This is a genomic window from Bacillus sp. CBEL-1 (genome assembly GCF_004348885.1).
Classification (GTDB): Bacteria; Bacillota; Bacilli; order Bacillales; family Bacillaceae_H; genus Priestia; species Priestia aryabhattai_A.
The window spans coordinates 1-111,886 of record NZ_SBIM01000011.1 but is presented as its reverse complement, the minus strand read 5'-3'; the positions used below and the strand labels follow the sequence as shown (position 1 = coordinate 111,886).

Below are 111,886 nucleotides of genomic sequence, written 5' to 3'. Positions count from 1 at the left end.
GAATTAGAGAAAGAATTTGGGATTGAAGATTCGGCTGAGTTTAAAGATTTTGTAAAAGCTCTTGTGATTATGGAAGAACAAGGCCTTATAATTCGAGCAAGAAACAATCGATATGGTGTACCTGAAAGAATGAATTTCGTTAAAGGAAAAGTAACGGGGCATGCCAAAGGGTTTGCGTTTGTTGTTCCAGAAGAGCAAGGAGCAGATGATATTTTCATTCCACCCACGGAGACAAATAATGCAATGCATGGAGACATTGTATTAGCTCGCGTGCTGTCAGAGTCCTCTGGTAATCGCCGTGAAGGAACCATTGTTAAAATAATTGAACGTGGTACACAACAGATTGTTGGAACGTACACAGAAAGTAAAAACTTTGGGTTTGTTATTGCAGATGATAAAAAGGTTGCCGGAGATATCTTTATTCCTAAGGGTGCACGTAACGGAGCGGCAGAAGGACACAAAGTTGTGGTAGAGCTAACAAGCTACCCTGAGGGCCGCATGAATGCCGAAGGGAAAATTGTACAGATTTTAGGTCATAAAAATGATCCTGGTGTCGACATTATCTCAGTTATTCATAAATATGGTCTTCCACAAGAATTTCCTGGAGATGCTTTAGAACAAGCAATTAGTACACCTGAAACGATTTCAGAAGACGAAATAAAAGGTCGTCGAGATCTACGAGATCAAGTGATTGTTACGATTGATGGCGCAGATGCTAAAGACTTAGATGACGCCGTAACGGTGACAGAGCTTGAAAACGGCAACTATAAGTTAGGTGTTCACATTGCAGACGTTAGTCATTATGTAACAGAAGGTTCACCCATTGATGTAGAAGCAGCTGAACGTGGAACAAGTATCTACTTAGTGGACCGCGTAATTCCAATGATTCCACACCGATTATCAAACGGAATTTGTTCCTTGAATCCAAAAGTAAATCGGTTAACACTTTCCTGTGAAATGGAAATCACGCCAGCCGGAGAAGTTGTTAATCATGAAATTTTTGAAAGTGTAATCAAAACAACTGAGCGAATGACGTACTCCGATGTTAATAAAATTTTAACAGACAAAGATGAAGCTGTTTGTGCTCGCTATGAAGAACTGATTCCAATGTTTGAACGAATGAAAAAATTGGCAGAAATTCTTCGTAAAAAGCGTATGGACCGAGGGGCCATCGACTTTGACTTTAAAGAGGCAAAAGTATTAGTTGATGATGATGGTCACCCAACTGATGTGGTATTGCGTGAGCGCTCTGTATCAGAAAGATTGATTGAAGAGTTTATGCTAGCAGCAAATGAAACAGTGGCTGAGCATTTTCACTGGATGAACGTTCCATTTATGTATCGTATTCATGAAGATCCAAAAGAAGAAAAGCTTAATCGCTTTTTAGAATTTGTTACGAATTTTGGATATGCTGTAAAGGGAACTGGAAATGACATTCATCCTCGTGCGCTACAGGACATTTTAGAAGCCGTGGCGGGAACACCAGAAGAGATGGTCGTCTCTAAAGTAATGTTACGCTCGATGCAGCAAGCCAAATATCAAGCTGATAATCTTGGTCACTTTGGACTATCAGCCGAGTTCTACACGCATTTTACGTCTCCAATTCGTCGTTATCCAGATTTAATTGTTCATCGCTTAATTCGTACGTATTTAATCAACAATCAAGTCGATGAAGCAACGCAAGAAAAATGGAGCGAAAAGCTTCCTGAAATTGCGGATCATTCTTCAAGTATGGAAAGAAGATCAGTTGACGCAGAGCGTGAAACAGATGATATGAAAAAAGCCGAGTTTATGGCAGATAAAATTGGTGAAACGTTTGACGGAATTATCAGCTCAGTAACAAACTTTGGAATGTTTGTTGAGCTATCAAATACAATTGAAGGTCTTGTGCATGTTAGCGATTTAACGGATGACTATTACCGCTACGATGAACGTCATTATGCAATGATTGGTGAGAGAACAGGAAAAGTGTTCCGTATCGGGGACGAAATCGAAATTAAAGTTGCTGATGTGAATAAAGACGAGCGTGCCATTGACTTTGTTATTGTCGGCATGAAGACCAGTCAAAAGCGTTTGTCCAAAGACCGTCCAAAAGTGATTAACATGAAACAAAAATCACGCAAGGACGATAAAGGAGACCGTAGAGGTCGTCGTAAAGATAAAGCGGGCGATTCAAAAGGTGAATGGACAACGGAAAAGCCGAAAAAGAAGAAAAAGAAAAGATTCTTTGAAGGCGCACCAAATCTTAAAAAGAAAAAGAAGAAGCGTAAATAAGTGAATGGAAGCAGCCTTAACAGCTGCTTCTAAGCACGCGCAGAGTGATTAAAGGGGGAAGAAGTTAGGATGCCAAAAGGTGAAGGGAAAGTAGTTGCTCAAAATAAAAAAGCAAGGCATGACTATTTCATTGAAGAAACGTATGAAACAGGGATTGTCCTACAAGGAACGGAAATAAAATCGATTCGTAACGGACGCGTAAACTTAAAAGATTCGTTTGCACGCGTTCAAAATGGTGAGGTATTCTTACATAATATGCACGTTAGTCCATATGAACAAGGAAACCGTTACAATCACGAGCCATTGCGTACTCGTAAACTTTTACTTCACAAACGTGAAATCAATAAATTAATTGGCTATACCAAGGAAACAGGGTATTCACTCGTACCTTTAAAAATTTATTTAAAAAATGGCTTTGCTAAAGTTTTGCTAGGTCTTGGTAAGGGTAAAAAGAAATATGACAAGCGTGAAGATTTAAAGCGCAAAGAAGCAAAGCGCGATATAGAGCGAGCTTTCCGCGATCGTCAAAAAGAATAGTTACAGTATTTTACAATTGCAAAATACTTGTTTTGTGCTATAATAAAAATAGTTATTCGTTAGATGACTTTTTGCAAACACAAGTCGCTATCTGCTGTAAGTGAAAAACCTTACGCGTTCCGACTCCCTTTTCATAATGGGGACGTTACGGATTCGACAGGGATAGTTCGAGCTTAGGTTGCGAGTCGAGGAGATGGCCTCGTTAAAACATCAACGCCAATAATAACTGGCAAATCTAACAATAACTTCGCTTTAGCTGCCTAATAACAGCTTAGCGGTTCCTCCCTCCATCGCCCATGTGGTAGGGTAAGGGACTCACTTGAAGTGGGCTACGCCGGAGTTCGCCGTCTGAGGACGAAGGAAGAGATTAATCAGACTAGCTCTTTGGGCGCCTGTCAGCAGGCAGATAAATGAGCGAAATGCGAATATGCTGACTACACTCGTAGACGCTTAAGTGGCGATATTTCTGGACGTGGGTTCGACTCCCACCGTCTCCACCAAATACATAATTTTGGTGGCTAACCTTACTTATAACAAGAACCATAAAGCTGCACTTGCTGCAACTTTATGGTTCTTTTTTATTTTAGATTTAGTTAACTGGCTTCGTGTTACAAATTGAATTTTTTATAATTACGCTATTAGAAACGCATTTAATTTTTATTTAACAATGCAATATCTATATTAAGCGCAACATCATACAAGAAAAAAGTAAAAGTAAATGTTATTTTAAAACTTTCATTACATTATAGGAGGGTAGCTACATGTCAAATGAGATTCGGACTGCTTATCTTGATCCCGATTTAAATATTGAAGCCTATCAGTTTAAAGGAATTATGCAAAAGTTTCCGGCACACTTTCATGAGTATTATGTCATCGGCTTTATTGAAAAAGGACAGCGTCACCTGGAGTGTAAAGGGAATGAATATACCATTAATCCTGGAGACTTATTGTTATTCAATCCTTATGACACACATAGCTGCGAGCAAATAGATAACAAAACGTTGGACTATCGCTGTATTAATGTAAAGTCAGAAGTCATGAGCAAAGCAATGCTCGAGATTACTGGTAGCGAGCGTCTTCCAATCTTCAATCAAAGCGTTTTATTTCAAAGCGAGATTGTACACAGTTTAAAAGAGTTACACCTGAAGATTCTAGAGGGAGAAACGGAATTTAAAAAAGAAGAATTATTTCTCCATTTATTAGAAGAACTAATCCAAGCGTGTTCTGACCTTAAAGTTGTTGCACCTAACCATGAAATCTCTCATGAAATTAAAGATGTATGTGACTATTTAGAGGAAAATTATGCAAAGGCCATAACTCTTAATGATTTAAGTGCGTTAATAGGTTGGAGCAAATATCACTTACTAAGATCTTTCATTAAACAAAAGAAAATTTCTCCTTACAGATATCTAGAAACCATTCGAGTAAATGAAGCAAAGCACATGTTAGAACACGGCATTAAGCCCATTGAGACTGCTTTTTTAACTGGTTTTAGTGATCAGAGTCATTTAACAAAGTGTTTTAAAAAGCTAATTGGCCTTACGCCAAAGCAGTATATGAAAATCTTTAGAAGTAGAGGGGACAGGTAATGAGCCATTTTGAAAAAAAGTGTGTGCTTGTCATTGATGAGAATTTACCCTTAGGTTTAATTGCTAACACCGCAGCAATATTAGGGGTCACACTGGGAGCTAAAGTAGCAGATATGATAGGGGATAATGTGGTAGATGGCTCTGGTATTGAACATTTAGGTATTGTGAAGGCGCCTATCCCAATTTTAAAAGGAACTACAGAACTCCTCAGCAACCTAAAAGATAAGACAATAACAGAGCCATTCTTAGACTTAATAGTGGTAGATTTCTCAGATGCTGCGCAACGTTGTAAAACATATGAAGACTATGTTACTAAGCTACAAACGATGTCTAAAGTTGATTATCGCTATTTTGGTTTAGGTATATACGGAGATACAAAAAAGGTAAACAGCCTAACAGGGGATATTGCTCTACTAAGATAGTAAGCAATGAAGAAAAGTAAGGAGGAGTAAAATGGATAATTTAGTTGCTTATATCTTAATGGCGCTTGTTATGTCTATGATTCCAGGTGCAGATACAATTCTTATTATGAAAAATACGCTTAATCACGGAGCAAAAGCTGGACGCTATACAATATTAGGAATGGCAACAGGACTTACTTTCTGGACGACTGTTGCAGTTCTAGGTTTGTCAGTTGTTATTGCCCAATCCGTATTTCTCTTCAATGCAATTAAATATTTAGGAGCGGCATATTTATTTTATTTAGGCGTGAAGGCGTTTGTAGATAAAGATATTGTCTCACTAAAATCAATTCAGGTTGAAGATGATGCTCAAACTCATCATTCATTACGCCGTTATTATAGAGATTCCTATTTGCAAGGAGCACTTAGCAATATTCTTAATCCAAAGACGATCTTAGTCTATATAACATTTATGCCTCAGTTCATTAACATTAATGAAAATGTAAATCAGCAGCTAATAGTTTTAGGTCTAATTCTGACTGGAATAGCGGTGATTTGGTTTTTAGTTGTCGTTTATATCATAGAGTATGTGAAAAGGTGGTTAGAAAAACCACGAGTTCAAAAGGCATTTCAAAAATCTACAGGATTAATGCTGATTGGTGTAGGAATAAAAACGATTATATGATGTTCATAAACTACTGCTGTTTGAGCATATGAAAAAGAACCATAAACTTACTTTATGGTTCTTTTTCGATGCTTTCATATGCAACTAAATCATGCACCAGACCAAACATCTTGGTTATAGCGTCCGTTTACCTGTAAGTTACTCAGCCATTCTCTAGCATTTTGCTCGCTTACGTTATGAACGCTTTGATAAGCCTCGCAAAGCGTTTGTTCAACGTCAGGAGCCATCTTGCTTCCATCTCCACAAACGTAGAGGTAAGCACCTTGGTCAAGCAGTGAAATTAAGTAATCTCCATCTTTCTTGATAAGGTCCTGTACATATGTTTTCTTTTGATTCTCTAAGCGAGAAAATGCTGTATGGACCGATACAAGCTGTTCTTGTTCAGATTGTTCTAGCTCTTCTTGATAAAGATAGTCAAGCTCTGGATGACGGCATCCGAAGTAAAGGTGAGCTTCCCCAAGGTTCGTTCCTTGTTGTTTCAACATGCGACGTTGCTGTAAGAATCCTCTAAATGGTGCAATGCCAGTTCCAGGACCGACCATAATAACAGGCGTTTCTTTGTTTTCTGGCAGCTGGAAGTTCGATTGAGGTGTACGGATAAAGCATGTAATTTCTTTACCTTCTCTACATTCAGCTAAATAAGTTGAAGCAATACCTTTATAGTAGCCGTTACCACTCCAAGCAGGTGAATCAACAACACCAACCGTAATACTAAGCGTATCTTTTTTTACAAGTGGCGAACTTGAAATAGAGTAGTAGCGTGGTTTGAGCGCTGGGAGTTGTTCTAAAAAGCGTTCAAACGGCATTTCGCACGCTTCATACTTCTCTAAAAAGTCTAACATTGAAATGCGCTTTGCCAATACTTCTGTTTGATAGGTCCCTTCCTCAAGCAGAGCTTCAAGCTCATATTTATGCGGTGGACAAACAGTGAAAGAAGCAAGCTCACGAATTTGTGCACGAGTAGCGACGCTTTGGAGCTCAACACTATATTTAAGTAAATCCTCTAAGCATACGGGACGATCTACCGGTAAGTGAACTGCAGAGCGTCCGGTAGCTGTTAGCAATACTTGGTCACTTCCGTTTAGACGGAATCTTCTTAGTACACGATCTACGAGAGCTGGGCTGTTTTTTGGTAAGACCCCTAAATGATCACCTTCTTTATACGTCATTCCATCAGGTAACTGCACTTCAATAGCACGCGTGCTTCGATCACTAGCAGGCGCTTGAAGTTCACGATTTCCTATAACAGTTGCTTGGATTGCTTCGTATGAAGGTGCCAGCGGTGAAACATTTAGACCACTTACGAACTGTAAGCGAAGAGAATCCTGTTTTTTCTCTAATTTTTCCGTTACCTTTAATCCAAATGTGCTTATTGCTGACTTCCACATTGTGGATTTCCAAGTACTAAACTCTTCTTCAAAATCGCCGCTAACATCACCTTCTCCTCGTTCTGAAAAACGCGTTGCCCCTTTTTTTGCAAGCAGTTCGTCAATTGCTCTTGGAACTGCTTGATAAGTGCTGGCCCAGTTGCGGTCTCCGCAGCCAAATATAGCATATGTAACGCCTTCAAGTTCATTTGCTCCTGCTTCATCTAACCATTTCAAAAACTGAACTGCATTGCTAGGTGGTTGTCCGTTATAAGAAGCAGTGACAATTAAAACAGCCCCTTCTTTTGGTAAAAATCGAGAGCGGTCATTCAAACTTGCTGTCTCTACTTTCACACCGTGAATGCTTGCTTCTTCTGCAAGTTCTTCGGCTATACCTTTGGCTGTGCCCGTATCAGATCCGTAAAGCACAAGGAGAGGTAGTTTATTTGCTCCCATAATTTCTGTTTGTTTTTGCTCTTGCTTCTTTTCTTTTGTATCTTGTGCATGTAGTGTAGCCGGTTGTAAATTTACTCCTCGCTTTTGCACTCCAATTTTAAAATCATTAGGCTTTAGTGTTAATGATTGTTTGATGTCTAGCTGGTAATGATTATGGTCAATAAATGTAAATTTCTTTAATAGCATTCCAAGTACAAGTGCGGCTTCATGAAGCGCAAACTGCATACCAATACATGCTCGTTGCCCATTTCCAAAAGGTTTAAAGGCATGGTGTGGTACTTTTTCAGGATCTTCAAAGCGCTCTGGAATAAATTCTTCTACATCGTCTCCCCAAGCATCCTTATCGCGGTGCAAAGACGGAAGCAGCACCGTTATTCGCTCTCCTTCTTTTTGCACAGGGTACTTACCACCTATTAGAGTATCCTCTTTTGCAAACAGATTAAAAGCCGGAGCGGTTGGCCATAATCGAAGGGATTCATTTAACACCATTTTTATATATTTGAGTTTTACTACTTGCTCGTATGAAGGTACTTCATCTGTCAAAATAGCATCGACTTCTTTGTAAGCTTTCTCCAACTTATCAGGGTTGTTCATTAAGTAGTAAATCGCAAATGAAAGTAACCCACTTGTTGTTTCGTGACCTGCAATTAAAAACGTAATAATTTGATAGCGAATGTTTTCATCATCCAGTAGTTCACCTGTTTCTGGATCTTTAACAGTTAACATGCGAGCCAATAAGTCTTTGGCTGATTGACCATTTTGGTTTTTGCGTTCTGAGATGATATTATCAACCAATGAAAACATTTCTTGGATATCTTGTTGAAACTGTTTTTTCGTTCGTATCATTAGCTTATCTTGAATATCAAGTCTCTGCGTTTGATGCATTGACTCTTCTAATGCACGGACCATATTTGTTACAAACGGGTGATAATTCTCTCGATAGAAGCTGTTAAAACGATAGTTAAATCCACAAAGACCAATGGTATCTAATGTGAGCTTCGTCATATCCTCCGGAACGTCAACTTCGTCATTGGGGTTTAAACGTTCCCACTTTTGGACGAGCTGAACTGCAATATCAACCATCATAGAATGGTAATCTTTCATTGCACGTTGACTAAAGGTTGGAGCTAAAATATTGTGTGCTTTTTGCCAATTCGGTTCATGCGTCCAGCTCGTAAACAAACCGTCGCCCCCAAAAGCTCTCACTTTAGTTAAAGCACCTTCAGCACTTTTATCAAACCTGGACTGATCACACACTTCCTTTACAAGTTCATGCCCTGAAATAACAAGAGAAGAACCCGTCGGACCTTGCAGTCGAAAGATTGGGCCATACTCTTCGGCTAATTTCATTAGTGATAAGATGGGAGTATTCTTATCGAGCAAAGGTACATTGCCGAGTGGACCGTATGTTTTAGGCTGAGGTATTTCTGTTTTCATGAAAATCATCCTTCCTAAATGTAATAAATAGGGAAATATTCAGTTGTCAAAAAAGCATCTTTTTCAAAATGCTATAGATAAATAATATTATCACTTAATTATTTTTAATACCAATGATATCCTTTTTTGAAGTAGGAAATCAGGCGGCTTCTAGCTTAATATATGAGCTGATTCCTTATAGTAGTAGCTTTGATTTCTTACCATGTAAAGATGAATGATGATGGTGCTGAAAGAATTGCCGAATAAATTAATTGCGGTATAATAGAAGATGGCAGATTAATGTTTTAACATAGATATACATTCGAAAGAGAGTGAAAAATATGGGTCGTAAGTGGAATAATATTAAAGAAAAGAAAGCGTCAAAAGATGCTCAAACAAGTCGAATTTATGCTAAGTTTGGTCGTGAAATTTATGTAGTAGCAAAACAAGGTGAGCCAGATCCAGAAGCAAACCAAGCGCTAAAAGTTGTTTTAGAGCGAGCAAAAACATATAACGTACCAAAAGCTATCATTGACCGTGCAATTGAAAAAGCAAAAGGCGGCGGCGAAGAAAGTTATGATGAGCTTCGTTATGAAGGTTTTGGCCCGAACGGTTCAATGGTTATTGTTGATGCATTAACAAACAATGTAAACCGAACAGCTTCAGACGTTCGCGCTGCTTTTGGTAAAAACGGCGGTAATATGGGTGTTAGTGGATCTGTTTCTTATATGTTTGATGCAACTGCTGTTATTGGACTGGAAGGTAAATCATCCGACGAAGTTCTTGAGATTTTAATGGAAGCAGATGTTGACGCTCGCGATATTTTAGAAGAAGAAGATGCAGTGATTGTGTACGCTGAGCCAGATCAGTTCCACGCTGTACAAGCTGCTTTTAAACAAGCTGGTATTACAGAGTTTACAGTAGCAGAAATTGTGATGTTAGCTCAGAGCGACGTGACGTTGCCTGAAGATGCAAAAGCTCAGTTTGAAAAAATGATTGATGCACTTGAAGACCTAGATGACGTTCAACAGGTCTATCATAATGTTGACCTAAGCGAATAATAAAAAAAGACGTTCTCATGTAGAACGTCTTTTTTTATTAGGCTAATTCTTTTTGTTTTGTTTCAGATCCTAAGAAGATAACCGATGCAACTCCGATTAAGATTGCCCCTGCAAAAATGGCAAATATAACAGTCAGAGAAGTGCCTTGGGTTGTTAAATAACCAATAAGGAGTGGCCCTAGAATTCCCCCAATTCTACCAAAGGAAGCAGCCATTCCTGCGCCAGTACCACGAATAACGGTTGGATATTGTTCAGGCGTATATGCATATAAAGCTCCCCAAGCACCTAGGTTAAAGAAGGATAAAAGCATTCCCGATGCAAGTAATAACCCAAGAGACTCTGCAGTTCCGAAGAAATATGCACTTGCAGCTGTTCCGATAAGATAGGTGATTAATACAAATTTTCGTCCCATTCTTTCAATAAACCAAGCCGCCGTATAATAGCCCGGCAGTTGTGCAAGAGTCATAATGAGTACGTATTCGAAGCTTTTAATTAAGCTAAATCCTTTTATGACCATAACGCTTGGTAACCATAAGAACATACCGTAGTAGGAGAATACAACGCAAAACCAAAGAATCCATAGCATTATGGTTGGTTTACGATAGTCTTTGCTCCATACATGCTTAATATTATCTAAAACGGAGGGCTTATTCTCTGCAATTGATTGTGTAAACTTCGGAGAATCTGGAAGTTTGATACGCAAATAAAGTGCGTAAAAAGCAGGTAAAGCGGTAATTAATAGTGCAATTTGCCAACCGAAGTTCGGGATGACGAAGTATGAGATGAGTGCGGCAGCTAACCAGCCGTATGCCCAAAAGCTTTCTAGCAGTACAATAATTTTTCCTCGTCGTTCAGGAGCTACAGTTTCTGATACTAGTGTCGAAGCAACAGGAAGCTCCCCGCCTAGTCCCATTCCGATAATAAATCGTAAAATTAAAAATACCCATAATGTTGTCGATAAAGCAGACAAGCCGCTCGCAATCGAAAAGAGTAGCAGCGTAATAATAAAAACCCATTTTCGGCCAATTCGATCTGCAAGCAAGCCAAAAACAAGAGCTCCAACAGCCATACCGATGGAGTTAACACTGCCAATCCAGCTCATTTCATTAGGTGTAAGGTTCCATTCTGTATGTAGAGCTGCAATAATAAATGAAAGAATGCCTACGTCCATTGCATCAAATAGCCACCCGAGTCCGGCGATGTTTAATAGCTGGCGTTCAGACAAGTTGTTCTTACTCATAGGGTCCTCCTCTAACAGATGTCTTTACATTAGTCTTAAACAGTTTACAACTGTCTTTACATTTTGTCACTAGTAATTTTGAGCTTGGAAAAAGTAAGAGAGAAGGGAAAGGAAAAAAGACGCTAGCAAGCGTCTTTTTAGCATTAACGATTTGTATCTTCAACCGTACCTTCTTGGTAAGTATCGCTCATCTGTTCATGCGTTTCAGCGAAACCTTGAGATACTTCATCACTATTTTTATAGTCTTCAGACTTAAACTGGCGTCCTGCTAAATCATTTGTATTAACTGGTTTGATTTGCTTTTGGTTTTCATTTTTATTCATAGTGTATCTTCCTTTCCATAGTGAAATAAACTTCTTTCTCAGTTTGTGTGAGTAGGGAAGGATATATGCACACAAAAAAAGACAGCCTTTCTGTAAAGGCTGTCCTGTTGTTTATTTTTCACCTAAAAATACTTTTTCAATATCATCTAGCATTTCATTTGCAGCTAATACGCCACCTGCAGTGTTCCAAATCGCATCTTCTACTGGATATACGCTGTCTGTTTTAGATACGTTTAGGTTTTTAAATAACGGATCGTTTGTCCATTCTTTAGCTACTTTTGTTGCTTCTCCATCACCAGTTTCATATGAGAAGTAGAATAGCTTATCTCCGTCCATTGCAGGGATGCGCTCCTTTGTTGCGTTCATTTCTGCAAAGTCGCTCTTGTTCTGTGATTCAGGACGAGCAAAGCCAAGTTGATCTAGAATTACGCCAGAAAATGAATCTTTATGATAAATACGTACATCTCCAACTGTAAAGCGTACAATGGAAATTTCTTCTTTCTTTTGATCTCCAAGTTTTTCTTTTAAATCAGCTACTCGGTTATCAAAGTCAGCTAATACTTTTTTACCTTCATCTTCTTTGTTCACTGCTTTTGAGTAAAGCTTAAAGTTTTCTTTCCAGTCGCCTCGTAACTCTTCAGCAAAAACTGTTGGTGCAATTTGGCTTAATTGATCGTACACTTTTTCTTGACGCATTTTGTTACCAATAATTAAATCTGGCTTTAAAGACGCAATTGTTTCAAGACTAGGCTCAGTCTCAGTACCTACGCTTTTAACACCTTCCATTTTGTCTTTAATATGGTCATACCAAGGGTTTCCTAACCAAGACTCTACTGCTCCGACTGGCTTAACACCCATAGCTAATAGTGCTTCCGTACCTTCATTTGTTAAAATAACAACACGTTTAGGTGTTCCTTCAATCTCTGTTTCACCCATTGCGTGTTTAATTGTATAAGACTGATCCTTTGCTGCGCTATCTTTGTTTTCTTTTTCACCTTCAGATGATGAGTTACCGCAAGCTGCTAAGAAAACAAGAACCATTACAGCCATCAGTGAGAATAAATATTTCACTTTAGACGCTTTCATTTAATGAACCCCCTATGTATGATTGATAATGATTTTCAATTACAACTATGATAATATTTCAAAAAGTAAGGGCTGTCAATAAAAAGTTGAAAATGATTATCAAAGTCATTGACACTTATTTTAATGTTCCCTAAACTAAAAGAAAGTAATAGTGAAATAGGCTACCTTAGAGGAGCAATGAAGATGATTTTACAAAACAGAAAAATGAGAGTAACGGGTTTAATTTTAAGTATAGTCATTCTACTAATTTGTATCGGTTTAAGCATTATCTTAGGCTATACAGATACAAATATAAAAACAGCTATCAATGCGTTTCAGTCGTTCGATGGTTCAAACGAACACTTAGTTATACAAAATGTACGATTGCCACGTGCTCTAATAGGTGCAGTTGTGGGTGCATGTCTCGGAATTGCAGGTGCAATGATGCAAGCATTAACGAAAAATCCGCTTGCTTCTCCTGATATTCTTGGTGTGAATGCTGGAGCAGGTTTTTTCATCGTTGTTGCCATTATGATTTTTTCAGTAAATTCTCTACAAGCTTTTACGTGGATTGCATTTATTGGAGCGGCTTTAACTGTTGTAGCAGTGTATTTCTTAGGTTCGATTGGTAAAGAAGGGCTAACGCCTATAAAAATGACGCTAGCTGGGGCAGCTATCGCTGCATTTTTTTCTTCTTTAACACAGGGCTTACTCGTATTAGATGAAACTGCACTTGAGCAAGTACTATATTGGCTGGCAGGTTCAGTGCAAGGTCGTAAGTTAGAAGTCTTGTATAGCGTGCTACCTTATATTGCAGTCGCTGTTATCGCGTCATTTATTATGGCAGGAAAAATAAATATTTTAAATATGGGTGAGGATGTGGCAAGAAGTTTAGGGCAGCGAACCATTGCTGTCAAACTAACAGCAGGTATACTCATTGCCATCTTGGCAGGAGGAGCCGTTGCCATTGCAGGCCCTATTAGCTTTGTAGGTATTATTATTCCTCATATCGTAAGAGCATTTGTGGGCCACGACTATCGTTGGATTTTTCCTTATAGCGCAGTAGCAGGTGGGATTTTGCTATTAATTGCAGATATTGCAGCTCGCTATGTTATTATGCCAGAAGAAATTCCCGTTGGTGTTATGACTGCTTTTATTGGAACCCCATTCTTTATTTATTTAGCAAGGAAGGGGGCTAAAGCATGAAGAAGTACCAACCAATTCGTTTAAAAAACTTTTCTTTTTTACTTAATATAAAAGCTACAGCTATTATTTCAATCTGTACTTTGCTACTGTTTGTGCTCTTTTTATTAAGCGCTGGAATGGGTGAATTATTCATTGGTCCATTTAAAATTATAGGGATTTTATTTGGGCAGGGCCTTGAGTTTGAAAAGTTAGTGGTCACGTCATTTAGGCTACCTCGTATTCTTGTCGCTATCTGTGCAGGGATTTGCTTAGCAGCAGCGGGAGCTATTCTTCAAGGCCTTGTTCGTAACCCTTTGGCATCACCAGACCTCATTGGTTTAACAGGAGGAGCTTCTGTTGGAGTCGTTTTATTTTTAGCATTATTCAGCGACGAAAAAAACTCCCTAACAGTTAGCATTCATTGGTTACCGCTTAGCGCATTTTTAGGCGCTTTAATTGTAGCAATCTTGCTTTATATCTTTGCTTGGCGAAATGGTGTATCACCCATTACTTTAGTATTGATTGGTATCGGTTTAACCGCTTTGACCAAGGCGATGACAACATTATTTATGATTATGGGTCCAATCTATCAAGCCAGCCAAGCTAACATTTGGATTACTGGCAGTGTCTATGGATCAAACTGGGCAAATGTATATACGATTGCACCAATTACTGCTGTTTTAATGATTCTTGCATTAATTATGGTTCGTAATCTCAATATTCAAGAGCTAGGGGAAGAAGTTGCCACTAATGTAGGAAGTCACGTTCAAAAAAATCGCTTAATGCTGCTTGTAATGAGCACGGCACTAACGGGTACCGCCGTCGCGTTTGCTGGAGGTATTAGCTTTGTTGGGCTACTAGCTCCTCATATTGCTCGCCGTCTCGTTGGTTCGTCGTTTGGAGCGTTGCTTCCCTTATCGGCACTGATTGGTGCAATTTTAATTGTAGCTGCAGATTTAGTCGGAAGAACGTTCTTTTTACCACTTGAAATACCAGCAGGTGTTTTCACAGCAGCAATTGGAGCACCATATTTTATCTACTTATTATATAAGCAGCGGAACGTCTGAGCGTAATCTTTTCAAAAAGGAGTGAAAGTCATGCATTCATTAGAAACAAAGTCGTTAAGCTTATCATACGGAGAAACAATGATTATCAATGAATTAGATTTGAAGATTCCTAAAGGGGAGATTACGGTCTTTATTGGAAGTAATGGCTGTGGTAAGTCAACGCTTTTGCGTTCACTTGCTCGGCTTTTAAAGCCACAAACAGGCTCAGTTTTGTTAGAGGGATCTAAAATATCATCATTACCAACAAAAGAAATTGCTAAGCAGTTAGCTATTCTACCACAAGGACCGGTAGCACCTGAGGGTCTTACGGTTTTACAGCTTGTAAAGCAAGGGCGTTATCCTTACCAAAATTGGTTTCGCCAATGGTCGAAGGAAGACGAAGAAAAAGTTCAAAAAGCTCTAGAATCAACAGGACTAAGTGATTTAGCTGATCGTCAAGTAGATTCTTTATCTGGAGGACAAAGGCAACGTGCTTGGATTGCTATGACTCTTGCTCAAGATACGGATATTATCTTACTTGACGAACCCACAACGTATTTGGATATGACTCATCAAATTGAAATCTTAGATTTGCTGTTTGAACTAAATGAAAAAGAACAGCGAACAATTGTAATGGTTTTACATGATTTAAATTTAGCATGTCGCTATGCGCATCATATTGTAGCACTTCAGGACAAACAAATTTATGCGCAGGGAAAACCTGAAGAAGTGATTACGTGTCAGCTGGTTCGTAACGTGTTTAATATGAATTGTGAAGTAACGGTTGACCCGCTTTTTGGTACACCGCTTTGTATTCCGCACGGTAGAGGAAGATGTGTGGTTCAAAAGGTTGGGGCTGGACTACAGCATGCTTAACATAAAAGAACAGAAAGCGTTCGAAGAGAAGTTTAGAGCTACTTTTATACAAACATCAGCCTATGAGATGAAGCTGGCTGAGCTTACTGATAAGCGGAAGATTAAAAGTGCTCTCTCTTTTATTCAAAGCAAGATAGAAGCACCCAACTTCAGAGTGGTCGCTTCTATTTTTGCAAAAAGGCTCGGCTTTGTAGCCGCAGGCTGCTTATATGCTTTTACAGTATGCCAAAAAAGAGTAGACGTGCAGCACCTCTCTTTACAAGCAGAGTGTGAAGACGATGGGTTATGGTTACCTCAAGTCTATTATGCGAAACAAGCCATTACCCAAGTTGACGCAGCGAATCGAAACGAAGAACGAAAAGAAATAGTGACTGAACTCTTTTCTAGAGGGTTTGAGCCAATCTGGGATGCGCTTAATCAATATACAGGTATGTCAAAAAGAGTGCTGTGGGAAAACATTGCTGTTTATATTCTTTGGTTATATGATCAATTAAAAGAAGATAGCAGTGTCAATCAGCATCAGTTAGAAGCAGACTTCACTTACCTTTTCTATGAAGCAACGGGTGATCAATTTGGGCAATATGAAGTCAATCCGTTAAAGTGCTATGCGCGAAGAGAAAGTCGTCAAACGTGCTGTCTATCCTATCAGCTGGCCGGCAAGAAAAAGTATTGTAAAAGCTGTCCCATTTTATGTCGAGCAAAATTCAAGGAGGCGTCAATTTATGGATAAAGAGTTTAACGAGAAATTTGATGTGCTTCTAGAGAAATATACAGAGCTTATGGTGGGGGAAACGAATTCAGATTTAAAGGATAAGATTGAAAAGTGGGCTTTGTATACGTATATTTCAAAGTCAATGCCACCGTTAATCAAGCATTGGAATCATCAATATCCTGAAGCTAAGCAAGAGATGGTCGAATTAATTAAAGAAATAAAAAGTTTAAATGAACAGCTTCGTGAAAGCAAAAGCTAAAAGCTCATATTGTCATATATGAGCTTTTTGTCTAAATAAATTGCAGAACCGGACAAAAATTAGGTACATATACTAGTAAAGAAAGGCGACAAGTTACTGCTTGAATGTATCTCTATTTTCAAAAAAATGTTAAAGTGTATAATAACTGCTATATTACATGGTTCGGTAAGGAATTGCAGATTTAATATAAGGGAAGAAAAATCGGGGGAAATGCTATGGAACAATCAATGCGCAACTTTTTTTTGTTTTTATCTCAAAATAAAATGTTAACAAAGCTAGCGAAGCATTATGGCTTACGCTTTGGAGCCGCGCGTTTTGTAGCAGGTGAGACGATTGATGGAGCAGTGGACGTGGTGCGTGAATTAAATGAACAAGGGCTTGAAGTTACAGTTGATCATCTGGGTGAATTTGTTACAACGGAGGAAGAAGCTGCTTATATGACGGAACATTGTATCCAAGCAATCCGACGCATTCACGATGAGAAGCTTAGTTCTCAGCTTTCATTAAAGTTAACGTCAATGGGTTTAGATATTTCGACAGATTTAGTGATGAAAAATATGGAATATATTTTGAAGGAAGCAAAGCAATACAATGTATTCGTTACAATCGATATGGAAGATTACCAGCGTTGCGGAAAGACGATTACTATCTTTAAGGAGCTTAAAAAGCGTTATGACAATGTTGGCACGGTGCTTCAAGCGTACTTATATCGAACGGAACAAGATATCAAAAATTTAAGTGAATACGCTCCAAACTTAAGGTTAGTAAAAGGAGCATATAAGGAATCCACAGCGGTTGCCTTCCCAGATAAAATTGATGTAGATGATAGCTTTAAGAACATTATTAAAGTACATTTGCTTAATGGCCACTACACCGCCATTGCAACGCATGATGATCAGATTATTGAGTATGCAAAGAAGTTAGCAGTCATTCATGATATTCCGCGTGATCAATTTGAATTTCAAATGCTATTTGGCATTCGACCTGAGCGTCAAAAGCAGTTAAGGAAAGAAGGATATAAGATGCGTGTATATGTACCGTACGGAAAGGATTGGTACGGGTATTTTATGAGAAGGTTAGCTGAGCGCCCAGCGAATGTAGCTTTTATTTTAAAAGGCATTGTGAAAAAATAACCTTCATGAAAAGAATCGAACAAGACGGTATTTCCTTGTTCGATCTGTAGCTTAGTTATCCTGCATATTTTGTTTTCCGTATTGTTGATTCTGAGATGTTTTTTTACCGTGGTTATGAACTTCTTGTGTTGGGCCAGCATTTCCTTTAACGCTAGCTGCGCTTACACCTGCGGATGAAGGGTCTTTTTTTAAGCGTGACATGATATCACCTCCTGGCCTTAATATAACCAAAGAGATAAAAAATAGTTGCAAATAATGATGTTCGTATATTGCGAAAATTTAAAAAGTGTTTTATAGTAGTATCAGAGATTAAAAGTAGCTCTCTTTTTTTTAATTATAAAATGAATGACTATTCATTCAATGTATAGAGGGGGATATAAGAATGAGCTTTAAAATTAAGAAAGCCGCTGTAATTGGCTCAGGCGTAATGGGATCTGGAATTGCAGCACATTTAGCAAATGTGGGAATCGAAACCTTGCTATTGGATATCGTGCCTAGTGAATTAAATGCAGAAGAAACAAAAAATGGACTGACGCTAGAAAGTACACAGGTACGTAACCGAATGAGCTTAACTGCACTAAAAAATTTAGCTAAGCAAAAGCCAGCACCTTTAATGGCCAAATCACGTGTTTCTTTTATTAAGGCAGGAAATTTAGAAGATGATCTTGAAAAGTTAAGCCAATGTGACTGGATTATTGAAGTTATTGTGGAGCGATTAGATGTCAAAAAGCAGCTTTTTGAAAAACTTGATGCTGTAAGAAAGCCTGGTACTATTATCAGTTCAAATACTTCAGGTATTTCAGTTGAAGCGATGGCAAACGGCCGATCGGACGATTTTAAAGCACATTTTTTAGGCACACATTTCTTTAATCCGCCTCGTTATTTGAAATTATTAGAAGTTATTCCTACTAAAGATACAAAAGAAGAAGTCGTTCAATATATGAAAGGCTTTGGTGAAAACGTTCTTGGAAAAGGCGTTGTCCTTGCCAAAGATACCCCTAACTTTATCGCTAATCGAATTGGGACTTATGGTTTGCTAGTAACGGTTCAAGAAATGCTTAAAGGTGGTTATAGCGTCGGTGAAGTGGATTCGATTACGGGACCACTCATTGGAAGACCAAAAAGTGCTACGTTTCGAACGCTTGATGTTGTAGGGCTTGATACGTTTATTCACGTTGCTAATAACGTTTACGATAAAGTAGATGGAAAAGAAAAAGATGTTTTTACCATTCCTGCATTTATGAAAGTCATGCAGCAAAAAGGTTGGCTGGGAAGTAAATCTGGTCAAGGATTTTTCTTGAAAAAAGGTAAAGAGATTTTAGAATTAAACCCGGATACGTTACAGTATGAAGAACGTCAAAAGCTTAGAACTACTAGTGTGGAATTGAGTAAACAAGCAAAAGGGTTCTCCAATAAAATGAAAGCGCTTCTATATTCAGATGACCGCGCAGGTGCATTTTTATGGAAAATCATTAGCCCGGTACTGCTTTATTCAGCACAGTTAAAAGGAGAAATTGCTGATGATATCGTCGCTATTGACCAAGCGATGAAGTGGGGATTTGGCTGGGATTACGGACCGTTTGAAACATGGGATGCAATTGGATTTAATGCCGCTATTGAAAAAATGGAAGCTGAAGGATTAGAAATGCCGGGTTGGGTTCAGGAGATGAAAGAAAACGGATTTTCCGCATTTTATAAGGAGTTAGATGGGCAAAAAATTTATTATGATCACAATGAGTATAAGCCGGTTGTAGAGAACAAAAAAGTTGTCCACCTATCAGCTTTAAAAGCACAGGATAAAGTTATTAAAAAGAACAGTGGCGCAAGTCTAATTGATTTAGGAGACGACGTAGCATGCTTACAGTTTACATCACCAAATAATTCTATTGGCTTAGATATTGTTCAGCTCTTAAATGAATCGTTAGAGGAAGTGAATCGAAATTATAGAGGTTTAGTTATTGGAAACCAAGGTAAAAACTTCTGCGTTGGCGCGAATCTAGCTATGATTTTGATGGAAGCTCAAGACGATAATTTCTTTGAAATTGAATTTGTAATTCGTCAATTTCAACAGGCGATGATGAAAGTGAAATACAATGAAAAGCCTGTCGTTGCCGCACCATTTGCAATGACGCTTGGTGGAGGAACGGAGATTTGTTTACCAACTGCTAAAATTCAGGCATCTGCTGAAACATATATGGGGTTAGTTGAAGTTGGAGTTGGCTTAATTCCAGGTGGTGGTGGAAATAAAGAGCTTTATCTAAAGCAGTTACAAGGTCTTCCAAATGATGTGAACTTAGATTTGCAGCAGATTGCAAATAAAACGTTTGAAACTATTGCGACAGCTAAAGTCTCTAGTTCTGCTCTTCATGCAAGAGAGCTAAATTTCTTAAACCATCAGGACGGTATTACCTTAAACCAAGATCATTTGCTTGAAGAAGCAAAACAGTCTGTTCTGTCATTATCACAAGCTGGTTATGAGCCACCAGTTCGCCAAAAAGTGCCTGTAGTTGGTGAGACTGGCTATGCAACTTTATTGCTAGGTGCCCAATCAATGAAATATTCAGGATTTATTTCAGATCATGATTATGAGATTGCAAAGAAGCTAGCATTTGTAATTGCTGGTGGACGCGTACCTTACGGAACAAAAGTGGATGAAGATTATTTACTAGACTTAGAGAGAGAAGCATTCTTGAGCCTAGTGGGAGAGATGAAGTCTCAGCAACGTATGCAACACATGCTAGTAAAAGGGAAGCCATTGCGTAACTAAGGGGGAGAAGGAATGAGAGAAGCGGTAATTGTAGCTGGTGCAAGAACACCGGTTGGAAAAGCGAAAAAGGGGACGCTTGCTACGGTTCGTCCTGATGATTTAGGTGCAATTACGGTAAAGGAAACGCTAAGAAGAGCCGGGGGCTATGAAGGGCCAATTGACGATTTAATTATCGGATGTGCGATGCCAGAAGCTGAACAAGGTTTGAATATGGCGCGTAATATCGGAGCATTAGCCGGGCTCCCATACACGGTCCCTGCTATCACAATCAATCGTTATTGCTCTTCAGGCTTACAAAGTATTGCCTACGGAGCAGAGCGTATTATGTTAGGGCAGGCCAAAACTGTATTGGCTGGAGGAGCAGAATCGATGAGTATGGTTCCGATGTTTGGAAACGTTGCGCGTCCAAACATACAGCTAGTAGAAAATGCACCTGAATATTATATGGGAATGGGACATACAGCAGAGCAAGTTGCTTTAAAGTATGGAATTTCGCGAGAAGACCAAGATGCATTTGCTGTAAGAAGTCATCAAAAAGCAGCTCAAGCTCTTCAGGAAGGTAAGTTTAAAGATGAAATTGTTCCTGTTGAAGTGACAATGAGACGTTTAAACAGTAAAAATAAGCTGGAAGAAAACAAGGTTGTCTTTTCACAGGATGAAGGCGTACGTGAGGGAACAACAGCCGCAATCTTAAGTAAACTACGACCTGCATTTTCCGTAACGGGTTCAGTAACGGCAGGTAACTCGTCGCAAACAAGCGACGGAGCGGCAACCGTGATGCTGATGGATCGTGAACAGGCTGAAGCAGAAGGCCTTCGTCCGCTAGCGAAGTTTCGCTCGTTTGCAGTTGGTGGTGTTCCACCGGAAGTGATGGGAATTGGACCGATAGCCGCGATTCCAAAAGCATTAAAATTAGCGGGGCTTGAGCTTTCAGATATTGGGTTATTTGAGTTGAATGAAGCCTTTGCATCTCAAGCATTAGGTGTTATTCGTGAGTTAAACATCGATGAAGATCGCGTGAACGTTAACGGTGGAGCAATTGCTCTAGGTCACCCACTTGGCTGCACCGGTACAAAACTAACGCTCAGTTTATTACATGAAATGAAGAGAAGAAATGAACAGTTTGGCGTTGTAACGATGTGTATTGGTGGCGGGATGGGCGCTGCTGGTGTATTTGAACTATTAGCTTAATGAAATAAGGGGGATATGGAGATGGCAAATCAAACGGAACAAACAATTAAAGGTGGTAGCTTTTTAATTAATGATCTTTCCGCAGAGCGAGTATATACACCGGAGGATTTCACAAGCGAGCATAAAATGATTGCTAAAACAACGGATGAATACGTTGAGAACGAAGTAATACCACAAGTAGAATTTTTAGAAAAACATGAGTTTGATCGCTCAGTGAAACTATTAAAGCAAGCTGGGGACCTTGGATTACTAGGAGCTGATGTTCCAGAAGAGTATGGTGGTCTTGGATTGGATAAGGTTGCATCAGCATTAATTGCTGAAAAGATGTCACGTGCAGGAGGATTCTCTATCACACACGGTGCACATGTTGGAATCGGTTCTCTACCAATCGTGCTATTTGGAACGGAAGAGCAAAAGCAAAAATATCTACCAGATTTAGCAACTGGAGGTAAGATTGCAGCGTATGCGTTAACAGAACCAGGATCAGGTTCTGATGCATTAGGAGCGAAAACTGTTGCTCGTCTAAATGCAGAAGGAACTCACTACGTGTTGAATGGTGAAAAACAATGGATTACAAACGCTGGCTTTGCTGACGTATTTGTTGTGTATGCGAAAATAGACGGAGAGCAATTTTCCGCATTTATCGTCGAACGTGATTATGCAGGTGTGTCTGTTGGTCCTGAAGAAAAGAAAATGGGTATTAAGAGTTCCTCCACACGTACCTTGATTTTAGAAGATGCACATGTGCCAAAAGAAAACGTACTTGGAGAGATTGGAAAAGGGCACATTATTGCGTTTAATATCTTAAATATTGGCCGCTATAAGCTAGGTGTAGGTGCAGTAGGAGCTGGTAAGCGTGCCATGGAGTTAACTTCTGAATACGTGAATCAACGTCAACAGTTTAAGACTCCAATTGCAAAGTTTTCGTTAACACAAGAAAAAATTGCAACAATGGCAGCTAAATTATACGCTTCTGAAAGCTCTGTTTATCGTACAGTAGGTCTCTTTGAAGACAGAATGGGTCAGTTATCAGAAGAGCAACAAAAAGATGGGAAAGAAATTGCTGCTTCAATTGCAGAGTATGCCATCGAGTGTTCATTAAATAAGGTATTTGCGACGGAAGTGCTAGATTATTTGGTTGATGAAGGAGTTCAGCTTCACGGTGGTTACGGCTTTATGAGTGAATATGAGATTGAACGCTTATACCGTGATTCTAGAATCAACCGCATCTTTGAAGGGACAAACGAAATTAACCGTTTATTGGTGCCAGGAACGTACTTACGCAAAGCCTTAAAAGGTGAACTTCCGCTTCTTCAAAAAGCGCAGTCACTACAGGAAGAGCTCATGATGCTAATGCCCGAAGAGGCTGGAGAAGGCGCGTTAGATCAATCAAAACTATTAGTTCGTAATGGTAAAAAGATTGCGCTATTACTACTTGGTTTAGCAGCTCAAAAGTATGGCAAAAAGCTTGAGGGTGAACAAGAAGTTCTAGTTAATATCTCTGACATGATTAGCAACGTATATGCAATGGAATCAGCTGTATTACGTACAGAAAAAGCGATTTTGAAAAATGGAGAAGAAAAAAATCAGCTTAAAGTAAACTATACAAAAGTATTTTGTCAAGAAGCATTCAATAAAATCGAAGCGGATGCAAAAGAAACGCTTATTGCTGTAGAAGAGGGAGATACGCTACGCATGATGCTTTCGTCATTACGTAAGCTAACTCGTCACACGCCGGTCAACGTTATTGCTGTTAAACGAGAAATTGCAAAGGTTGTATTGGAAGAAGAACGCTTTATTGTGTAATTTTAAAGTATGGAATAAGTGCTGTGTAAAGAGGAGGGGTAGACACCTTCCTTTACACAGCTTTTCTTTGTTTAAGTGAGAACTAAAATAGGTAAATTAAAGTTGAATATGTTAAAATACGAAAAAGCAAAGAGAAAGGAGGAAAAATGATGAGCGTATTATTTTATTCGTACCCTAAATGTGGGACATGCCGAAAAGCAAAGCAGTGGCTAGATCAAAGTGGGGTGGCATATGAAGAAATTCATATTATTGAAAATCCCCCAACAAAAGATCAGCTGACTAGTTACTATAAAAATAGCGGGTTGCCATTAAAGAAGTTTTTTAACACAAGTGGTAAGAAATATCGTGAGTTAGGTTTAAAAGACAAAGTTGCAACAGCAAGTGATGAAGAATTACTTGAAATCCTTTCATCTGATGGGATGTTAATCAAGCGCCCTTTATTAACTGACGGTGATAAAGTAACGGTAGGATTTAAAGAAGAAGAATTTGAAACAACGTGGAAATAAATTTAAAATTCTGTGCGGATTCAAATAGAAAAAACCTCCTTTTTACGTTACACTGATAAGAGGTAGTCGTTGCTATTCGTTAGCGGCATACATAATTTATTGGAGGGATTAAGATGAGTACACCAAAAGAGTTGCGTTATTCAGAAGAGCATGAGTGGGTAAAAAACGAAGGAGAAGTTTTCCGAGTAGGAATTACACACTTTGCTCAATCTGAACTTGGTGACATTGTATTTGTTGAGCTTCCAGAAGTTGGCGATAAAGTTGAAGCAGATGAGCCGTTTGGTAGCGTAGAATCTGTAAAAACAGTATCAGAGCTATATGCACCAATTAGCGGTGAGGTTGTAGAAGTAAACGAAGAATTAAGTGACAATCCTGAGTTTGTAAACGAGTCTCCATATGAAAAAGCATGGATGGTTGTAATTAAGCCTGCTGATTCAGCAGATGTTGAGAAACTTATGACAGCTGAACAATACGATGAAATGATTAACGAAGGTTAATTGACTTCATCTTAAGACATTTCATTTGGTATATCCATAATTTGTCTTCATGTACCTATAACAAAAAGGGCACTCTATTTAGTAAACAAGCTAAAGGGGTGTCTTTTTATGTTTGAACGTAAAAAAGTTGACGTAACGGATCGAATTACAGCAAAATTTCATGAAAACGGTATGCAATTGTATGTCGATAAAGAATCGATTGGCCATGTGAATTACGGTGCAACGGGTAATGAATACAATTTAGAGTCAGGCTACACGCAGGAAAATAATAAGATTTATCAGTATGCTGACGTCCAAACTGGAACTACACAAAAGTATACGGACTGTGATTCAGAAGAGGGTTGGTGCTAAATTTAGCATGAAATCTCTGCGTGAAAGGGTGATGGCGCCAACCATATAAGGTTTGGCGCCATCAGTCTAAAATGACCGAAAATAGTCTATTCTTCAATAAAACAGTCCATATATGTTCTTTTTACAGCAAAATCTTTTAAAAAACAGGGGAACTGTGTTACATTAACGAATATTGTATAGCATAAAGGAATAACGTTACTATACAACTGATAATTATAGGTGATGACGATGCGTTTAATAGAAATTGAAAAAGTAATTATTGTAGAAGGTAAGTCTGACAAAAAGAGAATCGAGAGCATTATTAATGAACCTATTGAGATTATTTGTACAAATGGAACCATTAGCTTGTCAAAGCTAGATGAGATTATCGATTCCACATATGATAAAGATGTGTACATCTTAGTCGATTCAGATGATTCTGGCAATAAATTACGAAAACAGTTTAAAAAAGAACTCCCAGAAGCGGAGCACCTTTATATCGATAAAATGTATCGCGAGGTAGCGGCGGCACCAAGAAATCACATTGCTACGGTGCTCTTAAGTGCTAATATAGATGTTAACGCAGAATTTTTAATATAGAAGGATGAATAACATGGAAGAATGGACAGAAGAGCAGCTAGACGAAAAGCTAAATAAAGACGAGCGTACCGTCATTTTTTTTCATACCCCCCTTTGTGGAACGTGCCAATTAGCTAAAAAAATGTTAACAGTAGCGGAGGCGGTTATTCCAGAGTTAACAATTGGAATGAGTAATTTAAATTATATGCCTGCTAAAGCTTCTTTGCTTGAAATTGAAAGTGTTCCATGCTTAATTGAATTTAAAAATGGCGAAATGAAACAGAAGCTTTATGCTTTTCACTCCGTTGAACACGTAATAGAACGTCTTAGCTAAATAAGTATTTGTTTACAAGTGTGCATGGGATTATTATCCTATGCATATTTTTGTTGACACCCTTTCTGACACATGCTAGAATCACAAACATAAATGAATGAATATTTAATGAAAACAAAATAATTTTAATAATTTGTCGTTAACTCTTATCAAGAGAGGTGGAGGGACTGTGCCCTGTGAAACCCGGCAACCGTCAGACTAACTGAAATGGTGCCAATTCCTGCAAAGCATAAGCTTTGAAAGATGAGAGAAAGGATTTAATCATAAACCTTTCTGCTCATGTGTAGAAAGGTTTTTTTATTTTCAAAAAGCAAGGACACACTAAGCAGACAGAGCAAGTCAACAAAGAAGGTGAAGAAGATGATTACGTTACAAGATGTAACAAAAATATATGATGCTAAAAGTGGAAAAGTTACGGCTGTTGATCAAGTTAATTTGTCAGTAGCAAAAGGTGAAATCTTCGGTATCATTGGATACAGCGGGGCAGGGAAAAGCTCCCTTATTCGCTTATTAAATGGTTTAGAAACACCTACTTCTGGAACTGTCGAAGTAGCAGGGAACCAAATTGGAAAGGTTAAGGGTGCTAAGCTTAGACAAGCTAGACAGGAAATTAGTATGATTTTCCAACATTTTAATTTGCTTTGGTCTCGTACCGTTCAGGAAAATATTGCGTTTCCGCTTGAAATTGCAGGTGTTTCTAAAGGTAAACGAGCAGAACGTGTAAACGAGCTTATTAAATTAGTCGGATTGGAAGGAAGAGAAAACGCCTATCCATCTCAGCTAAGCGGTGGACAAAAGCAGCGTGTAGGGATTGCAAGAGCGCTAGCCAACAACCCAAAAGTTCTATTATGCGACGAAGCAACATCAGCACTTGATCCACAAACAACAGATTCAATTTTAGATTTGTTAGTTGATATTAATGAAAAGTTAGGTTTAACGATTGTTTTAATTACTCATGAAATGCACGTTATCCGTAAAATTTGTCATCGTGTAGCCGTGATGGAAAATGGGAAAGTAGTTGAACAGGGAGAAGTACTTGAAGTGTTCCGTAAACCACAGCAAAATATTACAAAACGATTTGTACAGCAAATCTCAGAGCCAGAAGAAACGTTTGAGACAGTTGAACAGGTGAAAGAACTTTATCCGAGCGGTCAAATTGTTCAGCTTACATTTGTAGGTGGAAAAGCAGAGCAACCGCTCATTACGAGTATTTTAAAAGCGTTCGATGTCACGATTAACATTTTACAAGGGAAGGTCTCTTATACACAAACAGGCTCTTACGGAACTTTGTTTATTCATTTAGACGGTGAAAAGGCAGAGGTTAATAAAGTAATCGAGTACATCCGTGAACAACAGGTAGAAATTGAGGTGATGACGGATGCTAACTGAATTATTTCCAAACGTAACGTATGATAAGTTCAGCGCAGCAACGATTGAAACACTGTATATGACAAGTATCTCAGTCGTTGCCACCTTTATATTAGGAATTATATTAGGCCTACTTCTATTTTTAACAGGCAAAGGACAGCTTTGGGAAAACCGCTTCGTTAATATTATTATAGGAGCGTTCGTAAATATTTTTCGATCCATTCCATTTATCATCTTACTGATTTTGCTCATTCCATTTACAAAAGCGATTGTAGGAACGATGCTTGGAGCAGAAGCAGCACTGCCAGCTCTTATTGTTGGAGCAGCACCGTTTTACGCGCGTATGGTTGAAATCGGCCTTCGTGAAATTGATAAAGGTGTTATTGAAGCAGCAAAGTCAATGGGAGCTACAACAAGCACAATTATTTTTAAAGTGCTGCTTCCAGAATCAATGCCTGCTTTGATTTCTGGTTTGACGGTTACAGCAATCGCACTCATTGGCTATACGGCAATGGCTGGAGCGGTTGGAGCTGGTGGTTTAGGAAACTTAGCATATTTAGAAGGCTTCCAGCGAAATAATAGTGATGTAACCCTTGTGGCGACAGTTTTAATTTTAGTAATTGTATTTATTATCCAGTTCATTGGTGATTTTATCACATCTAAAATTGATAAACGATAAGAGGAGGAAATATATTATGAAAAAATGGGTTTCAACATTTGCTTTATCATCTGCTTTAGTTTTAGGTTTAGCGGCTTGTGGTTCATCTGGAGGCAGTGGTTCAGATTCATCAGAAGACGAGAAGAAAATTGTGGTTGGAGCGTCAAATATTCCGCATGCTGAAATTTTAGAAGAAGCAAAACCATTGTTAGAGGAAAAAGGAATTGAGTTAGACATTAAACCATTCCAAGATTATATTTTACCTAATACAGCATTAGATGGAAAAGAAATTGATGCAAACTACTTCCAGCACATTCCTTATCTAGACTCTGTATTAGAAGAAAATCCTAATTATGATTTTGTAAGTGCAGGAGCGATTCATATCGAGCCAATTGGTATCTACTCTAAAAAATACAAGTCATTAAAAGACCTTCCGAAAAACGGTACGGTAATTATGCGTGATGCAGTAGCAGAACAAGGTCGTATTCTTTCAATTTTTGAAAAAGAAGGCGTAGTTAAGTTGAAGGAAGGCGTTAAAAAGCAAGATGCAACGCTTGATGATATTGTAGAAAACCCTAAAAACCTAACGTTTAAAGCAGACGTTGAAGGTGGTTTATTACCTCAGGTTTATAACAACAATGAAGGTGATGCTGTTGTCATTAATGCAAACTATGCTTTAGATGCTGGTTTAGATCCTGTTAAAGACCCAATCGCTGTAGAGTCAAAAGAAAACAATCCGTATGCAAACATCATCACGGTTCGTAAAGGTGATGAAAACAAAGAAGAAGTAAAAGCGTTAGTAGAAGTGCTTCATTCAAAAGAAATTCAAGATTTCATTGAAGAGAAGTATAAAGGCGCGGTGCTTCCTGTAAACGAGTAATATATTAAAGTCGACTAGTTTAGATCTGGTCGACTTTTTCTATTTTTATCGTCAAGTATAACTCCGATTTGTATCATCCATACTAATGAGGAAAACTATGACGAATGGAGTTGGCAAGAGAGATGCAACAAGAAACAAATCATTCAACGGAACAGGCACTTCATAACTATAAGGTAGGAATTGGAACATTCAGCGAAAAGCTTCCAAAGTTGACTGAAGCGTTCAACACTTTCACAGAGGCTTGTTTTGAAGAAGGGTCTATTTCTAAAAAAGACAAGCAGCTTATTGCATTAGGAATTAGCGTTGTAGCTCAAGATGAATATTGCATGATTTATCATACAAAAGGTTGCCTAGATAACGGAGCAACTGAGCAAGAGATTCTAGAAGCTTGTGGTGTTTCGGCAGCATTCGGTGGTGGAGCAGCGATGAGCCAATCGGTCACGTTAGTACAGGAATGCATGCAGGAGTTAAAACGTCAAACACACTAAATATAAATGATAAGCAGACGTTGCTTTAAAGGCTAGTTATGCCTATGAAAGCAACGTTTTTTGTACGTTTAAAATATGTATACATATAAGGGAAAAGCGTTTATCGCAAAAGGTTGCTATAAGTTTTCATTTGTTATAAGATTGTAATGAGAATAAAATGAGAATAATTAAAAAGATATAGGTATATCTGATTTTAGTATATACATCTATAACTGGAGGTTTTAGTATGGCAGGTTCAACTTTAATCATTAAAGATCTTCATGTGTCAATTGAAGGCAAAGAGATTTTAAAAGGTGTTAACTTAGAAGTTAAAGGCGGAGAGATTCATGCAATCATGGGTCCAAATGGTACAGGTAAATCGACTTTATCTTCAGCAATTATGGGACACCCTAAATATGAAGTAACACAAGGTAGCATTACACTTGATGGTGAAGACGTGCTTGAGATGGAAGTGGACGAGCGTGCGCGTGCAGGTCTATTCCTTGCAATGCAATACCCAAGTGAAATTAGCGGTGTAACAAACGCAGATTTCTTACGTTCATCAATTAATGCACGTCGTGAAGAAGGCGATGAAATTTCACTAATGAAATTTATCCGTCAACTAGACAAAAACATGGATTTCTTAGAAATGGATCAAGATATGGCACAACGTTATTTAAATGAAGGTTTCTCTGGTGGAGAGAAAAAGCGTAATGAAATCCTGCAATTAATGATGTTACAACCTGCTATTGCAATCCTTGATGAGATTGATTCAGGTTTAGATATCGATGCATTAAAAGTAGTATCAAAAGGAATCAACGAGCTACGTGGTAGCGACTTTGGTTGCTTAATGATCACTCACTACCAACGTCTATTAAACTACATCACACCAGACCATGTTCACGTTATGATGCAAGGTCGCGTGGTAAAATCAGGCGGTCCTGAATTAGCTCAGCGTTTAGAAGCAGAAGGCTATGACTGGATTAAGAAAGAATTAGGTATTGAAGACGAAACTGTAGGGCAAGAAGCATAAGCATTAGGAGGATTTCTATGACTATTGATACAAAATTACCATTTGATCAAGGGTACGTTCGCAGTTTTTCTGAAAAAGCTGATGAGCCGAAATGGTTGTTAGATCTTCGTTTACAAGCTCTTGCGAAAGCAGAAGATCTTCCACTACCAAAACCAGATAAAACAAATATTACAAAGTGGAACTTTACAGATTTCTCAAAGCATGATGCTGAAGCAAAAGCAATTTCTTCAATTGATGAGCTTCCTGAGTCTGTAAGAGCACTTATTGATACAGAAGCGGTTAAAAACTTATATGTTCAACGTGACCAAACAGCTGCATATGCAACGTTAACAGATGAGTTAAAAGAACAAGGGGTTATCTTTACTGATATCCAAACAGCTGCAAAAGAACATGAAGAGCTTGTACAAAAGTACTTCATGAAAGATGGTGTAAAAGTTGATGAGCATCGTTTAACAGCTCTTCACGCTGCACTGCTTAACGGTGGCGTATTTGTTTACGTACCAAAAAATGTTGAAGTAAAAGAGCCACTTCAAGCCGTTTTCGTACGTGAAGACGAAGAGGCAGCACTTTTCAACCACGTTATTGTGGTTGCAGAAGATAATAGCTCTGTTACGTATGTAGAAAACTACATTGCTACTTCTGAAGAATCAAACGGTGTAGTAAACGTTGTGACAGAAGTATTTGCAAATAATAATGCAAAAGTAACCTTTGGTGCCGTAGACTACCTTGCAAAAGGAACAACTAGCTACGTAAATCGCCGCGGTGTTGCTGGTAAAGACGGTCGCATTGAGTGGGCATTAGGCTTAATGAGTGAAGGAAACACAGTTTCTGAAAACATCACATACCTAATGGGCGATGGTTCATATGGTGATACGAAAACAGTTACAGTAGGTCGCGGTGAGCAAAAGCAAAACTTAACGACGAGCATTATTCACTTCGGTAAAAATTCTGAAGGTTACATCTTAAAGCATGGTGTAATGAAAGACAGCGCGTCTTCAATCTTTAACGGAATCGGTAAAATTGAACACGGTGCATCTAAATCAAATGCTGAGCAAGAGTCTCGCGTATTAATGCTAAGCGAAAAAGCTCGTGGAGATGCTAATCCAATCTTATTAATTGATGAAGATGATGTAACAGCAGGACACGCAGCTTCTGTAGGTCGCGTAGATCCATTACAGCTTTATTATTTAATGAGCCGTGGTATTCCACAAGTTGAAGCTGAACGCCTAGTTATTCATGGTTTCTTAGCTCCAGTTGTAAATGAGCTTCCGGTTGAAACGGTGAAAACACAGTTAACGGAGTTAATTGAAAGGAAAGTTCGATAATGAACGTTGCTGATATTCGCAAACAGTTTCCGATTTTAGACCAAGAAGTAAATGGACACCCGCTTGTTTACTTAGATAGCGCTGCTACTTCTCAAAAGCCAGTTCAAGTGATTGAAGCACTTGATAAGTACTATAGAGAATATAACTCAAACGTACACAGAGGTGTTCATACACTGGGTACGATGGCTACGGATGGTTACGAAGGTGCACGTGAAAAAGTAAGAAAGTTTATTAATGCGAAATCAACAGAAGAAATTATCTTTACGCGTGGAACAACTACAGCTTTAAATATTGTTGCTGCTAGCTATGGACGTGCCAATTTGCAACCTGGTGATGAAATTGTTATCACTTATATGGAGCATCACAGTAACATCATTCCATGGCAGCAAGTTGCAAAAGCAACAGGAGCAACATTAAAATATATTGATCTTACAGAAGACCATGCTCTTTCATTAGAAACGGTTAAAGAAACGATTACGTCAAATACAAAAATTGTTTCGGTTATGCATGTTTCTAACGTATTAGGCACAATTAATCCGGTAAAAGAAATTGCGGAAATTGCTCACCAACACGGGGCAATCATGGTTGTAGACGGTGCACAAAGTACGCCTCATATGAAGGTGGATGTACAGGACTTAGACTGCGACTTCTTTGCGTTTTCTGGTCACAAAATGTGCGGTCCAACAGGCATTGGCGTGCTGTATGGAAAAAAAGAGTTATTAGAAAAGATGGAGCCAGTTGAATTCGGAGGGGAAATGATTGATTTCGTTAACCTATACGATTCAACATGGAAAGAGCTTCCTTGGAAATTTGAAGGTGGAACGCCTATTATTGCAGGAGCAATTGGATTAGGTGCAGCTATTGATTTTCTAGAGGAAGTGGGCTTGGATAATATTCTTGCTCATGAGCATCGATTAGCCAATTACGCACTAGATCGTCTTTCAGAAGTAGAGGGTATTACCATTTACGGACCGAAAGAGCGTGCTGGCGTCGTTACGTTTAATCTTGATGATGTTCACCCACATGATGTAGCAACCGTTTTGGATGCTGAAGGAGTTGCTGTACGCGCAGGGCATCACTGTGCACAGCCGTTAATGAAATATTTAAATGTATCTTCAACTGCACGTGCAAGTTTCTACTTGTATAATACAGAAGAAGAAATCGATCAATTAGTGTCATCACTAATTAAAACGAAGGAGTATTTCACAAATGTCTTTTAACAATTTAGATACTCTTTATCGTCAAGTGATTATGGATCATTATAAAAACCCTCGAAATCGTGGGTCTTTAGAAGAAGATACGGTTCAAATTCAAATGAATAACCCAACGTGTGGTGACCGTATCGAATTATCACTTAAAGTAGAAGATGGCAAAGTAACAGATGCAAAGTTTGAAGGAGAAGGCTGTTCAATCTCTATGTCATCTGCTTCAATGATGACACAGGCAATTAAAGGGCAAGAGATTGAAACAGCTCTTGAACTTGCGAACATCTTCTCAGATATGATGCAAGGAAAAGAGTATGATGATAGTATAGATTTAGGAGACATTGAAGCACTTCAAGGTGTTTCAAAGTTTCCAGCACGTATTAAATGTGCAACATTAGCGTGGAAAGCGATGGAAAAAGGCCTAAAAGAACAGAATTAAGTCCTGTTAGGCCTTTGTTCATTCCCAATCCTATCAAGTAGGGGGTAATAACAAATGGCAAAAAAGATGCCGGAAATCGGCGATTATAAATACGGGTTCTCGGATAAGGACGTTTCTATTTTCCGTTCTGAACGAGGATTAACAAAAGAAATTGTAGAAGAAATTTCTCGCATGAAAGACGAGCCACAGTGGATGCTTGATTTCCGCTTAAAATCACTTGAGCATTTCTACAGCATGCCAATGCCACAGTGGGGCGGAGACATGTCTAGCCTGAACTTTGATGAAATTACGTACTACGTAAAGCCTTCAGAGAAGTCAGAGCGCTCTTGGGATGAGGTTCCTGAAGAAATTAAACAAACGTTTGATAAGCTTGGTATTCCTGAAGCAGAGCAAAAGTACCTAGCTGGTGTATCTGCTCAGTACGAATCTGAAGTTGTATATCACAACATGAAAGAAGACCTTGAAGCACAAGGAATCGTATTTAAAGATACAGATACTGCATTAAAGGAAAATGAAGAGATTTTCCGTGAGCACTGGGCGAAAGTAATTCCGCCAACGGATAACAAATTTGCTGCGTTAAACTCAGCTGTTTGGTCTGGTGGTTCGTTTATCTACGTACCAAAAGGGATCAAAGTAGATACGCCACTTCAAGCATACTTCCGTATTAACTCTGAGAACATGGGTCAATTCGAACGTACGCTAATCATCGTAGATGAAGGTGCACACGTACACTACGTAGAAGGCTGTACAGCGCCGGTTTATACAACTAACTCTCTACACAGTGCGGTTGTAGAAATCATCATTAAAAAAGACGCATACTGCCGTTATACAACGATTCAAAACTGGGCGAATAACGTATATAACCTAGTAACGAAGCGTGCTGTATGTGAAGCGAATGCAACAATGGAATGGGTTGATGGAAACATCGGTTCTAAATTAACAATGAAATACCCAGCTGTTATCTTAAAAGGTGAAGGCGCACGTGGTATGACATTATCAATTGCCTTAGCTGGTAAAGGCCAACACCAAGATGCGGGTGCGAAAATGATTCACTTAGCACCAAACACATCTTCTACAATTGTTTCGAAGTCTATTTCGAAGCAAGGTGGTAAAGTAACGTACCGTGGTATCGTTCACTTTGGTCGCAAAGCTGAAGGTGCTCGCTCAAACATTGAGTGTGATACGTTAATTATGGATAACCAATCAACATCTGATACAATTCCATACAACGAAATTTACAACGATAACATCTCTTTAGAGCACGAAGCGAAAGTTTCAAAAGTATCTGAAGAGCAGTTATTCTATCTAATGAGTCGCGGTATTTCTGAAGAAGAAGCAACAGAAATGATCGTAATGGGCTTCATTGAACCATTTACAAAAGAACTTCCAATGGAATATGCGGTAGAAATGAACCGTCTAATCAAGTTCGAAATGGAAGGGTCTATCGGTTAATAAATAATTTTTTAAACTCGCTTGTTTATACAAGCGAGTTTTTTTCATGAGTTTGTATTAAAATAATAGTACATAGCTTAATACATATTGGAGGGATTTTGTGATATACGTAGGCGTAACAGGGTGGGGAGATCATTCATCTTTGTATGAAATGGGCGTGCCTGCGCGAGATAAGTTAGCTGTATATGCAGGTCATTTTCCAACAGTTGAAGTAGACGCATCTTTTTATGCAATTCAACCTAAAACAACCATCGAAAAGTGGGTAGCAGATACCCCTGATTCGTTTCAATTCGTTGTAAAAGCTTATCAGGGTATGACAGGTCATATGCGAAATGAAATACCCTTTGATAGTAAAGACGAGATGTTTGATGCATTTATGGATTCAGTCAGTCCTTATGTAAAAGCTAATAAGCTTGCAATGATTCTGTTTCAAATGCCACCTTGGTTTAACTGTACGAAAGAAAACGTTAATTATTTGCGTTACAGCCGTGAAAAATTCGGTGATCTACCTGTTACTTTAGAGTTTCGTAATCAGTCTTGGTTTACGCCACAGTGGTATGATAAGACGCTTATGTTTATGGAGAAAGAGAAATGGATTCATGGCATTTGCGATGAGCCACAAGCGGGTGAAGGGTCTGTACCGACCGTTTTACATCCTACGAGTGCTGAGAAAACGCTGATTCGATTTCATGGTCGAAACGTTCATGGTTGGAATAAAAGTGGAGACCCTAACTGGCGTAAAATACGCTTTTTATATCGTTATAACCATCAAGAATTACTTGAGTGGAAGCAGCATATTGAAGCATTAAAGCGAAAAACAAAGGATATTTATATCGTTTTTAACAATAACTCCGGCGGAGACGCAGTTGATAACGCTAAGGAATTAATTAGTTTGCTTGATATCCAGTATACAGATTTAGCACCTAAACAGTTAAATTTATTTGATTGACTGGTAAAACAGATTGATAAGCGCATATCGTTTTTAACAATTAATCTAGACACAAAGTATGTAATTTCTTGTATAATTATAAAAAAGTAGTCTAAAGCTCACTCTTTTTGAAAATCATCATATTTTGATTAAGAAAGGAGTGGGAAATTTGATTACATTGGAACCTGTTGTTATTAATGGTCATACGTTTAATGCGGTTACCGTACTGCTTCCCAAAACAACGCTGCTAACTGTGTCTTCGGATAAGGGATATATTATGTGTGGGGCATTAGATGTTGGCCTTTTGAATGAAAAGCTAGTTAGTAGACAGATTATTGCAGGAAGAGCAGTTGGTGTACGTACAATTGACGATCTGTTAAATGCACCTTTAGAGTCAGTTACTGTGGAAGCAGAACATTTGGGCATTTATCCAGGTATGATAGGGCGCGAAGCTTTATTAAAAATGATTTAGTTGAGAGAAAATATCTTTATGCTCCATTTTTTGTCTGAAAGAATTTAAACGAGAGGTAGTAAAGGTTCTACCTCTTTTATAGCGATTATAAAATAATAGATAGTTAGGGAGTTACTATGAAATTAGTTGCAATTCAATCATTGAGCCCAGGTGTATGTTTGGCAAAACCAATATTAGATGAAGCCGGAAACACGCTAATTAATGCAGGCATACCTTTGACAGAGACTATTATTAATCGTTTAAAGCAACGAGGTGTTACCTTTGTATACATAGGTGATAAACGAACAAATGATATTGTTGTGAATTCTACTATTCCACTTTCGCTTCGGAAAAAAGCAATGAAATCAGTGGAGGATGTCTTTCAATCTCTTCAAAAAAAGCATGAAAAAACGCGTGTTGCGCTTTTAGAACAATCATTTCGCGAAGTACATAAAATTGGCAATCAATTAGTAGATGAGATGATGAATAATGATGACGTACTGTCATTGTTAACGGATGTATATATATACGATAATTATGTATTTTCTCATTCTGTGAACGTAACTCTTTATGCCCTTTCACTTGGAAAAGAAATAGGGTTAACTCAGCCTGCTCTAGAAAAGCTAGGTGCAGGAGCTATGCTACATGATGTAGGGAAAATGTTAATTCCGCAAGATATTTTAAACAAGCCTGGAAAGTTAACGGATGAAGAATTTAAGTTGATGAAAAAGCATACTACTTATGGGTACGAGTTATTACGAAGTACGCCTAATGTCTCTATGCTTTCCGCCACTTGCGCGTATCAGCATCATGAAAGGTTAGACGGATCAGGGTATCCACTAGGAATTAAAGAAGAGCGAATTCATCTATTTAGTAAAATTATCGCAATTGCGGATGTGTACGATGCCGTGACGTCAAATCGCGTGTATAGAAGCGCTCTCCTCCCTCACGAAGGGTTAGAAATTCTATATGCGGGGGCGGGAAGTCAGTTTGATAAAGACATGATAAGCGCTTTTAGACGAGCGATTGCAGTTTATCCTATTGGTCTTTTTGTAACGCTGAATGACCAAAGAAAAGGCGTAGTGAGCCAGCAGAACAAAGGTCTAAGTGATCGACCTTATATTCTTATTCAGGAGGAAGAAGATAGAATATTAGATAAACCTTATGAAATTGATTTAAAAGAAAGTCCGACATTAATGATTATCAGCAGTGATTTAAAACAAACATAGAAAACTTTTAGAAAATAGCGTTAGCCCTCCTTATTTATGCATACATATAGCTTGTAAGGAGGGATTTTTTTGATTAGGGTTCGCCGAAGAGTATTTAAAAAGGGACCTATACCATTTCGTTATGTCGTACTACTAACAATTGTTTTTTTTCTTTTTTCTACTGGAGCAGGAATATGGTTAATTAATAGAGGAATTGAACCAACTTTAATGAAATATGCAGAAGCTCAGACTAAAGAGATTGCAACGCTTGTTATTAATAAAGCTGTTAATAAACAAGTGGTGGACCAGCTCGATGTTAATGATATTATTAAGACAGAAAGTACGCCAGATGGGCAGGTAGCCAAGATTGATACAGCAGTCGTAAATCGTATTAGAGCTCAAACTACATCTTTAGTCCAGGCTAATTTACGAGAAGCTGAAAAAGGGAACTTAGAAGAATTAGAGATTCCAACTGATATTAATATTGAATCAGATGAAAAGCTCAGGCAGCGAGGGATTGTCTATCAAGTTCCATTGGGGCAAGCTACAAATAATGCTTTATTAGGAAATTTAGGACCATTAATCCCAGTTAAATTTCATGCAATCGGAGATGTGCAATCAGATGTCGTACGGAAAATAGAGGAGTACGGAATTAACGGTGCTTTTTTAGAGATTTCAATTGAAGTTCAGGTTAATGTTCAGGTAATTATTCCCTTTGCTACAAAGCAGACAACAGTTCAAGCGACAGTGCCTGTAGGAATGGCAATGATTCCAGGGAGCGTACCGGATTATTTTAACGGTGGCACTAATTCAGCCTCCCCATCTATTGAACTAAAGAAAAAATAGCCGGTTGATAACTTTATATTTTACCGATATAATGTACTAGATACAATTATATACCATCACCTTATCAGATCGATGAGGTAGAGGATGCAAAAAGTATGAGTATGCTATGTGAGGATGACAACTGTGATCATAGTAAAAAGGATTTTTTGCCGAAGGAAAGAAAAAGAGTCAGCTTTTCTTTTCTGGGGTTACCTTGAAAAAGGGTAACACTGTCATTATGAAAATACGTTTGTTTTCATGATGGAGGGCTACTGATCGTGATGGAGGATAACATAACATTACAAAGAGTAATGATAGTTATTTTCTATCATTGCTCTTTTTGCGTTTTTTTCTCTATAAGTAGTTCTCCCGTATGTAAGCAGGCTTATATTAGGAGGATCTCATGGAAGGAACTATTTTTTCGTTATTACCGCCATTTATCGCGATACTAATGGTTGTTTTAACACGTAAAGTACTACTTTCCCTAGGAGTGGGAATTTTAGCAGGTGGATTAGTATTAACCGAATTTTCGATAGGTGAAACCATTCAAAAAATTTGGGGAAGCTTTGCTACCATTTTCTATGCCGATGGTGCAATTAATACTTCAAATCTATTTATTTTGCTTTTTCTTTTAATTTTAGGTGTTATTACGGCTTTTATCTCAATCATTGGAGGAAGTCGTGCCTTTGGCGAGTGGGCTTTAAAGCGTATTAAAACACGTCGTGGAGCTCATCTATTAACAGCCGTGTTAGGGATTATTATTTTTATTGATGATTATTTCAATGCACTAGCTGTTGGTCAAGTGAGTCGTCCAGTAACAGATCGCCAGCGAATATCAAGAGCGAAGCTTGCTTACTTGATTGATTCAACGTCAGCTCCTGTATGTGTGATTGCACCGTTTTCAAGTTGGGGTGCCTATATCATTACAGTTGTAGGTTCAATTCTAGCTGCACATGGTATGAATAATGTGTCAGCATTTTCAGCATTTGTACAGATGATACCTATGAATTTTTATGTATTCACTGCATTGATTATGGTGTTTATTGTAAGTGTTTTTGATATTAACATTGGACCGATGAAAAAGCATGAAGAACATGCTATTCGTACTGGTGAAGTAACGGATCCAGAAAAAGGAGCAGTACCAGGAGAATTAAAAGAAGATTTGCCAGTTAGTAAAAATGGTCGTGTATTTGATTTGATTTTACCAATTATTGTATTGATGATTGGGACAATCGGTGCGATGCTATGGACAGGCTACCAAGCAACTGAAGGACAAGCTACAATCTTTACAATGTTTGAGAATACGAATGTTCCTAATTCATTGATGATTGGTGGTTTATCAGGTCTTGTTGTAACGCTATTGTTATTTATCGTACGCACTAGACAATCAAGTGAGTTATCTAATTCTGTGCTTGGTAAAGGTATAGTAGCGGGGATTAAATCAATGCTACCTGCTATTTATATTTTACTGCTTGCTTGGATGATTGGAGATTTAATCGGTCAGTTAAAGTCAGGAGAATTTTTAGCAGGGATTGTCGAAAGCTCTAATTTAAATATTGCCTTCTTACCAGTGGTACTATTCATTATTGCTGGCATCATGGCATTTTCAACAGGAACATCTTGGGGAACGTTTGGTATTATGCTTCCAATTGCAGGTGACATTGTAGGCAACATTGAACCAGAATTATTGTTACCAGCTCTTGCAGCTGTATTAGCTGGTTCAGTATTCGGAGATCATTGTTCACCAATTTCTGATACAACTATCTTGTCATCAACGGGAGCAGGAAGTCATCATATTGATCATGTAATGACACAGCTTCCTTATGCAATTATTTCAGCTGTGATCAGCATCATTGGTTATATTGTACTTGGTTTAACAGAAAGTACGTCTGCTGGGCTCGGAACAGTAATAGTTTTATTAGTGGTATTTGTCTTAGTGGCTCGTAAAAAAGGGAATATAACAGAAACGTCATTAGAAAAATAGAAGAATAAAAATAGAGCAGATACGCTTTATAACGTCTGCTCTATTTTTTATTGTTTAATTATCAAAATTTTCTATAAAAAATATTTTGACATACTATAGCATAATAGCTATAATTCTTCGTAAGATAGTTCTAAAGACAGACTATGCTAAATTATCAGAAAGTTTTAACAACTTCTCGGGTAATGACAGAGATAAAAGAAAAGAGAGAGTGTAAGGGGGAAACTATGATGGAAAATCGTCCTCAATGGGGTACGAGAGCAGGTTTTATCATGGCAGCAGCAGGTTCTGCAATTGGTTTAGGGAATATTTGGAGGTTCCCAGCAGTAGCATATGAGAATGGTGGAGGAGCTTTTTTCTTACCTTACCTATTTGCTTTGCTAACAGCAGGTATTCCAATTTTAATCATGGAATTCGCAATTGGACATAAGTATAGAGGTTCATCACCACTATCGCTAGCCAGACTAAATAAAAAAGCGGAATGGCTAGGCTGGTGGCAAGTTGGTATTTCCTTTATTATCTCGGTTTATTACGCAGCCATTATCGCGTGGGCAATGTCTTACTTCATCTTTTCACTAAAGCTAAGCTGGGGTCAAGATACGGAAGGATTCTTATTCGGAGATTATTTGAAAATTGCAGAAGTACCTGGTCAGACTGGAAGTATTGTACCGGGGGTTTTCTTACCGTTAATTTTAGTTTGGATTATTACGCTAGGTGTGTTATTAAAGGGTGTTAAAAAAGGTATTGAAGCAGCAAACAAAATTTTCTTACCGACATTAATCTTCTTATTCTTTATTATTGTGCTTCGTGCAATTACATTAGATGGTGCAATGGAAGGGTTAAATGCATTCTTCAAGCCGGATTGGAGCGCTATTGCAGACGGAAAGGTTTGGATTGCTGCTTACGGTCAAATTTTCTTTAGTTTATCTGTTGGTTTTGCCATTATGATTACTTATTCTAGCTATTTACCAAAGAAATCAGATTTAACTAATAATGCTTTTATCACTGGCTTTGGTAACTCAGCATTTGAATTACTAGCTGGTATTGGTGTATTTAGTGCTTTAGGATTTATGGCAATGCAGCAAGGCGTGAGCATTGATGAAGTAGTAGCAGGTGGAGTGGGATTAGCATTCGTTGTATTCCCTCAAATTATTAACGAGTTTCCGGCGTTTAATCAGCTGTTTGGATTACTTTTCTTTGGGTCGTTAACATTAGCTGGTTTAACATCACTTATCTCCATTATTGAAACATTTGTAGCTGGGGTACAGGATAAATTTAATGTATCTCGCACGAAATCTGTCTTAATGGGTGGCGGATTGGCTTCTGTTATTTCACTATTATTTGCAACTCAAGGAGGCTTATACTTCCTAGATGTAATGGATTATTTCATTAATAACTTTGGTGTTGCTTTAGCAGGTTTAGTTGAAATTATCTTAGTAGCGTGGGTTTTCCGCGAGTTAAACAATCTCCAAAAACATGCGAATAGCGTATCTGATATTATGCTTGGTGCTTGGTGGAAAATTTGCTTAAGTGTAATCACACCAGTCGTTCTTGGATATATGATGTTTGATAATATAAGAACAAATATTTCAGAAAATTATGAAGGTTATGCAACGAGCTTCATTGTTCCGTTTGGGTGGGGGGTTGCAGGTTTGGTCATTGTCGTTGGGATTTTATTATCATTTAAAGGTTGGAAGAAAGAATCATTATCTTCTGTGAAGGAGGATACAACGTATGGAAAGTAGTTCAATAATTATGATGGTTGCCGGGATAATTATCATCTGGGGCGGCTTAGCTGCAAGTATTACTCATGCCGTGAAGAAATCAAAGGAAAGTAAAGCATAAAAAAGAGTGCTTAGAACATTGTTCTAAGCACTCTTTTTATTAAATAAACGTTTGTTTAAATTGTACACTATTTTTTCTTTTGACGATCGATTCTTTCCCATGACCGAAGCTGCGGGTAAGGATCAAAAGACCATTCGTTTCGACCGTTATCCTTGTACATACCGTAATGTAAATGAGGAGGGAACTTTCCAGAGGTTCCTGGAGGTCCATAACCTGAACTACCCACTCCACCGATGACCATGCCAGGTTCTACAATTTGTCCCATTTTTAAATCTTTTGCAAATCCGCTTAAGTGTGCCAGGTAGTGATAGTTATTATTTAGGTCTCGAATTCCTATGCGCCAGCCACCATATTTATTCCAGCCTTTTAGTTCAATTATGCCATAGCAAGGAGACTTAACTGGAACGCCATAGTTAGCGAAGATATCAGTTCCTTCATGAATTCTTCTTCCACCCCATCCACGAGCGTCACCCCATGTACTACGATAGCTGTAATTTGAACGAATAGGAACGGGAAACGAAGTTCCTTTTAAGTCAATACGACCATAGGTTTTAAAGAGCTTAGCGTTTCCAAGGATAATATCAACCGCTTTAGCTCGATGATAATAACTCCATAGAGCAATTTTAATATAATCCTCGTTTGTTCCAAAAGTTTGGATGTAGTTAGCCATTGTGAAAAGCATGTCCTCATCATTTAGTTGATCAGCTTTCCCATCGCCGTTTCCATCTTTTCCTAAACCACCTAATAAAGAAATGGTTGAAGGATTTTGATCATTTAAATTGGGATTTAAAGAACCCGCCCATTTTTCTGGAGAGTAATAAATAGCGATTGCGCCTTTTTCTCTTGGAATATCCTTATGAGAGCGACGGATATTTCTTTCATATTGGTCAATTCCAGCAAAGTAATACCAAGGTATTGATGATACAGCTTCCATCTGTTGATATAATTCCATGCGCTTCTTATTTAAAGCTGCTTCATCATCGGCAGAAAGCGGTGCAGCCTGAGGTGAAATTGAACATGAAAAGCATAGTGAAAAGAATAACAGAAAAAGCACATATTTTTTCAATGAGCTTCCTCCTTCCTAATTAAGGTATAGTGTTAGTTTGTGAAACGATGAAAAATTTAATAAATAATAATTAATGGAAATAAAATGATGTTAAGGTTATATGAACAATAAGTGAAGCGTTATCATTAACGATTATCAAGGGATGAAGAGTAGAGATAAATAAGTGTAGAGCGCTTGTCGAATCACTCTTTTGTATGATAAAGTGACATGTAGTATATTTTTTATTTGACAATTTAAAAATCAGCATATAGGTTACAGACATTTTCTAGATTGATGGAGTTGATACTAATGGCAACAAAGGAAGAGTATGTCCGCAAACCCGAGTGGCTAAAAATTAAGCTAAACACAAACGAGAACTACACGGACTTAAAGAAAATGATGCGTGAAAAAAATCTGCATACGGTATGTGAAGAAGCAAAATGTCCTAATATTCATGAATGTTGGGCAGTTCGTCGTACGGCTACCTTTATGATTTTAGGGCAAGTTTGTACACGTGCGTGTCGCTTCTGTGCGGTGAAAACAGGCTTACCAACAGAGTTAGATTGGGAAGAGCCAGAGCGCGTAGCGGATTCAGTTCAACTGATGAACTTAAAGCATGCTGTTATTACAGTAGTGGCGCGTGATGATTTAAAAGATGGTGGAGCAGGTGTACTAGCGGAGACAATTCGCGCTATTCGCCGTAAAAATCCATTTACGACAATTGAAGTATTACCTTCAGACATGGGTGGAGTAGAAGAGAATTTACGTATGGTAATGGATGCTCGTCCTGATATTTTAAACCATAATATTGAAACAGTACGCGAATTAACGCCCCGCGTGCGTGCAAGAGCTACATACGAGCGTTCATTAGAATTCTTACGCCGTGCAAAAGAAATGCAACCAGATATTCCTACAAAATCGAGCATCATGATTGGACTTGGAGAAACAAAAGAGCAAATCATTGAAACGATGGATGATTTGCGAGCAAATAATGTAGATATCATGACAATTGGGCAATATTTACAGCCGACAAAGAAACATATTAAAGTTCAGAAGTACTATCACCCAAGTGAATTCGAAGAGCTTAGAGAAATTGCTTTAACTAAAGGATTTAGCCACGTTGAAGCTGGTCCGCTTGTACGTTCTTCTTATCATGCGGATGAACAAGTAAATGCTGCTTCAAAACAAAAGCAAAATAATGGGTAATGAAAAAGGCGATGTTTCCATCGCCTTTTTTATTTCATCTTTTCATCGGTTAGATGTTCATTCAATTCGTTTGTTCCTTCACCATTTGCATTTTCACCATCATTCATCTTACGGCCTTGAGGAGATTTAAGCATCTCTTTAATGGTTAAATGAACCGATTCTTCTACAGAACTGTCTTTTGTATTTGCTTCACTGAAACGTTCTATATCTTGAATGTGCTGTGGGTTATCCGATACGTATACGTGATAATAACGGGGCATAATAGACATTGCTGTTCGCTTTACTTGATCAGCGGTAGCATTTCGGTCTTTTGCATCTGTTTTATAAGCAATTAGCACATCTTCATCTGTTACAAGCGTAGCTACGTCATTAACATTAGGAATAGCTGAGCTAAGTTTGCTAATTGAATCGGCTGCTTCCTCACGATCAAGTGTAGCAATGTTTTGTGCTTTTTCTGTATCGTTAGCAACAGGTGATTTTTGATAACGTACGTATCCGTAATCAGTAGCATTATCTTTTCCTTTATTGTATAAATCGTTATGATCAGCTACGTTAATAGCATTTGGATTATTAGGTGATAGTGCTTCATTATCTGTTTCGCTGCCTGCTTGACAACCTGATAATGCAACCACTGTTAACATACCGCAATGAATTAAATATTTTTTCACTGTAAACGACCTCCCTATCTATAGGTTGCAGCGATTGATCAAAAAGTTGCCTGTTAATTGCTGGTTTTGATCTTTTTTAATCAAACGATTGTTTAGAAAAAAATTTCAAAATGTGGTATGGTAATTTTGAAGAGAAGAGGTGAAACAATGATTTGTGTTAATAATATTTGCTATGAAGTAATCAAAGAAGAAAGAGAAGGGTTTGATGAGGAAGCCTTTCGAAGTCGATACATTGATGTGCTTAGTCGCTATGACTATATATTAGGCGATTGGGGTTATAACCAACTGCGTTTAAAAGGTTTTTTTGATGATCGTAATCAAAAAGCTACATATGATACAAAAATAAGTACAATTCAAGATTATTTACACGAATATTGTAATTTTGGCTGTGCGTATTTTGTACTGAAAAAAGTAAATAAATAAAAAAGGTCAGCAGAAGGTTTACTTTCTTTCCGCTGCCTTTGTAATTAGATGACCTCGTATAAGAACTCTCTAAGTTCTTGACCATCTTCTTCTGAAAGCTTAAATACGTGCTCTAAATAATTTGGTTCCTCTAAATCATCTGAGCCAATAATAGCAAAGCGTCCTCCTTGAATATCTAAAACAAGATGCTTGCCATAATAGCGATCGGACTGAATGATAGCAAGGTCAAAACGTTGATTTTCACCCATAAAGCTAACAAATCGTGTTTTCGTATTTACTACATCATCATATAAATAAAAGCGTTCGCTCATTCTTTCGCTCCTTTCTTCTTTCCATGCTTTTATCATATCAAATGAAAAAAAAAGTGGGAAGAAGCGAGTTAGAAAGTTTATAAGCGAAGCGTTAGGAGGAAACATCATGTACTTTGTAGATCGTCAAAAGATTGAACACATACTACGTTTTTATGAGCAGCACTTAGTTGTTTTTTCTGAACAACTTAAGTGGGAAAGTACAATCGAGAAAAAAGCGTTAGAAAGAGTTGTTCACCTCTTAATTGAAAACGTTTTAGATGTCGGCAACGCAATGATTGATGGATTCATTATGAGAGACCCTGGAAGCTATGATGATATCATTGATATTCTTGTGGATGAGAAAGTAGTACAAACTTCGGAAGAACAGGGGTTAAAAGCAGTAGTTAATTTGAGAAAAGTCCTTGTACAAGATTATTTAGATGTCAAACATGATGAAGTGATACATGTTGTTCAAGAGAACAAGGAGGTCTTAAATCAATTCCCAACTCGTATTCGTACATACTTAGAGAATGAATTAGGTCCTGTTTCAGCTTTTCGTAATTAATATGAAAAATTTTTAAGGTGATTTGTGATTTTAGGGAAAATAAGCTATTATCGCATTGTAAACCCATCCGCTTTCTTATAGTAAAGAAGGCGTTTTTATTATCGAATGAATTAGTAGGAGGCAGTTATGAAGCAGTATAAAGGCTATTTAATTGATTTAGATGGAACGATGTATAAAGGGACAGAATTAATTGCAGAAGCGCGCGATTTTGTCATTGGATTAAAAGAAAAAGGTATTCCGTATTTATTTGTTACGAATAATTCAACGAAAAGGCCTGCTCAAGTAGCAGAAAAGCTTGAAAGTTTCGGAATACCTACAACAGAAGATCAAGTATTCACAACAAGCCAAGCGACAGCTAATTATTTATATGACCGTAAACCTAACGGTACAGTATACGTAATTGGTGCAGAAGGAATTCGTCATGCTCTTACTGAAAAAGGGTTCACAATTCAAGATGAAGATACAGACTTTGTAGTCGTTGGCTTAGATCAAGAAATCACATATGAAAAGTTAGTAAAAGCTTGTTTAAACGTCCGTAACGGTGCATTCTTCGTATCAACAAACGGCGATATTGCACTTCCAACAGAAAGAGGATTGCTTCCAGGGAACGGTTCTATCACGTCTGTTGTTTCTGTTTCTACTCAAACACAACCAGTATTTATTGGAAAGCCAGAGAGTATCATTATGGAACAGGCATTAGAAGTAATCGGTACACCGAAAGAAGATACTTTGATGGTAGGCGATTACTATGATACGGATATCTTAGCTGGAATGAATGCAGGGTTAGATACCTTGTTAGTTCATACTGGGGTAACAACAAAAGAGCTACTTAAGGGGTATGACAAGCAGCCAACTTATGCTGTTGATTCCTTAAAAGAGTGGATGGATAAAATATAATGAGCGAAAAGAGAGAGTGATTCCACTGGAATCACTCTCTCTTTTTTATTCAACATTTTCAGCTCTGTGTGCCAGACGACTGGAGGCAGCGGCGGCAATAGCACCAACAATATCATCAAGGAATGTGTGACATTTTCCAGATGATTTATCATTTAATTTTTCCAATATCCCCGGCTTTTGTTTATCGATATATCCATAGTTCGTAAAACCGATTGAACCATACACGTTTACGATGGATAGCGCTAAGATTTCATCTATGCCATACAAACCTTCGTCCTTTTCTAAAATAGATAAAAGCGGCTCTTCAACCTGTTTCTTTTCCGTTAAAATATCTAGTTGAATACCTGTAAGAATGGCATTCTGTACTTCGCGCTTTGAAATGACGCGCTCGACGTTGTACTCACATTCCTGAATGTTTAAATTTGGGTGGTATTTCTTTTGTAGATAAAAAACGAGATCAGCAATGTCTCTAACTGTGACACCACGTTTTGTTAGCCATTCTCTTGCTGTTTTCTCCATTTCACTTTGCTGATGCTTTTTCTCCAAGTATCATCACCTAATTTCTTTTTATTTTTTAATGCTTAAAGGGATACAGAAGCATATGTTTAGAAGTAAATCATCTACTTCACGATTTGGTGAGCATATCATTACATCTTCTAGTATGACTCACTCGGAGGAAATCATAATAAATTGTGTAATTCTAATCTATTCAATTGTGCATAAATATTATGACAAGTATTGAATTTCTTTATGGAAAAACTTCAATCAATGAAACGAGGGGATGTACGTGAAGCAAGCAATTTATGAAGGTTATGGTTTACATCCTGATGAATTATTAACTTTAGGCGCTTATCAAGCCTTTCAATATCGGGATATCTTGTATACGATTATTCATTTAAATCAAGTGGAAGAAGATGAATTGAACGAGTTGTATCAAATGAGTCAGTTTCTCATGAGTCAAGGTGACCGCTATATCTCTACATTTATGCCAAATCTAGAGGGAAATATGATTACGGAATCTAATGACCTTAAATTTATGATTTGTCGGTCGATAGCGGCACCGCGAAATGACCAATTTGTCATCGGTTCAGAGTTAGCAGAATTTCATCAGCGCGGTAGAATGTTTCCTTATGAAGTTGAGCATTCAAAGCGATTGGGTCAATGGAAATCATTGTGGGAAAAGCGAGTAGATCAAATGGAAGAGTTTTGGTATGGGCGCTTGAGAGCTTTACCGAATCAAGAAATTGAAAAGAAGTTCCTCGAAAGCTTTCCCTACTATCTAGGGTTAGCAGAGAATGCCATTCAATATTTGGTAGATACAGAAATTGATGATTTGCCAAGAGCAGTGGATTCTGCTACGATTTGTCATCATCGATTTGGAAAGACGACTTGGGGAAGTCAGTATATCTATAAACTCCCAGTGGATTGGGTCTTTGACCATCCAAGCAGAGACTTAGCAGAGTATATTCGTGAACAGTATTTATCATCCTACGAGCTAAATTCCCATCAGCTTCATCATTTTCTAAGCGAATACGAACGTATTAATCCACTCTCATCATTTTCGTGGCGCCTTCTCTATGCGAGGCTGTTGTTCCCTGTACATTATTTTGAAGTGGTAGAAGGATATTATAGTGTTCAAAGCGAAGAACAAAAACAAAGCTATTACAAGCAATTAGAAGCTGTGTTAGATCACTCATCTCATTATGAGCGATTTCTAAAGCAGTTTTATCAATCCGTTGGTATTTCTACTTCACGTTACCATATACCAGAGGTAGGATGGTTATCAAGCGGTGTTTAAGTGGTATAAGTATAATAAAAGCATATAAAGATAATGTGACGTGACGCCTATTGCGTTAAACAATAAAGCGTCACGTCATGTAATTAAAAATCAATGAGGTGATCGATAATGGACAAGCCGTTTATCTTTATTACAAGGATTATACCAGAAGAATTTGTAGAACCACTACGCGCAGTGGCTGAAGTGGAGATGTGGCACTCTGAAGAAGAGCCGGTCCCGTATGACTTGCTCACAGAAAAAGCAAAGAAAGCTCAGGGACTTTTAACCGTTTTATCCGATAGGATAGATGAAGAATTATTAAAGTCAGCGACTCATTTAAAAGTAATTGCGAACCTGGCTGTGGGATTTGATAACATCGATATCCAGGCAGCCACAAATCGTCAAATCTATGTTTGTAACACGCCTGATGTGCTTTCAGATACTACGGCAGATTTAGCTATGACGCTTCTTATGACTACGGCTAGAAATATTTTAGAGGCTTCAGCACATATTAAAGAAAACAAGTGGACAAGCTGGAGTCCATATTTGTTAGCTGGTCGCGATATTCACCATAAAACGCTTGGAATTGTTGGGATGGGAAAGATTGGTGAAGTGCTAGCAAAGAGGGCAGCAGGCTTTGATATGAATATTCTTTATCACAATCGTTCTCGAAATGAACAAGCTGAGAACAGTTTACCTGTTACATATGCCTCAATGGATGACTTATTAAAAAAGTCTGATTTTGTTGTGTGCTTAACACCTTTAACAAAGCAAACTAAAAACATGTTTAATGAGCAAGCATTTAAAAAGATGAAGAAGTCAGCGATGTTTATTAACGTTTCTCGAGGTGGTGTAGTGGATGAAGCTGCTTTATTAAAAGCGTTAAATGAAGAGGAAATTGCAGCAGCCGGCCTGGATGTTTTTGTGAATGAACCAATTGATAGTTCTCACCCGTTAGCTATACATCCAAAAGTAGTAGCATTACCTCACATTGGAAGTGCAACAGTGGAAACACGTACAAGCATGATTAAACTAGCAGTCCAAAACATAGAAGGTGTTTTAGCAGGTCATTTCCCATCTACCATTATTAATAGAGAGCTTGTTCCTAATAGCTAAAGAATAAAAGCATTTCTTTTATAGAAATGCTTTTTGTATGTTAAAAAACAGGAACATACATGTTATGATAAGGAAATGAAATATTTAAAAAATTTAAATTTATCTTTTTATTCAACAAATAACAAGATAAATTTAAAGTAAAGTATTGTAAAAAAGAAAAAAAGGGTCTATAATGTCCACTATAAGAAAACAAATGTATACGTGAAGAGAACATAGAGGTGAATAATATGACAAAAAGTATTTCAGTAGGATTATTAGGATTAGGAACGGTTGGTAGCGGAGTAGTTAAAATTATTGAAAATCACCAGGATAAGTTAAGCCATCAAGTTGGCTGTCCGGTAACGATTCAAAAAGTGGTAGTTAAAAATATTGATAAGGTGAGAGACGTAGAGATTAGTAGTGAAAAATTATCAACAAACGTAGAGGATGTCATTCATAATCCAGAAGTAGATGTTGTCATTGAGGTTATGGGGGGCGTTGAAGAAACTAGAGACTATATCTTAACAGCTCTTCGTAATAAAAAGCACGTTGTAACAGCAAATAAGGATTTGATGGCGGTTTACGGTTCTGAGTTATTAACAGTTGCATCAGAAAATGGTTGTGACTTATTTTATGAAGCAAGTGTTGCTGGGGGAATTCCAATTCTTCGTGGGCTTGCGGATGGATTGGCATCAGACCGTATTACAAAAATGATGGGAATTGTAAATGGTACAACAAACTTTATCTTAACAAAGATGACAAAAGAAGGAAGCGCATATGAAGAGGTGCTAAAAGAAGCACAAGAACTAGGTTATGCAGAAGCAGATCCTACTTCTGATGTTGGTGGCTTGGATGCAGCAAGAAAAATGGCAATTTTAGCTACGCTTGGTTTCTCAATGAAAATTGATCTTGATGATGTGCAGGTTCAAGGTATCACAGAAGTAACAGAAGAAGATTTACAATATAGTAAGCAATTAGGATACACAGTGAAATTAATTGGATATGCGCATCGAGATGGAGATAATGTTGAAGTGAGCGTTCAGCCAACCTTATTAGCAGATACACATCCATTGGCATCAGTTAGCGATGAGTATAATGCGGTTTATGTGTATGGAGAAGCAGTTGGGGAAACAATGTTTTATGGTCCTGGAGCAGGTAGTTTACCAACAGCAACTGCGGTTGTATCAGATCTTGTGGGCGTGATGAAAAACTTGAGACTGGGTGTAAATGGAAAGAGTGCCGTAACGCCTCAATTCCCAAAAAAGTTGAAAACACAAGACCAAAAGTTTTCGAAACATTTCTTACGTATTCACGTAAAAGACCAAGTAGGCGCATTTGCTAAATTAACAACACTATTTTCTGAACGCGGCGTAAGTTTTGAAAAAATTATTCAATTACCGGTTACAGGCAGCGAACTTGCAGAGATTGTTGTCGTAACGCATAAAACATCTCAAAAGGATTATGAAGAAATTTTACAACAATTAAGAGACTTACCAATTGTTGAAAACGTAAAAAGCAGCTATCGAGTAGAGGGAGTTGGCATCGTATAATGTGGAAAGGTTTATTAAACCAATATAAAGAGTTTTTGCCAGTAACAGAAGAAACGCCAATGTTAACACTTCATGAAGGAAATACGCCACTTATTCATCTTCCGTATTTATCAGAAGAACTTGGTATTAACTTGCATGTGAAAGTAGAAGGCCTAAACCCTACAGGTTCATTTAAAGATCGTGGTATGGTTATGGCTGTTGCAAAGGCAAAAGAAGAAGGCAGTAACACAGTCATTTGTGCATCTACTGGTAATACTTCTGCAGCGGCAGCGGCTTATGCATCACGTGCAGGCATGCGCTGTATCGTTGTTATTCCTAATGGGAAAATTGCGATGGGTAAGCTTGCTCAGGCTGTTATGTATGGAGCGGAAATCGTAGCTATTGAAGGAAACTTTGATCAAGCACTTTCAATGGTTCGAAAACTTAGCGAAACGGCACCTGTATCTCTTGTAAACTCTGTGAACCCCTACCGAATTGAAGGGCAAAAAACAGCAGCTTTTGAAATCTGTGAACAGTTAGGAAAGGCACCGGATGTTCTAGCCATTCCTGTTGGAAATGCCGGTAATATTACAGCCTATTGGAAAGGTTTTAAAGAGTATAATGAACGTAATCAGAGCGGTTTACCACTAATGCATGGGTTTGAAGCAGAAGGAGCAGCTGCAATCGTTCGAAATCAAGTAATTGAAAATCCAGAGACAATTGCAACAGCAATTCGTATTGGTAATCCAGCGAGCTGGGACTATGCGGTAAATGCAGCTAATGAATCAAAAGGAAAAATTGATGAAGTGACAGATGAGCAAATTTTAGACGCATATCGCTTAATTGCTAGACGAGAAGGTGTTTTTGCAGAGCCAGGTTCTTGTGCATCGATCGCTGGTGTAATAAAAGACGTCAAATCAGGAAAAATTGCTAAAGGTTCCACAGTAGTAGCAGTGCTAACTGGAAACGGATTAAAAGATCCGAACGTAGCAATTGACGCGCATGATGTTAAGCCAGTTGTATTGCCAAATGAAGAAGAGAAAGTGTTTGAATATATTGAAGGTGTTGTCGCTTCATGTTAACTTTTGACCGCTTTAAAATCACAGTGCCAGCGAGCTCTGCTAATTTAGGACCCGGGTTTGATTCTATTGGAATCGCTCTTGGGCGCTACTTAATTCTAACGGTAGAGCCAGCTGAACAGTGGCTGTTTGTTCCAGAGACAGATGATGTTAAAGGAATACCAACAGGCAAGGAAAACTTAATGTATCAGGTAGCTGAGGATGTAGCGAAGCAATATGAAGTAACTCTTCCAGCAGCAAAAGTATACGTATCAAGTGATATACCTTTAGCTAGAGGACTTGGAAGCAGTGCTTCTGCCATTGTTGCAGGTATTGAATTGGCTAATCAGCTTGCCCAGCTTAATTTATCACAAAAAGACAAGCTGCGTATCAGCAGCTTAATGGAAGGACACCCAGATAATGTAAGTCCTTCTATTTATGGGGGCGTCGTTATTGGATATCATCATGAAGAAGAAACGTATATCAATCATATTCCCGACTTACAAGCTGAAGTAATTACGATTATTCCGAGATACGAATTGAAAACAGCAGATGCCCGCAATGCTTTGCCGAAGGTAATTGATTATCGAACAGCAGTAGAAGCGGGAGCAATTGGTAATATGCTTGTATCTGCACTGATGAATCGTGATTTTAAAGCGGTAGGTACATTTATGGAAAAAGATTTATACCATGAGCCTTATCGAACAAAATTGGTACCAGAACTAGCTATAGCAAGAGCGGAAGCCAAAAAGCTAGGAGCTTATGGAACAGCGCTAAGCGGGGCAGGACCAAGTGTTTTGTGCTTAGCACCTGTTGGAAAAGGTAAAGATATTGCCAAGCATTTAGCCGCAAAGTTATCTCATTGTGAAGTAGAGATAGTAGATATTGATACAAAAGGTGTATATGTAGATGCTCAAGTCGTAGCAAACTAAAGCAAAAACCCTCAAGCATCGCTTGAGGGTTTGTTATATAAGGGATTATTAGAAAACTTGTTCAACTTCTACAACACCAGGTACTTCTTCTAAAAGAGCACGTTCAATACCTGCTTTTAGTGTGATTGTTGAACTTGGGCAACTGCCACAAGCGCCTAGAAGACGTAATTTTACAATGCCATCTTCAACGTCGACTAATTCACAATCTCCACCATCGCGAAGTAAAAATGGACGAAGCTTATCTAATACTTCTTGTACTTGTTCATGCATTTCCATTTCAGCCATGATTATCGACTCCTTTCCTTCTCTAGTTCTATTATAAACGCTCTTACATAAAAAATCTATTCAAGAATCTTTGATTACGTTCGTTCAATTTGAAAAACGATGTCCTTTAAATGATTTTTGTGTACAATAAAAGTAAGGAGGGTGGAAGCTTTCTTTATTGAAGGAGCCACGACAAGGGAATAGGGGGAACAAATGTGGAAAAAAACAGCGTTGAGATCTGTGTATATGGAGCAGAAATTATTTGTGCAAGCTGTGTGAATTTACCGTCTTCAAAAGACACACAGGAGTGGCTTGAGGCAGCGCTCAGTCGAAAATACCCAAATGAATCATTTAACATACGCTACATTGATATTTATAACCCGCCTGTAGATGAAAAAGAGAAGCAAGAGTTTTCACAAAGAGTAATTGATGAGGATTTATTTTATCCGGTTATTTTAATTAACAATGAAATAGTGGGAGAAGGGAATCCTAAGCTAAAGCGCATTTTTGAAGAATTAGAGAAATATGGATTTGTATCTGCATAAAAAAAACGCCCGTTAGGCGTTTTTTTTATTAACCATTATGGTACTTATACATCCACAAAATTCCTGACTTTAATAAGCGAGCAACTCGACCTGTAATGGCGCGGTCATTTACTAATCCAAATCCGTGCTTTTTACCTAAAGAACCTAATACGCCTTTAAGTTTAATAGTAGGTAGCTCAGCAGGTAACTCTTCATTTTTCCATCGTGCTGTTAACACTTGAACAATCTGCTCTGCTTGCCCCTCGGCTAATTGAGCACTAGGAGCATGTGGTAAGCTAGCACAGTCTCCCAATACATAGACATTCTCATTGTTAGGCAGATTATGATATTTGGTTAAAACTACGCGACCTTGAGGGTCTTTCTCAACATTTAAATCCCTAACAACTTTGTTTGGTTGAATGCCTGCTGTCCACACAATCGCATCACTTTTTATTGGCTCATCATGATTGTACAAGATATTCTGCTCTACTCTCGTGATATTAGCACTGTTTACAATTTCAATACCGTTAGACGTAAACCATTCTTGCACATAATTACTCAAACGTTCTGGGAATGAAGATAAAATTAATTTTCCTCTATCAAATAGCATGATATTTAAATCAGAACGACTTTCTTTTAGCTCACTAGCTAATTCAACACCGCTAAGGCCAGCTCCGACAATCGATACGGTTGCATTAGCAGGTAAATTGTTTAATGCTTGATATGTAGCGCGAGAAGCATCAATGGTTTGAATGCTATACGTATGTTCTGGTGCGCCAGGCACGCCGTGATATTTATCTTCACATCCTAGTCCAATAATTAAATCATCATAATGGAGAACTTCGTTATCTTCAAGGTGAACTTGGTTATTTTCAAGATCAATGTTTGTAATGAAGCCATAGCGAATAGATAAACGAGGATGCTCTGGGAAAGAAACGCGAACGTGCTGATCTGAAATTGTTCCAGCTGCTAACGCGTAGAATTCAGTCTTTAATGAGTGATAAGGTGCTTTATCAACCAGTGTTACATGTACATCCTCTGGTAGTTGATTTGGAAAAAGTCGCTGTAGGACACGCATGCCACCGTATCCTCCACCGAGTATCACAAGGTTCTTCATCTGGATTTCCCCTTTACGTTTAGACATTGTACTCTCTCTATACTAATTGAGTTACTTAAAACATATAGGCATACAAAACGAAACCGATACGTCAATCGCATTCGATTTTGCATAGCATATTTTACTTAAATAATAATTTAATATAACCTGTTTTGTTTGTATTCACATAAAAGTATAACTAAATTGAATAAAAACCACAATATGTTTCAACATAATTTCCTTATAAGCATGTAGTTTGAACATTTGACGTCCTTTTAAAAACAAGGTAGGATAAACAATTAGTAGAGAGGTGAGAATAGTGATTCAACCAATTATTGAATTTTGTATCAGCAATTTAGCTAGCGGTTCTCAGCTTGCTTTGGAAGAGTTAGAAAAAGATCCAAACTTAGATATTGTTGAGTATGGATGTCTGGGCTATTGTGGCAAATGTGCACAATCTCCTTTTGCTTTGGTGAATGGGGATGTTGTAGTTGCGGACACACCAGAAGAATTAGTAGCAGCTATCTACACACATTTGGAAGAGAACCCAATGTTTTAATATAGAATAAAAACGGAAGCGACAATGCTATTAGCATTGTCGCTTCCGTTTTACTATGAAATGCTACGAATCTCATGCCATCTTTCTTTAGTTCGCTCAAATGTTTTCCGATCGGGATGATTTTTGTGCTTATAGATAATTTCTGAAAAATAGAGGAGCGCCTGTTGTTGGAACCCAAGCCGATAGTTTAGTTCTCCTATAATATATAGCAATCGAACTTCGCTGCTGTTAGAAGGAAATGTTTCTTCTAAATATGCTGTGGTGTAGAACTTTAATGCATGTAAAGCGAAAGCTCTTTCTTGTTGTATGTCATCAAGCATTCGATATAGCCAGCTTAATCGTAGGGTAAGACTTGCAAGCACAGAAGACTTTTCTTTTTTTATGTTGGCACAATAAATAGCCAACTTGTAAGCATTTATAGCTTGTTGCAACGTTCGTTCTTGATCATAGGGCTGGTATTTCCAATTTTTCATGACCTTTTCCTTAACTTGATTTTCACTGCCTGGAGGAAAAAGTTTTGAGAACTGTTCAGTGCTGGCATATCCACACTTTGGACAGATTACGACATCATATACAATAGGGTGGAACTGTGGATTTTCATAATCAACGAAAAAGTCAGTATCGTATCTTTGAGGCTTTAAAAAGCGAGACCGAACTTTTTTAGAATAAAACCTGTGGCTACACAAAGCACAAGAATTTTTTTTATCATAAAGAGGATGTAAAGCTTTCAATGAACTTCCTCCTTTTAAAAATATATAAATCTTTTTAACTATATTATACACGGGTAAATTTATTTTATGGGTCTTTTGTAATGTTTTTTGGAGCTTTTTCTTTGTAAATAAAAAACTCCTTAACCAATTTGGCTAAGGAGTTGGGAAACGGGGGATGTTCTTATTGTTTCCTACATTCAATGCTTTTATACTAAGACCATACTAAAGAATGATGGGTGATTAAATGAAAAAATTTGCTTTTACAAAAATGCATGCGCTTGGAAATAATTATATCTACGTCAATCTATTTGAAGAACATATCGCGGAAGAAGATTTAGCTTCTGTCGCGATTAAAGTATCAAATGTTTACACAGGTATTGGGTCAGATGGAATGATTTTGATTTGTCCTTCTACTAGAGCGAATGTTAAAATGCGCGTATTTAATAACGATGGTTCAGAAGCAAAAAATTGCGGAAACGGCTTAAGATGTGTAGCTAAGTATGCATATGAGCATAATTTAGTAGAAACAGAAGAGTTTACAATCGAAACGTTATCAGGCCTTGTCCATGCAACTGTTCATTTGCAGGATAAAGAAGTAAATGAGGTAACAATTGACATGGGCACACCAAAGTTAAAGCCAGCTGAAGTTCCAATGCTTGGATTTGAAGGAAACAGCATTGTGTCAGAGAAAATGGAATTTGGTGATGAAGAGCTTATAGGTACGGCTGTATCAATGGGAAATCCTCACGTTGTATTTTACGTAGAAGATATTGAAAAAGCACCTCTTCATACATTAGGGCCAGTGGTTGAAAAAGATCCACGTTTTCCAGAAGGTGTAAATGTTGAATTTGTAGAGATTATGAATGAATCGGAAATGCATTTCCGCGTTTGGGAAAGGGGTTCAGGTGTAACGCAAGCTTGTGGAACCGGTGCTTGTGCAGCAGTTGTTTCTTCTGTTTTAAATAATCTTACGCAGAAAAATACTCCCACAATTGTTCATTTAGCAGGTGGAGACTTAACTATTACATGGAAAGAAAACAACCATGTACTAATGAAAGGTCCAGCAGTTGTGATTTGCGATGGAGTTTATTACTATTAAGAACTGAAAGCAGAGTAGTTGTTCATCATTTACTCACAGCGTATACTTATAGGAAAAAGGAGGTCATCTAATTATGAGTCAAGATATCCTAGAAATTACAGAAGCGGCTAGCTTTCAAATAAAAGATATGATGAAAGAACATGAAGAAGAGAATGCTTACCTTCGCGTAACGATTAATGGAGGAGGCTGTTCAGGTTTATCATACGGAATGGGCTTCGCACACGAAGTTAGTGAAAACGATATGCAGTTTGAACAACATGGCATTCAAATTCTTGTTGATAAAGAAAGTGCCCCAATTTTAAAAGGAGTTAAGATTGATTATAAGCAGTCTATGCTTGGTGGAGGATTTACAATTGATAATCCGAATGCCATTGCATCATGCGGCTGTGGATCTTCATTCCGCACGGCAGCGAACGCTGGTACACCGGAAGAGTGTTAAGCGATATATCAACGTTTTAAGCTACCGAGATAATATTTCGGCAAGCTAATCGGAAGCATGGACGATGGTTGTGTATTACGTTTGAAATATGCGAGAACTCAATCGCATACAAGCGTATTAACAACCCCAGTTTCCTATTCGAAGGATTGAAAATAACGACTTTCTTAACGGTGAAAAACACATCGTTAGGGAGGTCGTTTTTTTATGGCGTTAAAGAAGCGAAAGAGAAGAAGTCCAGTAAGAGAGCGCATTGGTTCGAAAGAGTACCCGCAATTAACGTTAGAGCAAGGACTCGATATGGTTATCGCCGGTAAGAAAATAGAAGGCGTTAGAGAAAGAACGCTAAGAGACTACATAAAGACTTGGCGATACTTTACCGATTGGCTCGCAGATAATTATCCGGAAGTAGCGCTGATGGAAGAAGTAACGGCGGAGATGATTCGCAACTACGTTAATTACCTTAAATACGAAGCTAAAAAATATGATGGCCATAAGTATATTGACTGCGATAAACAAGGAGTAGGATTAGCAGAAACGACGATTAACATTAGGTTGCGCGTATATCGAGCATTATTTAACTACTTAGAGCGTGAAGAATTAATCGAAGTCAATCCGATGGATAAAGTAAAGCTACTGCGCCATGACTTAGACCTAACGAATTGCTTTACGGAAGAAGAGATAAAAAAGATATTAATGCAGCCGAATCAAAAAGATTTTGTAGGATTTCGTGACTTCGTTGCTATGAACTTGCTACTCGATAGCGGATTGCGTATAGGAGAGCTTATTAATTTACGTATTTCTGATATCGACTTTCAGACTCGCTTTATAACGTTGATTGGCGAGAAGAATAAGAATCGAAAGCCTCGTTTGGTACCGATATCAGCTTATGTATCGAAGTTATTAATGCAATTAGTTACCGAAAACCAAACGCACTTTAAATTAGATCGTATATTCCTTTCGTGCTTTGGTGAGCCGATTAGTGAAAATCACTTTAATAAACGTTTGAAATATTACGCTGATAAAGCCGGAGTAGCAGGTAAGAAGGTTACAGCGCATGTTTATCGCCATACATGGGCCAAAAACATGATTTTAAACGGTTGTGACGCCTTTACATTACAGAAAATGGGCGGTTGGGCTGATATACGTACCATGCGCCGGTATATCCAAATGGATACGGAAGAGATGCGTAGGAGCCATGATGATTATTCACCGATTAATGGCATTCGCCAAAGACGTAACTGAACCGAAAAAAGACAAAAAAAAGAGGACACCTGCACAAAGCAGACGCCCATCTAATCGCTAATTAAATGGTATCGAAAAAAGCGTAAAAAGTCAACGCTTATTCAAATGCGTCCAAAAGTGCTTGTATGTGTCCCAAACGGGGGAATATATGATGTTAAATGCAGCTAATTATAGCGAAATGAAGCAATTGCAATCGTTCGCTAACGTAAATGAGATGAACGAAGCTATTCGCGGCTTTCTATATACATACAAGCACGAACTAACGCCGTCAGCTATTCGTATTCTTAAAACGTTATCTCGTTACGCATGTAAAATCGTTGGCGTAGCGTTCTTAAAGGTGGAAACTATCGCTAACTTAACGGAATGCAGTAAGCGTACGGTACAACGCGCATTAAAAGTGCTGGCATCTTACGGTGTCATAGAGCGTAAATCAACTATTCGAGCGAAAGGAGGATCAGGCCACAACGTATATGTAATACGAACTGTGGACGGCTGTGTCACTCCACCTGTCACTGCGGAAATGTCGCCCCGTGAAGATGTGCCAAAGCCTGCCGTATCAAGCGCTGAACAATCGAAAGTTGGCTCCGAAACTGAGATTTCTAAAACATTGCCTTCTAAGAGAATTAATAAACGAATTAACGTTAAAGAGGTCGAGTTAGACGAATCATTCACGCCTTCTAATGTACCGAAAGCTTTCGTAGACGCTACTGCGCCTTTTTATGGATCAGCCGATACTATTTATCGTTTATGGAATCGAGTATTAGTTGCGTATAAAAAGAGCGAAGTGACTCTGCCGTTAGAAGAGACGAAAGTGTTAGCAGACGTTATACAAGCGTTTAAAGAGACTATTTTCGCTAAGAAGTTGAGTAAGATACGTAATACATTCGAAGGTTATTTTTATCGCATAGTGGAGGCAAAGCTGGCGGTGTGGAAGCGCAGGGAAAATCCGTTGTTTAATTGGTTGGTATAAAAAGCCTACTGCACAGGGCCGTGTAGCAGACTTTTTAAGATTTAATCTTGTTTATTAAAGTATTCTTTAAGCATCGATATCATTTCTAAGTCCTTATGGAGCTCTTTAACTCTACGATCTATCTCTTCTTTGGAGAAGGGAGGAGAAGTACTTTTTAGTCCTTGTATGAAAACCATTTTATAATAATCATACTTTGTAAATAGTAGTTGCCCGTCTTGCCGCACAGGCGAAAAATACTTCGCGAAATTATGGCGCCTTCTACGTATAGTTGCCTCTGGTACGTTGCTTAATTTCGCGAGTTTGTTTTGTGAAAATCTTGCTTCTTGTTTCATAATGTGCCTCCTAAAATATTCTGCGGAGTTAAAATACCCCTGCCTGACGGGTACTTAGGTGCACTTTTACAAGGTTTTTCATAAAAATTTAATTTTAGTTTTACTAATAGTATCTTGTCAAATAAACGGAGTTACAAAAATATCGGAAGTGAGAGTTCGATAGAATTTAAGACGTACTTATTTTACGCATCATATAGAAGAAACTCGATCTATAACGTGATATTACGTCGAACTGAATCGGACGATATCTTCCGGTTTTATAGTACGTTTAACCAGCCGAGCCAGTGTTACGCGCGACCCTCGAAATGCTTTGACATTACGTTAAGCCTATACAGTCGTACATATAGAAGGAACGTGTATTTAGCGCTAGATGGTACGTTAGTTAGCGTAATGAATTATCAGCCTAACGTGCCTGGGACGGAAGAAGTCTTTGGAACTCAGGGGGTTTATGCAGTATTTTATTCATTACGAAGGACGATCGGTAACATTATACGGGTAAGAAACCGCGTCATATCAAGCGTGCATAAATAATGTATAGCGTATAGTTCTTTGGAAGTTAACAAACGTTGATGTACCAAGGGTTATTCTAAGTGCTAGTTTACATAAGATATGTTACAGGAACTGATAATGTATATCAAATACATTGATAATGAATGGGCGGGGTAGGCATAAATGGAAACCTTCCACCTAAGCTGCGACATTTTCTTACGAAATTTTAAAACTCAGGGCGTTAAGGTAGGGGGGCGGCTCTATAATCGTAATTATCCTTGCCTACCGTATCTTAAATGCGGATATCTAAAAAACACTTCGATCCTTCGATTCTATCACATTTTAAAATAGTCATCTGGCACGTCTTTACCAAGCGCCTTTAATCCTCTACGAAGCTTTGCAAGTGTTGAATGTTTAGGTTTGTACTTTTTATCGTTACATAACTTCGAAATCGTTCCGTGACTAAGCTGCGACTTTTCTTCTAATTCAATCTGCGAAATGCCTTCACGATCTAACCAACTACCGAATTCTGTTCGCTTCTTACCTAATCCAAATAAATTAAACATCCTTATCACCTCGTTAATAGGCTTGACCGAAATGTCATTTTTTAAACCGAATGCAAATTAATGACATAACGGACAAACGGGCGATAATACCATTCATTAAGCGAGTCAAAATACGTTTCACAATGCGCATAGAACAGCCCGTTTCTCTCTTCGTATGAAATTTCGCGGCTAGTATCTTAAAACGTCTCTAAAAATCCTTTTCTATCAACGTCTGAAGCCATTTTGAATCGTTCTACTTGCGAGAAACTATCTTATCAGATATTAAGATTCGGAGGTGGTGTTGTGATATTCGAAATAATATCGTCAATTGCAATGAGTAGCGTCTTAGCTTCAACCTACGTCTATCAACACGGAGGGGGTAATGATGCGAAGAGGATAGAGCGAATTGCAGCGAACGCAGGACTTGTTGCGAAGGATGGGCAAAGAATTAGAATTCACCGTAGAACTAGAGGCGGCGGTTATACGGAGTATGTCTATCAAATGCCGCAGGGAATGTCGGTAAATCAATTTAAAGAGAAGCTAGATCGTTTTCAAGACGGCTTAAATATCAAACGAAGATTAATAAATGTATCTTTCGAAGATATAAGGTCTGTCCAGTTGAACAAAGACCTTTTGACGCAGGTTCGTAGCTTATTTGAGAGAAAGCGAAGCGCGCAAAAGGAAATTGAGCTAACTTTCGACGGTATGCTACGATTCAAAGTCTATACTGAACCGTTAACCGATCATTTTCCTTATACGGGATCCTTATTACGTAAGTTGAACGGTTGGCAGATACCGGTTGGGATTAATCGCGCTGGAAAACTAATTAAACATGATTTCGAAGCAACGCCACATTTAGCGCTTGGAGGCGCCACACGCTACGGAAAGTCGAACTTTCTTAACGCTCTGATTAGCTCGTTGATATCTACGCAAACCAATAACGTCAGCTTTACGTTAATTGATCTAAAAGGCGGGGTTGAATTTGGCGGTTATGAAAATGTTAATCAAGTAAAGCGCATCGCATACGAACCTGAAGAAGCTCTAGTAGCGTTAGAACAGGCGTATAAAGATATGCGGACCATGCAGGAAACGTTGCGGAAATTGAATAAGCGTAAGGTCCAAGATACGCATATTACCGAACGACACTTTATTCTTATCGATGAGGTAGGAGAATTGAATCCGCAAGAGGCTGTAACGAAGGAAGAACGGCAGATCAAAGAACAATGTCAAAAGTACATGAGTCAGATTGCGAGGTTAGGCGCAGGTTTAGGCTTTAGACAGGTTTTGGCGACTCAGTATCCGACTGGCGATGTTATTCCACGACAATGTAAGCAGAATAGTGAAGCGAAATTGTGCTTTCGTGTAAGAAATGCGGTAGCAAGTCGTGTTGTGCTGGACGAAGAAGGAGCGGAGAAGTTGCCGTTAATCAAAGGAAGAGCAATATATCAAACGGACCAAACTAATATCGTGCAGACGCCATTTATTGACGATAACTTCATTCAAAATACTATTGGTCCGTATATTAACATTACATCGCGAAAGGAGCCGTATGCGAATGCAGAAAGCGATCAAGAAGGAACAACGTCAAATCGAGATATGCTTATCATTGAAGAGGTGTGATTATCTCAGTCGTTCACAGCTGCAGGCTATTCATAATTTAGGCAGTCCTCGAAATACATCGCGTGTGCTAAAGGACATGAGTCGATACGTAACTTATTTTCGCGACGGTGAAGCGATTTACTATTTAACGAAAGAGGGCCGAGAACTAGTTAACGCTAAGAAAGTCCGTAAAAAAACACTTCAGGCACGCCATTTTATCATGCGAAATAGCTTGTACATTGCGTATGGCTGTCCCGAGACATGGAAAAACGAAGTGAAACTTGAACTTCCTAACCGAGTAAAAGCCATTTGTGACGCTTTATTCTCACATGAGGGTCGTTATTACATTATAGAAGTAGATCACACTCAAACAATGTTGGCTAATAAAACGAAAATGAGTAAGTATCGCAAACTGATTGATCTCGGGGTATTCGATAGGGAACCAGCATTTATTTGGATTACAACGACAGAATATAGAAGTAGGAAGCTAGAAGAGCTATGCGAAGGCCTTGACGTAAAGGTATTTACAATATCGGATTTCATCTAATGAAGAGGGGAAGCGGTATAAATGTTTAATCGCAAAGTTGAAACAGTAGGGACCATCAGTGAATTCATACGTAAGAGGGACTCGGCTGGCATAGTGAAGCAAATTAAAAAGGGAACAAGAGCTTACCAAGTAAAGCATGCATTGATCGCGCTGGCAGGCGTAACGACCATAGGATTGTCAGGTGTAAGCTCTTCTAATCATGCATATGCCGCAGGACCAGGCGAGTATGTCAAAAACCATGCAAAAGAGCAGATCGTAGATGCGCTAATGCCTCTAGTCGACATAATTCAAGCGTTGTCTTACCCTATTGCGTTAGTAATGCTGTCGTCTGGTGGCTTAATGTTTATGATAAATCAAAAAGATAAGGGGATATCATTAATACAAAATGCATCTTTAGGTTATGTATTAGTTCAGTTAATGCCAACTTTTATGAAGATTATTGTAGGGGTCGGTAATAGTATTGGTTTGATAATACCACTAGCGATTATCTAATTAAGAAGGCGCCCAAAAGGCGCTTTTATTTTGTTTCAGAAGTATCTAGCTCGATTAGCTCACCGATGTTTTGAATTTCTAACGCTGTTGCAATGATTTCTAAGTATTTTCGATTGATTAAGTTCGTGCTCTTATTATTATACATATCTGATACTGTAGCTGCGCGAAGAGTTTCGCCTGTCTTTTCTTTTATTAAAGCTAACAACTCTTTTTGCGTGTGAATACCACGGCTTTCCATAGCTTCAGCTAATTTAACATGAATCTTGTACATGACTTCACCTCTTAAGTAAATTATAAACTAAAATTATTTTTGCGTAAATACGAAAAAGCGTATTGACGAATAAAAAAAGCTAGTCTATAATCAAATTAACGATATACGAAAAAGCGTATATTCGTAATATAATAAAAGGCGGATGGTTTGAATGGTGAAAAACGTAAAAATTAAATGGCAGTTAGAAGGAGAAACAACATATGAAGAGGTAAAAGTTTTGTTCATAGAAAACGACGTTATCTTGTATCCGGATGTTGACGGAGGGTTGTTACTGCAGCGAGTAGCAAAGAGTCTGGATGGATCCTATGTCTTCTTAGATGAACTAGCTCATTTAAATGATTACAACGAAGATAAAGGTGTCAGAAGTTTGAAGATGGAAGAAATCGAAGATCTTTCGGCAGTGGGGATGTTTAAACTTATAGCGAAATTAGCAGGCGATGCCCAATGAAACAGCGCTACTTGTACGTTTACGAAGATAGCACCGAGGTAATAAAGAGGGATGTAGTTCGATTAGGCAACGAGCTGTACTTGGCGAAAGGTTATGAAGGACTGAGCGTTCATAAGGTTTTGCGTAGAGAAGCGGACGGTACGGTAAAAGATTGGAAAACTGTAATCGAAACACATTTATTTGGGCCCGAGCTATTGGACGGAATGGACCTGATTTCTATAGCGGAAATGTCAGTGGCAGATTTTTTCGCTGAATTAGCGCATAAAAAAAGAACCAACGGAGGCAACCGTTAGTTCCAGACGAAATATTACTTAGCAATACATTAACATTTAATGGGATTTAGGTCAACGGAAATCGAAAAGCTGGCAGATATCGTATATATGTAATGACCAGGCGCACAACGGCAATTGTAGCGCTTTTTTTGCGTTCTTTTGTACAACGTAGCAAATAACGGTCTTATATCAATTATAACGTCCACTTTCGGTAGATGCTGCAGATAATGTGGTATAAGCGAAGAAAACTTTTGCTGGAAACGTCCACTTTTGCGACCTAACGCTTTATATAAAATACAGGCGAAATGTCCACTTTTCGAAGTTGATGCGTTGTATTCAAAGTAAGGCGAAAAAATCGCTGGCAATGCCGGCTTTATATAAAAACTACTAACGAAAAGGAGCTGCTAATTTATGAAGAAACCGTTCAGTAAGAAGAAAGACGCTTATCAACGAAATTTTATTAAGTTACCGTCTGATTTATCGCACTATATCAATCACAAAAAAGTTAAAGCGGAAATGTTTTATCTGTACGCCTTGATTATCGACTATTACAACGAAGATGAATTCGGATATGCCTTTCCTAACAAAGATACGTTGGCGTTAAAGTACGGAAAGACAACGCGGACAACAGGCGATCATTTAAGCATTCTACGCGATATAGGGTTAATCGAAATAATTGAAGGGACAATTCACGGAAACGCTTATGTACCGTATGAACCTTTAACTTCGGAAGAATTTTACGAAAGGTATCCTGACGCATGGGATAACTATTTAGAGTCATTACGGAAGTTAGAGGAGTCGCGAAAGCAGGCGAGTGCACGTATGGCGAGGTATCGAGATAAAGATTAGATATGTTACGGAAAATTAAAGCGTAACGTACGGAAGAAAACAGCATAATGTTATGCCGTTATTTATACGCTAACTAGATTTATATAACGAGATTTAATAACGAGATTTAAAATGATACTGCCTCCTTTAAAACCGTAAGGAGACAGAGTCATTAAAAGATACTGTATTCGTAAACTCATACAGCTCTTCGTAATTCTAACGAATTACTTGAGTATAGTACTTGTCGAAGAATTCTTTTATTAAAAGATAAAAGATTAAGAGCATAGGGAACCGGCCTCGCGCCACGCCCGAATTAGGAGGACACAAAATGAATCAATATAAATGTATTTTTTCACTACGAGTAGCAAGGCACTTGATTAAGAAAGGGTTTAACTTAGTGGGAATTGAACCTGCACGAAAACAAAGGAAAGGACTAGTTTTTGTCTTTGAAAACACGAATGAGCTGCAATCTGAACTTGAAGGGTTATTTGGAGCTGATAACGCGTGATTTAAGTCGAAAAACAGCCTTTCTAATAGGGGATTTAGAAATATAACTTCTCTTCCGAGTATCTTACTATTCGAAGTGATTCTAAGCATCTAAAACACCTATCTAATAGAGAGGGAGCTGCCAATGTTAAATAACACATATCGAGATCCAGGAAAAGGGGCAATTAGCTACGCGGATCAAATTTTCGTAGGAAAAACACGTGATGAAATTTCGGCTTTGTTACCAGCTTTTCTAAATGGAGACTTAAACGCACCAAATCAGAAGAGAATTAAGCGTTGTGACTACTGCAATTACTGGTTTTATGACGAAAGCTTACGAAATACGAAGCGGACTTGCTGTGACGACTGCAAAACATCATATAAAACGTTACAAACTGCAAAAAGGCGTGCGGAAAAAGCGCTGTTTAATCCAAAACCTAAAAAAGAAAGGCTACAAGATTTATATCTTTGGTGGTTGGATTACCCATTTTGGGCGAACGAGTATGCAATGTTGAAAATAGGTTGGAAGTTTGAAAGGCCAATGAGCTTGTCAAGATTAGATTATATCCACAACGGAAAAGACGGTTACGGTACAGGCAATAAGCGTAAAACAAAAAGGTTGCCGGACTACCATGGAGATAAACGAGATGAAATTTAAGTGGCGACAAAAAGGTATAGGTAGAGGGAGTTCTTAACCGGATTCCCTTATAAATAATAAAAATACCTATCTTAAATTTATCGCGTTGGCCAGGAGGTAGCAAACATTGAAAATTGGAGAAGTAATTGATGTTTATGAGCATTGGGGTAACAATTTCGAAACGATCCGACAAGCTATTCTTTACCCTGATGGAACAATTGAGTATCTACCGGAACCAGATTACGAAGAAGAAGAAGAAGAAATTATCGAACAGGAGGATTGGTATTGATGGCTTACTACGATAAAGACGAACAGGAAACGCTATTACTATACGATGCTGTGCAAAAACAATGGAAATTCCGTTGCACATCAAAGCAGCATATTGACCAATTAACGAAAGTTGGCGAGGTTACTAGGGCGTACACAGACGATGATGGAATGGTTATTGACATCGAAGGTTATTTAGCGCCAAGTCAGGTGCGATTGTACAACGTCCCATCCGAGAGACAGCAAGATCATTTAGCGAAAATGAGAGCACGTCGTTTGAACGATTAGATAGACTTTTTAAGGCGCTTTCGACGTTTGGAGACTAATAGTATTAAAGGCGATAATAGGGCACCAAATTCGCCTATCTAATAACCCTTTTTTACAAACTAAACCAAGAATAAGGAGAGAGTATTATGAACAAAAAAGTATTTTTAACAGAAGATTATAACGGAATGCCATCCCAGTCGATTCAACAAATGGACGTTACCGAAGCGATGCACCTAGAGGCATCCGGCAAAGCAGTTCCAGTAAGTTTATCGAACCTAGACGAAATCGAAAACAAAATTGAAAGGTTAGTCGCTGACTACCGTAAGAAATACGATGCAATGACTAAGAGTGAAGATCCCGTTTACAAAGTCGAAGGCGCTATCGATTATTATTCAAAGCAAATGAAAGCTGAGCTTGAAACGGAAGTAGCAGCGTTAAACAGCAAGTACGAAGCAATTGTCGCAAGCACTAAAGAGTCAGCTATGCGCGACTTAGCTAATAAGCGCAGATATATATCAGAAGATGAACGTAAGGCTGCTCGAGACGTTGTAACGGAAACAATAGCTTCGGTTAAGTTCGGTAATACAGGCGTCATCGATACGTTAATTGAGCAGGTTCCTTATATGACAGATAGCCGAAAGCTTGCTTTATTGCAGGAAGTGGGGCGAATCGCGGAAGCCACAAACGATTCAGCAGTCGTCAAGAAGGCTCGTAGCTTGTATATGGAGCTCGATGCGGTTAAGTCCGGCGAGCTACTGCCAGTTAAAATCGCGCAGGCACTACCGGACAGTGCGGACCTGCCATTAAAGTATCTACAAATAACGCATCCAACTTATAGAGGCATTAAATGATTAGATCTATAAACAAGTCAAGCTATAGTCGCACAGCAGGAATACGTATAAAAACGCTAGCTTTTGAGAGTGAGGAACCCTATATAGAATGGCTGAAGCGCGAGGATTTTAAAATGATTCACGATGTAGATAACGAGGACGGGGTAATTATTGTTCAATATACGGAATAGGAGTAATAAAATTGCTAATTATTCGGAGATCACCGGAAGAATTAATCAAAAAACAACAAACAATTGTTCAGAAAAGCAAAATGTTCAAAGACGACGAGTCATATGAAGCGTTTAAAGCAGAAAACGAAGATATACTGATCGTCAATGTCGGTCGAAATAGAGAAGGTCAAATTCACCTTCAATATGAGTATATAACGTAATTAGTGTCGTATTTGTTTAAGTAGGCGCCCTTAACCGGGCGTCTTTTTCGTATAAAGCCGCGCATCATCTCCTACAAAAAACAAACAAAGGAAGTGAAAGAAATGAATGAAAAGCGATTCAACGAGATAGAAAACATCGCAGTGAATTATTTAATGAACACAATCGGGGAAATCAGCTCGGGTTTACGGACCGTCAGACAGCCGTCAGACCTTGATGCATTCGTCCCGAACGCTATAGAACGCTTAAAAGAAGGCCTAAGAAAGCTGCACGAAACGAAGCTTACTAAGTTTGAAAACCGTTATTTTAATTCGCACAAGCTTGCGGAGGTCTTCCGTGTTTACATTAAGGCATTAACGGCACTTCAAATGAGCGATTACAACCGGTCTAGCGCCCTTTTGGACGAAGGCGGAAAGCAATTAGACGATTACAGAGCTTTATTACGTAGCGCAGGAAAGGGGCGATCGTAGTGGAAGGTATTTCTTTTACGATAAATGCAATCGATAATTTCTCCCGTACTATGGATAGCGTCACCTCCTCAGTCGACCGTATGACCGATAACTTTTCAAAGGCTAGCACGCATATAAATGATTTCGGCTCCAAGATGCGAGAAATCGGAGAACAGGGTGTCGATTATGGAGAAAACCTTGCGCAAAGTATGGCGTTACCAGTTGCAGCTCTAGGAGCTCTAGCAATCCAATCAGCGCTCACGACTTCGGAAGGGAAAGCGTTAGGTGAAAAATTCACTAGCGCCTTCAAGGAGGTACAAAAAGCGCTGGCTCCTGTCGGTGTTATCATTATGCAAATTGCGTCTGAGTACCTACCACCATTAGTTGCGAAGGTCCAGGAATTATCGAAGTGGTTTCAGAACCTTTCTCCAACAACGCAGAAAGTAATCGTAGCACTAGGAGCCTTTATGATAGCGATTGGACCTGTCGTAATGGTTGTGGCGGGACTTGTGATGGGACTTGGAGGTTTAGCAGGCGTCTTCGGGATTTTAGCGTCGCCTATCGCGTTGATAGTTGCGGCAGTTGCGGCGCTGGCGGCAGGATTAATCTACTTGTATAACGCTAACGAAACGTTCCATAACGCAGTTCTGACCGGCTGGCAAATGATAAAAGATAAGGCCGTTGAAGTGTTCGGTATGCTTATGACGATTATCTCACCGGCGTTTGAAGCTGTTAAAACGTTTGTAATGACGAAGTTGAACGAAATCAAGGCGTTCTGGGATCAGCACGGAGCGCAAATTATGATGGCTGTGCAAAACGCATTTACAGCGATTCAAACGATTGTTATGGGAGCCTTTGCAATCCTTACTCCGATTATACAAGCTGCGTGGGAAGTCATCAAAGTTGTATTCCAAACGGCTTGGGATTTAATTAAGGCGGTCGTTGACCTTGGTTTAAACGTTATTATGGGACTTGTGAAGGTGTTTACAGGTCTTCTAACTGGCGATTTTACGCTCATGTGGGATGGTATTAAACAGATAACATCTGCAGCCTGGAAGTTTCTTGAATCTATCGTGGATATTGGTATTAACTTCGTAAGTGGAATCGTTAAGACCGGCCTCAACCTTATCAAAACGACCTTCACAACGATTTGGGAAGCCGTCAAGACGAAGGTAAGCGAGGTCTGGGAATCGATTAAGACTAAGGTTAAAACAGCGGTTGATAACGTCAAGACTAGTGTAGAAAACGGCTTCGAGAAGCTTAAGAGCGCAGTTGATACGAAAATGAACGCGGCGAAAGATAAAATCGAGGATGTTTGGGCCAAAATTGAGGCATTCTTCGAAGGAATTGACCTTTTCCAAATCGGTAAAGACATCATTCAAGGCTTAATCGACGGTATAGGATCGATGGCAAGCGCGGCTATTACGAAAGCAAGTGAACTCGCGGGCGAAATCAAAGACACAATCGCAGGTGCCTTTAAAGTACACTCACCGTCACGTTGGATGCGCGATATGATCGGTAAAAACTTATTAATCGGTTTCCAAATCGGTCTAGACAAAGAACGCCGTAGCACGTTGAGCAAAGTCGCGGACATGACACGATGGATGACGCCTGCTATGCCAACGATTCCGCAAACGGATACTAGAACACCGTACGCAGCAACACGCGCTCCACAACAGCAGCAAGTAATCTATTTAACTGTTTCGAACAACTTTGACGGTGATGATGTTTGGAATGCGGTCGAGTCTAGAAATGCGGCAGCATATATCATGAATAACGCGTTACGAGGAAAGTAGGTGAAATATGGATAAGGTCTAAGTAAAAAGGTACAATGTATTGTTTATATTTGGTTTTTATAGTAAAATTTTTAAAAAACACGAATTTTAAAAAGGGGATTTCTAGTGTATAATGAATATAAATGGGGAAAAGGTTATTGTATACCACGGTACTACCAGTAACTTTGCTGAATCTATTATTCGTGAAGTAGATTTAACAATGGGTAGAAAGAAAACGGATTTTGGACAAGGGTTTTATGTTACACCAAAACTCAAACAAGCAAAAAGATGGGCAAGATCTAAAGCTAATGCTCATAATGGTAACAGAAAGAACATAAAATATAAAAATTTCGTTAATCCAGCCGTTTTATCTTTTGAGTATGATATGTTGCATCCTAACATTGAACAAAAATATTTTAGTGATGCGGACAATGAGTGGGCGATGTTTGTACTTGCTAGTAGAACACAACCAGGGTTACATGCGTATGATATAATAGGAGGTCCTGTAGCTGACGGGGATATGGCGGAGTTATTGTTAGACTTTGAAGAGGGCGACCTTAGCCCAGAAGAATTTTGCTCAGCTATAATGCCTATGGCACACTTTAAAAGTGATTATCAATTATCTTTTCACTCAAAGAAATCTTTAAATTATTTAAGATTTATCCAGGAGGTGGATCTTAATGGTCAAGTTGCAAGTGGTAAATCTGGAGAAAAAGGAGAAGTTATCAAATAAGCTAACAAAAGGTCTTGTTGGATTATTAACAAGAGATTATATGTTAAGTGAAGATGATGCTAAAACCTTAATTTACAATTCTAATTTTTACCGCCTTTTAAAAGATGATCCAAAATTAGTTATGCATTATTCTTTAGAGGATTGGGCGGAAGACATTCTTGATGAATCCGAAGCTTCAATGCTGCTAATGTAAAATCTAGTTAATCGAATTGCATCTTAACCCAAAGCGCCTTTCTGCATCCAGAGGTGCTTTTTTTAAGTTTGCATAATAATGTTAGAAGTATTTCTTGTTTATTCGCAATTATTTGGGTATTATTAAGTTAACGATATTCACCGTTAAGTAATGACGTTGAAATCAATCCGTTCGAATATAAACAGTCGTCCAAAACGGCTATAAACGTTGATATTATTGCGATTCAAGCTAACGTAAGCATGAACGCTAATTTACAATTGATAATCCGAATGCCATTGCATCATGCGGCTGTGGATCTTCATTCCGCACGGCAGCGAACGCTGGTACACCGGAAGAGTGTTAACAAGGTACTAAAAACAGCTCTATTCTAATGAATAGAGCTGTTTTTTATTTGGATATTTTGACTTTGCGTGAATAACGTCAGCTTAGCTATTTTAATTTTTTTGTTAGGAATTCTAATTCTGGTGAGTTGTATAAAGGTTATACGTATATCATGACGCATAGAGTGTAAAATAACGTGTGATGAAACATAACACATGATGTTATTTTAATTGACTTAATTATCAGAATTATTTATAATTTTATATAAGAAACCCAGTTTTATTTAGACTAGTTTTTGAGGAGGTGCAAAGTTTGGTAGAAGAAAATAATACACTACGAACAAATCCCTATAGTTACGGAAGCTTTTTTAGAAAAAATCGTTTAATAAAAATGATTCAACAACTAACTGCATGGTTTATTCCGATAAAATCTCAGAAGCAAGATAAAATTGAATCGATGCTTTTTATCCAACATATCCCCACACCATTGCCAATAAAAACTACACTCCTATTTTTGGATTCCAACAAACAGATATCAATTCTATATTTAAATACTCAAGAGCAAGAAGTAGCGCAGCTCATTTTTCAAAGTGTGGGATCGCCATTTAACCTGTTGCCGTACCACACTTATATAAGTGAGTTGAAGAATTATCAGGTATCGACTAACTTAATTCGTGAAGAAGAGCTTAAATATGAAGTCCAGTTACAGACGAACGATAAAAAAGGACTACATGCATTAGCTGAAGCCCTAAAAAAAAGCGAATAACCATTCAAATGGTCATTCGCTTTTTGATTACGAGAACATTGATGTACTATGCATTGGTTGTAGGCGAGCTTTTGGATCAATGTATGCTTTTGCATTGTTAACGGCTGTAGGACCTTCACCGAACCCTGCAACAATTAGCTTTACCTTTCCTTCATATGTACAAATGTCTCCAGCTGCATAAATTCCAGGGATATTTGTTTCTTGCTTAGAGTTAACCACAATCGTATTCTTTTCTAATTCTAACTCCCACTCTTTAATTGGACCTAACGATGATACAAAGCCAAAGTTTACAATAACATCATCAACGTCTACCACAATTTTTTCTTCACCTTTTGTATTTTCAAGAACGACTTGCGTAATGCGCTCTTCACCAATAAATTCTACTGGGATGTAAGGTGTTTTTATATCCACTTTGGAGTTTTTTAATTGTTCTACGCTGTGCTCGTGCGCGCGGAATTTATCACGTCTGTGTGTCAGCGTAACTTGCTCTGCAATTGGTTCAAGCATTAATGACCAATCTACTGCAGAATCACCGCCGCCGCATACTAATACCTTGCGTCCTTTAAAGGCATTCATATCATCAACAAAATAATGTAAGTTTGCTTTTTCAAATTGCTCTGCATTCTCTAGCTCGATTTTACGAGGCTTAAAAGCACCGTTTCCAGCTGTGATAATAATTGTTTTAGAATAATGAACTTCTGAATTAGTCGTTAATCGAAAAACACCGTCCGCTTGCTTTTCTACTTTTTCAACCGCTTGTTCTAGCGCAACAGTTGGGTTAAACTGCTTCATCTGTTCTTTTAAATTATTAACAAGCTCTTGTGCACGAATTTTGGGGAATCCAGCAACGTCATAAATATATTTTTCAGGGTATAAAGCCGAAAGTTGACCGCCTAATTGAGGTAAGCTTTCAATAATCTTCACACTTGCTTGGCGCATTCCACCGTAAAATGCAGTAAATAGCCCGGTAGGTCCACCACCAATAATGGTGATATCGTATACTTGTTTATCTTCTTTCATCATTTAGTCACCTCATTCGTTAATTTAGGTTAAAGAAGTCTACTGTTATGATAGCACAATTAAAAGATAAAAATTTATTATAAAGCACTGAAGGAGAAAGAAAACTTTTTAGCACTTCTATAAATATGGAAAAAAAAGAAGAATATAGCTCGCGAAATTCCATTCTTTAATGAAGAGATTGAAAATTAAAAAGCTTATAAATCAATCAATAGGTATTGAAAAATAACGTGAAAAAGCATAATATGTTTTTAGATATAATATCGTTTCAGTAAGGGTTCACTATGTCATCTTACGTGAAATGGTTCACAAACTATTGGGAATACTATGAGGTAAAACCGGGAAAAGAAATGGATAGCAATCACTTTTCTTGTTTACACTAACATAAAAAAGTAGACCTTATTTATAACTTTATGACTTTTAATCCAAATATTTGATAACTATAAACTAAAAAAAGGTGGATGACCATTCAATGAAAAAGCCGAAAATTGTTGTCTTAGGTGCTGGCTACGGTGGAATTATGACAACCGTTCATTTACAAAAGAAATTAGGTACAAACGATGCTGAGATTACGCTCGTTAACAAAAATGATTACCATTATGAAACAACATGGTTACATGAGGTTTCTGCAGGTACATTACATCACGATCGTTCAAGGTTCCCAGTTAAAAGTTTAATTAATACGGGAAAAGTCAACTTTGTAAAAGACACTGTAATGGATATTAATACTGCAGAAAAGCGTGTTATTTTAGAAAACAGTGAACTTGAATATGATTACTTAGTTGTGGGATTAGGGTATGAATCTGAAACCTTCGGAATTAAAGGGTTAAAAGAATATGCATTCTCAATTGCTAATATTAACGCTGCGCGTCAAATTCGTGAACATATTGATTACGTATTTGCAACGTACAATAATGAACCTGTAAAGCGTGATGAGTTATTAACAATCGTTGTTGGTGGTGCAGGATTTACTGGAATTGAGTTTGTTGGCGAGTTAGCAAACCGCGTCCCTCAGCTCTGCAAAGAGTTTGATATTCCGCGTGAAAAAGTACGTATTGTCTGTGTAGAGGCTGCACCAACAGCTTTACCAGGGTTCGATCCAGAATTGGTTGAATATGCAGTAACACAGCTTGAGAGAAAAGGTGTCGAATTTAAAATCGGTACAGCAATTAAAGAATGTACAGAAGAAGGCATCTTAGTTGAAAAAGATGACCAAGTTGAAGAAATTAAATCGGCAACTGTTGTATGGGCAGCTGGAGTACGAGGAAGTCATATTATTGAAAAAGCAGGATTCGAAAATAATCGTTGTCGTGTTAAGGTAAGCAACTCCCTCTTAGCACCAGGTCATGACGATGTATTTATCGTAGGAGATTGCTCATTTATGATTAATCCTGAAAATGATCGTCCATACCCTCCAACAGCTCAGGTAGCTATGCAGCAAGGTGAAACATGCGCTGAAAACATTTCACGCTTAATTCGTGGTGAAAAAGAGCTTAAAGACTTTAAAGCAGATTTAAAAGGTACGGTATGTTCTTTAGGTCATGATGATGCGATTGGCGTTGTATACGGCCGTAAGCTATTTGGTTCAAGCGCATCATTTATGAAAAAAGTTGTTGATAACCGCTCTTTATTCTTGCAAGGTGGAGCTGGTTTAGTTCTTAAAAAAGGGAAATTTAATTTCTTTTAAATAAATTATAGCAAGGAGATTCTATAAGAATCTCCTTTTTTTTGTGCAATAAACGAAAAATTCTGTTATTGACGCTATTTGTTGACTTAAGTACACTTAAAGAAAGAAGGACGGGGAGATGGATCAAAAATGGCAATGAGTGTACCAGAATTAATTATTTCGATGTTGTTATTCTTTGTGTTGTTTTTTGGAATCGGTTTCTTATTGAATATGCTCTTAAGAATGTCATGGATTATGGCGATTACGTATCCGGTTATTGTGATTTTGATTGTAGATGAAGTACGAGCAGTTAAGTATGTTCAAGAACCTTTAACATCAATTGCTCAGCTAGGTGAACGATTTCTTTCATTAGCTACCGCAGATATCGTTATTTTGCTATCTGGATTTTTAGGTGCTCTTATGGCAGGGATGGCAATCAAAATGCTTAGGGTAAGAGGATATCAAATGTTTTAAGTGGATAATATTGAAAGCACCCTTTCTCATGAGAAAGGGGTTTTTGCTCTTTCTACGCATAATTTAACTTTCCTTTGGAAACAAATAGATTCGTGGGAGGAGTTGGAAAGAGTCATATGATTAAAACATTAATAAAGCGTATTGGTATGTCTTTGCTTGTTGTAGGAGCATTGCTGACAACCTATGAAGCTGTCACAGGAGTACCCGTTACCGTCTTGTTTGAAAGTCTGCTAAGGGTTGATTCTACACCTGTTAATCATAGTCTTCGAGCGGATGCTTCTGAGAAGGAACCATTAGCAATTGAAGAGGCTTTTGATTGGTCAGCGTATCCAAGCCATACGGTGTTAGCCACAGGGTATACAGCAGGGTATGAGTCAACGGGTAAAAACCCTACAGATCCAAGTTACGGTATCACATATTCAGGTGTAAAAGTAAAACGAGATTTATACTCGACAATTGCTGCAGACTTATCAATATTCCCAATTGGTACAATTTTATTTATTCCTGGATACGGATACGGCGTCGTAGCGGATAAAGGTGGAGCAATTAAAGGTAATCATTTAGATTTATATTTTGAAACAGTAGCTGATGTCTATGAAATGTGGGGTAAAAAAGAACTTAGTGTATACGTAGTTGAAAAAGGTAAGGGAACCCTGTCTGAACAGCAGCTAACGGCTCTTAATGAAAACAAATCGATGCAGGTATTTAGGCAAAAAGTTAATTTAGTTCGCTAACACCCATATGCTATGGGTGTTTTATTTTGGTTGCTATAAATTAGACGTAAGTGAATATATTCGTTATTTATAATTGTTCATGAGACAATATTACATATAAAGAGCTCTATAGCTTTTAAAAGGTTTTACTATGAAAGGATGATTGTAGATGATTCAGTTACATACTAATTTAAATTTAGAGAGAGAAACAGAAGCACTAGTAGTAGGGATTTTTCATAGAAATGATTCATTTGAAGGCCCTTTAGAAAAGATTAATGCGACATTTGATGATTATCTTTCGCAGCTTGTAAAAGCGGGAGATATAAACGTCAATGAAAAACAAGTCTCCACCATTCCAACGTTTAATAAGATTGGGGCAAAGCGCCTAATTTTTATTGGTTTAGGGAGAAAAAGTGGACTTACTGAAGAAAGCCTAAAAGAAGCCTACGGCAATCTCTTTCAACAACTGAAGAAAGCTCAATTTAAAGAGATAACGATTGAACTTTCAACGTTTACCACGGATGCTATTAGTGAGGAAACGACGGCTCGTTTATTAGGTGAAATGAGTCAACTATCTACATACGAATTTGAACATTATAAAAAGCGTTCTAACGTGCCAACTGTTCAGTTGGAAAAAATCAATGTCATTGCTTCTGATAGCGTGGAAGATGCTTTTGAGCATGGCTATGTGTATGGTAAAGCTACCAACTCAGCACGTACGCTTGTTAATTTGCCAAGCAATATGTTAACAGCAACAGACTTAGCAGAATATGCTCAAAAGTTAGCTAATAAGTATGGATTTGAATGCGAAATTCTTGAAAAAGAAGAGATGGAAACGTTAGGGATGGGAGCTTTGCTAGCCGTTAATCAAGGGTCCATAGAACCCCCTAAGATGATTACATTAAAATATCAAGGGAAAAGTGAGTGGAAAGATGTTATTGGCTTGGTAGGGAAAGGTATTACCTTTGATACAGGTGGTTATTCAATCAAATCAAAATCCGGGATTGTTGGGATGAAAACGGATATGGGTGGAGCAGCATCAGTATTAGGGGCAATGGAAGTGATTGGTGAAACAAAACCAAAACAAAATGTTGTAATGGTCATTCCATCTACGGATAACGTAGTTAGCGCAACAGCATTTAAGCCAGATGATGTTATTACAGCTATGAGCGGAAAAACCATTGAAGTATTGAATACAGATGCAGAAGGAAGACTAGCACTAGCAGATGCTATTACGTATGCAAAACATCACGGGGCTTCCTATTTAGTAGATGTAGCAACATTAACAGGTGGTGTGATTGTAGCTTTAGGAACAGATACAACAGGGGCAATGACGAATGATTCTACCTTTTATGAGAAGCTACAGGCTGCAAGTCAGCATACAGGTGAGATGATTTGGCAACTTCCTATTACAGAAAAAGATAAAAAGAAAGTAAGAAGCAGTAAAGTAGCAGATTTAAATAATTCGCCAGGGCGCGAGGGACATGCTATTATGGCAGGAACCTTTTTGTTGGAATTTGCAGAAAATACACCTTGGATTCACTTAGATATTGCTGGAACAGCTACAACAAATGCTGGTGGTGCATATGGTCCTTCTGGTGCAACAGGTGTCATGGTTCGAACGTTAGCTCAATTAATTCGTGATTTCTAAACAGGATAATCGTGAATAAAAAGCGTGGATAGTTCATTCATCCACGCTTTTTGTATAGTAAAAGTAATTAATCAAACGTTTGTTTAGATTTTCCATTGACATTTGATTGTAAGGTATTATAATGAGTGTATTGTTTTAATTCTCTAATTGTTTAATACACTAAAGTGTGGAGGTTTCAAAATGAATGCAGTTTTAGTAGCTGTAGCTGTTATGCTTGTACTGAGTTTACTTCGTATTAACGTTGTTTTCTCTCTAGCTATCGGTGCTCTTATCGGAGGGCTTGTTGGAGGAATTAGCTTAACAGATACAGTCAACATATACACAGAAGGGCTAGGAAATAGCGCATCGGTAGCGTTAAGCTATGGATTGCTCGGAGCGTTTGCCGTTGTGATTTCAAGAACGGGTCTTCCAAATGCAGTAGTAGCAGTTGCGCTCAAGATCGTTGGGCGTGAAGGAGATACAAAAAGAAAAGCACTTTCTAAAGTACTTATTTTATTAATTATCTTAATTATTTCATGCTTTTCACAAAATGTAATTCCTGTACACATTGCGTTTATTCCATTGTTAATTCCACCGTTATTAACAGTATTTAACCAACTTGAAATTGATCGTCGTCTTGTTGCAACTGTCATCACATTTGGACTAGTAACACCATATATGTTTCTGCCAGCGGGGTTCGGGAAAATCTATCATGATATTCTCTCAACAAACATACAAGAGAACGGTTTAGCAGTACACAGCGGTGACATTGTTAAAGCAATGGCTCTGCCTGCCTTAGGAATGGTTATCGGTTTACTTGTAGCGGTCTTTATTTCATATCGTAAGCCTCGTATTTATAAAAATAGTAATCTCACGATGAACGAAGAAACTAGTAATACTGAACCTTCTTATACACGAAAAGGTATTATCGTTTCATTGATAGCTATTGTTGTTGCATTAGCTGTGCAAATTCCATTAAGCTCAATGATTTTCGGCTCACTTGCCGGCATTATAGTCGTATACCTAAGCGGCGTTGTGAAATGGAACGAAGCGGATACGGTTTTAACTGATGGTATGCGTATGATGGCATTTATTGGTTTTGTTATGCTGTCAGCTTCAGGTTTCGCTAAAGTGATTCAAGAAACGGGGGACGTGGAAACACTTGTTCAAGGTTCGGTTAATTTAATTGGCGGCAATCAAGTACTAGGAATATTATTAATGCTTGTAATTGGTTTATTGGTTACGATGGGAATTGGGTCATCCTTTTCAACCATTCCAATCATTGCTACAATTTTCGTGCCACTTTGTTTAGAATTAGGCCTTAGTCCTTTAGCAACTATTGCAATTATTGGAACAGCGGGTGCGTTGGGGGATGCTGGTTCTCCTGCTTCAGATAGCACGTTAGGACCAACTTCAGGTTTATCGGTAGACCGTCAGCACAATCACATTTGGGATACATGTGTGCCAACCTTTTTACATTATAACATTCCGTTAATTATTTTCGGATGGATTGCTGCACTTGTACTATAAAGAAAAAAGCGGTTGAGCTATGGCTCAACCGCTTTTTCTTTAAACTTGTGATAATGTTGAAGCCGTTGAGTCACATTGGCCTAAAGCAGTTTCAACAGCCTGTAAAGACTGCTCAATACGCTCACGATTTGAACCTTTTTCAACAGTTTGAAGAGCTTGCTCAAGGCTAGCCTTAGCAGCTGTTAATGATGTACATGAATCTTGTACAAATCCTCTAGCATTTTTTTGCATGATATGTACCTCCTTTGTAATTTAGAATCCTTATGTAGTATTTGCGAATATATGGGAAATATAAGCTTTATTTTTGCACATAAAAAAGGATTAACTTTCAATAGAGAAGTTAACCCTTTTAACCTAGTTGCTTAAATTGTTCTGACCCAAGAATTCGTTCCACATTCTGATCAAGCTCTTCAATTTTTTTAACAGCTAAAGCATAATCCATTTGACGATAGTGATGCTTTCCACCGGGTTCTTCATCCGCTTCATCTGCCAATTTGACCACTTTCTGTAGAGGACGTTGATGAATGGTTCCTTCTGGTAAGTAAGAATCAGTGTGAAGTAAAATAGCTAAAGCAATTTCTTTTGCTGCTTGAGGTTCTTCTCCAAGGCGTATTAATAACTTGTGGGCGCGCTCAGCTCCCTTAATTGCATGAATATCATTCTTTTTATATTTTTCATAGTCCCACTGACCATTTGTATACCATTCATAGTGACCAATATCGTGAAGTAGGGCCGCTTTAGTTGCTAAATCTGGATTGACGTTGTACTGAGTGGATAAACGAAAAGCATGATACGCCACAGAAACTGCGTGAGCAACTCCAGATCTTGTTAAATATTTTTTAGCAATTGGGTGTGTGAAGATGTCTAGCAAAGTAACATGTCTCATCATATAATCCCTCCTAAAAAAAGACAGTAAAAAATTATTTCTAACAACAATAGCATATTTGAATAGAAAAAACAACGATAATGTCAGGTGAATAAACATAGAAAACACGTTGTATATTAGTTTATTCATATCGTGAAAACATGTACGTAATATTTTATTAAAATAGAAAAATGGACAAGAGGGGTCATTTGAAAGGAAAGGGTTTTAAAGCTTTTATGAAGAAGATAACCATTGTAAAATAAAAAGTATGAAGGTGAAATGATATAGCGGAGGGATAAGATGAATACCGATAATACGTTATTAAGTACACTAGGCATTGAAATAATTTATGCTAGCAAAGATCAAGTAGAGGCGACAATGCCAGTAGATGAACGAACAAAGCAACCTTTTGGTTTACTACATGGTGGTGCATCGGTTGCATTAGCAGAGACAGTTGCGAGCTTGGGAGGGTTTCTAAGTATAGATCAAGAGAAGGAAATATGCGTGGGCTTAGAAATTAATGCAAATCATATTAAAGGAAAAAGAGATGGCCTAGTGACTGCTATTGGTAGACCTATACATAAAGGAAAAAAAACAGCTATCTGGGAAGTTAAGATTACGGACGAGAAAAATGAACTCATTTGTATTTCTCGCTGTACGTTAGCAATACTGCCCAAAAAATAGGAAAAGACAGTCTGTAGAAGTAAAAATAAATTGTAAAAGATATGGCGGATATCCTAATCATAGAGACATGCTTTGGAATATAGTAATAACAAAGCATTCTTTTTTTATTGTCCAAAAGAATATTCATAATATTATAAAATATCAATAGAAATAAACCTATCTTTTGCATAAGCGTGCTATAATTATAATAGCAGTCTCGTAGGCAGGTTTATCTAAAAAGGGGTGATAAAGATGAACAATTATGAACAATATGTCTTTATTGACTTTGAATTTACAATGCCCGAATACAAAGGGTATCCCAAAGGCTTTTTTCCTGAAATTATTGAAGTAGGGTTAGTTGCTGTAAGAAACCAAGAAATACAAGACCGCTTTTCTTCATATGTTAAACCCACTAGTTTTCCAAAGTTAACGGATCGCTGTAAAAGCTTTCTTCACATTCAGCAAAAACAAGTAGATGATGGAATTACATTTGAACAATTAATTCAGCAGCTAGCTCAGTATGAAAACAGTACAATTATCACTTGGGGAAATATGGATATGAAAGTACTCAAGCAAAACTGTCAAAAGCAAAGTTTGAAATTTCCTTTAAAAGGAAAAGAAGTAGATTTATCTATGGAATATAAGCGTTTCTTTGGCGACCAAAACCAAACAGGTTTATGGAAAGCTGTTCAGGAATATGGAAAAGAAGGAACAGGTAAGCATCACTGTGCGCTTGATGATGCTATGACTACTTTTAATATTTTTAAGTTAGTAGAAAAAGACAAACGTTATTTACAAAAGCCTGAACCTACTACAATTGGCGATCGGGTCGACTTCTCAAAGCTGTTAAACAAATTTGCATTATAAAAGCCAAGTCACCGTAATGTGAATTGGCTTTTTGTTTAAAGTACATAATCCTTTTGAAGTTGTTCGAGGCATTCAATGCTTCGTGTTGCGTAAGGATTATCTTTTAAAGAGAGCTCATTTATCAGTGATGTTAAAGCAGTCTTTAATGAATCTCTGTATGATGGAATTTCACTTGTATATGCTTTAACCATTGGTTTGGGAATATTAGCTTGCTCGTTAAAGGCTAGTGCACGACGTTCATGAAAGAATGGAACATCTACTTGTTGAGGGTTATGTAAATCTCCTTGTTGAGGATGTTTGATAACAGCTTTTACTCGCACTACGTAGTGCTGGTCACGTACTTGTGTAATTTCCCCAATGTATTTTCCAGTCTTGTATAAAGCAGTTACGGAATCACCGATTTCTAAACTCATATTTATCTCTCCTTTAAGTAATGTTCTACTCATTATTATAAGTCATTATAGTTTAAAGTTCATAGGGAAAGGATGAAATTGATGCAAGCATTAATCATGAATCTATATCTTTATTTTCCAGAAGATAAAACAGAATATATTCCAGCATTTATATGGATGTTGGTGTTTTTTATAGGAGCATTTCTGACATGGAGGTTTGTTATTAAAATTTCTAAAAAAGAAGAAGAGAAAATAAAAGAGCAAGAGCGAAAACATTCAGCAGAGTAACTGTTTGCTCGGATCAAAATGAAAGCGTTTAAAAATGAAAGTTGCTGGACAATCTATGGGAAGGTAACCATAAGGGAATCTGAGATTGGAGGGCAACATGAAGAAGTTACTACTAATTGGCTGCATACCATTAGTAATGTTAGTGGGATGTGGTGAAAAAGACATTTCGAATAAAGAAGTAAAAGTATATAACGCTGATGGAGATAGCTTAGGTAACATAAAGTTAAAAGAGGTATCTGACGGCGTAGAGATTACGTATAAATTAAAAGGATTACCTCCTGGTGAACACGGTGTACATATACATGAAAAAGGCGTGTGCAAAGCCCCTGCGTTTAAGACAGCAGGTAATCATTTAAATCCAGACGATAAAAAGCATGGATTACTTCATCCAGATGGTCCAGAGGCAGGTGACTTAAAGAACATTATCGTAAAAGATGATGGAACTTTTGATGGGACAGATATGGCGCCTGAAGTCACTTTAAAAGAGGGAAAAGGTTCCTTAATTAAAACGATGGACGGTTCTTCAATCATTATTACGGAGAACAAAGATGATGGTATGTCTCAACCATCTGGAGATTCTGGTACGCGAATTGCTTGCGGTGTCATTGCTAAGAAACAAGAAAAATAAACTGAAAGGACGCAATCAAGCGTCCTTTTTTAGGTTAAGATAGAGCAACCTGTAGTTTCTTTAAGCCTTCTTTTAGTTGTTCTCGAGGACAAGCAATATTTAACCGAATAAAGCCTTTCCCTTCAGCTTCACCGTATTTCATACCGCTTTCAACAGCAATTTTCCCTTTCGTTAATAATAGATTGTGCAGGTCTTCATCAGGTATATTTAATGTTCGACAATCAATCCATAATAAGTAAGTACCTTCAGGGTTAATTAACTTGAGCGCAGGTAGATTTTCTTTAATAAAGCTTCTAGTAAAGTCAATGTTCTCTTTTAAATATGCTAACAGTTCTTCTAGCCAACTTTCTCCATGTGTATAGGCAGCCTCTAGACCAATCGTACCGAATGTATTTAATGCGAAAAAGCCTTGTTTATGCTGCTGCTGTTGATATTTTTCACGTAATTCATTATTTGGAATAATAATAGCTGAAGCTTGTAAGCCAGGAACATTGAATGTTTTGCTTGGTGCTATGCACGTAATAGTACGATTTTTAGCATCTTCATTAAGAGAGCTAATTGGAATATGAACAGACGGTGTATACACTAAGTCCGAATGAATCTCATCAGATAAAATTAATACATCATACTTTTTGCAAAGATCAGCAATCTTCTCTAGTTCACCACGAGTCCATACCCGACCTACAGGGTTATGGGGACTGCACAAAATAAACATTTTCACTCCAGAAGCAAGCTGCTTTTCAAGAGCTGAAAAATCAATTGAGTAGCGATCTCCCTTTAAGAGCAGAGGACTTTCTATCAATTTACGTTCGTTTACTTTCACCATTTCAAAGAAAGGTGTGTATACGGGCGGTTGAATCAAAATGGAATCTCCTTTTTGTGTATAAGCCTGTATAGCCATACTAATTGCAAAGACAATTCCTGGACTGTATGTAATCCAATCTGTTTCAATGCTCCACTGATGGCGCTTTTGGACCCAAGAACGAATAGATTCATTTGTTGATTCAGTTGGCGTTGTATATCCAAAAACACCGTGCTCTACACGCTTAGCGATTTCGTTAACCACTTTTTCTGGAGCTGCAAAATCCATATCAGCTACCCAAAATGGTAATAGATCTTTTTTACCAAAGAGACTTTCCATCCGGTCCCACTTTACGGAGTTAGTGTTCATGCGGTTAATTCTATTGTTAAAGGAATAGTTCTTCATAATATAAGCCTCCATATAAACTGATTTTTAAATCTATAAGAGAGAATTTAATTACCTGTATGATATCTTTTATTTTGAACATTTTATCTTTAAAAAGTCAAAGATGTTGCTGTTTAAAGAGTAAGGGAAGAACAAAAATTATTATATTCCTTTTTATAAATGATAATAGTCCTGCCTCTTTGACAGGACTATAGTTTGTTGCAGAAAATTAGCTTGTTAAGAAATCCATCATATAATTTCGAATATCGTCCGGGCATTCTTCTGGTAACAGATGCCCAGTGTCTTTTAATGAAATAAAAGTAGAGCTTGGCAAATCTTGTTGAAGCTTTTTTCCTAAATGAAGAGGAACAACTCTGTCTTCTTCTCCCCATATTAATAAACTTGGCTTATCAATTGCTCTCAGGTCTTTTTCTGTTAGGTCTCCTTCACGATCACGAATCATCTTTGATAATGACATGAAGATACGATCATCTAAAAAAGGAGCAGTATAGCCTTCAATCATTTCTTCATCAATGAGATCGTGATTAAATACGACATTCTGAAGGTTAGCTTTAACACCTTTACGAGCTAGCCAAGTCTTGACCCACAGATAGAAAAAAGGTAAATGTGACGACATGACGAGGCCAGAATGCAATCGTCCTAGGTAAGCGGAGCTACAAAGTAAAACTAGCTTAGATACGTATTGGGGCTGCAACTTTGCGATATTCAGGCAAATTTGACCACCCATTGAGTGACCAGATAAAATGACTTGTTCTAACTTCAAATGTTCGATAACTTCTAAAACGGTTTTTGCTAAATTTTCATAAGAATAATGAAAGGTTAATGATTTTTCACTTCGTCCAAATGGTGGTAAGTCTATTGCAACAATTGAGAATTTCTGTTTCAATAATGGAATGAGTCTTCTAAAGCTAAAGCTAGATGATAGAAATCCGTGTATGAATACAATTGTTGGCTTTTTAGGATTAAAATGATGTAATTCATAATATACGTGTACATTGTTAAAAGAACGATAGTGTGCAGTCTCTATTTGAATCATTGGTTTCTTCACTCCAGCAATCTTTTTTAACAGTTTGCCCAGCTATCTTATTTAGTTACATGCAAAATATAGAAGATGAATATGAAATCTCAATGACTTATGAAATTTGTTATAATGTAAAAAGTGAGAATATTTGATCATTTTCAGGAGGTTATTTACATGTTTTTAGATGAAAAAGAATTAGAAATACTTGAGATCTTAGAAAAAAATAGTCGAATCTCAATAGATACAATTGCTAAGATGGTTGACTTACCCCTAGATGAAGCGACGCTTATTGTGAAAAAGTTAGAGCGTGAAAAAGTAATTGTTCAGTATTCTACTGATATCAACTGGCGTCGAGTGGATGGACATGAAGGCGTAACGGCTATGATTGACGTGAAGGTTGCTCCTAAAAGAGGTGTCGGATTTGATGAGATTGCTGAACGAATTTATCGATTTCAAGAAGTTAAATCTGTTTATTTGATGTCTGGAGCTTATGATTTATCTGTTATTATCGAAGGGAAATCAATGTCTGAAGTAGCATTCTTTGTTTCAGAAAAGCTGTCAACATTAGATTCCGTATTGTCCACAACGACGCATTTTATTTTGAAAAAGTACAAACATGACGGAACGATTTATGAACAAGGTGATGAAGACCGTAGAATCGTGGTGTCTCCGTAATGAAAGAACGCTTGTCTAATACAGTACAAGAATTACAACCATCAGGAATTAGACGTTTCTTTGATTTAGCAGCTAGTATGGATAACGTTATCTCCCTTGGTGTTGGAGAACCAGATTTTGTTACATCTTGGTCTGTGCGTGAAGCCAGTATCTTATCCCTTGAAAGAGGCTATACATCCTATACAGCGAACGCAGGCTTGCTTGAGCTTCGTCAAGAATTAATGAACTATATGAAGAAGCAGTTTGGTGTTTCTTATGATTATCAAAATGAGATATTAGTTACAGTTGGAGGTAGCCAAGCATTAGATGTGGCAATGCGTGCTATTATTAATCCTGGGGATGAGATTATTGTGGTAGAGCCAAACTTTGTCTCATATAGTCCGCTTATAACTTTAGCTGGAGGAGTTCCAGTTCCTGTTGAAACAACAGCCGACACGGAATTTAAACTACAGCCAGAACAAATTGAAGCAGTTATTACCAAGAAGACAAAAGCACTGTTGCTTTGTTCTCCCAATAATCCAACAGGTAGTTCATTAACAAAGAAAGAGCTTGAAGCAATTGCTGATATTGTCATAAAACATGATTTGCTGGTGATTACAGATGAAATCTATGCAGAGTTAACCTATGATGAACCATTTACATCGATTGCTTCAATTAGTGAAATGAGAGATAGAACAATTATTGTCTCGGGTTTTTCCAAAGGTTTTGCAATGACAGGTTGGAGATTGGGGTATATTTGTGCCCCGGTAGACTTGTTACAAGCCATGTTGAAAATTCATCAATACACTATGATGTGTGCACCAACAATGGCCCAATACGGGGCAATTGAAGCATTGAAAAACGGGTCACAAGATGTAGAAGAAATGAGAAAAAGTTACAGACGAAGACGAAATTATATGGTCAAATCATTAAATGAAATTCAGCTTTCGTGCCATACACCAGGGGGAGCTTTTTATGTGTTCCCATCCATTAAAAAAACAGGCTTAACTTCTGAACAATTTGCTGAACAGCTTCTCTTAGAAGAGAGGGTGGCAGTCGTGCCTGGTAGCGTTTTTGGATTAGGAGGAGAGGGGCACGTACGCTGTTCTTATGCTTCTTCTATGGAATCTTTAGAAGAAGCTATAAAACGTATTGGCCGTTTCATGCAAAATAAGTTATAATAGAAAGACCATGCTAATGAGCCATGTCAAAAGTTAGCATGGTTTATTTTTTGCGGATAGAATCAATTTTCTATTTATAATTTAAGGGAAATATGGGAAATAATAAAGTATAATAAATATAACTAGTTTTTGATTCAAAACGTGAACTGTGCTATAATTTTAAATTGGCTATAAAGATGAAAATAAAAGGTATTTAGGAGTGTTCATATGTCAAAATTTGAAATCGGTACTGTTACAAAAGGAAAAGTAACGGGCATTCAACCATACGGTGCATTTGTTGCATTAGATGAAGAAACACAAGGTCTAGTTCATATCTCAGAAGTTAAACATGGCTTCGTAAAAGATATCAACGAGCACCTATCAGTTGGAGACGAAGTAAACGTGAAAGTTTTATCAGTAGATGAAGCAACTGGCAAAATTGGTTTATCAATTCGTGCTACAGAGCCTGCTCCAGAAAAAACAGAAGCAGCGCCTAAAAAGCAAGTAGCTAAAAAGCGTCAAGCAACTGTACAACACACTGAGTCTACTCAAGGATTCAACACATTAAAAGAAAAATTAGAAGAGTGGATTGAGCAATCAAACCGCGAAGATCTAATTAAAAAATAATGTTTAAAAAGCGCACTGCATTCTGCAGTGCGCTTTTTTCTTAGTGAGTTGTTCTTGGTTCAGTACGCTCTACTTCCGCAGATGGTTTAAATAATAAGCCTAGGTTAATTAAACCAGCTATTCCTACTAATCCGTATACAATGCGAGAAAGGGCAGCTGATTGTCCACCGAAAATGGCAGCTACTAAATCGAATTGAAAAAATCCAATAAGTCCCCAGTTAATTGCCCCAATAATCGTTAATACTAACGCAAATCGTTGAACACCACTCATTTATTCTCCTCCTTTCTTTTTGTACTCACTCATTAGCTTTAGATGTTTAAGAAAAAATATTCGTGGAAAGAACCAAAGGTGAACATAGGAAAAAACGTCAGATAAATGAAGAGTGAAAAAAAGGGTTTTCGGAAATAATCTGTGAGAAGTCACTTTGCTTTACATCTTATATATCGTTGTTCATAATGATGATTGTCAGGAGGTTTTTTTATGAAAAATTTCACTTTTTACAACCCAACAAAATTAATTTTTGGTAAAGGTCAATTAGAACAATTAAAAACAGAAGCAGCTCGCTTCGGTAAAAAAATATTAGTCGTATACGGTGGCGGAAGCATTAAGCGAAACGGTTTATATGACCAAGTAATGAATGAATTAAAAGAAATTAATGCAGAAGTATATGAATTAGCAGGTGTTGAACCTAACCCTCGTTTAACAACTGTAAAACGCGGAATTTCACTTTGCAAAGAACATGATATCGAGTTTTTATTAGCAGTAGGCGGAGGAAGCGTAATCGATTGCACTAAAGCGATTGCGGCTGGAGCAAAATATGATGGCGATGTGTGGGATATTATTAATCGTGATGCTGTAGCAAAAGAGGCTCTTCCTTTTGGAACAGTTTTAACTCTAGCAGCAACAGGGTCAGAAATGAATGCCGGTTCTGTTATTACAAACTGGGAAACAAATGAAAAATACGGATGGGGCAGCCCTGCTACATACCCGCAGTTTTCTATTTTAGATCCTGTTAACACATTTACAGTACCACAAAATCAAACTGTTTACGGTATGGTTGATATGATGAGTCACGTGTTTGAACAGTATTTTCACGATGCAACAAATACACCGCTTCAAGATCGTATGTGTGAAGGGGTTCTACGCACTGTCATTGAAACAGGTCCAAAATTAATAAATGATCTTGAAAATTATGAACTTCGTGAAACCATTTTATATAACGGTACAATCGCTTTAAATGGCATGTTACAAATGGGGCACCAAGGTGACTGGGCAAGTCATAACATCGAGCATGCAGTATCGGCTGTATATGATATCCCTCATGCAGGTGGTTTGGCTATCTTATTTCCAAATTGGATGAAGCATGTGATGGATGAAAATGTAGAACGCTTTAAGCAAATGGCTGTACGCGTATTCGACGTTGATACAGAAGGTAAAACAGATAAAGAAGTCGCTCTAGAAGGTGTTGATAAGCTTCGTGAATTCTGGTCAAGCTTAGGTGCTCCAACGCGCTTAGCTGATTATGAAATCGGTGAAGATAAATTAGACCTTATGGCTGATCGTGCAATGGCGAAAGGTGAATTTGGTCGCTTTAAAAAGCTAAATCGCGATGATGTAATGGCAATCTTACGCGCTTCTTTATAATAGAAAATGCCCTGTGCTGACTAGCACAGGGCATTTTTTTATTCAGACATGCTTCGTTTTTTTTGCTTGTCTTTTAGGTCGTCTCGAACAGTACCTTTCCAAACTGGAGATCCACTGTAATAAGCAGCTCTTCCTAATAGATGTCCGGCAACTGGCGATGTAATAAATACAAACACAATACCTAATAATAGCTGTCCGTTAATAGAACCGTCCTTAATCCAGAAAAATAGTAAACACCCTACCAGGATAAGCAGTACACCAAGCGTAGCGCTTTTAGAAGCCGCGTGGCTTCGTGTATAGGTGTCAGGTAGCCTAATGAGGCCAATCATTGTAACAACAGTCAACAGAGCGCCCATTAGAATAATAATACCGATAATTAAATCACTGATCGCGGTCATATTCAATAATCGCTCCTTTTTCTAAAAACTTACCAAATGCAACAGTACCAACAAAAGCGATAATTCCGATTAAAAGAATTACTTCTACAAATGATGTTGTACGTAGCATAATAGATAAGATGGCCGTAACGGCTATAATGTTAATACCAATTGCATCTAAAGCCATAGCGCGGTCACCCGTTGTAGGGCCTTTAACGATGCGGTATACAAAACCAATCGTTGAAATTGAAATTAAAAGAAGCGATAGATTTAGCAACATTTCTAGCATATTAGCGGCTCACCTCCATAATAGCTTTTTCAAATGAATGTTGAATATCCTTAATTACCTCATCAATGTCATCCACGTTCATCGCATGAATATAGAGCGTGGAGTTATCGTCTGAAACATCAATTACTACTGTTCCAGGCGTTAAGGTAATCAGTAGTGAGAGAGTGGTAATCTCCCAATCTTTTTCAAGCTTCGTTGGCATGGCAAAGATTGCCGGCTTTATATTTAATTTCGGACGCAACACGTCTTGAATAACCGCAATATTTGCTTTAAATAGCTCGACGAGAAAGATAAGAAGCAGCTTAATAACCGCAAATATTTTCTCTAGATAAAACCTTTGCGGGAAAAATCTTCGAAGGACAAACAGCATAACTGCTCCCCAAAAGAAACCAATAAGGAAAGAAGGCCCTGTCCAAATACCTCTTAAAAACATCCATGTAACGGCAATTACTACGTTTAATAATAGTTGAAATGACATGCAGATCTACTCCTTTAACACCGATTCGATATAAATAGAAGGGTCCATGAGTGTTTCAGCTGCCATTGAAATATAAGGGAATACAACCTCCGCACCTAATCCTAAGAACACTGAGATCGCAAGTAGAATAGCTGCTGGATACAGCATTCCTTTTGTAGACCCTTTTTCTTGCTCCTCGGTTAATTTTGGTGCGCGCCAGAAGCAGTTCATAAAGATCTTCATCGCAGAATATAACACCATTAAGCTTGATACAAGCAATACCGTAACAAACGTATAGCTCTGTGATTCTAGTCCACCTTGGACAAGAAGAAATTTACCAACAAACCCACTTAGCGGAGGTATACCAGCTAGCGAAACGACAGCCACAAAAAACATCCATCCCAACTTAGGGTGCCGCTTAATTAATCCGCCCATCTCTTTTAGCTTAGCTGTCCCTGTAATAGCAACGATGGCTCCGCCTAATAAAAACAGTGCCGCTTTGATGACCATATCGTGAATCAAGTAATAGATTGCACCTTCGATTCCGGCCTGAGTTGTTAAAGTGATACCGTATACGATAACACCAACTGCAATGACAATATTATAGATTAAAATCTTATTCATATCGTTATAAGCAATAGCGCCCACTGTACCGATGACGATTGTTAGCAGCGCCGTATAGCCAATAAGTTGATGAGTGACCTCAGGCTGATGATAAAAGATTAGCGTGAATGTACGGAAGATAGAATAAATTCCAACCTTAGTTAATAGTGCACCAAAAAGGGCTGTGACAACGGGAGGTGGTGCATTGTAGGCACTAGGTAACCAAAAATACATTGGGAATAATGCGGCTTTTAGACCGAATACAATAAAGAATAAAATCCCAATTGTTGTCAAAATCCCAGGTTGATTAACTTCCGCAACCTTTTGTGATAAATCAGCCATATTGAGGGTACCTGTAACAGAATATAGATACGCTACAGCTATAACAAATAAAGCAGAAGAAATAACGTTAATGAGTATATACTTTAACGATTCTCTAAGTTGTGCTCGTGTACCTCCAATCACAATTAAAGCGTATGAAGACATTAACATTACTTCAAAGAAAACGAACAAGTTGAAGATATCTCCAGTTAAAAAGGCGCCAAATACTCCTACCATTAAGAAATGAACGAGTGGATAGAAATAGAATCGTTCTCGTTTTTCCCCGATTGAGCGAAAAGCAAATAGTGTACAGCAAAGTGCAACAATGCTTGCTGTTAATACAAGTAAAGCAGCTAACATATCAGCAACCAAAATAATTCCAAACGGAGGTTCCCAGTTCCCAAGTTTATGAGTTAGAACTCCATTTTTATATACAAGTTGTACTAAATACGCTGCAAATCCAGTTGTAGCAATTAATGATATCGTACTGATTATCCTTTGAAGTTTAATATTGTCTTTGAAAAATATAAGCACAACACCTACAACAAACGGGATAAGCAGCGGAATGATTACAAAATTATTCATCATTTTCATGTCCCCTTAACTTGTCCATATCGTCTGTTCCAAGTTCTTGATACGCACGATAAGCTAATACAAGAAAGAAGGATGTAACCCCAAAGCTAATAACAATTGCTGTTAAAATTAATGCTTGTGGTAGGGGGTCTGTGTAGGCAGGGGCATTTTCACCAAGTAAAGGAACTGTCCCTGCTTTCAATCCTCCCATTGTTAGTACTAGCAGATGCACGCCATGACTTAGTATTCCTGTCCCAATAATTATGCGCAATATACTGCGAGATAACATCAGGTAGACGGCTACTGTAAATAAAATCCCTGATACAATTGACATTAATATTTCCATTATTCACTCTCTCCAATCGTTTGAATAATGGTCATCGTAACACCTACAACTACTAGATAAACGCCGAGGTCAAATAAGACAACCGTCGCTAAAGCTGTTTTACCTAATATAGGAAGGTAAAAATAGTCAAATGTGTGAGTAAGGAAAGGAACTTTAAAGATAAAAGCTCCTAATCCTGTTAATATTGCTAAAAGCAACCCCGATGCTGCTACTTTTTTATGATCAAACGGAATTACTTTAGATACCGTTTTTATATCAAATGCTATTAGTAGCAAAACAAGAGCAGCTGCAGTCGTAAGACCTCCTATAAATCCTCCGCCTGGTGTGTAATGACCTGCAAAGAAAAGGTGAATAGCAAAAATGATAATGATAAACGTTACGACTTTAGTCGTTGTTTGCAAAATTAAATCATTTTTTTTCATTATCTATTTTCCTCCTTTGCTAAGCGTAATCGAATCATGCTGTAAATTCCAAGCGCGGCAATACATAGTACAGCAATTTCAAATAACGTATCAAAGCCACGGAAATCAACGAGAATAACGTTAACCATATTTTCTCCACCGGCTTCTTTGTAGCTATTGTTAATAAAGTATTGTGAAATTGAATCGAATAGCTTTGTGCTACTAGATGCAATTCCAACCAGCGTTACCGTGACTCCTACGAGTAAAGCGATAATCAAGTTTGGTAAATGGAATTTAACTCGTACTTTTTTCGGTTTAAATTCCGGTAGGTGATAGAAACACAGTAAAAACAATGCAACAGATACTGTTTCAATTACTAGCTGTGTTAATGCTAAATCAGGTGCTCTAAATAACACGAAGAACAGAGCAAGGGTGTAGCCAACAACACCTAATGAAATGATTGCTGTTAGACGTGACTTTGCAAAAACTGTTGTAATAGCTCCTAGAACCATAATTACAGCTAGGATTGCTTCATAAATACCGATATCCGCCATATTACTAGTGTCTACTTTAAATCCACCTTGTGTAAATAAAGTGATTAAAATAGCAGTACTAATAAAGGCGAAGATAACCAATAAATAGTCACGAATAAAGCCTGTCATCATGAATTTCATAATTCCATTTGATCCCTTTTCCATACCGGCTAATCCGTTATTATACGCATTGTTTAACGTAATAGACTCAGGGAACAAGTGATAGATTTTCGTCCATTTGTGTAAGGTTAAGAATAATAGTATACCTACAGCAATGACACCAATTGTCATAAAGAGTTCAGGCGTAAAGCCATGCCAAAATGTAATGTGAACATGGAACTGTTCACCAGCATCTAGCAAGCTTGGCGCAACTGAAGCCATGGTAGGTTCAATAATGCTAGACTCTAATATATTTGGAAATAATCCAAAAATAACGACCAGTGAAGCTAAAATAACAGGTGAAATTAACATACCTACAGGAGCTTCATGTGGTTTTTTCTCTAATTTTTCAGGTTGGTATTTACCGGTAAATGTTTTAAATACCAAAATCATGCTGTAAACAAACGTGAATATACTTGCAATCCAAGCAACAACAGGGAACAAAATTCCCCATGTTTCCATGTTGTAAATATCCATCTTTGTAACGTTAACCATTCCCGTAAAGAACATTTCTTTACTTAGGAATCCATTAAAAGGTGGAAGACCAGCCATTGCAAATCCACCAATTATTGCAATTGTGAATGTTACTGGCATAAGGGTCATTAGCCCGCCTAGCTTGCGAATATCACGTGTTCCCGTTTCATGATCTACAATCCCAACAACCATAAATAGACTACCTTTAAATGTAGCGTGGTTAATAAGGTGGAATACAGCTGCTGTGATTGCGACAACATAAATGTTATCGTCTAAGAATTCATAGTGTAAAGCTGCACTTCCTACACCAAGCAAAGACATAATCATTCCAAGCTGACTGATTGTTGAGAAAGCTAGGATTCCTTTTAAGTCTGTCTGCTTTACAGCCGAGAAAGAGCCCCAGAAAAGGGTTATAATCCCAACAGTTGATACGAGCGTAAACCACACTGCGTGATCTGCAAAAACCGGACTTAGTCGTGCAACTAGGTAAATACCAGCTTTAACCATTGTTGCAGAGTGTAGATAAGCACTAACAGGTGTTGGTGCTTCCATTGCATCTGGTAACCAGATGTGGAATGGGAATTGTGCAGATTTCGTAAAGGCACCAAGCAAAACAAGAATCATTGCGGGGATAAAGAGTGAACTTGACGTGACAACATCTAAGTTTGCGACAATTTCTCTAATACTAAATGTACCGCTTGGAATTGATAGTAATACGATTCCTGCTAATAAAGCCAAGCCACCAAAAACGGTAATAAGCATTGACTTTTGAGCTCCATAGCGTGACTTCTCTCGTTGATACCAATAGCCAATCAGTAGGAAGGACGAAAGACTTGTTAATTCCCAAAAGCTATAAAGAACAATTAGGTTATCAGACAAGACCACTCCAAGCATAGCTCCCATAAACATTAAGAGATATACATAAAAGGTATGAAGTGACTCTTTCGTTTTTGATAGATAGTAGATGGAATACAGGACAACTAGCGTTCCAATCCCTGTAATTAGCAAAGCAAATAATAAGCCCAGTCCATCAATATAAGCATCAAAATTAATCCCTAAGCTAGGTATCCATTTCAATGAATATAAATACGAATTTCCGTTTGCAACCCCGCTTATATACTTCGTAAAGTAAAGGAACAGCACAAGCGGTAATGGCAACACAAACCACCCTGTATGAATCTGTTTAAATGATTTATACAGAAGTGGAATAAGGAATGCTAATAAGAATGGTGAGATGATCACCAGATGTAACCAAGACAAAACACAAACCTCCTTGTGACATCCAATAGATTAGATTTTCTATGAATGATTATATAATACTTTAACAGTGCGTGCATCCTTGCTACTCAGTAGTATCAACGTTTTTTACCTGTCTTATTAAATAAATAGAAACTCGTCCACACAACCGTAAAAAAAAATTTTTTTTTTGAATAAAACTCGTCGATTTTTGTCACCCTAATAGTGAGGTGATAAATGTGTATCTCAGACAAATTATAGCGAGTGGCTCAATATTTGGAATTTTAGTCACTGGAGGGTATATGGTGAATAATCACCTAACGGTTCAAGAACAGCAAAAGTTCAACATGTCTCCGGTTCAATATGAACAAATGTCTACATCCGCTGATACGGCTATTATTGAAAGGCCGGTTGAGCTACCAACTTATAAGCCAAGAGAATATGTAAAGATTGGGGCAACCAATTATGTCATTTCTGAAGGGAAATCAATTCTTGAAGAAAATGAATAAATATTGAATAGGAAAGAATTGAAAACGGTTTTAAGAATACGCTCTTTAAACCGTTTTTTATTGTGATGAAAAATGGTATTATGAAAAGCAAAAATCTTCTATTAGAAGGTTGTTTTATGAAAGAAAAAAAGTGTATAGTGAAAAAAGAATTGTAAAAGACTGAGGTAACAACATTTTTATTGATGTCTTTTACTTGAATTCATGGCATCCTTTCGATAAAGTGGAGGGAAAGAACAATTTAATGGAGGAAAAGAATATGACACATGTTCGTTTTGATTATTCAAATGCTTTATCTTTCTTTGGTGAACACGAACTTACATACCTTCGCGATGCTGTTAAAGTAGCGCATCATTCAATTCATGAAAAAACAGGGGCAGGTAACGACTTTCTAGGATGGGTAGACCTACCAACTAACTATGACAAAGAAGAGTTTGCTCGCATTCAAAAAAGTGCTGAAAAAATTAAAAGTGATTCAGATGTTTTAATTGTAATTGGAATTGGTGGTTCTTATCTAGGAGCACGCGCTGCAATTGAAATGCTACAACACTCATTTTACAACACTCTATCAAAAGAACAGCGCAAAACTCCACAAGTAATTTTTGCTGGAAATAATATTAGCTCGACATACATGAAAGACTTAATGGATGTCTTACAAGATAAAGATTTTTCTATCAATGTTATTTCAAAATCAGGTACTACAACAGAACCTGCTATCGCTTTCCGTATTTTCCGTAAACTATTGGAAGAGAAATATGGTAAAGAAGAAGCACGTGGACGTATTTACGCTACAACAGATAAAGCACGTGGAGCATTAAAAACGCTAGCAGATGAAGAAGGATATGAAACATTTGTTATTCCTGATGATGTTGGGGGACGTTATTCTGTTTTAACAGCAGTAGGTCTTTTACCGATTGCAGCTGCTGGTTTAAATATTGAAGATATGATGAAAGGTGCAGCAGCAGCACAAAATGATTTTGCAGCTTCTGAACTTGAGCAAAACCCTGCATATCAATATGCAGTTGCTCGAAACGTTCTTTACAATAAAGGTAAAACAATTGAAATGCTAATTAACTATGAGCCAGCTCTTCAATACTTTGCAGAATGGTGGAAACAGTTATTTGGCGAAAGTGAAGGAAAAGACCAAAAAGGTATTTACCCTTCTTCAGCAAACTTCTCTACTGATCTTCACTCATTAGGTCAATATGTACAAGAAGGTCGCCGTGACTTATTCGAAACAATTGTACAAGTAGAAAAGTCGCGCCATGAGTTAACAATTGAGTCTGATGCAGCAGATTTAGACGGCTTAAACTACTTAGCTGGTGAAACAGTTGATTTCGTAAATAAAAAGGCGTTCCAAGGCACAATGCTTGCTCATACTGATGGTGGTGTACCAAACTTAGTTGTAAGCATTCCAGCTTTAGATGAGTATACGTTTGGCTATTTAGTATACTTCTTCGAGAAAGCTTGTGCGATAAGCGGCTACTTATTAGGTGTAAATCCATTTGATCAGCCTGGTGTAGAAGCATACAAGGTAAATATGTTTGCACTTCTTGGTAAACCAGGGTTTGAAGAGAAAAAAGCAGAGTTAGAAAAACGCTTAAAATAATGTAGCAAGTAAAAGTGCGGAATTCATTTCCGCACTTTTTTTGTGGATAATTTATAGTGAAAAGGAGATGTTAACAAATGAGGAGGCGAGGTAATGATTGAATTAGCTTCAAAATTAGAAGGCGAACTATTTAAACTATACGTGTTGGAACAAACATTAAAACCGTTAGGATACGTTATAGGAGGAAACTGGGATTACGATCACGGTTTTTTTGATTATAAGATAAATGATGAAGTTGGATATCAGTTTTTACGAATTCCCTTTCAAGCTATGGATGGTCAGCTAGATTCACAAGGGACAACAGTTCAAATTGGAAAGCCCTATTTGCTTTCACACAAATATCAAATTGGGCTAGATGATAATGTTCACGTAGGAAATGCTAATGCATCCTTTAACCAATTTGCAGAGCCTCAGGACCCAGATGCACAATTTCCTGAAGAATACATTTCGTTAGGAAAAGAACTGTTAAAAGAAGCAGAAGCAGCCTTACAAAGCTAAAAGAAGATAGCAGACTCTCATTACTCTTTTAGCTTTGTAACAAAAATATTCTCATGCATTAATTGGCTGATGATTTCATTCGTTTTAATAATTTCATTAACCCCAATTGTTTCTGCATTCCGGATATGCTTTTCAGTTAAAAGCTCAGCAATGAGATAGACGGAAGGATGAACGCCTTTAATTGCTACTAGTGTCACAATTGTTTGCATATCAGCTTGTTCTTCTGTTGTATGTTGGTCAGCAGTAATTAATACTTTTTTGGCGTTTGAAAGATTGGCTAAGGATAACGTATTAGAATCAGAAGCGCTGCCTTTAATGAAGTGTAATCTGTCACAAATCATTGGGTTTTTCTTTAGGCTACTATCAATTAAGACAATAACTTCTTCGTGAAAAGCCTTCTTATATTCTTCAATAACCAATCTAGCTCTTTCATTCCAGCCAATAATAATAAGGTGACCTTTACCTAAAAACTTTAAATTTCCTTCTAGGTAGGCGTTTTCCTTTGACACTGCGATTGTAGCTAGTGAGACAAAATAGGTAGTAATAAAACCTGTACCAATCAAAATTAAAAGCATAGCAATTAACTTACCAATAACCGTGTCAGGTACAAAATCTCCATAGCCAATTGTTGAAATGGTAATAACTACCCACCAAATCCCATCAAAAATTGTAAAAAAGGTTTGCGGTTCAGCTATATGCATAATAATTCCAAATAAAATAACTAAGCACGTAATAATAAATAGTAAACGTGTTATGACAGAACGGCGAAAAAAACGAAACAGAAGCCAATCGACCATAAAAAAACCTCCAAGCATAAGGGTCTAGTTACTAGTATGACCAACTTATGAAAGAGGTATAAGAACTTATCTTGTTTTTACTTCCATATATTCAATCCATTCACCGTCAGGCCCGTAAAAGAACAAATATTTTGCCCCGTTAGGCAACGTCACGATTTCTTCGTCTACAAAGGAAACGTTAAGTTTCTTTAAGCGTGAACGCTCTGCTTCAATATTATCTACTGTCAGTGCAAAGTGATGAACTTTCCCTTCTGCTGGTAGAGTAGAGTTATATCCTTCAATTAATTCCACAATGATGTTGTTGTCTATTCCTAAAAAAGCGAGCTTTAAAGACGGATCTGTATGTGGAAACGTGTCTAATAGTTCTAATCCAACAATTTCTGTATAAAATGTAATCGATTTTTGAATGTCTTTTACCTGAATACCTACGTGCTCAAACCCTAGAATTGCCATAAATTATCACCTTTTCTTATTAGTTTCTGTATGATAGTTTAAATTTTCTGTTAAATATAGTCAAATAAAAAAGCAGCATAATAGCTGCTTTTTTATTATTTATCGATTTCTCGAGAACGCTCCCAGAAATCTAAATTATCTAACCCTTTAACAGAATCTTTATAGAAAACCGGATCTTTTCCTGCTTTACGCTGAGATAGGTAATCGTTTAGGACGGCAATTGCCACCTTACTTAATAAAATAATTGCAATTAAGTTTGTAATTGCCATTAGGGCCATAAATAAGTCTGCAAGTCCCCAAACAACGCCCAAGCTTGCAACTGACCCGAATAACACCATTAAGATAACGCCGAATCTGTAAAGGTTTAACCAGACTTTATTTGATGTTAAAAATTCAATGTTTGTTTCTCCATAATAATAGTTAGCTACTAATGAGCTGAATGCAAACATAAATAAAATGATAGCAATAAATTGAACAGCCCATCCACCAATATGTGTACTTAATGCAACTTGAGTCAATTGAATTCCTTCAAGTCCAGGCGTTGCGTATGCACCAGATAATAACACGATGAATGCAGTACAACTACAAATGATTAGCGTATCGTTAAAGACAGCTAAGGCTTGAATGAAACCTTGTTTAGCCGGGTGACTAACAGATGCCGCTGCGGCCGCGTTAGGTGCACTACCCATACCAGCTTCGTTAGAGAATAATCCGCGCTTGATACCATTCATGATGGCAGCACCGATGGCACCGGCAAATGCTTCTTCAAGTCCAAAAGCGCTTTTTATAATTAATGCAATCATATGTGGAATTTCTGTAATATTAATAGCTAGAACAACTAATGCTAATCCAATATATACAACGGCCATTACTACTACAATTAACTCTGATGCTTTGGCTACTCGCTTAATACCACCAAAAATGAGAACGCCCACAATGGCTGTAACGACAATACCAACAATTAAGCGATTAACGCCAAAAGCTTCTTCGAATGCAAGTGAAATTGTGTTTGCTTGTACAGAGTTAAAAACTAATCCGAATGAAATGGTGATTAAGATAGAAAACAAAACGCCCATCCAACGTTTGTTTAAACCTTTTTCCATGTAATAAGCAGGACCACCACGAAATCCGTCTTTATCTTTTACTTTATAAACTTGAGCAAGTGTACTTTCAATAAAAGCTGATGCTGATCCAACTAAAGCAACAACCCACATCCAAAATACTGCTCCAGGTCCCCCGAGAGCAATTGCAGAAGCAACACCAGCAAGGTTTCCAGTACCTACACGAGCTGCTGTACTAATAGCAAAAGCTTGAAAGGATGTAATTCCTTTTTTATCGCTTCCGTCGGTCTTAGCGCCTTCACCTAACAAGCGAACCATTTCTTTGAACTGACTAAATTGAACGAATTTTGTACGAATTGTAAAATATAATCCAACTAATAAAAGAAGCGCAATCAATATGTAAGTCCATAAAAAATTATTGGCCTCATTCACAAAGTTGCTGAATAGAGTCGATATGGTTTCCATCCTAAAAGTTCTCTCCCTTAATTAATGATTAACCTTAGCTGTTCATAAAAAGAGTCATTTTAATAATGATTTTTCAAATGTGTAAGGTTTTCTGACATTAGTGATTATAGCGCGTTAGACGTATAAAAGGCAACCTGTAATAAGTTTTTTTTATCGTTTAATCTCTTTTTTTATAACTATAAGGTATGATGTCAGACAGGTGCATCCGCTTACAAATTATTTTTGCTGGAATGAATTGGATATAAACTTCCATCTAAAGCAAAAGAGATTCGACCGCTTTCTTCCGATACTACTAAGATAAGTGCGTCGCATTGTTCAGACATGCCAAGAGCGGCACGGTGACGTGTTCCAAGTTTTTTTTGCAGTACCTTTGTGGAGAGTGGTAATACATTAGCTGCTGAAATGATTTGATTCTTTCTAATTACAACGGCACCATCATGCAATGGATTTCCAGGATAAAAGATGGTTTCAACGAGCGTCGAGGTAACAGGAGCATGGATAGGAATTCCTTTTTGAATTAGATGCTCCACGGAGTCATCCCTCTCAATAACCATTAACGCTCCGTGATGTTTCTCAGATAAATTATGTATCGCGAGTGAAAGAGCTGCGTATTCGTGAGTATAAGGAGACAAGTAGTGTCTTAAATAATAAGATGCAGCTGTGGACTGGACGCTTTGAAATAATTTTCGTAAGTCTTCAAAATCACATAAAACACAGTGGTCACTGCTTTCTAGATGTTGCTGAATTTTCATTGCTTCCGCTGCTATTTGACTTAAATGATCTTGTAAACTTTGTTTGATTACATCATCTAATTGAAAAGAGTGACTTTCTATCATTGAACATAGCTCCAATCTAAAATAATCATTATGTTTTAATGTGTACGAAAGATATAAATCTATACTATAGGGATGTGAGTTAAGAGTGACGCCCAAAAAAACTGTGCATATAATAAAAAAATAATAGATATTTCTGTTAATTTAAAGTATAGTTTTCTTATCGGATAAATAATTTTTTGTTGTTGACAAATATTCTAAATATGCTAAAATTTTTAAAAAATACTTATCCAGAGTGGTGGAGGGAACTGGCCCTTTGAAACCCAGCAACCTGCACATTGTGCAAGGTGCTAACTCCAACAAAATGATTTTCATTTTGAAAGATAAGGTGAATTTGTTGCCTAATCAGTCTTTCAAGTGTGAAAGACTTTTTATTTTTTATGAAAAAACAGAAGCCTGTTGAATATATTGTTAACAAATAAGGAGGGACTGTGATGGCACAAAACTCTGACTTAAATTCTGTTTTTGCAAGTGTAGAAAAAATGCTAAGCGACATGAAGTTTGGTTCAATCACGCTTGTGGTTCAAGATGGGAAAGTAGTTCAACTTGAGAAAAATGAAAAAGTAAGAATTAAATAAATAGCTGACTAGACAAACTAGAGGCGGTTTTATCCTTCACCACTGGGATAAAACCGTCTTTTTTGATTGGATAACAAAGTATTGGAGTGAAAATCATGAGTGTATATACGTATGAGAAATGGCCAAATCAATTTCCAAATTTTGATGAGCAAGATGAAACAAAAGGAGCTTTAAAGGCTTTAGAGTGGGCATATAACCACTACGGTGATTCTCTTATTTATGCATCTAGCTTTGGAATTGAAGGAATTGTATTAATTGATTTAATTTCAAAAGTGAAAAAAGATGCGCATATTGTTTTTTTAGATACAGGTGTTCATTTTAAAGAAACGTACGAAGTCATTGAAGCAATTAAAGCGAAATTTCCAGACTTACGTATCCAAATGAAAAAACCTAACCTATCGCTACAAGAGCAAGCTGAAAAGCATGGTGATGAGCTTTGGAAAACTGAGCCTAACCTATGCTGTCAAATTAGAAAGATTATCCCCTTAAAAGAATCACTTGCGCCTTATGATGCTTGGATCTCAGGGTTAAGAAGAGAACAGTCTGAGTCAAGAAGTAAAACAGAATTCTTTAATAAGGATGAGAAATTTAAGAAGGTTAAAGTTTGTCCATTAATTCACTGGTCTTGGAAAGAAATTTGGCGATATGTATATAAGCATAACTTGCCTTATAACAAGCTTCACGATCAAGGATATCCAAGCATTGGGTGTGAGCCCTGTACGCTACCTGCCTATAACATGGATGATTTGCGATCTGGAAGATGGGCAGGTACTAAGAAAGTAGAATGTGGCTTACATGAATCTTAAATGAAAGAGCTGAAAATTTATGCTTGTTTACATTGCTTTTGCGATCGCTCTCTTTTTTGCAATGAATATTGGTGCAAGTGGTGCAGCAGCTGCTATGGGAGTTTCTTACGGTTCAGGTGCTATTAAGCATCGCAAAGTAGCACTAGCTATATGTGCATTAGGTATTTTACTAGGTGCTGTTATTGGCGGAGGAGAAGTTGTTAAAACAATTGGTTCTGGTATTATTCCAGAAAGCATCCTAACAGTTGAGCTAGTTATTATTATTTTAGCTTCTGCAACTCTATCATTATTCTTTGCTAATTTAATTGGAATACCTCTATCAACTAGTGAGGTAACAGTAGGGTCAGTTGTAGGTGTTGGAATTGCCTATCAATCTGTTTATATCCAAAAACTATTGGTTGTTATGAGCTTTTGGATTATTGTACCGATTGTTTCGTTTGTGATTGCCTTTGTATGTGGGTGGCTATTAAAAAAGAAAAAAAAGCCTACTCAACAAAAGTGGAAAAAACCACTTGCAGCTTTAGTAATAGCTACTGGTTTTTTTGAAGCTTTTTCAGCGGGTATGAACAACGTAGCAAATGCTGTAGGACCACTTGTTGGGGCTGGTATGATCAGTACATCAACTGGTGTTATAGCAGGGGGATTAGCCGTTGCAATAGGCGCCTTACTTTTAGGAGATCGAGTAATTGAGACAAATGGGAAGAAAATTACGGATTTCACAGTGGGTGAAGGGTGTATTATTTCTGGGACAGGAGCATCGTTGGTTACCGCAGCTTCCATATTTGGGCTTCCTGTTCCCCTAACACAGGTTACAACCTCTTCTATTATTGGCATAGGAGCAGCTAAATCTGGTTTTACTTCGGATCAAAGACGGGTTATTGTTCAGATGTTAAAAGTATGGGTTGTATCCCCAGTCTTTTCTCTTGTTATCTCTTACGGTTTAGTGAAATTAGTGGTTGAAACAGATTTTTATGCATTTGTGGTATTAATGAGCGGTTGTATTGCAACTTATGGCATTCTTAGTTTAATTAAAACAACAAAACAAAAACAAGAAAACCAAAAGATGACTGCTTAAATATAAATATTAGTTATTTATTGAGGAGGAATTTAGGATGAGTTCAATTCAAGCACATGGTGGAGAATTAGTTAATTTGTATCAACCTGACTATGATTATACAGGTGTTACTAAAGAGATTGAATTAGATAATATTGCATTAAGTGATTTAGAGTTAATTGGAATCGGCGGATATAGTCCTATTAAAGGCTTTTTAGGACAGCGTGATTATGAATCTGTTGTGGAAAGCATGAGATTAGCTGATGGTACAGTTTGGAGTATTCCAATTACTCTTCCAGTTACAGAAGAAAAAGCGCAGGAGCTACAAGTAGGAGATCAAGTCAAACTTGTGCAAAATGGTGTGGTTTATGGTGTCTTAACAGTATCTGAAACGTACAAACCAAATAAGGAAAAAGAAGCAGAACACGTTTATCGTACAGCAGAACTAGCTCATCCAGGCGTTCGCAAATTATTTGAACGTCCCAATGTATATGTAGCAGGTTCGATTATACTTGTAAATCGTACGCAAAAAGATAAGTTTGAAACGTATTATTTAGATCCAGTACAAACGAGAGCAATCTTCAAAGAGCGCAACTGGAAAAAAGTTGTAGGTTTTCAAACTCGTAATCCAGTTCATCGTGCTCATGAGTACATTCAAAAATCGGCTTTAGAAATTGTTGATGGACTGTTTTTAAACCCACTTGTAGGAGAAACAAAATCTGATGATATCCCAGCGGATATTCGTATGGAAAGCTATGAAGTATTGCTTAAAAACTACTATCCAAAAGATCGTGTATTTTTAGCTGTTTTCCCAGCAGCTATGAGATATGCTGGCCCTCGAGAAGCAATCTTCCATGCATTAGTGCGTAAGAACTTTGGATGTACACACTTTATTGTAGGTCGTGATCATGCTGGTGTAGGTGACTACTATGGAACATACGATGCGCAATTAATCTTTAATAACTTTACAGAAGATGAGCTTGGGATTACACCACTATTCTTTGAACACAGCTTTTACTGCAAGAAGTGTGAAGGGATGGCTTCAACTAAAACATGTCCACATGAAAAAGAAGACCATGTGATTTTATCAGGAACAAAAGTACGTGAAATGCTTCGAAATGGTGAAGTTCCACCAAGTACGTTTAGTCGGAAAGAAGTAATTGAAGTGTTAATAAAAGGATTACAGCAAACAGTAACTTCAAATTAAGGAGCGGTTGAATTGAGTAAATCAACAAATATTACATGGCACGAGTCAGGGATTGATAAAAAAGCAAGAAGGCAACAAAACGGACACTACAGCTTTGTACTATGGTTTACTGGCTTATCAGGTTCGGGTAAGTCAACCGTTGCAAATGCAGTAGCACAAGCATTGTTTGAAAAAAATATTCGCAATTATGTATTAGATGGAGATAACATTCGCTTTGGTTTAAATAAAAATTTAGGCTTTTCTGCTGAAGATCGTACTGAGAACATTCGTCGGATTGGAGAAGTTTCCAAGCTGTTCGTTGACAGTGGGCAAGTTGTATTAACAGCCTTTATCTCACCATTTAAAGAAGACCGTACACAGGTAAGAGAACTCTTAGAAGCAGATGAATTTGTAGAAGTGTACGTAGAGTGCCCACTGGAAGAGTGTGAAAAACGAGATCCTAAAGGCCTTTACAAAAAAGCTAGAAGTGGTGAAATTCGTGACTTTACAGGTATCGATTCACCTTATGAAGCTCCGGAAAATGCTGAGCTGGTTGTAAATACATTTAATCAAACAGTCGAAGAATGTGTTGAAACAGTTTTAGCTTATTTAACAAATAAAAAATTCATTTAAAAAGTAAGAAATAAAGGCCCTCACATCGCAAAAGCAAAGCTGTGCTTTGCATAGTGAGGGCCTTTGCTTTATTCGTTAATAAGAGTAGATTAACAGTATTGAGAGGGTGAATTGGAAGAATGGGGAAAGTGTATTTGGTTGGGGCAGGTCCGGGAGATCCAGAATTGGTTACGGTTAAAGCAATAAAAGCTATTCAAAAAGCAGACGTAATCTTATACGATCGCTTGGTGAATAAAGAGTTGTTAGAGTATGCTAAATCAGAAGTAAATATCATTTATTGTGGTAAATTACCTAATTATCACACGTTGAAGCAAGAAACAATTAATAGTTTTCTAGTGAAATTTGCTAAAAAAGGTAAAGTTGTCGTGCGTTTAAAAGGGGGAGACCCTTTTGTATTTGGACGAGGAGGAGAAGAAGCAGAGGCTTTGGTAGAGAATAATATTGATTTTGAAATTATTCCTGGTGTTACATCGGGAATTGCTGCAGCTTCGTATGCGGGAATACCTGTTACACATCGTGATTATAGTGCGAGCGTCGCTTTTATAACAGGACATCGCCAAGACGAGCCTTGTAAAGCTGTTAAGTGGGATCAGTTATCAACAGCTGTTGATACATTGGTGATCTATATGGGGGTTAAAAATCTTTCTTATATCTGTGAATCGCTTATTGAGCACGGGAAATCAAAAGATACGCCCATTGCACTTATTAATTGGGGAACGTACGGTGAGCAGCGTACAGTTAGTGGTAAACTAGATACAATTGTTGATATTGTAAAAAAAGAGAAGATAGGAAACCCAAGCATAATTGTTGTAGGCGAGGTTGTCCGCTTTCATGAAAAACTAAATTGGTTTGAACAGTTGGCTTCTACACAATATGCTTGTGTAGAAGAAGCTTAATAAAGAGGTGAATGATATGGATGCAGTATTGTATATTTGTCACGGTAGCCGAGTGAAAAAAGGCTGTGATCAAGCCATTGAATTTATTGAAAGAAGTAAATTGAAAGTTGATGTTCCAATTCAAGAAGTGTGTTTCCTGGAGTTAGCAAATCCTACAATTGAACAAGGTTTCAAGAAGTGTGTGGAGCAAGGAGCTACTAGAATTGCAATTGTCCCTGTCTTATTGTTAACAGCGGGTCACGCTAAAGTGGATATTCCAGAAGAAATACACAAAGTTTATCAACACTATCCACATGTCAAAGTCGCTTATGGTACCCCTTTTGGTGTTGATGATCAAATTGTGGATATCTTATTAGAGAGAATTAAGGAGACTGAAGTTCCCATTCAAAAAGACGCAATGGTTTTATTAGTAGGCCGTGGAAGCAGCGATCCTGAAGTCAAAAACGATTTCCGTGAAATTGCCAAACGCTTGGCATATAAAGGTGGATTTGAGCATGTAGATACTTGCTATTTAGCTGCCACAACACCCAAGCTTTTAGATGGCTTAAAACAAGCAAGTGAATCTGGATATTCACAAGTGTTTGTATTACCATACCTTTTATTTACAGGGATTTTGATGAACGAAATTCGAACAGAGTTAAAAAGATGGAATAAAGCTGACCAAGAATTTATCTTAGTAAATTATTTAGGTTATCATAATGCCTTAAGTAATATTTTACAAGATCGAGTGAATAGCTTATTAAACAGTAAGGGAAATGAATACGATGTTTACCGTTACTCTTAATCTAGAAGGGGAAACGGTCCTAATTGTTGGGGGAGGAAAGGTGGCAGTTAGGCGTGTTCGAAAGCTGCTGGAACAAAAAGCGAAGATTATTGTCGTATCGCCACATGTGGAAAAAGATATCTATGAATGGGAAGAACAAGGAAAAGTAAAGGTAAAAAATCGCTGTCTGCAAAAAGGAGATTTAGCCAACACATTTCTTATTATAGTGGCTACTCATCAAGTTGATGCTTTAGAGATAATAGAAAAAGAAAAGAGTGAGAATCAGCTTGTCAATGTGGCTAGTGCACATAAAAAAGGAAATGTTTATATTCCTGCAAATTTCTCTAGGGGAGAATTGTCTATCGCTGTATCCACAAATGGAGCAAGTCCGTTGTTAACAAAGAAGATTATTAGAGATTTGCAAGTTCAGTTTGACGATAGTTATACACAATACACATATTTTTTGAAGCAGTGCAGAGAAATTATTCACAGTATGGACTTGCCATATGTGGAGAAGTATGAGTTATTAACAGAAGCGACAGAAGATGAGTTTCGGTTATCTGAAAAGTCTCGAGAGCGGTTTTTAAAACATTTAAAAAATGTCTAAAAGGCATTGTGCCTTTTAGACATTTTCAATTTCGATGCTTCGAATACCTGAAATCTTCTGTATTTCGTAATAAACTTCAGTGGTAGGGCGCTTTTGGTGAACAGACACTTTCATTCGAATATATAGTTGCCCCGTATCTAAATCTTTAATACGTATATTCTTTATCGTAATATCTTTTTCTTTAATACTGGCTGTTGTCTCAACAATATTATGTTTGTTCGCCAGTTTCAATTGAAGGATGAGATCTTTTTCACGCAGCTGTTTTGGTCCGAAAACGGTAATTAAAAACGGGAGGAGCTCAACGCTAATAATGAGCAAAATAACCCCTACAAAGGCCTCCATATAAAAGCCTGCACCTACAGCAATACCAATACCGGCAGCTCCCCATATAATAGCAGCCGTTGTTAACCCTGAGATACTGTCATTTTCTTTGCGTAAAATAACTCCTGCACCAAGAAATCCAATACCAGACACAATTTGTGCTGCTAAACGCAATGGATCCATAGTAATGTTATCACCATCATTAAGGATATGGGAGGATTCGATTGAGACAATAGTTAACAAGCAGCTGATAATTGAAATAACAAGGGAAGTCTTTAAACCTACAGGCTTACGCTTTAATTCTCTCTCTAATCCGATAATAAGTCCTAATAGAGCAGATATGCCAAGCTTTAATAACATTTGATGATCCATTTTATTCACCTATTTCACTAAACTGTGTTGTTTATATCTGTATGATAAGGTTTGAACAGATATGTATAGTTAGTATAGTAAACTATTTTTAGTGTTTAGAGGCGAAAAATATCATTTTTTATGAAAAATTTTGAAGTTGTTCCCGTAATTTGTATTTTTGGATTTTTCCAGATGCCGTCATTGGAAATGTTTCTACGAAATAGATAGATTCAGGTATTTTAAAGTGTGAAAGTTTGTTTTTACAATATTCTTTGATTTCAGATGCTGTTGCTTCTATACCTGGCTTTAACTTAATGCAAGCCACAACTTTTTCTCCGTAATGTCTATCAGGGACACCAATCACTTGAATGTCTTCAATTTTTGGGTGAAGATATAAAAACTCTTCAATTTCACGTGGATAGATATTTTCTCCACCCCTAATAATCATATCTTTTAAGCGACCGGTAATTTTAATATAGCCTTCATTATCAATGACGGCTAAATCACCAGTATGAAGCCACCCGTCATCGTCAATGGTATTAGCCGTTTCCTCTGGCATTTTGTAATATCCCTTCATAATTAAGTAACCTTTGGCGCAAAGTTCCCCCTGTACACCTGTCGGTAACGCATGTCCATTTACTGGATCGATAATCTTTACTTGTACATAAGGGTGAGCTTTGCCTACAGTTGTTACCCGCCTTTCTAAGGAGTCGGTAGTAGTTGTTTGAGTAATAACAGGTGAGCTTTCAGTTTGTCCATAAGCAATGGTGATTTCATGAACTCCCATATCATTCATTACTCGTTTCATGACTTCAGTAGGGCAATTTGATCCAGCCATAATTCCTGTGCGTAAACTTGATAAATCGTAATTGTGGAAATTTGGAAGGTTTAATTCAGCGATAAACATAGTTGGTACACCATGTAAAGCGGTGCATTTTTCTTTTTCAATAGTTTCTAATACAGCGGTAGGATTAAACTCAACAATGGGCACCATGGTTGCTCCAACACATACTGATGCTAATAATCCCATAACGCAACCAAAACAATGAAAAAAAGGTACTGGGATGCAAAGTCTGTCTTGGTGAGATAACTTCATTGCGTTAGCTACTAAAAGAGCATTATTGACTATATTATTATGACTGAGCATAACACCTTTCGGAAATCCTGTAGTGCCAGAGGTATATTGCATATTAATTACTTCTTCAGGATAAACGTCTTGCTCAGCAAGAGCGAGTGCTTGATCTGAAATGTTCATGCTATATAGTAGAAATTGGTTCCAGTCCATTTGGTGTTTTTTATTATCAATGCTAATCAGATGTTGTAGTCTTGGAAGTTTATGAACAATAGATGAAATGATTGATGAATATGAAGTTGTTTTAAAGGAATCAATATAGAAAAGGGCAGTTGTATCAGAATGATGTAAAAGGTATTCTACTTCAGCTTCTTGATAACTTGTGTTTACCGTAACTAATACGACACCAATTCGAGCGGAAGCAAGTTGAAGTAAAATCCATTCCAAACGATTAGTAGACCATACTGCAATATGTTCTCCTTTCTTAATCCCTAATCCTAGGAGAGCTTTTGCAACTTTTGTTGTTTCGTTATACAATTCGTTATACGTATAGTGAATATTCTCTTGAGAGTAGATAACCGCTGAATGATCTTTAAATAAAGTACTGGTTTCTTTTAATAATTGGCCAATTGTTAAGTTTTTTAGCATCAGTATTGGTTCCCCCTAACTTAATGATTACGCTTACATTTAATATTGTACCAGCACTTTCTTTATGTTTCATAAAAAAACTTCGACAACCTGCCCGGGGAGGTTTGTCGAAGTGTAGAGAAATTTGTTAATAGAGTAACTGATAAAAATAAGAAGTTAAAAGAGTAAATACTAAGCTGAAGGATGAGAGAAAAACGAAAGGGATTCCTTTTACCTTTCCTTCAGAGTTCATTAAGCGCAAAGATTCAAAATACGCTTGAGAAATTAAAAAGATGGACATAATAAAGGATACGTAGAGAGCGATTGAAATCCATAGGTTCATTACATCAACTTCCTATCTATTCAATGTTATTACTAGAAGATATGTGAGAGTAAAACGTTCTATTCCTATAAAAGTTCAAGCATCTAGTAAAATGGTTTTTTTACTATAGTTAACTTTTTGAAAAAAATATTAAAAAAACAGTTGCTATATGAATAATATGATGATATATTATTAAATGTCGCTGAGATAACACAGCAGACGCGCTGAAAAAGCGAAAAAATTATTTTAAAAAAGTTATTGACTTTATGAAGATAACTTGGTAACATTAAAAAGTCGCTTAAGAGCGGCGGTTGAACTTTGAAAACTGAACAAAGCGACAAACGTCAACGTTAATTTTTTTAAACTTTTATGAGCAAGTCAAACATTTCTTCGGAGAGTTTGATCCTGGCTCAGGATGAACGCTGGCGGCGTGCCTAATACATGCAAGTCGAGCGAACTGATTAGAAGCTTGCTTCTATGACGTTAGCGGCGGACGGGTGAGTAACACGTGGGCAACCTGCCTGTAAGACTGGGATAACTCCGGGAAACCGGAGCTAATACCGGATAACATTTTTTCTTGCATAAGAGAAAATTGAAAGATGGTTTCGG

Annotated in this window: 128 protein-coding genes, 1 rRNA gene, 1 other RNA gene, 1 pseudogene and 3 riboswitches (1 of these 134 cut by a window edge); of the genes and pseudogenes, 96 read left to right on the top strand and 35 right to left on the bottom strand. The window is 37.7% G+C overall.

The genetic code is table 11. The features are described from left to right. The 6 genes from rnr to EPL02_RS08710 all read left to right on the top strand — a co-directional run. Positions 1-2,274, top strand: partial view of a ribonuclease R gene (gene rnr / locus EPL02_RS08735; protein WP_131887485.1) — the 3' portion only. Its footprint begins 81 nt before the window's first position; the window shows 2,274 of its 2,355 coding nt (coding positions 82-2,355); its start codon lies off the left edge, out of view; its stop codon occupies positions 2,272-2,274. 69 nt (positions 2,275-2,343) lie between these two features. Next, positions 2,344-2,811, top strand: a complete 468-nt coding sequence (gene smpB / locus EPL02_RS08730; protein WP_076512327.1) for an SsrA-binding protein SmpB — start codon at positions 2,344-2,346, stop codon at positions 2,809-2,811. Positions 2,812-2,949: 138 nt separating this feature from the next. After that, positions 2,950-3,311, top strand: a transfer-messenger RNA (tmRNA) gene (gene ssrA / locus EPL02_RS08725). A gap of 261 nt (positions 3,312-3,572) precedes the next feature. Further along, positions 3,573-4,400, top strand: a complete 828-nt coding sequence (locus EPL02_RS08720) for an AraC family ligand binding domain-containing protein (protein ID WP_131887484.1) — start codon at positions 3,573-3,575, stop codon at positions 4,398-4,400. Further along, positions 4,400-4,822, top strand: coding sequence for a DUF2000 domain-containing protein (locus EPL02_RS08715; RefSeq protein ID WP_131887483.1), 423 nt, complete (start codon positions 4,400-4,402; stop codon positions 4,820-4,822). Before EPL02_RS08720 ends, EPL02_RS08715 begins: the two co-directional genes overlap by 1 nt. A gap of 31 nt (positions 4,823-4,853) precedes the next feature. Then, positions 4,854-5,486: a LysE family translocator gene (locus EPL02_RS08710; RefSeq protein WP_094911137.1), complete on the top strand. Its 633-nt coding sequence runs from the start codon at positions 4,854-4,856 to the stop codon at positions 5,484-5,486. 89 nt (positions 5,487-5,575) lie between these two features. Here EPL02_RS08710 and EPL02_RS08705 read toward each other — a convergent pair whose 3' ends face one another. After that, entirely contained in the window at positions 5,576-8,755 is a 3,180-nt protein-coding gene (locus tag EPL02_RS08705; RefSeq protein WP_286175366.1) for a bifunctional cytochrome P450/NADPH--P450 reductase, read from the bottom strand. Positions 8,756-9,066: 311 nt separating this feature from the next. Here EPL02_RS08705 and EPL02_RS08700 point away from each other — a divergent pair, with 311 nt between their 5' ends. Beyond that, entirely contained in the window at positions 9,067-9,786 is a 720-nt protein-coding gene (locus EPL02_RS08700) for a YebC/PmpR family DNA-binding transcriptional regulator (RefSeq protein WP_131887481.1), read from the top strand. A 37-nt stretch (positions 9,787-9,823) separates the two neighbouring features. Here EPL02_RS08700 and EPL02_RS08695 read toward each other — a convergent pair whose 3' ends face one another. The 3 genes from EPL02_RS08695 to EPL02_RS08685 all read right to left on the bottom strand — a co-directional run bounded on the left by EPL02_RS08695 (position 9,824) and on the right by EPL02_RS08685 (position 12,435). Beyond that, on the bottom strand, positions 9,824-11,026 hold the full coding sequence (locus EPL02_RS08695; protein WP_131887480.1) for an MFS transporter: 1,203 nt from the start codon (positions 11,024-11,026) through the stop codon (positions 9,824-9,826). A 143-nt stretch (positions 11,027-11,169) separates the two neighbouring features. Next, positions 11,170-11,349: a YozQ family protein gene (locus tag EPL02_RS08690; RefSeq protein ID WP_131887479.1), complete on the bottom strand. Its 180-nt coding sequence runs from the start codon at positions 11,347-11,349 to the stop codon at positions 11,170-11,172. A 111-nt stretch (positions 11,350-11,460) separates the two neighbouring features. Further along, positions 11,461-12,435: an ABC transporter substrate-binding protein gene (locus tag EPL02_RS08685; RefSeq protein WP_131887478.1), complete on the bottom strand. Its 975-nt coding sequence runs from the start codon at positions 12,433-12,435 to the stop codon at positions 11,461-11,463. A gap of 204 nt (positions 12,436-12,639) precedes the next feature. Here EPL02_RS08685 and EPL02_RS08680 point away from each other — a divergent pair, with 204 nt between their 5' ends. The 6 genes from EPL02_RS08680 (at position 12,640) to EPL02_RS08655 (ending at position 17,625) form a co-directional block, all read left to right on the top strand. Then, entirely contained in the window at positions 12,640-13,620 is a 981-nt protein-coding gene (locus tag EPL02_RS08680) for a FecCD family ABC transporter permease (RefSeq protein ID WP_432651971.1), read from the top strand. After that, positions 13,617-14,666, top strand: coding sequence for a FecCD family ABC transporter permease (locus EPL02_RS08675; protein ID WP_131887476.1), 1,050 nt, complete (start codon positions 13,617-13,619; stop codon positions 14,664-14,666). The genes EPL02_RS08680 and EPL02_RS08675 overlap by 4 nt, the downstream gene beginning before the upstream one ends. Positions 14,667-14,696: 30 nt before the next feature. Continuing rightward, positions 14,697-15,521, top strand: a complete 825-nt coding sequence (locus tag EPL02_RS08670) for an ABC transporter ATP-binding protein (RefSeq protein ID WP_119543962.1) — start codon at positions 14,697-14,699, stop codon at positions 15,519-15,521. Next, on the top strand, positions 15,514-16,251 hold the full coding sequence (locus tag EPL02_RS08665; RefSeq protein WP_131887582.1) for an IucA/IucC family C-terminal-domain containing protein: 738 nt from the start codon (positions 15,514-15,516) through the stop codon (positions 16,249-16,251). Before EPL02_RS08670 ends, EPL02_RS08665 begins: the two co-directional genes overlap by 8 nt. Beyond that, positions 16,244-16,492: a DUF2573 family protein gene (locus EPL02_RS08660; RefSeq protein WP_094911146.1), complete on the top strand. Its 249-nt coding sequence runs from the start codon at positions 16,244-16,246 to the stop codon at positions 16,490-16,492. The genes EPL02_RS08665 and EPL02_RS08660 overlap by 8 nt, the downstream gene beginning before the upstream one ends. A gap of 215 nt (positions 16,493-16,707) precedes the next feature. After that, positions 16,708-17,625, top strand: coding sequence for a proline dehydrogenase family protein (locus EPL02_RS08655; RefSeq protein ID WP_131887475.1), 918 nt, complete (start codon positions 16,708-16,710; stop codon positions 17,623-17,625). A gap of 51 nt (positions 17,626-17,676) precedes the next feature. On the opposite strand, the gene EPL02_RS08650 is transcribed toward EPL02_RS08655, so the two are convergent. Next, the gene (locus EPL02_RS08650; RefSeq protein ID WP_076512331.1) at positions 17,677-17,826 is read right to left on the bottom strand and encodes a YuzL family protein; all 150 of its coding nucleotides are present in this window, start codon (positions 17,824-17,826) and stop codon (positions 17,677-17,679) included. A 181-nt stretch (positions 17,827-18,007) separates the two neighbouring features. On the opposite strand from EPL02_RS08650, the gene EPL02_RS08645 reads away from it, so the two are divergent. From EPL02_RS08645 to EPL02_RS08530, 24 genes are all read left to right on the top strand, one after another. Further along, complete coding sequence (locus EPL02_RS08645) at positions 18,008-20,392, top strand: 3-hydroxyacyl-CoA dehydrogenase/enoyl-CoA hydratase family protein (RefSeq protein WP_131887474.1); 2,385 nt, start codon at positions 18,008-18,010, stop codon at positions 20,390-20,392. Between the two features lie 12 nt (positions 20,393-20,404). Beyond that, the gene (locus EPL02_RS08640; RefSeq protein WP_094911148.1) at positions 20,405-21,583 is read left to right on the top strand and encodes an acetyl-CoA C-acetyltransferase; all 1,179 of its coding nucleotides are present in this window, start codon (positions 20,405-20,407) and stop codon (positions 21,581-21,583) included. A 21-nt stretch (positions 21,584-21,604) separates the two neighbouring features. Further along, complete coding sequence (locus tag EPL02_RS08635; protein WP_131887473.1) at positions 21,605-23,389, top strand: acyl-CoA dehydrogenase family protein; 1,785 nt, start codon at positions 21,605-21,607, stop codon at positions 23,387-23,389. Positions 23,390-23,538: 149 nt separating this feature from the next. Continuing rightward, on the top strand, positions 23,539-23,895 hold the full coding sequence (locus tag EPL02_RS08630) for an arsenate reductase family protein (RefSeq protein WP_131887472.1): 357 nt from the start codon (positions 23,539-23,541) through the stop codon (positions 23,893-23,895). A gap of 113 nt (positions 23,896-24,008) precedes the next feature. Beyond that, positions 24,009-24,392: a glycine cleavage system protein GcvH gene (gcvH, locus tag EPL02_RS08625; protein WP_094911151.1), complete on the top strand. Its 384-nt coding sequence runs from the start codon at positions 24,009-24,011 to the stop codon at positions 24,390-24,392. 108 nt (positions 24,393-24,500) lie between these two features. Continuing rightward, entirely contained in the window at positions 24,501-24,743 is a 243-nt protein-coding gene (locus EPL02_RS08620; RefSeq protein WP_094911152.1) for a YusG family protein, read from the top strand. A 228-nt stretch (positions 24,744-24,971) separates the two neighbouring features. Beyond that, positions 24,972-25,322 carry a toprim domain-containing protein gene (locus EPL02_RS08615; protein ID WP_025909441.1) on the top strand — a complete coding sequence of 117 codons (351 nt, stop codon included), beginning with the start codon at positions 24,972-24,974 and terminating at the stop codon, positions 25,320-25,322. 13 nt (positions 25,323-25,335) lie between these two features. Beyond that, positions 25,336-25,635: a thioredoxin family protein gene (locus EPL02_RS08610; RefSeq protein ID WP_094911153.1), complete on the top strand. Its 300-nt coding sequence runs from the start codon at positions 25,336-25,338 to the stop codon at positions 25,633-25,635. A 143-nt stretch (positions 25,636-25,778) separates the two neighbouring features. After that, a riboswitch (SAM riboswitch) is annotated at positions 25,779-25,885 on the top strand. 110 nt (positions 25,886-25,995) lie between these two features. Next, positions 25,996-27,024, top strand: a complete 1,029-nt coding sequence (locus EPL02_RS08605) for a methionine ABC transporter ATP-binding protein (protein WP_094911154.1) — start codon at positions 25,996-25,998, stop codon at positions 27,022-27,024. Beyond that, complete coding sequence (locus tag EPL02_RS08600) at positions 27,014-27,682, top strand: methionine ABC transporter permease (protein ID WP_094911155.1); 669 nt, start codon at positions 27,014-27,016, stop codon at positions 27,680-27,682. Before EPL02_RS08605 ends, EPL02_RS08600 begins: the two co-directional genes overlap by 11 nt. Before the next feature lie 16 nt (positions 27,683-27,698). Next, the gene (locus tag EPL02_RS08595; protein ID WP_094911156.1) at positions 27,699-28,541 is read left to right on the top strand and encodes a MetQ/NlpA family ABC transporter substrate-binding protein; all 843 of its coding nucleotides are present in this window, start codon (positions 27,699-27,701) and stop codon (positions 28,539-28,541) included. 122 nt (positions 28,542-28,663) lie between these two features. After that, positions 28,664-29,029, top strand: coding sequence for a carboxymuconolactone decarboxylase family protein (locus EPL02_RS08590; protein ID WP_094911233.1), 366 nt, complete (start codon positions 28,664-28,666; stop codon positions 29,027-29,029). A 226-nt stretch (positions 29,030-29,255) separates the two neighbouring features. Next, on the top strand, positions 29,256-30,041 hold the full coding sequence (gene sufC, locus EPL02_RS08585; RefSeq protein ID WP_094911157.1) for a Fe-S cluster assembly ATPase SufC: 786 nt from the start codon (positions 29,256-29,258) through the stop codon (positions 30,039-30,041). A gap of 17 nt (positions 30,042-30,058) precedes the next feature. Further along, positions 30,059-31,366, top strand: coding sequence for a Fe-S cluster assembly protein SufD (sufD, locus tag EPL02_RS08580; protein WP_131887471.1), 1,308 nt, complete (start codon positions 30,059-30,061; stop codon positions 31,364-31,366). Further along, entirely contained in the window at positions 31,366-32,586 is a 1,221-nt protein-coding gene (locus EPL02_RS08575) for a cysteine desulfurase (protein WP_131887470.1), read from the top strand. The genes sufD and EPL02_RS08575 overlap by 1 nt, the downstream gene beginning before the upstream one ends. After that, complete coding sequence (gene sufU, locus EPL02_RS08570; RefSeq protein WP_061785058.1) at positions 32,576-33,010, top strand: Fe-S cluster assembly sulfur transfer protein SufU; 435 nt, start codon at positions 32,576-32,578, stop codon at positions 33,008-33,010. Before EPL02_RS08575 ends, sufU begins: the two co-directional genes overlap by 11 nt. A gap of 54 nt (positions 33,011-33,064) precedes the next feature. Further along, positions 33,065-34,462 (top strand): Fe-S cluster assembly protein SufB, encoded by a 1,398-nt coding sequence (sufB, locus tag EPL02_RS08565; protein ID WP_025909431.1) that lies wholly within the window; start codon positions 33,065-33,067, stop codon positions 34,460-34,462. 100 nt (positions 34,463-34,562) lie between these two features. Then, a complete protein-coding gene (locus EPL02_RS08560; protein WP_131887469.1) occupies positions 34,563-35,411 on the top strand; it encodes a DUF72 domain-containing protein in 849 nt (282 codons plus the stop codon). Positions 35,412-35,559: 148 nt separating this feature from the next. Continuing rightward, on the top strand, positions 35,560-35,862 hold the full coding sequence (locus EPL02_RS08555; RefSeq protein ID WP_131887468.1) for a YunC family protein: 303 nt from the start codon (positions 35,560-35,562) through the stop codon (positions 35,860-35,862). Positions 35,863-35,978: 116 nt separating this feature from the next. After that, on the top strand, positions 35,979-37,070 hold the full coding sequence (locus EPL02_RS08550; protein ID WP_131887467.1) for an HD-GYP domain-containing protein: 1,092 nt from the start codon (positions 35,979-35,981) through the stop codon (positions 37,068-37,070). 69 nt (positions 37,071-37,139) lie between these two features. Continuing rightward, positions 37,140-37,895 (top strand): sporulation protein YunB, encoded by a 756-nt coding sequence (yunB, locus tag EPL02_RS08545; protein WP_094911163.1) that lies wholly within the window; start codon positions 37,140-37,142, stop codon positions 37,893-37,895. 70 nt (positions 37,896-37,965) lie between these two features. Next, positions 37,966-38,154, top strand: a riboswitch (Lysine riboswitch). Positions 38,155-38,277: 123 nt separating this feature from the next. Then, entirely contained in the window at positions 38,278-39,858 is a 1,581-nt protein-coding gene (locus EPL02_RS08540; protein WP_094911164.1) for a Na+/H+ antiporter NhaC family protein, read from the top strand. 227 nt (positions 39,859-40,085) lie between these two features. After that, positions 40,086-41,600 carry a sodium-dependent transporter gene (locus EPL02_RS08535; protein WP_131887581.1) on the top strand — a complete coding sequence of 505 codons (1,515 nt, stop codon included), beginning with the start codon at positions 40,086-40,088 and terminating at the stop codon, positions 41,598-41,600. Further along, positions 41,590-41,700, top strand: coding sequence for a methionine/alanine import family NSS transporter small subunit (locus EPL02_RS08530; protein WP_131887466.1), 111 nt, complete (start codon positions 41,590-41,592; stop codon positions 41,698-41,700). The genes EPL02_RS08535 and EPL02_RS08530 overlap by 11 nt, the downstream gene beginning before the upstream one ends. Positions 41,701-41,767: 67 nt before the next feature. Here EPL02_RS08530 and EPL02_RS08525 read toward each other — a convergent pair whose 3' ends face one another. Next, a complete protein-coding gene (locus tag EPL02_RS08525; protein ID WP_483295833.1) occupies positions 41,768-42,754 on the bottom strand; it encodes a M23 family metallopeptidase in 987 nt (328 codons plus the stop codon). Between the two features lie 300 nt (positions 42,755-43,054). On the opposite strand from EPL02_RS08525, the gene lipA reads away from it, so the two are divergent. Further along, the gene (gene lipA / locus EPL02_RS08520; RefSeq protein ID WP_094911167.1) at positions 43,055-43,951 is read left to right on the top strand and encodes a lipoyl synthase; all 897 of its coding nucleotides are present in this window, start codon (positions 43,055-43,057) and stop codon (positions 43,949-43,951) included. Between the two features lie 29 nt (positions 43,952-43,980). On the opposite strand, the gene EPL02_RS08515 is transcribed toward lipA, so the two are convergent. Beyond that, positions 43,981-44,592 (bottom strand): YhcN/YlaJ family sporulation lipoprotein, encoded by a 612-nt coding sequence (locus tag EPL02_RS08515; RefSeq protein WP_094911235.1) that lies wholly within the window; start codon positions 44,590-44,592, stop codon positions 43,981-43,983. Positions 44,593-44,766: 174 nt separating this feature from the next. Between EPL02_RS08515 and EPL02_RS08510 the strand changes: the two genes are divergently transcribed. After that, on the top strand, positions 44,767-45,042 hold the full coding sequence (locus EPL02_RS08510; RefSeq protein WP_094911168.1) for a YutD family protein: 276 nt from the start codon (positions 44,767-44,769) through the stop codon (positions 45,040-45,042). A gap of 44 nt (positions 45,043-45,086) precedes the next feature. Here EPL02_RS08510 and EPL02_RS08505 read toward each other — a convergent pair whose 3' ends face one another. Then, complete coding sequence (locus EPL02_RS08505; RefSeq protein WP_094911169.1) at positions 45,087-45,353, bottom strand: DUF3055 domain-containing protein; 267 nt, start codon at positions 45,351-45,353, stop codon at positions 45,087-45,089. Positions 45,354-45,459: 106 nt separating this feature from the next. On the opposite strand from EPL02_RS08505, the gene EPL02_RS08500 reads away from it, so the two are divergent. Together EPL02_RS08500 and EPL02_RS08495 are read left to right on the top strand one after the other, a co-directional pair. Continuing rightward, on the top strand, positions 45,460-45,897 hold the full coding sequence (locus tag EPL02_RS08500; RefSeq protein WP_094911170.1) for a DUF86 domain-containing protein: 438 nt from the start codon (positions 45,460-45,462) through the stop codon (positions 45,895-45,897). Between the two features lie 126 nt (positions 45,898-46,023). After that, on the top strand, positions 46,024-46,794 hold the full coding sequence (locus tag EPL02_RS08495) for a TIGR01457 family HAD-type hydrolase (protein WP_094911171.1): 771 nt from the start codon (positions 46,024-46,026) through the stop codon (positions 46,792-46,794). 45 nt (positions 46,795-46,839) lie between these two features. Here the strand turns inward: EPL02_RS08495 and EPL02_RS08490 are convergent, their stop codons facing one another. Then, on the bottom strand, positions 46,840-47,313 hold the full coding sequence (locus tag EPL02_RS08490; RefSeq protein WP_432651972.1) for a phosphatidylglycerophosphatase A family protein: 474 nt from the start codon (positions 47,311-47,313) through the stop codon (positions 46,840-46,842). 268 nt (positions 47,314-47,581) lie between these two features. Here EPL02_RS08490 and yutH point away from each other — a divergent pair, with 268 nt between their 5' ends. The 5 genes from yutH (at position 47,582) to thrB (ending at position 53,185) form a co-directional block, all read left to right on the top strand. Continuing rightward, a complete protein-coding gene (gene yutH, locus EPL02_RS08485) occupies positions 47,582-48,592 on the top strand; it encodes a spore coat putative kinase YutH (RefSeq protein ID WP_094911173.1) in 1,011 nt (336 codons plus the stop codon). 108 nt (positions 48,593-48,700) lie between these two features. Next, positions 48,701-49,687 (top strand): 2-hydroxyacid dehydrogenase, encoded by a 987-nt coding sequence (locus EPL02_RS08480; RefSeq protein ID WP_094911174.1) that lies wholly within the window; start codon positions 48,701-48,703, stop codon positions 49,685-49,687. A 227-nt stretch (positions 49,688-49,914) separates the two neighbouring features. Beyond that, positions 49,915-51,216, top strand: a complete 1,302-nt coding sequence (locus EPL02_RS08475; RefSeq protein WP_094911175.1) for a homoserine dehydrogenase — start codon at positions 49,915-49,917, stop codon at positions 51,214-51,216. After that, complete coding sequence (thrC, locus tag EPL02_RS08470) at positions 51,216-52,277, top strand: threonine synthase (protein ID WP_094911176.1); 1,062 nt, start codon at positions 51,216-51,218, stop codon at positions 52,275-52,277. Before EPL02_RS08475 ends, thrC begins: the two co-directional genes overlap by 1 nt. Further along, positions 52,271-53,185 carry a homoserine kinase gene (thrB, locus tag EPL02_RS08465; protein ID WP_094911177.1) on the top strand — a complete coding sequence of 305 codons (915 nt, stop codon included), beginning with the start codon at positions 52,271-52,273 and terminating at the stop codon, positions 53,183-53,185. The genes thrC and thrB overlap by 7 nt, the downstream gene beginning before the upstream one ends. 48 nt (positions 53,186-53,233) lie before the next feature. On the opposite strand, the gene EPL02_RS08460 is transcribed toward thrB, so the two are convergent. After that, positions 53,234-53,470 (bottom strand): NifU family protein, encoded by a 237-nt coding sequence (locus EPL02_RS08460; protein ID WP_025909412.1) that lies wholly within the window; start codon positions 53,468-53,470, stop codon positions 53,234-53,236. Positions 53,471-53,664: 194 nt separating this feature from the next. On the opposite strand from EPL02_RS08460, the gene EPL02_RS08455 reads away from it, so the two are divergent. Then, complete coding sequence (locus EPL02_RS08455; protein ID WP_094911178.1) at positions 53,665-53,994, top strand: YuzD family protein; 330 nt, start codon at positions 53,665-53,667, stop codon at positions 53,992-53,994. A 28-nt stretch (positions 53,995-54,022) separates the two neighbouring features. Here the strand turns inward: EPL02_RS08455 and EPL02_RS08450 are convergent, their stop codons facing one another. Beyond that, positions 54,023-55,090 (bottom strand): NAD(P)/FAD-dependent oxidoreductase, encoded by a 1,068-nt coding sequence (locus EPL02_RS08450; protein WP_131887465.1) that lies wholly within the window; start codon positions 55,088-55,090, stop codon positions 54,023-54,025. Between the two features lie 298 nt (positions 55,091-55,388). Between EPL02_RS08450 and EPL02_RS08445 the strand changes: the two genes are divergently transcribed. Beyond that, positions 55,389-55,628 carry a YuzB family protein gene (locus tag EPL02_RS08445; RefSeq protein ID WP_094911180.1) on the top strand — a complete coding sequence of 80 codons (240 nt, stop codon included), beginning with the start codon at positions 55,389-55,391 and terminating at the stop codon, positions 55,626-55,628. Between the two features lie 53 nt (positions 55,629-55,681). On the opposite strand, the gene EPL02_RS08440 is transcribed toward EPL02_RS08445, so the two are convergent. Continuing rightward, a complete protein-coding gene (locus EPL02_RS08440) occupies positions 55,682-56,359 on the bottom strand; it encodes a DUF2225 domain-containing protein (RefSeq protein WP_165932536.1) in 678 nt (225 codons plus the stop codon). 223 nt (positions 56,360-56,582) lie between these two features. Here EPL02_RS08440 and dapF point away from each other — a divergent pair, with 223 nt between their 5' ends. From dapF to EPL02_RS08420, 4 genes are all read left to right on the top strand, one after another. Continuing rightward, positions 56,583-57,437, top strand: coding sequence for a diaminopimelate epimerase (gene dapF, locus EPL02_RS08435; RefSeq protein ID WP_131887463.1), 855 nt, complete (start codon positions 56,583-56,585; stop codon positions 57,435-57,437). A gap of 73 nt (positions 57,438-57,510) precedes the next feature. Beyond that, on the top strand, positions 57,511-57,876 hold the full coding sequence (locus tag EPL02_RS08430; RefSeq protein WP_131887462.1) for a HesB/IscA family protein: 366 nt from the start codon (positions 57,511-57,513) through the stop codon (positions 57,874-57,876). 204 nt (positions 57,877-58,080) lie between these two features. Then, a complete protein-coding gene (locus tag EPL02_RS08425) occupies positions 58,081-59,118 on the top strand; it encodes a tyrosine-type recombinase/integrase (protein ID WP_061786274.1) in 1,038 nt (345 codons plus the stop codon). A gap of 148 nt (positions 59,119-59,266) precedes the next feature. Next, a complete protein-coding gene (locus tag EPL02_RS08420; RefSeq protein WP_241475083.1) occupies positions 59,267-60,088 on the top strand; it encodes a helix-turn-helix domain-containing protein in 822 nt (273 codons plus the stop codon). A 41-nt stretch (positions 60,089-60,129) separates the two neighbouring features. On the opposite strand, the gene EPL02_RS08415 is transcribed toward EPL02_RS08420, so the two are convergent. After that, complete coding sequence (locus EPL02_RS08415) at positions 60,130-60,420, bottom strand: hypothetical protein (RefSeq protein ID WP_078989133.1); 291 nt, start codon at positions 60,418-60,420, stop codon at positions 60,130-60,132. 824 nt (positions 60,421-61,244) lie between these two features. Continuing rightward, positions 61,245-61,475, bottom strand: a complete 231-nt coding sequence (locus EPL02_RS08410) for a helix-turn-helix domain-containing protein (RefSeq protein WP_131887461.1) — start codon at positions 61,473-61,475, stop codon at positions 61,245-61,247. Between the two features lie 282 nt (positions 61,476-61,757). Between EPL02_RS08410 and EPL02_RS08405 the strand changes: the two genes are divergently transcribed. Genes EPL02_RS08405 through EPL02_RS08395 form a run of 3 tightly spaced genes read left to right on the top strand, consistent with a single transcriptional unit; the run spans position 61,758 to position 64,092 of the window. After that, a complete protein-coding gene (locus EPL02_RS08405) occupies positions 61,758-63,074 on the top strand; it encodes an FtsK/SpoIIIE domain-containing protein (RefSeq protein WP_131887460.1) in 1,317 nt (438 codons plus the stop codon). Further along, on the top strand, positions 63,010-63,600 hold the full coding sequence (locus EPL02_RS08400) for a replication-relaxation family protein (RefSeq protein WP_061786269.1): 591 nt from the start codon (positions 63,010-63,012) through the stop codon (positions 63,598-63,600). The genes EPL02_RS08405 and EPL02_RS08400 overlap by 65 nt, the downstream gene beginning before the upstream one ends. 21 nt (positions 63,601-63,621) lie before the next feature. Then, entirely contained in the window at positions 63,622-64,092 is a 471-nt protein-coding gene (locus EPL02_RS08395; protein ID WP_131887459.1) for a hypothetical protein, read from the top strand. A gap of 25 nt (positions 64,093-64,117) precedes the next feature. On the opposite strand, the gene EPL02_RS08390 is transcribed toward EPL02_RS08395, so the two are convergent. Next, the gene (locus EPL02_RS08390) at positions 64,118-64,363 is read right to left on the bottom strand and encodes a helix-turn-helix domain-containing protein (protein WP_061786267.1); all 246 of its coding nucleotides are present in this window, start codon (positions 64,361-64,363) and stop codon (positions 64,118-64,120) included. 151 nt (positions 64,364-64,514) lie between these two features. Between EPL02_RS08390 and EPL02_RS08385 the strand changes: the two genes are divergently transcribed. The 16 genes and pseudogenes from EPL02_RS08385 (at position 64,515) to EPL02_RS08320 (ending at position 73,023) form a co-directional block, all read left to right on the top strand. Further along, positions 64,515-64,811 carry a hypothetical protein gene (locus EPL02_RS08385; protein ID WP_061786266.1) on the top strand — a complete coding sequence of 99 codons (297 nt, stop codon included), beginning with the start codon at positions 64,515-64,517 and terminating at the stop codon, positions 64,809-64,811. Beyond that, complete coding sequence (locus EPL02_RS08380; RefSeq protein WP_131887458.1) at positions 64,808-65,104, top strand: hypothetical protein; 297 nt, start codon at positions 64,808-64,810, stop codon at positions 65,102-65,104. Before EPL02_RS08385 ends, EPL02_RS08380 begins: the two co-directional genes overlap by 4 nt. Positions 65,105-65,494: 390 nt before the next feature. Next, complete coding sequence (locus tag EPL02_RS08375; protein WP_131887457.1) at positions 65,495-65,932, top strand: helix-turn-helix domain-containing protein; 438 nt, start codon at positions 65,495-65,497, stop codon at positions 65,930-65,932. A gap of 307 nt (positions 65,933-66,239) precedes the next feature. Then, complete coding sequence (locus EPL02_RS08370; protein WP_131887456.1) at positions 66,240-66,419, top strand: DUF5659 domain-containing protein; 180 nt, start codon at positions 66,240-66,242, stop codon at positions 66,417-66,419. Positions 66,420-66,542: 123 nt separating this feature from the next. Continuing rightward, positions 66,543-67,055, top strand: a complete 513-nt coding sequence (locus EPL02_RS08365; RefSeq protein WP_131887455.1) for a hypothetical protein — start codon at positions 66,543-66,545, stop codon at positions 67,053-67,055. 106 nt (positions 67,056-67,161) lie between these two features. Continuing rightward, positions 67,162-67,323 carry a hypothetical protein gene (locus EPL02_RS20850; RefSeq protein WP_165932535.1) on the top strand — a complete coding sequence of 54 codons (162 nt, stop codon included), beginning with the start codon at positions 67,162-67,164 and terminating at the stop codon, positions 67,321-67,323. Then, entirely contained in the window at positions 67,323-67,589 is a 267-nt protein-coding gene (locus EPL02_RS08360) for a hypothetical protein (protein WP_131887454.1), read from the top strand. The genes EPL02_RS20850 and EPL02_RS08360 overlap by 1 nt, the downstream gene beginning before the upstream one ends. Before the next feature lie 125 nt (positions 67,590-67,714). Beyond that, positions 67,715-68,419, top strand: a complete 705-nt coding sequence (locus EPL02_RS08355; protein WP_131887453.1) for a hypothetical protein — start codon at positions 67,715-67,717, stop codon at positions 68,417-68,419. Beyond that, positions 68,416-68,589: a hypothetical protein gene (locus tag EPL02_RS20845; protein WP_165932534.1), complete on the top strand. Its 174-nt coding sequence runs from the start codon at positions 68,416-68,418 to the stop codon at positions 68,587-68,589. The genes EPL02_RS08355 and EPL02_RS20845 overlap by 4 nt, the downstream gene beginning before the upstream one ends. Positions 68,590-68,600: 11 nt before the next feature. Further along, on the top strand, positions 68,601-68,789 hold the full coding sequence (locus tag EPL02_RS08350; protein WP_131887452.1) for a hypothetical protein: 189 nt from the start codon (positions 68,601-68,603) through the stop codon (positions 68,787-68,789). A 102-nt stretch (positions 68,790-68,891) separates the two neighbouring features. Beyond that, complete coding sequence (locus tag EPL02_RS08345; RefSeq protein WP_131887451.1) at positions 68,892-69,257, top strand: hypothetical protein; 366 nt, start codon at positions 68,892-68,894, stop codon at positions 69,255-69,257. After that, a complete protein-coding gene (locus tag EPL02_RS08340; protein ID WP_131887450.1) occupies positions 69,257-71,032 on the top strand; it encodes a phage tail protein in 1,776 nt (591 codons plus the stop codon). The genes EPL02_RS08345 and EPL02_RS08340 overlap by 1 nt, the downstream gene beginning before the upstream one ends. Positions 71,033-71,144: 112 nt before the next feature. Next, entirely contained in the window at positions 71,145-71,744 is a 600-nt protein-coding gene (locus EPL02_RS08335) for a DUF3990 domain-containing protein (RefSeq protein ID WP_131887449.1), read from the top strand. Beyond that, positions 71,692-71,937 (top strand): hypothetical protein, encoded by a 246-nt coding sequence (locus EPL02_RS08330; protein WP_131887448.1) that lies wholly within the window; start codon positions 71,692-71,694, stop codon positions 71,935-71,937. Before EPL02_RS08335 ends, EPL02_RS08330 begins: the two co-directional genes overlap by 53 nt. Positions 71,938-72,187: 250 nt before the next feature. Then, positions 72,188-72,280: pseudogene (locus tag EPL02_RS08325) on the top strand (iron-sulfur cluster assembly accessory protein); the annotation flags it as partial. Between the two features lie 290 nt (positions 72,281-72,570). Next, positions 72,571-73,023: a hypothetical protein gene (locus EPL02_RS08320; RefSeq protein WP_094911183.1), complete on the top strand. Its 453-nt coding sequence runs from the start codon at positions 72,571-72,573 to the stop codon at positions 73,021-73,023. 27 nt (positions 73,024-73,050) lie between these two features. Here the strand turns inward: EPL02_RS08320 and EPL02_RS08315 are convergent, their stop codons facing one another. After that, the gene (locus EPL02_RS08315; RefSeq protein ID WP_094911184.1) at positions 73,051-74,043 is read right to left on the bottom strand and encodes an NAD(P)/FAD-dependent oxidoreductase; all 993 of its coding nucleotides are present in this window, start codon (positions 74,041-74,043) and stop codon (positions 73,051-73,053) included. A gap of 469 nt (positions 74,044-74,512) precedes the next feature. On the opposite strand from EPL02_RS08315, the gene EPL02_RS08310 reads away from it, so the two are divergent. The 5 genes from EPL02_RS08310 to EPL02_RS08290 all read left to right on the top strand — a co-directional run bounded on the left by EPL02_RS08310 (position 74,513) and on the right by EPL02_RS08290 (position 80,053). Beyond that, positions 74,513-75,727: an NAD(P)/FAD-dependent oxidoreductase gene (locus EPL02_RS08310; RefSeq protein WP_094911185.1), complete on the top strand. Its 1,215-nt coding sequence runs from the start codon at positions 74,513-74,515 to the stop codon at positions 75,725-75,727. 129 nt (positions 75,728-75,856) lie between these two features. Continuing rightward, positions 75,857-76,180 carry a YuiB family protein gene (locus EPL02_RS08305; protein ID WP_094911186.1) on the top strand — a complete coding sequence of 108 codons (324 nt, stop codon included), beginning with the start codon at positions 75,857-75,859 and terminating at the stop codon, positions 76,178-76,180. 116 nt (positions 76,181-76,296) lie between these two features. Next, the gene (locus tag EPL02_RS08300) at positions 76,297-76,914 is read left to right on the top strand and encodes a 3D domain-containing protein (RefSeq protein WP_094911187.1); all 618 of its coding nucleotides are present in this window, start codon (positions 76,297-76,299) and stop codon (positions 76,912-76,914) included. A 148-nt stretch (positions 76,915-77,062) separates the two neighbouring features. After that, positions 77,063-78,544, top strand: coding sequence for a leucyl aminopeptidase (locus tag EPL02_RS08295; protein WP_131887447.1), 1,482 nt, complete (start codon positions 77,063-77,065; stop codon positions 78,542-78,544). A gap of 180 nt (positions 78,545-78,724) precedes the next feature. Next, a complete protein-coding gene (locus tag EPL02_RS08290) occupies positions 78,725-80,053 on the top strand; it encodes a Na+/H+ antiporter family protein (RefSeq protein WP_131887446.1) in 1,329 nt (442 codons plus the stop codon). A gap of 39 nt (positions 80,054-80,092) precedes the next feature. On the opposite strand, the gene EPL02_RS08285 is transcribed toward EPL02_RS08290, so the two are convergent. Then, complete coding sequence (locus EPL02_RS08285) at positions 80,093-80,284, bottom strand: hypothetical protein (RefSeq protein ID WP_094911190.1); 192 nt, start codon at positions 80,282-80,284, stop codon at positions 80,093-80,095. 118 nt (positions 80,285-80,402) lie between these two features. Next, positions 80,403-80,939, bottom strand: coding sequence for an HD domain-containing protein (locus tag EPL02_RS08280; protein WP_094911236.1), 537 nt, complete (start codon positions 80,937-80,939; stop codon positions 80,403-80,405). A gap of 279 nt (positions 80,940-81,218) precedes the next feature. On the opposite strand from EPL02_RS08280, the gene EPL02_RS08275 reads away from it, so the two are divergent. Continuing rightward, positions 81,219-81,602 carry a hotdog fold thioesterase gene (locus EPL02_RS08275; protein ID WP_094911191.1) on the top strand — a complete coding sequence of 128 codons (384 nt, stop codon included), beginning with the start codon at positions 81,219-81,221 and terminating at the stop codon, positions 81,600-81,602. A 231-nt stretch (positions 81,603-81,833) separates the two neighbouring features. Beyond that, on the top strand, positions 81,834-82,448 hold the full coding sequence (gene kapD, locus EPL02_RS08270; RefSeq protein WP_094911192.1) for a 3'-5' exonuclease KapD: 615 nt from the start codon (positions 81,834-81,836) through the stop codon (positions 82,446-82,448). Positions 82,449-82,483: 35 nt separating this feature from the next. On the opposite strand, the gene kapB is transcribed toward kapD, so the two are convergent. Further along, positions 82,484-82,867 carry a kinase-associated lipoprotein KapB gene (gene kapB / locus EPL02_RS08265; protein ID WP_179289232.1) on the bottom strand — a complete coding sequence of 128 codons (384 nt, stop codon included), beginning with the start codon at positions 82,865-82,867 and terminating at the stop codon, positions 82,484-82,486. Positions 82,868-82,942: 75 nt separating this feature from the next. On the opposite strand from kapB, the gene EPL02_RS08260 reads away from it, so the two are divergent. Beyond that, positions 82,943-83,128 (top strand): hypothetical protein, encoded by a 186-nt coding sequence (locus tag EPL02_RS08260; RefSeq protein WP_094911194.1) that lies wholly within the window; start codon positions 82,943-82,945, stop codon positions 83,126-83,128. Positions 83,129-83,225: 97 nt separating this feature from the next. After that, positions 83,226-83,756, top strand: a complete 531-nt coding sequence (locus tag EPL02_RS08255) for a superoxide dismutase family protein (protein ID WP_094911195.1) — start codon at positions 83,226-83,228, stop codon at positions 83,754-83,756. A 34-nt stretch (positions 83,757-83,790) separates the two neighbouring features. Here the strand turns inward: EPL02_RS08255 and EPL02_RS08250 are convergent, their stop codons facing one another. Then, positions 83,791-84,963: a MalY/PatB family protein gene (locus EPL02_RS08250; protein ID WP_131887445.1), complete on the bottom strand. Its 1,173-nt coding sequence runs from the start codon at positions 84,961-84,963 to the stop codon at positions 83,791-83,793. Between the two features lie 208 nt (positions 84,964-85,171). Beyond that, on the bottom strand, positions 85,172-85,999 hold the full coding sequence (locus EPL02_RS08245; RefSeq protein ID WP_131887444.1) for an alpha/beta fold hydrolase: 828 nt from the start codon (positions 85,997-85,999) through the stop codon (positions 85,172-85,174). Between the two features lie 159 nt (positions 86,000-86,158). Between EPL02_RS08245 and EPL02_RS08240 the strand changes: the two genes are divergently transcribed. The 3 genes from EPL02_RS08240 to yugI all read left to right on the top strand — a co-directional run bounded on the left by EPL02_RS08240 (position 86,159) and on the right by yugI (position 88,425). After that, a complete protein-coding gene (locus EPL02_RS08240; RefSeq protein WP_094911198.1) occupies positions 86,159-86,659 on the top strand; it encodes an Lrp/AsnC family transcriptional regulator in 501 nt (166 codons plus the stop codon). After that, the gene (locus EPL02_RS08235; RefSeq protein ID WP_094911199.1) at positions 86,659-87,819 is read left to right on the top strand and encodes an aminotransferase; all 1,161 of its coding nucleotides are present in this window, start codon (positions 86,659-86,661) and stop codon (positions 87,817-87,819) included. Before EPL02_RS08240 ends, EPL02_RS08235 begins: the two co-directional genes overlap by 1 nt. Before the next feature lie 207 nt (positions 87,820-88,026). Then, complete coding sequence (gene yugI / locus EPL02_RS08230; RefSeq protein ID WP_094911200.1) at positions 88,027-88,425, top strand: S1 domain-containing post-transcriptional regulator GSP13; 399 nt, start codon at positions 88,027-88,029, stop codon at positions 88,423-88,425. Positions 88,426-88,465: 40 nt separating this feature from the next. Here yugI and EPL02_RS08225 read toward each other — a convergent pair whose 3' ends face one another. Further along, positions 88,466-88,696: a DUF378 domain-containing protein gene (locus EPL02_RS08225; RefSeq protein WP_094911201.1), complete on the bottom strand. Its 231-nt coding sequence runs from the start codon at positions 88,694-88,696 to the stop codon at positions 88,466-88,468. 210 nt (positions 88,697-88,906) lie between these two features. Between EPL02_RS08225 and EPL02_RS08220 the strand changes: the two genes are divergently transcribed. Next, the gene (locus EPL02_RS08220) at positions 88,907-90,070 is read left to right on the top strand and encodes an iron-containing alcohol dehydrogenase (protein ID WP_094911202.1); all 1,164 of its coding nucleotides are present in this window, start codon (positions 88,907-88,909) and stop codon (positions 90,068-90,070) included. 38 nt (positions 90,071-90,108) lie between these two features. Here EPL02_RS08220 and mnhG read toward each other — a convergent pair whose 3' ends face one another. From mnhG to EPL02_RS08185, 7 genes are read right to left on the bottom strand one after another with little or no spacing between them, the layout of a single operon-like run. Beyond that, complete coding sequence (mnhG, locus tag EPL02_RS08215) at positions 90,109-90,468, bottom strand: monovalent cation/H(+) antiporter subunit G (protein WP_131887443.1); 360 nt, start codon at positions 90,466-90,468, stop codon at positions 90,109-90,111. Further along, positions 90,452-90,736 (bottom strand): Na(+)/H(+) antiporter subunit F1, encoded by a 285-nt coding sequence (locus tag EPL02_RS08210; protein ID WP_094911204.1) that lies wholly within the window; start codon positions 90,734-90,736, stop codon positions 90,452-90,454. Before EPL02_RS08210 ends, mnhG begins: the two co-directional genes overlap by 17 nt. A gap of 1 nt (position 90,737) precedes the next feature. Beyond that, positions 90,738-91,214: a Na+/H+ antiporter subunit E gene (locus tag EPL02_RS08205; protein WP_094911205.1), complete on the bottom strand. Its 477-nt coding sequence runs from the start codon at positions 91,212-91,214 to the stop codon at positions 90,738-90,740. A gap of 6 nt (positions 91,215-91,220) precedes the next feature. Further along, a complete protein-coding gene (locus tag EPL02_RS08200) occupies positions 91,221-92,705 on the bottom strand; it encodes a Na+/H+ antiporter subunit D (RefSeq protein ID WP_094911206.1) in 1,485 nt (494 codons plus the stop codon). Beyond that, positions 92,695-93,036 (bottom strand): Na(+)/H(+) antiporter subunit C, encoded by a 342-nt coding sequence (locus EPL02_RS08195; protein WP_094911207.1) that lies wholly within the window; start codon positions 93,034-93,036, stop codon positions 92,695-92,697. The genes EPL02_RS08200 and EPL02_RS08195 overlap by 11 nt, the downstream gene beginning before the upstream one ends. Beyond that, positions 93,036-93,458 (bottom strand): Na(+)/H(+) antiporter subunit B, encoded by a 423-nt coding sequence (locus EPL02_RS08190; protein ID WP_094911208.1) that lies wholly within the window; start codon positions 93,456-93,458, stop codon positions 93,036-93,038. The genes EPL02_RS08195 and EPL02_RS08190 overlap by 1 nt, the downstream gene beginning before the upstream one ends. Next, positions 93,458-95,863, bottom strand: a complete 2,406-nt coding sequence (locus EPL02_RS08185) for a Na+/H+ antiporter subunit A (protein WP_094911209.1) — start codon at positions 95,861-95,863, stop codon at positions 93,458-93,460. Before EPL02_RS08185 ends, EPL02_RS08190 begins: the two co-directional genes overlap by 1 nt. A 278-nt stretch (positions 95,864-96,141) precedes the next feature. Between EPL02_RS08185 and EPL02_RS08180 the strand changes: the two genes are divergently transcribed. From EPL02_RS08180 to EPL02_RS08170, 3 genes are all read left to right on the top strand, one after another. Further along, positions 96,142-96,348, top strand: coding sequence for a hypothetical protein (locus EPL02_RS08180; RefSeq protein ID WP_094911210.1), 207 nt, complete (start codon positions 96,142-96,144; stop codon positions 96,346-96,348). Between the two features lie 256 nt (positions 96,349-96,604). Continuing rightward, positions 96,605-97,954: a glucose-6-phosphate isomerase gene (locus EPL02_RS08175; protein ID WP_094911211.1), complete on the top strand. Its 1,350-nt coding sequence runs from the start codon at positions 96,605-96,607 to the stop codon at positions 97,952-97,954. A 93-nt stretch (positions 97,955-98,047) separates the two neighbouring features. Beyond that, positions 98,048-98,452: a YugN-like family protein gene (locus tag EPL02_RS08170; RefSeq protein WP_094911212.1), complete on the top strand. Its 405-nt coding sequence runs from the start codon at positions 98,048-98,050 to the stop codon at positions 98,450-98,452. 20 nt (positions 98,453-98,472) lie between these two features. Here EPL02_RS08170 and EPL02_RS08165 read toward each other — a convergent pair whose 3' ends face one another. The 4 genes from EPL02_RS08165 to cdaS all read right to left on the bottom strand — a co-directional run bounded on the left by EPL02_RS08165 (position 98,473) and on the right by cdaS (position 102,064). After that, positions 98,473-99,249, bottom strand: a complete 777-nt coding sequence (locus tag EPL02_RS08165; protein ID WP_131887442.1) for a potassium channel family protein — start codon at positions 99,247-99,249, stop codon at positions 98,473-98,475. Positions 99,250-99,315: 66 nt separating this feature from the next. After that, the gene (locus EPL02_RS08160) at positions 99,316-99,702 is read right to left on the bottom strand and encodes a VOC family protein (protein WP_131887441.1); all 387 of its coding nucleotides are present in this window, start codon (positions 99,700-99,702) and stop codon (positions 99,316-99,318) included. Between the two features lie 95 nt (positions 99,703-99,797). Then, positions 99,798-101,219: an alanine/glycine:cation symporter family protein gene (locus EPL02_RS08155; RefSeq protein ID WP_434223174.1), complete on the bottom strand. Its 1,422-nt coding sequence runs from the start codon at positions 101,217-101,219 to the stop codon at positions 99,798-99,800. Between the two features lie 218 nt (positions 101,220-101,437). Further along, on the bottom strand, positions 101,438-102,064 hold the full coding sequence (gene cdaS / locus EPL02_RS08150; protein WP_165932533.1) for a sporulation-specific diadenylate cyclase CdaS: 627 nt from the start codon (positions 102,062-102,064) through the stop codon (positions 101,438-101,440). 220 nt (positions 102,065-102,284) lie between these two features. Then, positions 102,285-102,391, top strand: a riboswitch (SAM riboswitch). A 104-nt stretch (positions 102,392-102,495) separates the two neighbouring features. On the opposite strand from cdaS, the gene EPL02_RS08145 reads away from it, so the two are divergent. The 8 genes from EPL02_RS08145 to EPL02_RS08110 all read left to right on the top strand — a co-directional run bounded on the left by EPL02_RS08145 (position 102,496) and on the right by EPL02_RS08110 (position 108,584). Then, complete coding sequence (locus tag EPL02_RS08145) at positions 102,496-102,639, top strand: YezD family protein (protein ID WP_076512348.1); 144 nt, start codon at positions 102,496-102,498, stop codon at positions 102,637-102,639. 95 nt (positions 102,640-102,734) lie between these two features. Then, on the top strand, positions 102,735-103,445 hold the full coding sequence (locus EPL02_RS08140) for a phosphoadenylyl-sulfate reductase (RefSeq protein ID WP_205687706.1): 711 nt from the start codon (positions 102,735-102,737) through the stop codon (positions 103,443-103,445). 19 nt (positions 103,446-103,464) lie between these two features. Next, positions 103,465-104,520: a sulfate permease gene (locus tag EPL02_RS08135; RefSeq protein ID WP_094911215.1), complete on the top strand. Its 1,056-nt coding sequence runs from the start codon at positions 103,465-103,467 to the stop codon at positions 104,518-104,520. Between the two features lie 37 nt (positions 104,521-104,557). Further along, positions 104,558-105,706: a sulfate adenylyltransferase gene (gene sat, locus EPL02_RS08130; RefSeq protein WP_094911216.1), complete on the top strand. Its 1,149-nt coding sequence runs from the start codon at positions 104,558-104,560 to the stop codon at positions 105,704-105,706. Between the two features lie 12 nt (positions 105,707-105,718). Next, positions 105,719-106,318 (top strand): adenylyl-sulfate kinase, encoded by a 600-nt coding sequence (gene cysC / locus EPL02_RS08125; RefSeq protein WP_094911217.1) that lies wholly within the window; start codon positions 105,719-105,721, stop codon positions 106,316-106,318. A gap of 119 nt (positions 106,319-106,437) precedes the next feature. Continuing rightward, on the top strand, positions 106,438-107,214 hold the full coding sequence (gene cobA / locus EPL02_RS08120; RefSeq protein ID WP_131887439.1) for a uroporphyrinogen-III C-methyltransferase: 777 nt from the start codon (positions 106,438-106,440) through the stop codon (positions 107,212-107,214). Between the two features lie 16 nt (positions 107,215-107,230). Next, on the top strand, positions 107,231-107,998 hold the full coding sequence (locus EPL02_RS08115) for a sirohydrochlorin chelatase (RefSeq protein ID WP_131887438.1): 768 nt from the start codon (positions 107,231-107,233) through the stop codon (positions 107,996-107,998). Positions 107,999-108,038: 40 nt separating this feature from the next. Further along, positions 108,039-108,584 (top strand): NAD(P)-dependent oxidoreductase, encoded by a 546-nt coding sequence (locus tag EPL02_RS08110; RefSeq protein WP_286175337.1) that lies wholly within the window; start codon positions 108,039-108,041, stop codon positions 108,582-108,584. A 15-nt stretch (positions 108,585-108,599) separates the two neighbouring features. Here the strand turns inward: EPL02_RS08110 and EPL02_RS08105 are convergent, their stop codons facing one another. Both EPL02_RS08105 and EPL02_RS08100 read right to left on the bottom strand, forming a co-directional pair. After that, on the bottom strand, positions 108,600-109,277 hold the full coding sequence (locus tag EPL02_RS08105; protein WP_094911221.1) for an MgtC/SapB family protein: 678 nt from the start codon (positions 109,275-109,277) through the stop codon (positions 108,600-108,602). 118 nt (positions 109,278-109,395) lie between these two features. Then, positions 109,396-110,982: an AMP-binding protein gene (locus EPL02_RS08100; protein WP_434223173.1), complete on the bottom strand. Its 1,587-nt coding sequence runs from the start codon at positions 110,980-110,982 to the stop codon at positions 109,396-109,398. A 682-nt stretch (positions 110,983-111,664) separates the two neighbouring features. Between EPL02_RS08100 and EPL02_RS08090 the strand changes: the two genes are divergently transcribed. Then, positions 111,665-111,886: ribosomal RNA gene (locus EPL02_RS08090) — 16S ribosomal RNA — on the top strand; the annotation flags it as partial.

What these genes read in the sequence shown, in the direction of transcription:
- smpB (WP_076512327.1), top strand. Translation starts at nt 2,344, where the DNA reads ATGCCAAAAGGTGAAGGGAAAGTAGTTGCTCAAAATAAAAAAGCAAGG.
- EPL02_RS08720 (WP_131887484.1), top strand. Translation starts at nt 3,573, where the DNA reads ATGTCAAATGAGATTCGGACTGCTTATCTTGATCCCGATTTAAATATT.
- EPL02_RS08715 (WP_131887483.1), top strand. Translation starts at nt 4,400, where the DNA reads ATGAGCCATTTTGAAAAAAAGTGTGTGCTTGTCATTGATGAGAATTTA.
- EPL02_RS08710 (WP_094911137.1), top strand. Translation starts at nt 4,854, where the DNA reads ATGGATAATTTAGTTGCTTATATCTTAATGGCGCTTGTTATGTCTATG.
- EPL02_RS08705 (WP_286175366.1), bottom strand. Translation starts at nt 8,755, where the DNA reads ATGATTTTCATGAAAACAGAAATACCTCAGCCTAAAACATACGGTCCA.
- EPL02_RS08700 (WP_131887481.1), top strand. Translation starts at nt 9,067, where the DNA reads ATGGGTCGTAAGTGGAATAATATTAAAGAAAAGAAAGCGTCAAAAGAT.
- EPL02_RS08695 (WP_131887480.1), bottom strand. Translation starts at nt 11,026, where the DNA reads ATGAGTAAGAACAACTTGTCTGAACGCCAGCTATTAAACATCGCCGGA.
- EPL02_RS08690 (WP_131887479.1), bottom strand. Translation starts at nt 11,349, where the DNA reads ATGAATAAAAATGAAAACCAAAAGCAAATCAAACCAGTTAATACAAAT.
- EPL02_RS08685 (WP_131887478.1), bottom strand. Translation starts at nt 12,435, where the DNA reads ATGAAAGCGTCTAAAGTGAAATATTTATTCTCACTGATGGCTGTAATG.
- EPL02_RS08680 (WP_432651971.1), top strand. Translation starts at nt 12,640, where the DNA reads ATGAGAGTAACGGGTTTAATTTTAAGTATAGTCATTCTACTAATTTGT.
- EPL02_RS08675 (WP_131887476.1), top strand. Translation starts at nt 13,617, where the DNA reads ATGAAGAAGTACCAACCAATTCGTTTAAAAAACTTTTCTTTTTTACTT.
- EPL02_RS08670 (WP_119543962.1), top strand. Translation starts at nt 14,697, where the DNA reads ATGCATTCATTAGAAACAAAGTCGTTAAGCTTATCATACGGAGAAACA.
- EPL02_RS08665 (WP_131887582.1), top strand. Translation starts at nt 15,514, where the DNA reads ATGCTTAACATAAAAGAACAGAAAGCGTTCGAAGAGAAGTTTAGAGCT.
- EPL02_RS08660 (WP_094911146.1), top strand. Translation starts at nt 16,244, where the DNA reads ATGGATAAAGAGTTTAACGAGAAATTTGATGTGCTTCTAGAGAAATAT.
- EPL02_RS08655 (WP_131887475.1), top strand. Translation starts at nt 16,708, where the DNA reads ATGGAACAATCAATGCGCAACTTTTTTTTGTTTTTATCTCAAAATAAA.
- EPL02_RS08650 (WP_076512331.1), bottom strand. Translation starts at nt 17,826, where the DNA reads ATGTCACGCTTAAAAAAAGACCCTTCATCCGCAGGTGTAAGCGCAGCT.
- EPL02_RS08645 (WP_131887474.1), top strand. Translation starts at nt 18,008, where the DNA reads ATGAGCTTTAAAATTAAGAAAGCCGCTGTAATTGGCTCAGGCGTAATG.
- EPL02_RS08640 (WP_094911148.1), top strand. Translation starts at nt 20,405, where the DNA reads ATGAGAGAAGCGGTAATTGTAGCTGGTGCAAGAACACCGGTTGGAAAA.
- EPL02_RS08635 (WP_131887473.1), top strand. Translation starts at nt 21,605, where the DNA reads ATGGCAAATCAAACGGAACAAACAATTAAAGGTGGTAGCTTTTTAATT.
- EPL02_RS08630 (WP_131887472.1), top strand. Translation starts at nt 23,539, where the DNA reads ATGAGCGTATTATTTTATTCGTACCCTAAATGTGGGACATGCCGAAAA.
- gcvH (WP_094911151.1), top strand. Translation starts at nt 24,009, where the DNA reads ATGAGTACACCAAAAGAGTTGCGTTATTCAGAAGAGCATGAGTGGGTA.
- EPL02_RS08620 (WP_094911152.1), top strand. Translation starts at nt 24,501, where the DNA reads ATGTTTGAACGTAAAAAAGTTGACGTAACGGATCGAATTACAGCAAAA.
- EPL02_RS08615 (WP_025909441.1), top strand. Translation starts at nt 24,972, where the DNA reads ATGCGTTTAATAGAAATTGAAAAAGTAATTATTGTAGAAGGTAAGTCT.
- EPL02_RS08610 (WP_094911153.1), top strand. Translation starts at nt 25,336, where the DNA reads ATGGAAGAATGGACAGAAGAGCAGCTAGACGAAAAGCTAAATAAAGAC.
- EPL02_RS08605 (WP_094911154.1), top strand. Translation starts at nt 25,996, where the DNA reads ATGATTACGTTACAAGATGTAACAAAAATATATGATGCTAAAAGTGGA.
- EPL02_RS08600 (WP_094911155.1), top strand. Translation starts at nt 27,014, where the DNA reads ATGCTAACTGAATTATTTCCAAACGTAACGTATGATAAGTTCAGCGCA.
- EPL02_RS08595 (WP_094911156.1), top strand. Translation starts at nt 27,699, where the DNA reads ATGAAAAAATGGGTTTCAACATTTGCTTTATCATCTGCTTTAGTTTTA.
- EPL02_RS08590 (WP_094911233.1), top strand. Translation starts at nt 28,664, where the DNA reads ATGCAACAAGAAACAAATCATTCAACGGAACAGGCACTTCATAACTAT.
- sufC (WP_094911157.1), top strand. Translation starts at nt 29,256, where the DNA reads ATGGCAGGTTCAACTTTAATCATTAAAGATCTTCATGTGTCAATTGAA.
- sufD (WP_131887471.1), top strand. Translation starts at nt 30,059, where the DNA reads ATGACTATTGATACAAAATTACCATTTGATCAAGGGTACGTTCGCAGT.
- EPL02_RS08575 (WP_131887470.1), top strand. Translation starts at nt 31,366, where the DNA reads ATGAACGTTGCTGATATTCGCAAACAGTTTCCGATTTTAGACCAAGAA.
- sufU (WP_061785058.1), top strand. Translation starts at nt 32,576, where the DNA reads ATGTCTTTTAACAATTTAGATACTCTTTATCGTCAAGTGATTATGGAT.
- sufB (WP_025909431.1), top strand. Translation starts at nt 33,065, where the DNA reads ATGGCAAAAAAGATGCCGGAAATCGGCGATTATAAATACGGGTTCTCG.
- EPL02_RS08550 (WP_131887467.1), top strand. Translation starts at nt 35,979, where the DNA reads ATGAAATTAGTTGCAATTCAATCATTGAGCCCAGGTGTATGTTTGGCA.
- EPL02_RS08540 (WP_094911164.1), top strand. Translation starts at nt 38,278, where the DNA reads ATGGAAGGAACTATTTTTTCGTTATTACCGCCATTTATCGCGATACTA.
- EPL02_RS08535 (WP_131887581.1), top strand. Translation starts at nt 40,086, where the DNA reads ATGGAAAATCGTCCTCAATGGGGTACGAGAGCAGGTTTTATCATGGCA.
- EPL02_RS08530 (WP_131887466.1), top strand. Translation starts at nt 41,590, where the DNA reads ATGGAAAGTAGTTCAATAATTATGATGGTTGCCGGGATAATTATCATC.
- lipA (WP_094911167.1), top strand. Translation starts at nt 43,055, where the DNA reads ATGGCAACAAAGGAAGAGTATGTCCGCAAACCCGAGTGGCTAAAAATT.
- EPL02_RS08515 (WP_094911235.1), bottom strand. Translation starts at nt 44,592, where the DNA reads ATGTTAACAGTGGTTGCATTATCAGGTTGTCAAGCAGGCAGCGAAACA.
- EPL02_RS08510 (WP_094911168.1), top strand. Translation starts at nt 44,767, where the DNA reads ATGATTTGTGTTAATAATATTTGCTATGAAGTAATCAAAGAAGAAAGA.
- EPL02_RS08505 (WP_094911169.1), bottom strand. Translation starts at nt 45,353, where the DNA reads ATGAGCGAACGCTTTTATTTATATGATGATGTAGTAAATACGAAAACA.
- EPL02_RS08500 (WP_094911170.1), top strand. Translation starts at nt 45,460, where the DNA reads ATGTACTTTGTAGATCGTCAAAAGATTGAACACATACTACGTTTTTAT.
- EPL02_RS08495 (WP_094911171.1), top strand. Translation starts at nt 46,024, where the DNA reads ATGAAGCAGTATAAAGGCTATTTAATTGATTTAGATGGAACGATGTAT.
- EPL02_RS08490 (WP_432651972.1), bottom strand. Translation starts at nt 47,313, where the DNA reads ATGGAGAAAACAGCAAGAGAATGGCTAACAAAACGTGGTGTCACAGTT.
- EPL02_RS08480 (WP_094911174.1), top strand. Translation starts at nt 48,701, where the DNA reads ATGGACAAGCCGTTTATCTTTATTACAAGGATTATACCAGAAGAATTT.
- EPL02_RS08475 (WP_094911175.1), top strand. Translation starts at nt 49,915, where the DNA reads ATGACAAAAAGTATTTCAGTAGGATTATTAGGATTAGGAACGGTTGGT.
- thrC (WP_094911176.1), top strand. Translation starts at nt 51,216, where the DNA reads ATGTGGAAAGGTTTATTAAACCAATATAAAGAGTTTTTGCCAGTAACA.
- thrB (WP_094911177.1), top strand. Translation starts at nt 52,271, where the DNA reads ATGTTAACTTTTGACCGCTTTAAAATCACAGTGCCAGCGAGCTCTGCT.
- EPL02_RS08460 (WP_025909412.1), bottom strand. Translation starts at nt 53,470, where the DNA reads ATGGCTGAAATGGAAATGCATGAACAAGTACAAGAAGTATTAGATAAG.
- EPL02_RS08450 (WP_131887465.1), bottom strand. Translation starts at nt 55,090, where the DNA reads ATGAAGAACCTTGTGATACTCGGTGGAGGATACGGTGGCATGCGTGTC.
- dapF (WP_131887463.1), top strand. Translation starts at nt 56,583, where the DNA reads ATGAAAAAATTTGCTTTTACAAAAATGCATGCGCTTGGAAATAATTAT.
- EPL02_RS08430 (WP_131887462.1), top strand. Translation starts at nt 57,511, where the DNA reads ATGAGTCAAGATATCCTAGAAATTACAGAAGCGGCTAGCTTTCAAATA.
- EPL02_RS08425 (WP_061786274.1), top strand. Translation starts at nt 58,081, where the DNA reads ATGGCGTTAAAGAAGCGAAAGAGAAGAAGTCCAGTAAGAGAGCGCATT.
- EPL02_RS08420 (WP_241475083.1), top strand. Translation starts at nt 59,267, where the DNA reads ATGATGTTAAATGCAGCTAATTATAGCGAAATGAAGCAATTGCAATCG.
- EPL02_RS08415 (WP_078989133.1), bottom strand. Translation starts at nt 60,420, where the DNA reads ATGAAACAAGAAGCAAGATTTTCACAAAACAAACTCGCGAAATTAAGC.
- EPL02_RS08410 (WP_131887461.1), bottom strand. Translation starts at nt 61,475, where the DNA reads ATGTTTAATTTATTTGGATTAGGTAAGAAGCGAACAGAATTCGGTAGT.
- EPL02_RS08400 (WP_061786269.1), top strand. Translation starts at nt 63,010, where the DNA reads ATGCAGAAAGCGATCAAGAAGGAACAACGTCAAATCGAGATATGCTTA.
- EPL02_RS08395 (WP_131887459.1), top strand. Translation starts at nt 63,622, where the DNA reads ATGTTTAATCGCAAAGTTGAAACAGTAGGGACCATCAGTGAATTCATA.
- EPL02_RS08390 (WP_061786267.1), bottom strand. Translation starts at nt 64,363, where the DNA reads ATGTACAAGATTCATGTTAAATTAGCTGAAGCTATGGAAAGCCGTGGT.
- EPL02_RS08385 (WP_061786266.1), top strand. Translation starts at nt 64,515, where the DNA reads ATGGTGAAAAACGTAAAAATTAAATGGCAGTTAGAAGGAGAAACAACA.
- EPL02_RS08380 (WP_131887458.1), top strand. Translation starts at nt 64,808, where the DNA reads ATGAAACAGCGCTACTTGTACGTTTACGAAGATAGCACCGAGGTAATA.
- EPL02_RS08375 (WP_131887457.1), top strand. Translation starts at nt 65,495, where the DNA reads ATGAAGAAACCGTTCAGTAAGAAGAAAGACGCTTATCAACGAAATTTT.
- EPL02_RS08370 (WP_131887456.1), top strand. Translation starts at nt 66,240, where the DNA reads ATGAATCAATATAAATGTATTTTTTCACTACGAGTAGCAAGGCACTTG.
- EPL02_RS08365 (WP_131887455.1), top strand. Translation starts at nt 66,543, where the DNA reads ATGTTAAATAACACATATCGAGATCCAGGAAAAGGGGCAATTAGCTAC.
- EPL02_RS08360 (WP_131887454.1), top strand. Translation starts at nt 67,323, where the DNA reads ATGGCTTACTACGATAAAGACGAACAGGAAACGCTATTACTATACGAT.
- EPL02_RS08355 (WP_131887453.1), top strand. Translation starts at nt 67,715, where the DNA reads ATGAACAAAAAAGTATTTTTAACAGAAGATTATAACGGAATGCCATCC.
- EPL02_RS20845 (WP_165932534.1), top strand. Translation starts at nt 68,416, where the DNA reads ATGATTAGATCTATAAACAAGTCAAGCTATAGTCGCACAGCAGGAATA.
- EPL02_RS08345 (WP_131887451.1), top strand. Translation starts at nt 68,892, where the DNA reads ATGAATGAAAAGCGATTCAACGAGATAGAAAACATCGCAGTGAATTAT.
- EPL02_RS08335 (WP_131887449.1), top strand. Translation starts at nt 71,145, where the DNA reads ATGAATATAAATGGGGAAAAGGTTATTGTATACCACGGTACTACCAGT.
- EPL02_RS08330 (WP_131887448.1), top strand. Translation starts at nt 71,692, where the DNA reads ATGGTCAAGTTGCAAGTGGTAAATCTGGAGAAAAAGGAGAAGTTATCA.
- EPL02_RS08315 (WP_094911184.1), bottom strand. Translation starts at nt 74,043, where the DNA reads ATGAAAGAAGATAAACAAGTATACGATATCACCATTATTGGTGGTGGA.
- EPL02_RS08310 (WP_094911185.1), top strand. Translation starts at nt 74,513, where the DNA reads ATGAAAAAGCCGAAAATTGTTGTCTTAGGTGCTGGCTACGGTGGAATT.
- EPL02_RS08305 (WP_094911186.1), top strand. Translation starts at nt 75,857, where the DNA reads ATGGCAATGAGTGTACCAGAATTAATTATTTCGATGTTGTTATTCTTT.
- EPL02_RS08300 (WP_094911187.1), top strand. Translation starts at nt 76,297, where the DNA reads ATGATTAAAACATTAATAAAGCGTATTGGTATGTCTTTGCTTGTTGTA.
- EPL02_RS08295 (WP_131887447.1), top strand. Translation starts at nt 77,063, where the DNA reads ATGATTCAGTTACATACTAATTTAAATTTAGAGAGAGAAACAGAAGCA.
- EPL02_RS08290 (WP_131887446.1), top strand. Translation starts at nt 78,725, where the DNA reads ATGAATGCAGTTTTAGTAGCTGTAGCTGTTATGCTTGTACTGAGTTTA.
- EPL02_RS08285 (WP_094911190.1), bottom strand. Translation starts at nt 80,284, where the DNA reads ATGCAAAAAAATGCTAGAGGATTTGTACAAGATTCATGTACATCATTA.
- EPL02_RS08280 (WP_094911236.1), bottom strand. Translation starts at nt 80,939, where the DNA reads ATGAGACATGTTACTTTGCTAGACATCTTCACACACCCAATTGCTAAA.
- EPL02_RS08275 (WP_094911191.1), top strand. Translation starts at nt 81,219, where the DNA reads ATGAATACCGATAATACGTTATTAAGTACACTAGGCATTGAAATAATT.
- kapD (WP_094911192.1), top strand. Translation starts at nt 81,834, where the DNA reads ATGAACAATTATGAACAATATGTCTTTATTGACTTTGAATTTACAATG.
- EPL02_RS08260 (WP_094911194.1), top strand. Translation starts at nt 82,943, where the DNA reads ATGCAAGCATTAATCATGAATCTATATCTTTATTTTCCAGAAGATAAA.
- EPL02_RS08255 (WP_094911195.1), top strand. Translation starts at nt 83,226, where the DNA reads ATGAAGAAGTTACTACTAATTGGCTGCATACCATTAGTAATGTTAGTG.
- EPL02_RS08250 (WP_131887445.1), bottom strand. Translation starts at nt 84,963, where the DNA reads ATGAAGAACTATTCCTTTAACAATAGAATTAACCGCATGAACACTAAC.
- EPL02_RS08245 (WP_131887444.1), bottom strand. Translation starts at nt 85,999, where the DNA reads ATGATTCAAATAGAGACTGCACACTATCGTTCTTTTAACAATGTACAC.
- EPL02_RS08240 (WP_094911198.1), top strand. Translation starts at nt 86,159, where the DNA reads ATGTTTTTAGATGAAAAAGAATTAGAAATACTTGAGATCTTAGAAAAA.
- EPL02_RS08235 (WP_094911199.1), top strand. Translation starts at nt 86,659, where the DNA reads ATGAAAGAACGCTTGTCTAATACAGTACAAGAATTACAACCATCAGGA.
- yugI (WP_094911200.1), top strand. Translation starts at nt 88,027, where the DNA reads ATGTCAAAATTTGAAATCGGTACTGTTACAAAAGGAAAAGTAACGGGC.
- EPL02_RS08225 (WP_094911201.1), bottom strand. Translation starts at nt 88,696, where the DNA reads ATGAGTGGTGTTCAACGATTTGCGTTAGTATTAACGATTATTGGGGCA.
- EPL02_RS08220 (WP_094911202.1), top strand. Translation starts at nt 88,907, where the DNA reads ATGAAAAATTTCACTTTTTACAACCCAACAAAATTAATTTTTGGTAAA.
- mnhG (WP_131887443.1), bottom strand. Translation starts at nt 90,468, where the DNA reads ATGACCGCGATCAGTGATTTAATTATCGGTATTATTATTCTAATGGGC.
- EPL02_RS08210 (WP_094911204.1), bottom strand. Translation starts at nt 90,736, where the DNA reads ATGCTAGAAATGTTGCTAAATCTATCGCTTCTTTTAATTTCAATTTCA.
- EPL02_RS08205 (WP_094911205.1), bottom strand. Translation starts at nt 91,214, where the DNA reads ATGTCATTTCAACTATTATTAAACGTAGTAATTGCCGTTACATGGATG.
- EPL02_RS08200 (WP_094911206.1), bottom strand. Translation starts at nt 92,705, where the DNA reads ATGATGAATAATTTTGTAATCATTCCGCTGCTTATCCCGTTTGTTGTA.
- EPL02_RS08195 (WP_094911207.1), bottom strand. Translation starts at nt 93,036, where the DNA reads ATGGAAATATTAATGTCAATTGTATCAGGGATTTTATTTACAGTAGCC.
- EPL02_RS08190 (WP_094911208.1), bottom strand. Translation starts at nt 93,458, where the DNA reads ATGAAAAAAAATGATTTAATTTTGCAAACAACGACTAAAGTCGTAACG.
- EPL02_RS08180 (WP_094911210.1), top strand. Translation starts at nt 96,142, where the DNA reads ATGGTGAATAATCACCTAACGGTTCAAGAACAGCAAAAGTTCAACATG.
- EPL02_RS08175 (WP_094911211.1), top strand. Translation starts at nt 96,605, where the DNA reads ATGACACATGTTCGTTTTGATTATTCAAATGCTTTATCTTTCTTTGGT.
- EPL02_RS08170 (WP_094911212.1), top strand. Translation starts at nt 98,048, where the DNA reads ATGATTGAATTAGCTTCAAAATTAGAAGGCGAACTATTTAAACTATAC.
- EPL02_RS08165 (WP_131887442.1), bottom strand. Translation starts at nt 99,249, where the DNA reads ATGGTCGATTGGCTTCTGTTTCGTTTTTTTCGCCGTTCTGTCATAACA.
- EPL02_RS08160 (WP_131887441.1), bottom strand. Translation starts at nt 99,702, where the DNA reads ATGGCAATTCTAGGGTTTGAGCACGTAGGTATTCAGGTAAAAGACATT.
- cdaS (WP_165932533.1), bottom strand. Translation starts at nt 102,064, where the DNA reads ATGATAGAAAGTCACTCTTTTCAATTAGATGATGTAATCAAACAAAGT.
- EPL02_RS08145 (WP_076512348.1), top strand. Translation starts at nt 102,496, where the DNA reads ATGGCACAAAACTCTGACTTAAATTCTGTTTTTGCAAGTGTAGAAAAA.
- EPL02_RS08140 (WP_205687706.1), top strand. Translation starts at nt 102,735, where the DNA reads ATGAGTGTATATACGTATGAGAAATGGCCAAATCAATTTCCAAATTTT.
- EPL02_RS08135 (WP_094911215.1), top strand. Translation starts at nt 103,465, where the DNA reads ATGCTTGTTTACATTGCTTTTGCGATCGCTCTCTTTTTTGCAATGAAT.
- sat (WP_094911216.1), top strand. Translation starts at nt 104,558, where the DNA reads ATGAGTTCAATTCAAGCACATGGTGGAGAATTAGTTAATTTGTATCAA.
- cobA (WP_131887439.1), top strand. Translation starts at nt 106,438, where the DNA reads ATGGGGAAAGTGTATTTGGTTGGGGCAGGTCCGGGAGATCCAGAATTG.
- EPL02_RS08115 (WP_131887438.1), top strand. Translation starts at nt 107,231, where the DNA reads ATGGATGCAGTATTGTATATTTGTCACGGTAGCCGAGTGAAAAAAGGC.
- EPL02_RS08105 (WP_094911221.1), bottom strand. Translation starts at nt 109,277, where the DNA reads ATGGATCATCAAATGTTATTAAAGCTTGGCATATCTGCTCTATTAGGA.